This is a genomic window from Planctomicrobium stercoris (assembly GCF_051465655.1).
Taxonomy (GTDB): Bacteria; Planctomycetota; Planctomycetia; order Planctomycetales; family Planctomycetaceae; genus Planctomicrobium.
In genome coordinates, this window is record NZ_CP195791.1 from 5,403,635 (window position 1) to 5,518,977 (window position 115,343).

84 protein-coding genes and 1 tRNA gene (1 of these 85 cut by a window edge) are annotated in these 115,343 nt (G+C 57.8%); 43 read left to right on the forward strand and 42 right to left on the reverse strand.

Going from position 1 to position 115,343, the window contains the following annotated elements; all coding sequences use genetic code 11:
* Both SH661x_RS21960 and SH661x_RS21965 read right to left on the reverse strand, forming a co-directional pair.
* Positions 1 to 309: the 5' portion of an ATP-binding protein gene (locus SH661x_RS21960; protein ID WP_437226070.1), read on the reverse strand. It extends 447 nt beyond the left edge of the window; 309 of the gene's 756 nt are visible here — the first part of the coding sequence; its start codon is at positions 307 to 309; its stop codon lies beyond the left edge, outside the window.
* Between the two features lie 50 nt (positions 310 to 359).
* The gene (locus SH661x_RS21965; protein WP_437226072.1) at positions 360 to 911 is read right to left on the reverse strand and encodes an RNA polymerase sigma factor; all 552 of its coding nucleotides are present in this window, start codon (positions 909 to 911) and stop codon (positions 360 to 362) included.
* Between the two features lie 394 nt (positions 912 to 1,305).
* Between SH661x_RS21965 and SH661x_RS21970 the strand changes: the two genes are divergently transcribed.
* Genes SH661x_RS21970 through SH661x_RS21980 form a run of 3 tightly spaced genes read left to right on the forward strand, consistent with a single transcriptional unit; the run spans position 1,306 to position 3,583 of the window.
* Positions 1,306 to 1,818, forward strand: a complete 513-nt coding sequence (locus SH661x_RS21970) for a sigma-70 family RNA polymerase sigma factor (RefSeq protein ID WP_437226074.1) — start codon at positions 1,306 to 1,308, stop codon at positions 1,816 to 1,818.
* Positions 1,815 to 2,081 (forward strand): hypothetical protein, encoded by a 267-nt coding sequence (locus SH661x_RS21975; RefSeq protein WP_437226076.1) that lies wholly within the window; start codon positions 1,815 to 1,817, stop codon positions 2,079 to 2,081. Before SH661x_RS21970 ends, SH661x_RS21975 begins: the two co-directional genes overlap by 4 nt.
* Entirely contained in the window at positions 2,078 to 3,583 is a 1,506-nt protein-coding gene (locus SH661x_RS21980) for a recombinase family protein (RefSeq protein WP_437226078.1), read from the forward strand. Before SH661x_RS21975 ends, SH661x_RS21980 begins: the two co-directional genes overlap by 4 nt.
* On the opposite strand, the gene SH661x_RS21985 is transcribed toward SH661x_RS21980, so the two are convergent.
* Positions 3,565 to 3,639 (reverse strand) — tRNA-Pro (locus SH661x_RS21985). The genes SH661x_RS21980 and SH661x_RS21985 overlap by 19 nt on opposite strands.
* 316 nt (positions 3,640 to 3,955) lie before the next feature.
* On the opposite strand from SH661x_RS21985, the gene SH661x_RS21990 reads away from it, so the two are divergent.
* The 6 genes from SH661x_RS21990 (at position 3,956) to SH661x_RS22015 (ending at position 14,370) form a co-directional block, all read left to right on the forward strand.
* Positions 3,956 to 6,037: a thioredoxin domain-containing protein gene (locus SH661x_RS21990; protein ID WP_437226080.1), complete on the forward strand. Its 2,082-nt coding sequence runs from the start codon at positions 3,956 to 3,958 to the stop codon at positions 6,035 to 6,037.
* 265 nt (positions 6,038 to 6,302) lie between these two features.
* On the forward strand, positions 6,303 to 6,677 hold the full coding sequence (locus tag SH661x_RS21995) for an STAS domain-containing protein (RefSeq protein ID WP_437226082.1): 375 nt from the start codon (positions 6,303 to 6,305) through the stop codon (positions 6,675 to 6,677).
* 298 nt (positions 6,678 to 6,975) lie between these two features.
* Positions 6,976 to 7,503: a hypothetical protein gene (locus SH661x_RS22000; RefSeq protein ID WP_437226084.1), complete on the forward strand. Its 528-nt coding sequence runs from the start codon at positions 6,976 to 6,978 to the stop codon at positions 7,501 to 7,503.
* 40 nt (positions 7,504 to 7,543) lie between these two features.
* The gene (locus tag SH661x_RS22005; RefSeq protein ID WP_437226086.1) at positions 7,544 to 9,460 is read left to right on the forward strand and encodes a DEAD/DEAH box helicase; all 1,917 of its coding nucleotides are present in this window, start codon (positions 7,544 to 7,546) and stop codon (positions 9,458 to 9,460) included.
* A gap of 301 nt (positions 9,461 to 9,761) precedes the next feature.
* The gene (thrS, locus tag SH661x_RS22010) at positions 9,762 to 11,951 is read left to right on the forward strand and encodes a threonine--tRNA ligase (protein WP_437226088.1); all 2,190 of its coding nucleotides are present in this window, start codon (positions 9,762 to 9,764) and stop codon (positions 11,949 to 11,951) included.
* Between the two features lie 379 nt (positions 11,952 to 12,330).
* Positions 12,331 to 14,370, forward strand: coding sequence for a PrkA family serine protein kinase (locus tag SH661x_RS22015; protein ID WP_437226090.1), 2,040 nt, complete (start codon positions 12,331 to 12,333; stop codon positions 14,368 to 14,370).
* Positions 14,371 to 14,769: 399 nt separating this feature from the next.
* Here the strand turns inward: SH661x_RS22015 and SH661x_RS22020 are convergent, their stop codons facing one another.
* Entirely contained in the window at positions 14,770 to 14,961 is a 192-nt protein-coding gene (locus SH661x_RS22020) for a hypothetical protein (RefSeq protein WP_437226092.1), read from the reverse strand.
* A gap of 32 nt (positions 14,962 to 14,993) precedes the next feature.
* Here SH661x_RS22020 and SH661x_RS22025 point away from each other — a divergent pair, with 32 nt between their 5' ends.
* The 4 genes from SH661x_RS22025 to SH661x_RS22040 all read left to right on the forward strand — a co-directional run bounded on the left by SH661x_RS22025 (position 14,994) and on the right by SH661x_RS22040 (position 18,687).
* Positions 14,994 to 15,140, forward strand: a complete 147-nt coding sequence (locus SH661x_RS22025) for a hypothetical protein (protein WP_437226094.1) — start codon at positions 14,994 to 14,996, stop codon at positions 15,138 to 15,140.
* 289 nt (positions 15,141 to 15,429) lie between these two features.
* The gene (locus SH661x_RS22030; protein ID WP_437226096.1) at positions 15,430 to 16,614 is read left to right on the forward strand and encodes an FG-GAP repeat domain-containing protein; all 1,185 of its coding nucleotides are present in this window, start codon (positions 15,430 to 15,432) and stop codon (positions 16,612 to 16,614) included.
* Between the two features lie 169 nt (positions 16,615 to 16,783).
* A complete protein-coding gene (locus SH661x_RS22035; protein ID WP_437226098.1) occupies positions 16,784 to 17,287 on the forward strand; it encodes an STAS domain-containing protein in 504 nt (167 codons plus the stop codon).
* 89 nt (positions 17,288 to 17,376) lie between these two features.
* The gene (locus SH661x_RS22040) at positions 17,377 to 18,687 is read left to right on the forward strand and encodes a GspE/PulE family protein (protein ID WP_437226100.1); all 1,311 of its coding nucleotides are present in this window, start codon (positions 17,377 to 17,379) and stop codon (positions 18,685 to 18,687) included.
* A gap of 33 nt (positions 18,688 to 18,720) precedes the next feature.
* Here SH661x_RS22040 and SH661x_RS22045 read toward each other — a convergent pair whose 3' ends face one another.
* On the reverse strand, positions 18,721 to 19,728 hold the full coding sequence (locus SH661x_RS22045) for a M14 family metallopeptidase (RefSeq protein ID WP_437226102.1): 1,008 nt from the start codon (positions 19,726 to 19,728) through the stop codon (positions 18,721 to 18,723).
* Between the two features lie 198 nt (positions 19,729 to 19,926).
* Positions 19,927 to 21,393 (reverse strand): glutamate--cysteine ligase, encoded by a 1,467-nt coding sequence (locus SH661x_RS22050; RefSeq protein WP_437226104.1) that lies wholly within the window; start codon positions 21,391 to 21,393, stop codon positions 19,927 to 19,929.
* A gap of 378 nt (positions 21,394 to 21,771) precedes the next feature.
* Here SH661x_RS22050 and SH661x_RS22055 point away from each other — a divergent pair, with 378 nt between their 5' ends.
* The 4 genes from SH661x_RS22055 (at position 21,772) to SH661x_RS22070 (ending at position 26,252) form a co-directional block, all read left to right on the forward strand.
* Positions 21,772 to 22,263: a hypothetical protein gene (locus tag SH661x_RS22055; protein WP_437226106.1), complete on the forward strand. Its 492-nt coding sequence runs from the start codon at positions 21,772 to 21,774 to the stop codon at positions 22,261 to 22,263.
* Positions 22,264 to 22,676: 413 nt separating this feature from the next.
* Entirely contained in the window at positions 22,677 to 23,927 is a 1,251-nt protein-coding gene (locus SH661x_RS22060; protein WP_437226108.1) for a BON domain-containing protein, read from the forward strand.
* Between the two features lie 351 nt (positions 23,928 to 24,278).
* On the forward strand, positions 24,279 to 25,169 hold the full coding sequence (locus tag SH661x_RS22065; RefSeq protein WP_437226110.1) for a TIGR03009 domain-containing protein: 891 nt from the start codon (positions 24,279 to 24,281) through the stop codon (positions 25,167 to 25,169).
* A gap of 69 nt (positions 25,170 to 25,238) precedes the next feature.
* Positions 25,239 to 26,252 carry an aldose 1-epimerase gene (locus SH661x_RS22070; RefSeq protein ID WP_437226111.1) on the forward strand — a complete coding sequence of 338 codons (1,014 nt, stop codon included), beginning with the start codon at positions 25,239 to 25,241 and terminating at the stop codon, positions 26,250 to 26,252.
* A 45-nt stretch (positions 26,253 to 26,297) separates the two neighbouring features.
* On the opposite strand, the gene SH661x_RS22075 is transcribed toward SH661x_RS22070, so the two are convergent.
* Together SH661x_RS22075 and SH661x_RS22080 are read right to left on the reverse strand one after the other, a co-directional pair.
* On the reverse strand, positions 26,298 to 27,731 hold the full coding sequence (locus SH661x_RS22075; protein WP_437226113.1) for a serine/threonine-protein kinase: 1,434 nt from the start codon (positions 27,729 to 27,731) through the stop codon (positions 26,298 to 26,300).
* A gap of 286 nt (positions 27,732 to 28,017) precedes the next feature.
* Complete coding sequence (locus SH661x_RS22080) at positions 28,018 to 28,524, reverse strand: OsmC family protein (protein ID WP_437226115.1); 507 nt, start codon at positions 28,522 to 28,524, stop codon at positions 28,018 to 28,020.
* A gap of 233 nt (positions 28,525 to 28,757) precedes the next feature.
* On the opposite strand from SH661x_RS22080, the gene serA reads away from it, so the two are divergent.
* Both serA and SH661x_RS22090 read left to right on the forward strand, forming a co-directional pair.
* Complete coding sequence (gene serA, locus SH661x_RS22085; protein WP_437226117.1) at positions 28,758 to 30,392, forward strand: phosphoglycerate dehydrogenase; 1,635 nt, start codon at positions 28,758 to 28,760, stop codon at positions 30,390 to 30,392.
* 112 nt (positions 30,393 to 30,504) lie between these two features.
* Positions 30,505 to 30,798: a DUF4404 family protein gene (locus tag SH661x_RS22090; RefSeq protein WP_437226119.1), complete on the forward strand. Its 294-nt coding sequence runs from the start codon at positions 30,505 to 30,507 to the stop codon at positions 30,796 to 30,798.
* A 322-nt stretch (positions 30,799 to 31,120) separates the two neighbouring features.
* Here the strand turns inward: SH661x_RS22090 and SH661x_RS22095 are convergent, their stop codons facing one another.
* Positions 31,121 to 32,269, reverse strand: coding sequence for an IS5 family transposase (locus tag SH661x_RS22095; RefSeq protein ID WP_437222747.1), 1,149 nt, complete (start codon positions 32,267 to 32,269; stop codon positions 31,121 to 31,123).
* Between the two features lie 79 nt (positions 32,270 to 32,348).
* Entirely contained in the window at positions 32,349 to 32,774 is a 426-nt protein-coding gene (locus SH661x_RS22100; protein ID WP_437226121.1) for a hypothetical protein, read from the reverse strand.
* Between the two features lie 230 nt (positions 32,775 to 33,004).
* Between SH661x_RS22100 and nadA the strand changes: the two genes are divergently transcribed.
* From nadA to SH661x_RS22120, 4 genes are all read left to right on the forward strand, one after another.
* On the forward strand, positions 33,005 to 33,997 hold the full coding sequence (gene nadA, locus SH661x_RS22105) for a quinolinate synthase NadA (protein ID WP_437231236.1): 993 nt from the start codon (positions 33,005 to 33,007) through the stop codon (positions 33,995 to 33,997).
* Between the two features lie 209 nt (positions 33,998 to 34,206).
* Positions 34,207 to 35,493, forward strand: a complete 1,287-nt coding sequence (locus SH661x_RS22110; RefSeq protein WP_437226123.1) for a citrate synthase — start codon at positions 34,207 to 34,209, stop codon at positions 35,491 to 35,493.
* A 787-nt stretch (positions 35,494 to 36,280) separates the two neighbouring features.
* Entirely contained in the window at positions 36,281 to 37,228 is a 948-nt protein-coding gene (locus SH661x_RS22115) for a hypothetical protein (RefSeq protein WP_437226125.1), read from the forward strand.
* A 248-nt stretch (positions 37,229 to 37,476) separates the two neighbouring features.
* Positions 37,477 to 39,138, forward strand: coding sequence for a molybdopterin-dependent oxidoreductase (locus tag SH661x_RS22120; protein ID WP_437226127.1), 1,662 nt, complete (start codon positions 37,477 to 37,479; stop codon positions 39,136 to 39,138).
* A gap of 26 nt (positions 39,139 to 39,164) precedes the next feature.
* Here SH661x_RS22120 and SH661x_RS22125 read toward each other — a convergent pair whose 3' ends face one another.
* Positions 39,165 to 41,927: a lipopolysaccharide core heptose(II) kinase RfaY gene (locus SH661x_RS22125; protein WP_437226129.1), complete on the reverse strand. Its 2,763-nt coding sequence runs from the start codon at positions 41,925 to 41,927 to the stop codon at positions 39,165 to 39,167.
* A 460-nt stretch (positions 41,928 to 42,387) separates the two neighbouring features.
* On the opposite strand from SH661x_RS22125, the gene ilvB reads away from it, so the two are divergent.
* Both ilvB and aroF read left to right on the forward strand, forming a co-directional pair.
* A complete protein-coding gene (gene ilvB / locus SH661x_RS22130; RefSeq protein WP_437226131.1) occupies positions 42,388 to 44,205 on the forward strand; it encodes a biosynthetic-type acetolactate synthase large subunit in 1,818 nt (605 codons plus the stop codon).
* A 435-nt stretch (positions 44,206 to 44,640) separates the two neighbouring features.
* Positions 44,641 to 45,654 carry a 3-deoxy-7-phosphoheptulonate synthase gene (aroF, locus tag SH661x_RS22135; protein ID WP_437226133.1) on the forward strand — a complete coding sequence of 338 codons (1,014 nt, stop codon included), beginning with the start codon at positions 44,641 to 44,643 and terminating at the stop codon, positions 45,652 to 45,654.
* 249 nt (positions 45,655 to 45,903) lie between these two features.
* Here aroF and SH661x_RS22140 read toward each other — a convergent pair whose 3' ends face one another.
* Complete coding sequence (locus SH661x_RS22140; protein WP_437226135.1) at positions 45,904 to 46,980, reverse strand: DUF1559 family PulG-like putative transporter; 1,077 nt, start codon at positions 46,978 to 46,980, stop codon at positions 45,904 to 45,906.
* 399 nt (positions 46,981 to 47,379) lie between these two features.
* Between SH661x_RS22140 and SH661x_RS22145 the strand changes: the two genes are divergently transcribed.
* Together SH661x_RS22145 and SH661x_RS22150 are read left to right on the forward strand one after the other, a co-directional pair.
* Positions 47,380 to 48,435, forward strand: a complete 1,056-nt coding sequence (locus SH661x_RS22145; RefSeq protein WP_437226137.1) for a DUF1559 domain-containing protein — start codon at positions 47,380 to 47,382, stop codon at positions 48,433 to 48,435.
* Positions 48,436 to 48,483: 48 nt separating this feature from the next.
* Positions 48,484 to 48,939 carry a hypothetical protein gene (locus tag SH661x_RS22150; protein ID WP_437226139.1) on the forward strand — a complete coding sequence of 152 codons (456 nt, stop codon included), beginning with the start codon at positions 48,484 to 48,486 and terminating at the stop codon, positions 48,937 to 48,939.
* Positions 48,940 to 48,950: 11 nt separating this feature from the next.
* Here SH661x_RS22150 and SH661x_RS22155 read toward each other — a convergent pair whose 3' ends face one another.
* The 6 genes from SH661x_RS22155 to SH661x_RS22180 form a co-directional block, all read right to left on the reverse strand.
* Positions 48,951 to 49,397, reverse strand: coding sequence for an ExbD/TolR family protein (locus SH661x_RS22155; RefSeq protein WP_437226141.1), 447 nt, complete (start codon positions 49,395 to 49,397; stop codon positions 48,951 to 48,953).
* A 14-nt stretch (positions 49,398 to 49,411) separates the two neighbouring features.
* Positions 49,412 to 49,825, reverse strand: coding sequence for an ExbD/TolR family protein (locus SH661x_RS22160; protein ID WP_437226143.1), 414 nt, complete (start codon positions 49,823 to 49,825; stop codon positions 49,412 to 49,414).
* A gap of 3 nt (positions 49,826 to 49,828) precedes the next feature.
* Entirely contained in the window at positions 49,829 to 50,617 is a 789-nt protein-coding gene (locus SH661x_RS22165; RefSeq protein ID WP_437226145.1) for a MotA/TolQ/ExbB proton channel family protein, read from the reverse strand.
* A 76-nt stretch (positions 50,618 to 50,693) separates the two neighbouring features.
* Positions 50,694 to 51,722 (reverse strand): tetratricopeptide repeat protein, encoded by a 1,029-nt coding sequence (locus SH661x_RS22170; RefSeq protein WP_437226147.1) that lies wholly within the window; start codon positions 51,720 to 51,722, stop codon positions 50,694 to 50,696.
* Positions 51,719 to 52,285, reverse strand: a complete 567-nt coding sequence (gene lspA / locus SH661x_RS22175; RefSeq protein ID WP_437226149.1) for a signal peptidase II — start codon at positions 52,283 to 52,285, stop codon at positions 51,719 to 51,721. The genes SH661x_RS22170 and lspA overlap by 4 nt, the downstream gene beginning before the upstream one ends.
* Positions 52,286 to 52,419: 134 nt before the next feature.
* On the reverse strand, positions 52,420 to 53,508 hold the full coding sequence (locus SH661x_RS22180; protein WP_437226151.1) for a hypothetical protein: 1,089 nt from the start codon (positions 53,506 to 53,508) through the stop codon (positions 52,420 to 52,422).
* Positions 53,509 to 53,837: 329 nt separating this feature from the next.
* On the opposite strand from SH661x_RS22180, the gene SH661x_RS22185 reads away from it, so the two are divergent.
* Together SH661x_RS22185 and SH661x_RS22190 are read left to right on the forward strand one after the other, a co-directional pair.
* The gene (locus tag SH661x_RS22185; RefSeq protein ID WP_437226153.1) at positions 53,838 to 54,185 is read left to right on the forward strand and encodes a hypothetical protein; all 348 of its coding nucleotides are present in this window, start codon (positions 53,838 to 53,840) and stop codon (positions 54,183 to 54,185) included.
* Positions 54,186 to 54,348: 163 nt separating this feature from the next.
* Entirely contained in the window at positions 54,349 to 57,306 is a 2,958-nt protein-coding gene (locus SH661x_RS22190; protein ID WP_437226154.1) for an MMPL family transporter, read from the forward strand.
* A gap of 150 nt (positions 57,307 to 57,456) precedes the next feature.
* On the opposite strand, the gene SH661x_RS22195 is transcribed toward SH661x_RS22190, so the two are convergent.
* Positions 57,457 to 58,191 carry a hypothetical protein gene (locus SH661x_RS22195; protein WP_437226156.1) on the reverse strand — a complete coding sequence of 245 codons (735 nt, stop codon included), beginning with the start codon at positions 58,189 to 58,191 and terminating at the stop codon, positions 57,457 to 57,459.
* Positions 58,192 to 58,288: 97 nt separating this feature from the next.
* Positions 58,289 to 58,672 carry a hypothetical protein gene (locus tag SH661x_RS22200; RefSeq protein WP_437226158.1) on the reverse strand — a complete coding sequence of 128 codons (384 nt, stop codon included), beginning with the start codon at positions 58,670 to 58,672 and terminating at the stop codon, positions 58,289 to 58,291.
* 249 nt (positions 58,673 to 58,921) lie between these two features.
* Between SH661x_RS22200 and SH661x_RS22205 the strand changes: the two genes are divergently transcribed.
* The 3 genes from SH661x_RS22205 (at position 58,922) to SH661x_RS22215 (ending at position 60,420) form a co-directional block, all read left to right on the forward strand.
* Complete coding sequence (locus SH661x_RS22205) at positions 58,922 to 59,278, forward strand: STAS domain-containing protein (RefSeq protein ID WP_437226160.1); 357 nt, start codon at positions 58,922 to 58,924, stop codon at positions 59,276 to 59,278.
* Between the two features lie 137 nt (positions 59,279 to 59,415).
* Entirely contained in the window at positions 59,416 to 59,838 is a 423-nt protein-coding gene (locus SH661x_RS22210; protein WP_437226162.1) for an ATP-binding protein, read from the forward strand.
* 108 nt (positions 59,839 to 59,946) lie between these two features.
* Positions 59,947 to 60,420, forward strand: a complete 474-nt coding sequence (locus SH661x_RS22215) for a SixA phosphatase family protein (protein ID WP_437226164.1) — start codon at positions 59,947 to 59,949, stop codon at positions 60,418 to 60,420.
* Between the two features lie 114 nt (positions 60,421 to 60,534).
* Here SH661x_RS22215 and SH661x_RS22220 read toward each other — a convergent pair whose 3' ends face one another.
* Positions 60,535 to 63,915, reverse strand: coding sequence for a PVC-type heme-binding CxxCH protein (locus SH661x_RS22220; protein WP_437226166.1), 3,381 nt, complete (start codon positions 63,913 to 63,915; stop codon positions 60,535 to 60,537).
* Between the two features lie 256 nt (positions 63,916 to 64,171).
* Between SH661x_RS22220 and SH661x_RS22225 the strand changes: the two genes are divergently transcribed.
* Both SH661x_RS22225 and SH661x_RS22230 read left to right on the forward strand, forming a co-directional pair.
* On the forward strand, positions 64,172 to 65,740 hold the full coding sequence (locus tag SH661x_RS22225; protein WP_437226168.1) for a sodium:proton antiporter: 1,569 nt from the start codon (positions 64,172 to 64,174) through the stop codon (positions 65,738 to 65,740).
* Positions 65,741 to 66,052: 312 nt separating this feature from the next.
* Positions 66,053 to 68,308: a VIT domain-containing protein gene (locus SH661x_RS22230; RefSeq protein WP_437226170.1), complete on the forward strand. Its 2,256-nt coding sequence runs from the start codon at positions 66,053 to 66,055 to the stop codon at positions 68,306 to 68,308.
* A 159-nt stretch (positions 68,309 to 68,467) separates the two neighbouring features.
* Here SH661x_RS22230 and SH661x_RS22235 read toward each other — a convergent pair whose 3' ends face one another.
* The 9 genes from SH661x_RS22235 to SH661x_RS22275 all read right to left on the reverse strand — a co-directional run bounded on the left by SH661x_RS22235 (position 68,468) and on the right by SH661x_RS22275 (position 78,863).
* Entirely contained in the window at positions 68,468 to 70,186 is a 1,719-nt protein-coding gene (locus SH661x_RS22235; protein ID WP_437226172.1) for a putative Ig domain-containing protein, read from the reverse strand.
* A gap of 29 nt (positions 70,187 to 70,215) precedes the next feature.
* Positions 70,216 to 71,721, reverse strand: a complete 1,506-nt coding sequence (locus tag SH661x_RS22240; protein WP_437226174.1) for a hypothetical protein — start codon at positions 71,719 to 71,721, stop codon at positions 70,216 to 70,218.
* A 286-nt stretch (positions 71,722 to 72,007) separates the two neighbouring features.
* Positions 72,008 to 74,002, reverse strand: a complete 1,995-nt coding sequence (locus SH661x_RS22245; RefSeq protein WP_437226175.1) for a general secretion pathway protein GspK — start codon at positions 74,000 to 74,002, stop codon at positions 72,008 to 72,010.
* A 56-nt stretch (positions 74,003 to 74,058) separates the two neighbouring features.
* The gene (locus SH661x_RS22250; protein WP_437226177.1) at positions 74,059 to 74,985 is read right to left on the reverse strand and encodes a prepilin-type N-terminal cleavage/methylation domain-containing protein; all 927 of its coding nucleotides are present in this window, start codon (positions 74,983 to 74,985) and stop codon (positions 74,059 to 74,061) included.
* The gene (locus SH661x_RS22255) at positions 74,982 to 75,425 is read right to left on the reverse strand and encodes a type IV pilus modification PilV family protein (protein WP_437226179.1); all 444 of its coding nucleotides are present in this window, start codon (positions 75,423 to 75,425) and stop codon (positions 74,982 to 74,984) included. Before SH661x_RS22255 ends, SH661x_RS22250 begins: the two co-directional genes overlap by 4 nt.
* A gap of 9 nt (positions 75,426 to 75,434) precedes the next feature.
* Positions 75,435 to 76,118 (reverse strand): pilus assembly FimT family protein, encoded by a 684-nt coding sequence (locus tag SH661x_RS22260; protein WP_437226181.1) that lies wholly within the window; start codon positions 76,116 to 76,118, stop codon positions 75,435 to 75,437.
* Entirely contained in the window at positions 76,115 to 76,552 is a 438-nt protein-coding gene (locus SH661x_RS22265) for a type II secretion system protein GspG (RefSeq protein WP_437226183.1), read from the reverse strand. Before SH661x_RS22265 ends, SH661x_RS22260 begins: the two co-directional genes overlap by 4 nt.
* Positions 76,553 to 76,704: 152 nt before the next feature.
* A complete protein-coding gene (locus SH661x_RS22270) occupies positions 76,705 to 77,913 on the reverse strand; it encodes a type II secretion system F family protein (RefSeq protein WP_437226185.1) in 1,209 nt (402 codons plus the stop codon).
* Between the two features lie 74 nt (positions 77,914 to 77,987).
* On the reverse strand, positions 77,988 to 78,863 hold the full coding sequence (locus tag SH661x_RS22275; RefSeq protein ID WP_437226187.1) for a hypothetical protein: 876 nt from the start codon (positions 78,861 to 78,863) through the stop codon (positions 77,988 to 77,990).
* A gap of 302 nt (positions 78,864 to 79,165) precedes the next feature.
* Here SH661x_RS22275 and SH661x_RS22280 point away from each other — a divergent pair, with 302 nt between their 5' ends.
* The 5 genes from SH661x_RS22280 (at position 79,166) to SH661x_RS22300 (ending at position 89,757) form a co-directional block, all read left to right on the forward strand.
* Entirely contained in the window at positions 79,166 to 82,879 is a 3,714-nt protein-coding gene (locus SH661x_RS22280; RefSeq protein ID WP_437226189.1) for a secretin N-terminal domain-containing protein, read from the forward strand.
* Positions 82,880 to 82,897: 18 nt separating this feature from the next.
* Positions 82,898 to 84,577 carry a GspE/PulE family protein gene (locus SH661x_RS22285; protein ID WP_437226191.1) on the forward strand — a complete coding sequence of 560 codons (1,680 nt, stop codon included), beginning with the start codon at positions 82,898 to 82,900 and terminating at the stop codon, positions 84,575 to 84,577.
* A gap of 390 nt (positions 84,578 to 84,967) precedes the next feature.
* The gene (gene dnaG / locus SH661x_RS22290; protein ID WP_437226193.1) at positions 84,968 to 86,854 is read left to right on the forward strand and encodes a DNA primase; all 1,887 of its coding nucleotides are present in this window, start codon (positions 84,968 to 84,970) and stop codon (positions 86,852 to 86,854) included.
* 40 nt (positions 86,855 to 86,894) lie between these two features.
* A complete protein-coding gene (gene rpoD, locus SH661x_RS22295; protein WP_437226195.1) occupies positions 86,895 to 88,574 on the forward strand; it encodes an RNA polymerase sigma factor RpoD in 1,680 nt (559 codons plus the stop codon).
* Positions 88,575 to 88,881: 307 nt separating this feature from the next.
* Positions 88,882 to 89,757, forward strand: a complete 876-nt coding sequence (locus SH661x_RS22300) for a menaquinone biosynthetic enzyme MqnA/MqnD family protein (RefSeq protein ID WP_437226197.1) — start codon at positions 88,882 to 88,884, stop codon at positions 89,755 to 89,757.
* A 107-nt stretch (positions 89,758 to 89,864) separates the two neighbouring features.
* On the opposite strand, the gene SH661x_RS22305 is transcribed toward SH661x_RS22300, so the two are convergent.
* The 5 genes from SH661x_RS22305 to SH661x_RS22325 form a co-directional block, all read right to left on the reverse strand.
* On the reverse strand, positions 89,865 to 91,100 hold the full coding sequence (locus tag SH661x_RS22305) for a type III polyketide synthase (protein WP_437226199.1): 1,236 nt from the start codon (positions 91,098 to 91,100) through the stop codon (positions 89,865 to 89,867).
* A gap of 366 nt (positions 91,101 to 91,466) precedes the next feature.
* Positions 91,467 to 92,249: a methyltransferase domain-containing protein gene (locus SH661x_RS22310; RefSeq protein ID WP_437226201.1), complete on the reverse strand. Its 783-nt coding sequence runs from the start codon at positions 92,247 to 92,249 to the stop codon at positions 91,467 to 91,469.
* A 184-nt stretch (positions 92,250 to 92,433) separates the two neighbouring features.
* Complete coding sequence (gene hrpB, locus SH661x_RS22315; RefSeq protein WP_437226203.1) at positions 92,434 to 94,986, reverse strand: ATP-dependent helicase HrpB; 2,553 nt, start codon at positions 94,984 to 94,986, stop codon at positions 92,434 to 92,436.
* 77 nt (positions 94,987 to 95,063) lie between these two features.
* Entirely contained in the window at positions 95,064 to 96,161 is a 1,098-nt protein-coding gene (gene dusB, locus SH661x_RS22320; protein WP_437226205.1) for a tRNA dihydrouridine synthase DusB, read from the reverse strand.
* Between the two features lie 413 nt (positions 96,162 to 96,574).
* The gene (locus tag SH661x_RS22325) at positions 96,575 to 97,759 is read right to left on the reverse strand and encodes a glycine C-acetyltransferase (RefSeq protein WP_437226207.1); all 1,185 of its coding nucleotides are present in this window, start codon (positions 97,757 to 97,759) and stop codon (positions 96,575 to 96,577) included.
* 337 nt (positions 97,760 to 98,096) lie between these two features.
* Between SH661x_RS22325 and SH661x_RS22330 the strand changes: the two genes are divergently transcribed.
* Entirely contained in the window at positions 98,097 to 99,722 is a 1,626-nt protein-coding gene (locus SH661x_RS22330) for a hypothetical protein (RefSeq protein ID WP_437226209.1), read from the forward strand.
* A 69-nt stretch (positions 99,723 to 99,791) separates the two neighbouring features.
* Entirely contained in the window at positions 99,792 to 101,078 is a 1,287-nt protein-coding gene (locus SH661x_RS22335; RefSeq protein ID WP_437226211.1) for a hypothetical protein, read from the forward strand.
* A gap of 88 nt (positions 101,079 to 101,166) precedes the next feature.
* Here the strand turns inward: SH661x_RS22335 and SH661x_RS22340 are convergent, their stop codons facing one another.
* Positions 101,167 to 102,474 (reverse strand): diphosphate--fructose-6-phosphate 1-phosphotransferase, encoded by a 1,308-nt coding sequence (locus SH661x_RS22340; protein WP_437226213.1) that lies wholly within the window; start codon positions 102,472 to 102,474, stop codon positions 101,167 to 101,169.
* A 124-nt stretch (positions 102,475 to 102,598) separates the two neighbouring features.
* Positions 102,599 to 103,699, reverse strand: a complete 1,101-nt coding sequence (locus SH661x_RS22345; RefSeq protein ID WP_437226215.1) for a hypothetical protein — start codon at positions 103,697 to 103,699, stop codon at positions 102,599 to 102,601.
* A 284-nt stretch (positions 103,700 to 103,983) separates the two neighbouring features.
* Here SH661x_RS22345 and gmk point away from each other — a divergent pair, with 284 nt between their 5' ends.
* Complete coding sequence (gene gmk, locus SH661x_RS22350; protein WP_437226217.1) at positions 103,984 to 104,553, forward strand: guanylate kinase; 570 nt, start codon at positions 103,984 to 103,986, stop codon at positions 104,551 to 104,553.
* Entirely contained in the window at positions 104,543 to 104,809 is a 267-nt protein-coding gene (locus SH661x_RS22355; RefSeq protein ID WP_437226219.1) for a DNA-directed RNA polymerase subunit omega, read from the forward strand. Before gmk ends, SH661x_RS22355 begins: the two co-directional genes overlap by 11 nt.
* Positions 104,810 to 104,984: 175 nt before the next feature.
* On the opposite strand, the gene SH661x_RS22360 is transcribed toward SH661x_RS22355, so the two are convergent.
* The 5 genes from SH661x_RS22360 to SH661x_RS22380 form a co-directional block, all read right to left on the reverse strand.
* Entirely contained in the window at positions 104,985 to 108,107 is a 3,123-nt protein-coding gene (locus SH661x_RS22360) for an efflux RND transporter permease subunit (RefSeq protein WP_437226221.1), read from the reverse strand.
* 73 nt (positions 108,108 to 108,180) lie between these two features.
* Complete coding sequence (locus SH661x_RS22365; protein ID WP_437226223.1) at positions 108,181 to 109,695, reverse strand: efflux RND transporter periplasmic adaptor subunit; 1,515 nt, start codon at positions 109,693 to 109,695, stop codon at positions 108,181 to 108,183.
* 224 nt (positions 109,696 to 109,919) lie between these two features.
* Positions 109,920 to 110,414, reverse strand: a complete 495-nt coding sequence (locus SH661x_RS22370; protein WP_437226225.1) for a hypothetical protein — start codon at positions 110,412 to 110,414, stop codon at positions 109,920 to 109,922.
* A gap of 175 nt (positions 110,415 to 110,589) precedes the next feature.
* Complete coding sequence (locus SH661x_RS22375; RefSeq protein WP_437226227.1) at positions 110,590 to 114,786, reverse strand: class I tRNA ligase family protein; 4,197 nt, start codon at positions 114,784 to 114,786, stop codon at positions 110,590 to 110,592.
* Positions 114,787 to 114,978: 192 nt separating this feature from the next.
* Entirely contained in the window at positions 114,979 to 115,290 is a 312-nt protein-coding gene (locus tag SH661x_RS22380; protein WP_437226229.1) for a hypothetical protein, read from the reverse strand.
* Between the last annotated feature and the right edge of the window lie 53 nt (positions 115,291 to 115,343).

Sequence of the window (115,343 nt, forward strand, 5' to 3'; positions counted from 1 at the left end):
GCGATCCGTCGTCGGCCGCCGGCGGATGACTTCCTTCCAGATCAGTTGTTCCAGCCAATCGGCCGAATCCACAACGACCGTCTGGAAATCATGAGCCTCCGAATACAGTGCCATGACGGCTGCCATGACATCATCGAACGATTCCGCCAGCGGGAATCGGGCCGCTTCGAGATTCCCGAGTCCATCCTCCGTCTGGATGAACACCGGCTGGGGAGCCATCGCTCCGAACGTCGATTTCCCGATGCCGTGGACCCCGTACAGCATGACCCGTCTGGGAGATGCCTGCCTGCCCGTCTGAATGCGACTCATCAGTTCCATTGAATGACCTTGTGAAGAATGGGAATCGGGAAGGGTGAGAATCAGGCGTCGCCGTAACCGGCCCTTTCAAAGGCCTCGCGAATCACCTGCAGGCGATTGCGAACGGTCCGTCGTGACAGCCCGAGACGACGGGCGACCTCGCACACGTTGCCCGTCTTCAGCTCGCGAGCGGTTTCTTGGATCTCGGGCGGCAGCCGCGACAGCACAAGTTCGACATCGAGAGACAATTCCATCGCGGGAGCCGGGTCCGGCTGGATGCATCCCGCCGGCAGCGATTCGTCTTCGTCGTTGAGCAATTCCTCGATCGGAAGCCCCTCCGTCGGGACCGCTTCAAGCCGGCGCTGCTGTTCGCGAATCAGATCCGCCACGGTCCGGCCGATTGCCCAGGAGATAAACTCCGTGGGCGAGCATTCCGCCGGGTTGAACTTCGGCCAGCGCTCCAACAGCGACAGCAGCAGTTGCTGCTCAATGTCGTCTTGATCCGATGACGTGAATCCGAAATGGCCGACCAGCTCCCGGGATTTCTTCTTGGCGTACCAGGTGGCGTAGCACGTTCCCTGGGTGTGCGGGTGTCCAAATGGCGATGACGGCATCGAGTCCCCCTGTGGGATTGGGTTCTGCCGCCCCAGCACTGGCGAGGCACGTCATCAGCGGGAGACGTCCATCAGCCGGAAACTGTCGTGCTCTGGTTGTCGCGGTAAGCGACTCGCGGCCTACACAAAGTTATTAGCCGCTCGCAAGACTGATTTTCGAACTTTCCACCAAAGTCACATTGGATTCCATATTGGGGACATGTCCCCAATGTGGACGCAATATTGCATCCATATGGTGTCCCCGATCGCCCATATGGACGCGATATGGAGCCAATGTGACTTTCATGTCCCCAATGCGTCCGCGTAGAGACCGTGTCCCCGATCAGACCGGATTCTTCCTCACCGTGGTCAGCACACCGCTGGCCAGCCAAACCCGTGAGAGGAGAAATCCGTGATGGACGCGAAGAAAGAACTGACGATCGAAGAGAAACTGGACCTAATTCGGAGCCGGGCCGTCCGCTTTGGACTGAAACGGCACGACCTTGAAGATGCCGTTCAGGACGTCACCATCGACTTGCTCGAATTCACTCCAGATCCCGAAAAGATGAACGGTGCCAGCGAATCGACGGTTCTCATTGCCGTCATTGATCGTCGGCTGATGGAGTGGCTCAGAACGCAGAAACGCTATCAGGACTTGGTCGATCGTTGCGGTGCCATGCTGCCTTCTGATGACGTGTTGCTTTCGGAAAGCAGCATTGAAGCGAGTGATACGGCTCTGGACGTCGCCACTGTGCTGGCGGGTCTGCCTGAGTTCGAAAGGCAGGTCGGTCAGATGCTTTCCGAGGGGCACAACGCCACGTCGATCGCACGTGAACTGGGAGTCAAACGCCCATTCGTCTGCGAGGCCATGACCGCGATTCGCGAGCGGTTCACCAGCGCGGGACTCGGCGGCGAGGAACTCGCATGAACGAGTTCAACGACATCGCGAATGCTGCTTCGTCCGGCGGCGACATGACTGGATTCTCGTCGCCGGATGAGCCAGGACTGTGTGCCCCCGTGCCGATCCGCCGGCCATTGTCCCTCGCCTGGGTTTCGGACGAGTTGATCGCCGAAACCCGGCGGCTTTGGTCGGCCCGGTACGGTCGCGAGATCTCGGTGGATGAAGCCATCGAGATCCTGCAGAACGTCAAACGATTCGCCGAAATGCTGATGGAAAGGAGCGAGGAATGAACGTGTTGATCTGGGCCCGTGTCTCCTCACGGGAGCAACGGGAGGGGTATTCGATCGACGCCCAGTTGCGGGCCAACCGCGAGCGGGCGCAGAAGAACGGGTGGACAATTGTCCGTGAGTTTTCGGTGGCCGAATCCGCCAAGCGCGGAGCCGAGCGGATCGCCTTCAACCAGATGATTGACTGGGTGAAGGCCAACGCGAAACGGGAAAACCTGCGGGCGATCCTGAGCCACAAGCTCGATCGCGTCTGCCGCAACATGCGGGACGCGGTGCGGATGCAGGAACTCGAGGACAAGTATGGGGTCTCGCTGGCGTTCGTCGAAAACCAGTTCGGCCCCGGTCCGGCGGGCGCGTTGTCATTCAACGTGATGGCCGCTGTGGCCCAGTACTACAGCGACAATCTCCGAACGGAAGTCCTGAAGGGGATCGACGAACGAGCGAAACAGGGCTGGCAACACAGCCGGGCGCCGTTCGGGTATGTGAACGTGAAGGAAGATCGTGACGAGCCGATCCAGCCTCATCCGGTGAACTCGAAAGCCGTGATGCGGCTGTTCGAGTTATACTCCTCCGGACGGCACACGTTCGAATCGGTCGGCCAAGTGCTGGCGGACGAGGGATTTGTCTTTCGACCGTCCGCGCCGAAGTTCCACCGGACAGCGGTATCGTACATCCTCAACAACCGGTTCTACATCGGCGAGATTCGGCGGGGGAGCAACCATTATCTGGGGCGACATCAGCCGCTGATCGACCGCGCGATGTTCCAGGTTTGCCAAGATCTCCTCAGCGGAAAGAACCGCCGGGCGACGCCGCAGGTGAATTTGCCTCTTTCCGGCGGACTGTTCACCTGCCAGTATTGCGGGGCATTCATCACCGGCGAACGGATCAAACGCAAGCTCAAAGGCGGCGGGGTACGTCCGCACGACTATTACCGCTGTGCGAACAACTATCCTGACGACGATCACCCGACAGTTCGTTGGCGGGGAGACGACTTCGAAGAGGCGATCATTGCCGACCTTGCGAAGTTCAAGATGCCCGACGACGAAGTCGCCGAGTGGTTCCGCACCTCGCTGCAGACAGCGTTCACCGACATCAGCGACCTGCAACGCAACCAGTGGATTGCCCAGACCAAACGCCGCAGCGAACTGATCGCGATGAACGATCGGCTCCTGAACGCGTTCCTGACCGGGGCGATCGACGAGGCGACGTTCAACGCCAAACAGGCCGCTCTGCGCGATGAACTGGCAGTGCTCGAAGCCTCTCTGGCCCGGGTGGCCACGGCCGAACCGGCGGACGTCCGGGCCGCCCTGGCGGTCTTCGAGTTTTCTCAGAAAATCCCGGAAATCTGGCGCGGTTCAAAGATGCTTGAAAAACGACGGATTCTCGAAACGGTATCTTTGAACCGACGACTCGGCGACGTAAGTCTTGACCTGGAAAAGAGAAAACCGTTTGACGAACTCGCCAAACGGCTCGAAATCCAGTTAAGTCGGGATGACAGGATTTGAACCTGCGGCCTCTACGTCCCGAACGTAGCGCTCTAGCCAAGCTGAGCTACATCCCGTGTTGTAATCTCTTTAACAGCCCATGGTTCCGAAATTTCGTCTCGGGCGACGAACGGCTTCCCAAATTGGCTGCAAAAATCTACCAGATGAGGAGAATCGTTGCCAGTCCGTCTTTCTTCGAGTTTTACCGGCTGAAATTGGCGGTTGAATTCTCTCGGTCTGGCCGAGCTGTCGGGAATGGAAAGTCCGGGAGGCTGTTTGGAGGGCATGGGCGAGGAAGATTTTTTGTTGTTTCTAGATTCTCCCACACCAGTTGCAATCAAACTGTAAACTCGGCGCTCCCTGGATGTGAACTTGTCTGGAGTTTGCCGTTTCATGAGTCATTCCCGCCCCACTGGACGTCCCGCAAATCGATTGGCTGGGGAGACCAGTCCGTATCTGCAGCAACATGCCTACAACCCGGTAGACTGGTTTCCCTGGGGGGAGGAGGCGTTTGAGAAAGCGAAGCGGGAAGACAAACCGATCTTTCTCTCGGTCGGGTACAGTGCCTGTCACTGGTGCCATGTGATGGAGCGGGAGAGTTTTGAGAACGAGGAGATCGCCCGCTTTCTCAACGAGCATTATGTCTCAATCAAGGTCGATCGCGAAGAACGGCCGGACGTTGATCAGATTTACATGTCTGCCGTGCAGCTGATTACCCGACGGGGCGGTTGGCCAATGTCCGTGTTCCTCACTCCGGAGTCCAAGCCGTTTTATGGGGGGACCTATTGGCCCCCAAGGTCGTCAATGGGGATGCCCGGCTTTCTGGACATCCTGAAGAAGTTGCAGAACTACTGGTCGAGTAAACGGGATGAAGTGGAGACGAGTGCGGATCAACTCGTGGAAGCGATTCATGGTCTGGCCGCTCCATTGTTTGAGGAAGTTGACCTGAGCGAAGAGACGCTGCGTCAGGCAACTCGGGATCTGATCCAAAGTGCCGACCGGATACAGGGCGGGTTCGGTTCGGCCCCAAAGTTTCCTCACCCGATGGATCTCAGGGTGCTGCTCCGGGGCTGGGACCGTTTTGGCGATGAGGATGCCCTGAACGTTGTGCGGTTGACTCTGACAAAAATGGCCCGCGGTGGAATTTATGATCACCTGGGAGGCGGCTTCCACCGCTATTCGACCGACGCCCGCTGGCTGGTGCCGCATTTCGAAAAAATGCTGTACGACAACGCTCTTCTGGTACCGGCTTATCTGGAGATGTTCCAGTGCACGCAGGAGACGTTCTTCGCTCAGGTGGCTCGCGAGACTCTGGACTACGTGCTTCGCGAGATGACCTCTCCCGAAGGAGGATTTTACAGCACGCAGGACGCCGACAGTGAAGGAGTGGAAGGGAAGTTCTTTGTCTGGACGGAAGCCGAAACCAGGGCCATTCTCGGTCCGGATGATGCTGCTGTGTTCAATGCATGCTATGACGTGAGTGCGCGAGGGAACTGGGAAGAACACTCCATCCTCAACCTGCCGCGTCCCCAGTCCGACGTCGCGAAATCGCTGCAGCTTGAGCCGGTTGAACTCGAACGGATTCTGTCCCGTTCCCGACAGAAACTGCTGGCAGCGCGGTCACGTCGCATCGCCCCGGGGCGGGACGAAAAGGTTCTGTCTGGTTGGAACGGGATGATGATCTCCGCGTTTGCCCAAGGAGCTTCTATTCTCAATCAGCCACAGTATCTGGAAGCGGCCCAGCGTGCCGCCGATTTTGTTCTCTCGCAGATGAAGAACGACCCTGGCGAACTGCTTCACTCTTACAAGGATGGTCGAGCGAGATTTCAGGGCTATGTGGACGACTATGCCTGCATGATTGACGGTCTGGTGGACCTGTTTCAAGCTGGCAGCGATCCCCAGTTTCTCGAAGCGGCAATTGAGCTCAGCGAGGATGCCATCCGGAGATTCCAAGATGACGAGATCGGAGGCTTCTTTTACACCGCCAATGATCATGAAGAGCTGATCACCCGGACAAAGGACTCGCAGGACAATGCGATCCCCTCTGGGAATGGAATGATGGCGACGGCACTGGCCCGTCTGGGGCGGATCACTGGACGTGGAGATCTGGAGGAGGCAGCCAGGAAGACACTGGCTGCGTTGAGTGGGCTTCTGGCAGAACACCCCCGCGCCAGCGGCCAGGCTTTGCTGGCACTCGATTTCCTGTTGGGCCCGACTAGTGAAGTGGTCATCGTGGATGCTGGAGACGGCAAAGCAGCTGCATTTCAAAACGAAGTCTGGAAACGGTTTCTGCCTCGCAAGGTCGTTGTCAGCTGGTCCGCGAACCGACCCGTTCCCCCCGTCCTGGAACTGCTCGAAGGGAAAACACAAACACCGCGTTCTCGATTTTATCTCTGCGAGCGTGGAGCGTGTCAGTCACCGTGCGAGTCCCCTTCCGAGGCCGCAAGCCAGATCGATGCGCTACGCCGAACCTGAAAATTCGTCAGAGGAATCGGCGCGAGCTTGAGAAATTTTCAAGGATTCTGGCTGATCGAGACGAACTTTCGCGACCGGTCCGATGTGAAGTTCAGAAGCGAAGCCAGCTCGAATTCGTGTTTCGAAGGTCGAGTTAAGTCGCTAAACTGACCGATCTTATCTTGGTTTTTCTGATTTGTTCCCGTCGCAACCTGAGCAAGCACCCGCAGCTTATATAGAAGCGGCCCCCCTTGCTTTGAGCACACCTTTCTGACACGAATTCGACATGCAACATCTTAAGATTTTCCAGGTTGAGCAGGCGGATCAATCGCTGATCGTGACGCCGCGAGGCGAAGGAAGTGCGTTTCGCTATCAGGACTTACATCTGGAAGCGAATGCGATTCGAGCACAGCTTTCCAATCCGCAGGTGCGGAATCTCATCATCGATCTCTCTCAGATGGAATACTTTGGATCGGAGTTCATTGGAGCACTGGTCTCGCTGTTGCGGGAAACGCGCACGCGGAAAGGAAAGGGATGCTTCTGTGCTGCCAGCCCACAAATGCTTCAGGTGCTGCAGAACATGAGTCTTTTCAAACTCTGGCCTCACTACGAAACCCGTGATGAGGCGAAGTCCGAACTGGCCGCTGTCGCTGGTTCGTGAGTGAAAAGTCGACACGTCGCCCGAGCCGATTCGGATCGGCGGACGTGAATGGTATTTTTTGAGTTTTGGTGGAATTGCGCTCGCACAATCGGAACGACCAGCATCACCGGCGTATGCCGAAGCAGATCTTCCGCAATGCAGAGCCACAAGTCGCCACCACAAAACAGTTTACACAACAAAGCTGCGGTTCCACTGCTGAGTTCGTTGACTCAAGTCGTCACCGGATCGTGACGATGAATCCCCTACGGGCGGCGGAAATGGATTTTCGCCGGCACCATTGAAACGGGGTGGAGTCTTCATGTCGCAGCAGGCGAATTCAAACCGCTTTCACCTTGGCTTCCTCCGGGTCGCTCTGACCGACCACGGATACGTCGGCGGTTTTCTGGTGACGAACCATTTCGGTCGTCCCCTCGAATTTCAGTGTACAACCCCCGTTCGTCCCAACCGGACGCAGGAGATTCTGTACGGACCAACGCTCGAACCGTTCATCTGTTCGGAACTGATCGGAAAGACGTTGTATGAGCGACTGGGAATTAAACCGCAGTTGATCATCGTCCAGCAGGAGAATCTGCTGGAACTGCGTCGCCAGATCGAAGTTCCGACGGGCTGCCTGATCGAATCGCCCGTCGCCACCAGCAACCTTCCGGATCAGACGCTCATCCAGATCGGTCGCCAGTCACTGCGGCTGCATTCCGAGTTTCCGGAAGATCTTCAGACTCTGGCCCCGTTGCAGTCCCGGATCCCCGCGGATGCCGATATGAGGGAACCGCTCGAACGGGTGGCGGACGCGCTGAAGGAAACGTTGAGGGCGGGTGCGGTCGCCTGACGTCGAGACACTGCTGTTGATTCAATAGGCAAGGATGCCCATGAGTTCCCAGTCCCCGGATTCCTCAAAGTCAACCTCTTCTCATGACGGAGATGCCGGCGGTGCGCGCACGGAACGTCAGGACTTTGACCTGAATGCCTGGAGACTCGATCTCGACTTCCTCACATCAGACCCTGCGAGCGCCAGCTGTGAACTGAAGCAGCCGGAGATTCATGTCACCGGGATGAACAGCGCCCTGAAACGGCTCGCTAACCCGGCGATTCAGGTGACGGATCTGCTGAGCCGTGCCGGCTTTGTCCCTCGCTGGAAACCGTTCTGGCCGAAGGTCAAAACGATCGGTTTTCCGTTCCCAGCCGGGATCGAATTTCTCCCTCAGAAGAACGAGGGAGAAAAGGAAGAGTCGCGACCGATTCAGCCACCGGCGCCCAAAACTCTCGCTCCCGATCAACAGCCGAAGAAATCGACTCGCATCAAGCCCCCCGCGAACGCGCTCTCCATCGAGGATCGGCTCTTTTACCTGTTGCAGCCGCCACTGGAATCGTGGCTGCGGGGACAGGAACTGGTCATGCCGTTCGAGCCGTTCCCGTACCAGTACGAAGGAATTGCGTGGCTCTTTTCCCAGCATGCCGCTCTGCTGGCGGATGAAATGGGGCTCGGCAAGACGATGCAGACGATTACTGCCCTGCGATTGCTGTTGCGTGCAGGTCAGGCGCGACGAGTGCTGCTGGTCTGCCCAAAGCCGCTCATTCCCAACTGGCAACGTGAGCTGAAGTTCTGGGCGGAAGAGATTCCGGTCAATACCGTTGAAGGGGACGGCAATCGCCGCAACATGATCTGGCAGATGCCCGGTTCCGCTGTGCTGCTCGCCAACTACGAACTGGTCGTACGGGACTTCCAGGCGATGAAGCCGGAAGAGATGCCGCACTTCGACCTGGTGGTGCTCGACGAAGCCCAGCGGATCAAGAACCGTGGCTCGAGTACTGCGCAGGTGATACACGGCATTCCTCGCAATCGCAGCCTGTGCCTGACCGGAACTCCGATCGAGAATCGTGCTGAAGAGCTGATTTCACTGTTCGAATTCATGGGGGTCATTCCGGCAAATTCCTCGCCGGATGTGCGGCAGCTCTCCAAGCTGAGTGAAGAATTCATTCTGCGTCGCACCAAAGACCTGGTGATGAAGGATATGCCACCCCGGCTCGACCGTGATGAAATCATCGACTTGAGCCCGGCTCAGCGGTCCGCCTACCAGATCGCGGAAAAGGAAGGGGTCGTCCAACTCAACAACATGGGCGATTCCATCACCGTGCAGCATGTGTTCGAGCTGGTGCTGCGACTCAAACAGATCTGCAATCTCGACCCGGTGACGGGCGAATCGTCCAAGCTGGACCGACTCATCGCGGATATGGAAGAAGTCTCCGCCTCGGGCGGGAAGGCGATTCTCTTCAGCCAGTGGACGAAAACGCTCGACTGGCTCGAAGAGCGAACCAGGCAGTTCGGATGCCTGAAGTATCACGGGGGAATTTCCACCCCCAAACGGGAACCGATCCTCCAGCAGTTCAAGGAAGACCCGACCAAGCATCTGATTCTGATGAGCTACGGAACCGGGGCGGTCGGACTGAATCTGCAGTTCGCCGGGTATGTGTTCCTTTACGACCGCTGGTGGAATCCGGCGATTGAAGACCAGGCCATCAACCGCGCTCACCGCATCGGTCAGAAGTCGCAGGTGATCGTCAGCCGCCTGATCTGCAAAGACACGATCGAAGAACGGATCGATCTGGTGCTGCGGCAGAAACGGGAACTGTTTCAACGCGTGCTGGGCGAGGCGGATAACGAAAACGCGTCGCTGAGCATGACCGCCAGCGAAATCTTCGGACTGTTCGATCTGCGGGCGAAGTCCGGAAACAAGACGAAGCTGCTGCGGCCCAAACCTTCCTCCGGAGACACCGCTGCCGCGTGATCCGACTCTGCGAGATTCGCCCGACCTCTGCCGGAACAGGTTTTGCCCCACTGAACCATTCAGCGTCCCAGGCTGTCTCCGGATGAAAAAAGTCCCCTCTCAAGACCGCACTCTGGACTGATCCGCCCCAGTGGCATAGAAAGAGAAGTTTCCCCTGCGTGTCCCAGCCGCCCCTCGTACAGGCGGCCACGCAAGAGAGACGTCAGCAGACAGCTGTCAGCATTCAGCGAATTCCTGTTGCAGGCCTGAGTGCGATTCTGTTTGTGCTGACCGAAGAAAGCAGACCGCTGAAAGCCCTTCCATGCAGATTCAACTTCCTGACGGCACCATTAAGGATTACCCGGCCGGCACCTCCGCTCTGGATGTCGCCAAGTCCATTGGCGAACGTCTGGCCAATGCCACCATTGCTGCCCAGGTCGATGGCGTGATTGTCGATGCCACCCGCCCACTGCAGGAAGTGAGCAGTCTCGATCCGATTCCGCTGCGTCTGCTGACCACCAAAGATGCACAGTCACTGGGAGTGTTGCGGCATTCCTGCGCCCACATCATGGCCCGCGCGGTGATGCGGCTGTACGACGGTGTGGGACTGGCATTCGGACCGACCACCGGCAACGGCTTCTATTACGACTTCGATCTGGAAACCCCGATTCGCGAAGAGGACTTCCCCCGCATCGAAGCGGAGATGGAAGAGATCGTCAAAGCAGCCGAGCCCTTCGAGCGGTTCCATCTGAACCGGGATGAAGCGATCAAGTTTGTCGGGGACCTCAAGCAGGAACTCAAGACCGAACATATTGAAACCGGTCTCAAGGATCATCCTTCCCTGAGCTTTTACCGTCAGGGGGAGTTTGTCGACCTGTGCCGCGGCCCGCACATTCCTGATGCTGGCCGCGTGAAAGCCTTCAAGCTGTTGAATGTTGCCGGGTCCTACTGGAAGGGGGACGCCAGTAACAAGCACCTGCAGCGACTCTACGGCACGGCCTTCTTCGACAAGAAGGAAATGCAGGCGTACCTCGATCAGGTGGAAGAGGCCAAGCGCCGCGATCATCGCGTGCTCGGCAAGCTTCATCACCTGTTCGCAATCTCCAACGAAGTCGGACAGGGACTCTGCCTGTGGTTGCCGAAGGGGGCCACGGTGCGTGCATTGCTGGAAGATTTCATTAAGCAGGAACTGTTGAAGCGGGGCTATCAACCGGTTTACTCGCCTCATGTGGGTCGAGCTGAACTGTACGAGACCAGCGGTCACTTCCCTTACTACCGCGATTCTCAGTTTGCTCCGATTTTCGGTCATCCCGCCGGCCAGCTCGTCGATCACTGGAAGCAATGCCTGGTCGCCGGGGAGTTGTCCGAGAAATTCGAAGTCGACTTTCTGGCAGCAGCCCAGGATCTGGGTTGCCCGTTCAACGACTACCCGAAAGCGGGCAACTCCGAAGACAAGCTCGCTTATCTGAAGAAGTGGGAGCAGTCTCAAGAGCGGTACCTCCTCAAGCCGATGAACTGCCCACATCACATCCAGATGTACAAGGCGCAGCCTCGCTCTTACCGCGACCTTCCGGTTCGTCTGGCTGAGTTCGGCACTGTCTATCGTCACGAGCAGTCTGGTGAGCTCAACGGGATGCTCCGCGTGCGCGGTCTGACTCAGGATGATGCTCACCTGTTCTGCACTCCCGAACAGGTTGAACAGGAATTCAAAGAGACTCTCGACCTCGTGAAATACGTGCTTTCGAGCGTCGGCCTGGAGGATTACCGGGTGCAGCTCTCCAAGCGCGACCCCGCATCCGATAAGTATGTCGGTTCCCCGGAGCTGTGGGATAATGCGGAAGCCACGCTGCGGAAAGTTCTGGTCGAAAGCGGATTGAACTTCACCGAGTGCGAAGGGGAGGCTGCGTTCTACGGACCGAAAGCCGACTTCATGGTGCGAGACGCCATCGGACGCGAATGGCAGCTCGGAACCGTCCAGCTCGACTACAATCTGCCGGAACGATTCAAGCTGGAGTATGTGGGAGCGGACAACGCCACGCATCGTCCCGTGATGATTCACCGGGCTCCATTCGGTTCGATGGAACGATTTGTCGGAATGCTCATCGAGCACTTCGCAGCTGCGTTCCCGCTGTGGCTGGCCCCGGAGCAGATTCGCATCCTCGGTCTCAACGACGACATGCTTCCGTACTGCGAAGAAGTCCAGAACCAGTTCCGTCAGGCCGGATTCCGCGTTTCAATCGATCGCCAGTCGGCCAACGTGAAGAAGAAGATTCGCGACGCGCAGCTGGAACTCATCCCGTATATGCTCGTGATCGGGCCCAAGGACAAGGAACAGGGTGGAGTCTCCGTCCGCGACCGGATTGAAGGAGACCTCGGGTTCATGACCGTGGCAGATGCGCTGGCGAAACTGCAGAGAGAACGCGACACCCTCGCCATTCGACAGGTTGTAAAATCGAGCTTCAGCGGCTTTGCATCCGGTGGAGATGAAGACGCGGCCACGGGCGATTATTAACGGCAATTTCCGTTTAGCCCCACACTTGAAGTGTGGGGCTAAATGTTCCTCTCGGAATTCTGCTATTGCCTGAAGTCTCTTCGCGGTGATAATACTACGGAGTGAAGGATGTCCGTGTTCATGAAGGACAACTTCCTTCGCTCCAAGAGTTTTCAACTGATTGGTGCGGGTGGACCCAAGATGGAACACCCCTCCGCGCTCTGTCCGTTCCTTTGGCAATTCAGCAGCTGGCCATGGACGGTTTTCCGTCCTCGCTCGCGGTCTTTCTCCCGGCCCTGCTCGCCTCTTTGCCGGTCTCCCGGGAGAAGCTGTCGCGACACCCGAGGAACATCTCCGCTCACGACCGGTTGCCGGTTTTGCTTTCCTGGAGGTAATTGTCATGACAACAGGACAAGCTCTACTCGCTCAGATTTCCTCCCGCCAGAACAAAGATCAGTTCCGGCATGATCATTGGCAGGGATCGTTCGCCGAATACCTGGATCTGGTCAAACACAAGCCAGCTGTCGCCCGGACCTCTTACCAGCGGATCTATGACATGATCCTGCAGGAAGGGACCTATCCGGTCGAAGGAACCAAAGACCAGATTCGCTACCGCTTCTTCGACGACCCGCATAACGACGGCGAAGACGCCATTTTCGGTCTGACGCACACCCTCATTGAACTGGTGAACGTCTTCCGTTCCGCAGCCTTGAAGTACGGAACTGAACGTCGCGTATTGCTGCTGCACGGACCGGTGGGAAGTTCGAAGTCCACCATCGCCCGTCTGCTCAAACGGGGTCTGGAACGCTACAGCCGCACGGAAGAAGGGGCTCTCTACACCTTCGGATGGAAGGAAGACGACGGCAGCATCACCTGGGATCCGATGAACTGCGAGCCGCTGCTTCTCATCCCCAATTCCGCCCGGGCCGAGTTGGCGGAGTTCCTCAACAAGGACCGCGACGACCACGGATACGATATTGAAATCGAAGGGCAGGTGTGCCCGCTGTCCCGCTGGTATTTTCAGGAACGGCTCGCCAAATTCGACGGCGACTGGACGAAAGTTCTGGAGACGGTCGTCTGCAAACGAGTCTTCCTGTCTGAGCAGGACCGGGTCGGGGTGGGCACATTCCAGCCCAAGGACGAAAAGAATCAGGACTCCACCGAACTGACCGGTGATATCAACTATCGCAAGATCGCGGAGTTCGGAACCGAATCCGATCCGCGCGCCTTCAACTTTGACGGCGAATTCAACGTCGCCAATCGAGGGATGATTGAATTCATTGAAGTCCTCAAGCTGGACGTGGCGTTTCTCTACGACCTGCTGGGGGCTTCACAGGAACACAAGATCAAGCCGAAGAAGTTCGCGCAGACCGACATCGACACGGTGATCATCGGTCATACCAACGAACCGGAATACCGGAAGCTGCAGTCCAACGAGTTCATGGAGGCACTGCGAGACCGGACCATCAAGATTGACGTTCCATACGTCACCACCCTCAATGAAGAAGTAAAAATCTACAACAAGAGCTATCACCCCAAACGGGTTCGCGGCAAGCACATCGCCCCGCATACCGTGGAAGTGGCAGCCATGTGGGCCGTCCTGACGCGGCTGGAAACACCTAAGCATCACGGGTTGACCCTGCTGCAGAAAATGAAGCTGTACAACGGAAAATCGCTCCCGGGCTTCACTGCAGAGAACATCAAACAGCTGCACAAGGAGGCCCGGCACGAGGGACTGGAAGGAATCTCACCCCGCTACGTGCAGGACAAGCTCTCCAACGCACTGGTCGTCAACACGACAGCGACGAGCCTGAACCCGTTCATGGTGATGAACGAGCTGGAAGCAGGGCTGCGGCACCATTCGCTCATCGGCAGTGAGGAACTTCGCGAGCACTACCGTCAGCTCATCTCGATCGTCAAGGATGAGTACACCGACATCGTCAAAAACGAAGTTCAGCGGGCGATCGCCGCCGATGAAGACGCCCTGACCCGGCTCTGCTCGAATTACATCGACAACGTGAAGGCCTACACCCAGCATGAAAAGGTGAAGAACCGCTTCACGGGGGATGACGAGCAGCCGGACGAGCGTCTGATGCGGTCGATCGAAGAAAAGATCGACATCCCGGAATCCCGCAAGGACGACTTCCGCCGGGAGATCATGAACTACATCGGAGCTCTCGCGATCGACGGCAAGACTTTCAACTACAAAACCAACGAGCGTCTGCAGAAGGCACTCGAGATGAAGCTCTTCGAAGATCAGAAAGACTCCATCAAACTGACCAGCCTCGTTTCGCAAGTCGTCGACAAGGACACGCAGGCCAAGATCGACATCGTGAAAAGCCGCCTGATCCGTACCTACGGGTACAACGAGGAATCCGCTACCGACGTGCTCCAGTACGTGGCGAGCATCTTTGCACGCGGCGATACGAAGGAGAACTGAGAGTTCGTTGAGTGAATCACCCAGAAGCCCGGTCATCCCGTGACCGGAAATTCGATGTGGAAGGATTTTCTGAACAGGGAACGGTAAAATTGAAAGAAGTGACCTCTCCTCGCAGCGATGGAAAAACAGTGCTCTGTTTTGAAACCGCTTCTGACACCGAACCGACGAAGTAAAACGATGTCCCGGGTGCCTCAAATTGGCGAAATTTCCTGGGAAAGGATGATCCGGGCCGTGGAGAAAGTCAAAGAGTGACTTCAGCGAACGGCAGCGGTGTTGGAATCGGCGCAGATCCCTTATGCGATAGCTGGCGGAAACGCGGTCGCAGCCTGGGTTTCGCGAGTGGATGAAGCGGCCGTCAGAAACACCCGCGACGTTGACATTCTGATTCGCCGCTCTGACTTACCCCGAGCGATTGCTGCGATGGAGCAAGCCGGGTTTCGTTACCGACACGTCGCCTCGATCGATATGTTCCTCGACGGCGAGGGGGCGACCGCCCGGGATGCTGTCCATGTGCTCTTTGCCCGCGAGAAAGTCGGGAGGAGTATGCCTGTCCCACTCCAGATGTTGATGAGTGCGATACAAGCGGGCCATTCCACGTTGTCGACATCGAAGCGCTGGTACGGATGTTATTGGTGTTCTATGACAGGGAGAGTCGAACTCACCTGCGGGACTTCATCGATGTCGGCCTGATCGACAGCGATTGGCCAGCATGGTTTCCGGAGTTGCTCCGTGAACGCTTGGAAGAACTGCTCGATCACCCCGAAGGGTAACTCTGTTTCCCGTTTTGATCAGCGCTGGGTATTATCCAGGTTGTAGAGATTGCCCAATCCATCCTTCGAGAACCCGAGATGTCGTTGAACGTAGAAGACGCCTACCAGGAGCGGTTGATCGCATGTCTTCCCGCCTCAAAAAGCTGGATCTGATCACTCACTAAGAACGTCGAATCAGTGCTCTTTTTCTTCGCAACGGACTGATCTGCTCGGCATTGAGTTGATCCCGCGCGGGAAATCGGTCATACCAGAGTTCATGCTTCGACTTTGATCTCTGAGGAATGACACGATGCGATCTCCCGATGTTTGCAGCTTTGCCGTCCTGGCCTCCTTTCTCGCAAGTGCAGGTGCTGCTTGTGCCGCTGACCCGGGGCCATTCGAGGTTCAGGTTCTCACTGTGGACCTGAATGAAGGCTGCGATGTCGCGGATTTCGACGGGGACGGTAAGCTGGACATCGTCGCTGGCCGGAACTGGTATCACAATCCGGACTGGACCGCGCGGCCTGTCCGCACGATCGAAGATCAGGGAGGTTACGTTCACTCCAACGGCGATTTTGCGTACGACGTCAACGGCGATGGCCGACCGGATGTGATCGCGGGAGATTTCTTTTCGACCGGGATTCACTGGTACGAAAACCCCGGAGCCGACCACATTCTCAAAGGGGGACTCTGGCCCAAGCATCTGCTCGTCGACACCGGGCTCGGGGCCAATGAAGGGACGCTCATGCAGGATCTGAACGGGGACGGCAAACCCGAGTGGATCACGAACTCCTGGGTCGGAACCAATCCCGTCGTCGCCTGGGAATTCGCAGCTGGAGAGAAAGGCCCCACCCTCACCCGCCACCTGCTGTCCGAGACCGGTCAGAAGCACGGTTTCGGGTTTGGTGACGTCAATAACGATGGCCGGATCGACATTCTCACGGGGGCTGGCTGGCTGGAGCATCCGGAAGGGGAGTCACTGGGCGGCCCCTGGAAGCTGCACACCGACTGGGATGAAAGCTGGAGCGTCCCGGTGCTGGTTCGGGACATCAACAAAGATGGCCGGAACGACATCATCATCGGAAACCCGCACGATTACGGGCTGTTCGTCTGGTACGCGGAAGAGCCTGCTGCCGATGGAAAACTTAACTTCCGTAAGGAAGTGATCGACAAGTCGTTTTCACAGCTGCACTGCCTGCATTTTGCAGACATGGACGGCGATGGCCGGGAAGACCTGATCACCGGCAAACGCGTGCGGGCGCATAACGGCGGCGACCCCGGGGCAGCGGAGCCTGCGATCGTCTGTTATTACACGATTGACGATGCCGGCAAATTCACCCGGCACACGATCAACGAGGGAATCGCCGGGATCGGTCTGCAGATCCGGACGGCTGACCTGGATGGGGACGGCGACCTCGACGTGATCGTCGCGGGCAAGGACGGGACGCAGATCCTGTGGAATCCGCTCAAATCTACCACCCCAACCGCCCGCTGAACGGCGGAATCCATCGCGTCATGTCGGCGGTTGGCCGCTGATCGAGGAAGGGTAAAATTCTATCAGATTCGACGGGGAGTGCATGGAACTGACTTGCGGAAAGGGAGTCGGCTGCGTGAAATACAGCCATCTTCTCCGTTCTGGATCATCCTTCTAAGGAAAATGCAATTTGGACACCGCAACGTCCCCCTGCGAAGTGCGGTCCCAGCGAGACTCCGTTACCGTCATCCTGCGGCCTGCCATCACACAGGCCAGCTGGGCGGATGTCGAAACTTTCGGCACTCAAGTCCGGACTGAGCTGGAAAAACGCAACGCCCCTGCCTGCCTCGTCGACCTTTCCCCGATGAACTACATGGGAAGCGCGATTGTCGCTTTGATTGTTCGCATCTGGAAGGTGGTGCAGTCGAAAGGGGGCAAGATGGTGGTGCTCTGTCCTCATCCTGCCGTCCTCGAGGTCATTCAGCTGGCGGGCCTGGACAAGGTTTGGACCATTACCCAGGAGCCCGAAACAGCTTCACGAAAGCTTGGGGTGCGGCCCGTTCAGCAAGAGCTGAGCAGGGAGTCCATCACAGCGGGCGCCCCTTCCCGGCACCGACTCCTGTTTTTCACGCTGGGTGCCGTGACGGCGTTACTCGTTCTGATGGGGGCCCTGGTCTACCTGGCGAATCGCTAGGGAGCGACCAAATCCGGTCTTCGATTGTGTGAAAGCGTCTGCCTGCAACTGTGTCTGATTGTTTCCCTCAATGAGTTTGCGGAACTGACATGCCCGAGTTTGACAAGGCCCCGACTCCCGTTCCCAATGGTCATCCCCCGCAGGACACCGCCAGTGCAGGCACGCCTCATGTGACGACTTCTGCACTCCCTCCGGAAGCCCGGCAACGGGCCCTGCAGGAAGAATTGTACAGCCTGCTCAGCGTGGTCGGAGCAGCTCCGTTGATCGAGCTGCTACTCGAACGCGCATTCGAGCTGGGCGCGACCGACATCCACCTCGATCCGCAGCGGGACGGCCTGCAGCTGCGGCTGCGACTCGATGGAATTCTGCACAACATCCTGAAGCTGGACAACCAGTACACACCGCAGGTCATCTCCCGCATCAAGTTGCTGGCCAACATGGACATCACCGAACGCCGATCGGCGCAGGATGGTCGGATCTCCAGCCAGACGCTGCGACATAATCGCGACGTCCGCGTCGGATCCGGACCGACAATCTACGGTGAGCGGGTCGTCATGCGGCTGATGTCGGACGACCAGCGATTCAACAACCTGGGCCAGCTGGGGATGACTCCCAGCCAGATCGAACAGGTCAGCCGAGGCATTCATTCCCCGTATGGGGTCGTTCTCAGCGTGGGCCCGGTCGGATGCGGAAAAAGCACGACCACCTACACCTGTTTGTCCGCACTGAACCACCCGCAGCGAAGTCTCGTCACGATTGAAGATCCGGTCGAACGCCGCATCGACGGGGTGAACCAGATTCAGGTTGATCCCCGGATTGAGTTCGGGTTTATCGAAGCGTTGCGAGGCGTCCTGCGGCAGGATCCCGACGTCATCATGGTGGGCGAAATCCGTGATGCTGAAACGGCTCATATCGCGATTCGAGCCGGACTGACCGGGACACGGGTGCTCAGCACGCTGCATGCGGGAGATACCGGATCCACGATCGACATGTTCCGCGAGTTCCAGATTCCCCGCATGTTCCTGGCCGATGCCGTTAAATGCATCGTCGCCCAGCGGCTGCTTCGCAAAGTCTGCGTGAAGGACCGTGAATATTACTCGCCGGATGCCGTCGCCAGAGAATTTTTGAAGCTGGATGAGGGTGAGCAGAATCAGGTGAGACTCGCGCGTGGCATTCCATCCGACGCCAATTTCCACACAGGATACTTCGGGCGAACCGGAGTGTTCGAAGTGATGTTTGTCGATGAGCAGATTCGCGACATGCTGCTGGGAGGGAAGCCCGGCCGAAGCATTTCCGATTACGCCCGAGCCAACGGGATGATTACGCTCGAAGAATCGGCCCGTGAGAAAGTCCTTGACGGAGTAACGTCGGTTGAAGAAGTCATCCGTGTGCTGATTTAGCCCCTGTCTCAGGGGAGTGTGGCCCCGCAAGGCTCACACGTCATAGCGTTCCATGAAATAGCACAGGCAGTCCTGTCGAATCACGCGCTGATCGAGCGTCAGCATGGATGGGAGCACACGTTTCTTCAGCCGCAGCGAATTTCCGACCACGCTGATGTATTCGGAATGAACATCTTCCCCCGCTTCGTTCAGGACCTGCAGCCGGGCGACTGAGTGAGGCGGGCGGCAGGCGATCTCCGCACCAGGCCCCACTTCACAGAAATTCATGTGATCAAGATTGGCAGGAAAGATCAGATCGGCAGGGTCGTCGGCAAAGCCCATGGAGACCTCTTCCGGGACCTTCACGGTCGCCACGGTATGAAACAGATGGGCGTCGCCCGCTGGCACCGGGTGATCAGGAATTTCCAACAGGTGCAGGCAGGCAAGGACCAGCTCGGCAGCACGGTCGACTCCGCTGGCATCCCCCACTTTGCCGCATTCGCAGGTGACCGAAGGGCAAATCTGCGAAAAGGCCATCGTCTGCACACCGCGAGGTCGAGTAAAGTAAACGACAGTGCGACTGAAGAGAGACGCCAGTTGGAGATGGCGATTCGCGGTGGAACAGATGCAGGCGTAGTGAGGATTGGTGCCGGTGTTGTTATGCAGGTCGAGACTCGCGAAGACGTCTCTGGCACGCATCTGCTCGACGATGCTGTGCATCATGATCAGCTCGGGTTCCACTTCGTGATCCGATCCGGGCCAGACACGGTTGTAGTCGACCTGCCCCGGCAGTCGCCGCAGTCCGTGCTTCGCAGCTGTCACGTTCCCGATAAACAGACTCAACGCTCGGGGGAGTTGCTGCGATTCCAGCCTTCGCAGCACCTGCTGAATTGCCTTGAGACCGACATCTTCATTGCCGTGCAACAGCAACGATACAAACAGAGGCTCTGGGCGAAGCCCCGGAAGATGCACGAGTGTTGGCCGAGGGAAGACGCTTTCAATCTCCGCAGCGGAGACGTTCAGAAAGTCCGGAGGAAGACAGTCTCGAATATCAAACATCATGTTTCTAGACCAGTTTGGTCTATCATGTGCAGGCGATTCAGGACCATCACCGCATGAAAGTCCATATTATCGCCTGCGGAACGTAATAGATTATTCGCAAAACCGCTCTAAATAGCGTTGCGAGCGAGAGACGTCAGTCTCCCGATGAACAATCGACGCAGTATCGGGAGACTGACGTCTCCCGCTCGCCGATTGAAATCAGACTTCCCATTCGTGCACCGGCCGTCCCTCCTTCTGCAAAGCCGAATAAGTCCGGGTCAGTGCCGGCAGATTCCGTCCGTACTTCTCTGCGAACTTCACCTGCCAGACGGCCCCGTTCTGACCGCATTGCACCCGCTTCTCGATAATTTCGAGATAACGGCCGATGTCCCGGAAGTCAATGTTCAGCGACTGCAGTCCAGTTCGCGCCGCTGGAAGCAGATGTTCCCAGATCAGCTCCGGCAAGGAGAGTGTTTCTCCGTTGATCCACGTCTGCTCCGCATTGATTCCAGAACGGGCGGCTTGCTGAAAATTTTGCTCTGCCTTCTCGAATGGAAAAGTCGATTCTGGAGCTGAGGGGTGCGTGGCGAGCCAGTGAATCAGCCCCGTGGCGAATGCGATATTCGCGAGCATATCGATGAGGGTAGGACCTGCCGGCATGACTCGGTGTTCGATCCGCAGGTGAGGCTGTCCGTTTTCGTCGAAGCCGACAAGCGGCCGGTTCCAACGCCAGATCGTGCCATTGTGCAGTCGCAGATGTGGCAGCATCTCGACCGGCTCATCCACTTCAATGGGAAGCAGGACCGGATGACAGGACCTGTTCTCCAGAAAGAACTCTTCAAGGCTGTCCATGGCGTACCCGCTGCCAAAGTGCACACGCGGGAACGGCCCCCCCAGCTCGACCGAGGACTCGAACAGCGGAATACGGCTTTCCGCCCAGCAATGCTTTCCGAACAGAAATGGTGAGTTGGCTGAAACTCCGAGCACCGGTCCGGAAGCAATGACGGCAGCGTTGTAGTAGCGGACAGCCTGGGCCAGCGGAACCTGATAATGCACCTGCAGTGATGTGGCTGCTGCTTCGAGCATCACATCATCATGTTCCAGCGAGAGCAGCTCTTCCCCGGGAATGTGAATCCGGATCGGGCGTCCGCGTCTCAGTCGCCGCACCTGCTCATTCAGGGCTCGAAACCGACTCATTTCTGACATCGTAGCCAGCGAGAGGTCTTTCGATTCAATCGTGGGGAGCACGCCGATCGCCACCAGCGACATCTCCATCTGTCGTGCAACCAATTCCGCAGCCTTCCAGGTCTCCCCGAGATCCCGTTCCAGCGCAGAGAGCCCCACCGACGTCAGCGGCTGATGAGGAACGTTGAATTCGACATTGAACTGTGACAACTCTGGAACGACGTCCGGCAGGCCCACGCGGTCTAAGAATTCGGAGTTGCGAGGCTGAGGCTCCCCCAGCAGATTGGTCAGCCACATCTCCAGTTCCAGCCCGATGCAAGGAGGCGCTGAGGAGAATCTCCCGGTTCTGAAGTATTCATGCAGCAGGGCCATCTCCGTCACCATCCGCCGTTCGAAGCGGTGGAAATCGGCATGCTGAAAATGGCTGGCGGAAATCTCTCGCCCCATGACGAGTCCCCCCTGGTGTCCATTGAACTGTCCGAACTCATTGAGGTCAGGCATTTTGCAATGAGCTCCAACCCAGTGAAACTCGTTTCCCGGCCTCCATTGCAGTCTCCCACAGAACTGACATCGGGCAAGACCGATGTGACGGGATTGAGTTCCGACGTTTCCGTTGGTGCTGAAGGAATTGGATCAGACAATTTGGATATTTTAGAAGAAGTGGGAGTTCTTGAGTTTTTCTGTTGACGGCGGTCGAAATTCTCTATGATTCCCAAAACTCGCGGTTACGACTCTGAGAATCGAACGTGAGAGAGTTTTGGAACTTGGCGATCACGCTCATGGAGGGGTGAGGAACCAACGCCAGAGGCCAACGGGATCTGTACCCGGACGCCTGATTGTGTGTTTCGCCGAAACAATGGAAGACAGGGGAGACTAGAGATGAAACGTTTGCTGACTTTGGCTTTGGTTGTCGGTGCAGCGACCACCGCTTTCGCCCGCCCGCCGATGCAGGCACCGGAAGTGACCGGGCCGATTAATTATCAGGCCCAGTATTCGCCGACACCGGTCCCGACGCCAAGCTCGGAATTGCCACCTTCGCCAGGACTGCAGCCAGTCCCCGCTGGCGTTGTTGTGACCGAACCCGGCTGCATTGTCTGTGATTCTTCCGTCGGGGGAGCGATTCCGCTGTATCGCAAGGTTCGCGTCGTGCACGAACGCAACATCGCTCCCTGTGCAGTGAGCAAGATTGTGTCGGTTCCAGATCCGTGCAATCCCTGCAAGTGCGTCTTCATCGAAATCTGCGTTCCGCCTTGTGCGTGCGAAGAAGTGGAATGCAGCACTCGCCATAACCGGACGGTCTTCAACTACGGTAAGTACTCCGTCAAAGTGACCGAACGACATGGCACGCTGGTTGTGAACTACCAGGACTAAAGTCGTTTTGCGAGCTTGAAAGTCACCGGCCGCCACTCCTGATGAGTGGCGGTTTTTTTATTGACCCGTGCGTATTCACAGCTTCACTCACGTGTGTCCGGGTTCGAGTGAACTCGCGAATCCCCCGAACTTTCCTCGATGCGCTCAGTCCGGCCTCGACCGCCTACCCGAAATACGCTCGTGCGAACGCGGACAAACTCCACCCAGACCACGCATTTCTCCTCAGCTGTTGTGTCTGCCCGTTCAGAACAACCATTCCATCCGAAAAAGGCAGAATAACTCATTCGGACGGACCTTTCTGGCCGATGAAGACCGACATCATTCGATCTGTTCCGCGCCCGATTGCTGACGCTGTGCGTTTTCCGCGTGAAGGCAAAATGGGAACAACCAAAAACGACTTAAGGAGTAAGTCCATGCTTCTGCCACGGAAATGGGCACTGAGCCTCGGGCTGCTGGCGGCAGTTCCCAGTCTCACAGTGGCTGGCCCACTGGATTTCCTGAACGGGAATTCAGCAGCTGCACAATCGCCCGAACGCGGAAATCAAGAGGTTGCCGCGGATATTGCCGCCGCTCTGGGTCAGGCTCAACTCGTCTATAAAGACGTGGAAATCGAGTACCTGTCCGGAGTGGCTACCATCAAGGGACAGATTCAAAACGCGTCCCAGCGAGCTTTGGTCACTCGCATTGTCAGTGGGGTTTCCGGGGTGAAAACCGTGGAAAACAAGCTGACTCTCATTGAACCACAAACTACTCCGGTTTCCGCTGCCAAACCACAGGCTGCCTCCGCCGCGGTGCAGGCTGCTGCCGCTCACGAAGCGGCCGCTCCCGTTCAGCATGCAAGCCACCAGGGTGCAGGCGACAAACGTGTTCAGCAGGTGAACCACGAAAACGCCGCCGCCCCGGTCAGCAATCAGGCGGTTGCCCAGAACATCGCCGACTCCATGACTTCTGCTGGTCTGAGCGGCTACGACATTGAAATCCGCTACAAAGCGGGTGTCGCCAGCCTGATCGGTGCCGTCGATAGCCAGGAACAGGCCATGCGTGCACATGCTGCCGCCTCCCGAGTTCCAGGTGTCAATCAGGTCCTGAACCAGCTGACCGTGAACGGCAAGCCAGTCAGTATGCCGCAGGCTGCCCAGCGTCCCCAGATGCCCCAGCAAGGTGTCATGCCCGCGAATTACGGCATGCCGCAGGGGCAGGGAATGCCACCAGGAATGTCGCAGGCTCAAGGAATGATGCCTCCAGGTCAGGGCATGCCCCCCGGATATCCCGGAGCTCAGGGAGGTTATCCTCCTCCCGGTGCTTTTGCAGGGATGCCAGTACAGCAGGCTCAGGCCATGATGCAGGTTCCGAGCCAGAACGGACCGGTTCCGCAGTACGGAAATATTCAGCAGACGGGTGGACATCACCTGTACAACCAGCCGAATATGCCGAACTACGCCTGGCCCAGCTACGCTCCGTACGACAACTCGGCAGCGATCAGCTACCCGACTCAGTATGACGCCAGTGCGTGGCCGTACATCGGACCTTACTACCCGTATCCGCAGGTTCCGCTCGACTGGCGGAAGTCGACCCTCGAATGGGATGACGGCTCATGGAGCCTGAAATTCGATTCGAAAACGGACCGCTGGTGGTGGTTCCTCAGCCCCCATAACTGGCACTGATCAACGGGGTTAACCGTTGACAGGGATGCAGCAGAGTTTTTGGTGATTGGTTGAATGATGCTGACCTCCCGGAATTCACCGGGAGGTCTTTTCATAGCTGGAGCTGGAAGCTGACAGCAGTCAACGATCAGCCTCCCAAGGCCGTCGCCGAACTATCAGAATCTGCTGAAAGCTGAGCGCCCAGAGCTGGCTGCCGACTCAAAATCGATCTTTCACCGATTGAACAGGCGAACTAGACTCCCGCCGGTTTCCTCCTGCCCCCGGATGTGCTTTGGCAAATCAGGGAAATCAGGACGCTTCCTGAATGGAAGCGAAGAAACGCCGGTCTCACCATGGAAGGTATCTGCGCCGATGTTGCAATTCTTGACTCAATCCGGACGGAAGACAGCCTGGCTGTTCCTGTGCGGACTTTGCCTGTCGAGCTGGACTCAGGCACAGGAGATTCGACAGGCTGCTGCCGAAGCAGGACGCCCGGCACCGCTGGAAACTCAAGTCGGCCTCTCACCCGAGCTGATTGAAATTCTGAAGACCTGGGAAAAGCAGTCCGGATCGGTGAATCGCAGCAAGGGAGAATTCTCCCGGGTGGAATACGACCGCATCATGCAGACAGCACGCTGCGCCACGGGTCGGTACTGGTACGAGGGCCCCGACAAAGGCCGCATGGACTTCACTCCCAATGAAGCGGCTGAAGGAAAGAAAACCAAGAAGCGCGAGATCGAATTCAGTTGTCAGCCGGATCAGGCCAAGACCTGGATCTGCAACGGAAAAGAGATTCTCGACATCGACATTGCCAAGAAAGAATACAACAAGATCGAGATCCCTTTGCAGTTCCAAGGGCAGAACATTGCAGACGGCCCGCTGCCGTTCCTGTTCGGGATGAACGCCCAGAAAATGCAGCAGCGCTACATGCTGGAGCTGGGAAGCCTGCATGATCCGAAGAAGATCATTCACATCATCGCCTACCCGAAAATGCCCGCCGAACAGCGTGAGTACCGCGTCGCGGAAGTGCTGCTCGACCCGAACACGTTTCTCCCTCAGGCGGTCCAGCTGATGGACACCACCGGCAACAAAGAAACAGTGTACGTCTTCAGCAAGCATGACAATGTCGTCGGCCCCTGGCTGCCGACCGCTCCCTGGAAGCCGACCATGTTCGGATTTAAAGAGATCATGAACCAGCGCGCTGATCCTCCCGCTGAACGGGAAGTCAAAGGTGGAAACAATCAGGGGATCATGCTTCGATAATGATGGTCTCGATTGAGATTCTCATGGAATGCTGAAGGGGATTGCCGCACTCGGAGAGTGCGGCGTACTTTGTTCACTGATGCTGAACTCCATCTGTTCAGTTGCTACACTCCGGTCACTATGACCAAAGCCATTCTGATCTCCGATCCCGAGAGCGGCGCGGCCGCCCGGATTGCCCCTGAACTTGGCTTCAACTGCTTCTTCTTTGAAGCAGTCATCGACGGCCATCGGGTCAGCGTGATCGACGCTCCTGCGGATGTTCTCAAAGGGCAGGCCCGACCCAGCAGCTATGGCATCCCCATTCTCTTTCCCTTTCCCAACCGCATCCGCAGCGGAAGGTTTGAATGGGAAGGAACCCAGTATCAGATCCCTCTTGAAGAGGGGGTGACGAATGCCATTCACGGCTTCTGCCTGGACCGTCCCTGGCGCGTCGTTGACCAGTCGAAGGATTCCGTCACGGGCCGGTTTCAGCTGTCCGTCGATGCTCCCGATCGACTGGCCGCCTGGCCGACCGACTTCATCATCGATGTCCGTTATCGCGTCACTGAGAATCGTTTGGAGTGCCAGTTCCGGATCACAAACCCCACGACGAAAACACTTCCGTGGGGACTGGGAACCCATGCGTACTTCAAACTCCCCTTTGGAGCGAACAGCAGTCCGAAAGACTGCATCGCGACTGTCCCCATCAGCGAAGAATGGGAACTGGATGACCAGCTGATTCCGACAGGTCGACGTCTCCCGGTCGAGAACTCCTTTGCACTGCGAAACGGAGCACGGTTTGGAGCCCAGAAGCTGGATAACGTCTTCACTGGCTGGCAGTCCGATGGCGGGACCGTTCGCACTTCCATCTTTGATGAACGTGCAGGAATCGAGCTGACCCAGGTCTGTGATGCCGAGTTCTTTCGCGAGATGGTGGCCTACACTCCTCCCGAACGGGACTCGATCTGCCTGGAGCCGTATACCTGTGTGACCGATGCCATCAATCTGCAGCCGCGTGACCTGAATGCAGGTCTGCAGGTGCTTGGTCCCAAGGGGGTCGCACAGACATGGTGCGTTCTTCAGGTCAGTCCGATCCTGGTGTGAATCCCGCCAGCGTCCGCACTCTTCTGTGAGAGCGTGCGGTTCAGATCAGTGTCGATCTTCGCCCGTGAGTCGGTTTTCAATTCGATCGGCGTGACTGGCGAGGTCGAGAACACTCTTGCGGATCTCCTCGACATCCACCGTCCCCAGCGGGTAGTTGTTCAACGTGACGTAGTAATCGACTCCATCCACTTCACGCAGTGCAATCGCCCCGTGGGACATCGATGAATTGAGTCGCAGTGCCTGTTCGTGAAACGGAGACTGCGAAGGGCAGCACAGGCTGTAGATCTGAAGAAGACGTTCGTCGATGTCGTGCTTGCTGATTTCAATTTTAACGAGCTGGCTTCGGCCATCGGGCATCATCACCCGCACCTCGTAAAACTGTCCCTTCCGTTCCCACGTCACTTCCGGTTCATGTGCGAAGGCTTCATGCAGCAATGTCTCCAGGTCACGCACCTGCCCGAGAATCGCCTGCAGGAGCTGTGCTGCTTCCACTCCACTTTGAGGACGATTGGACGGGCTCTTCTCCAGCATCGCTCCAAGACATTCGCCCAGCTCCAATGGAACATCCGGCCGCAGCTGACGGATATTCGGGAACGGCTCATGCTGAATGGACTGGGCCAGTGAATGGAAGTTTCCCCCCGAGAAAGGGACGTGACCGGTCAGCATCACGAACAGTGAAACCCCTAACGCATACACGTCGCTGGCGGGAGTCGCTTCCATCCCCTGGAAGAGTTCCGGGGCCATGAAGTGCGGCGTCCCCGCCAGCATTCCAGCCCCTTCGAAAACCGTGCTTCCATGCAGCCGCTTGGCGAGCCCAAAGTCCCCAATCTTTGGGTTCCCCTGATGGTTCAGGAGAATGTTGTCCGGTTTGACATCCCGATGCACCACCCCCATGCGGTGTGCAGTGGCGAGTCCCTGTGCGACCCCCAATGCGATATTCGTGGCCCGCAACGGCAGCAGCGTCTGTTCATTCACAACCTTCTGCAACGAACGTCCGGGGACGAACTCCATCTCGAGAAAATGCTTCCCTTCTGAAGTTCCGATCGCATGAACAGTCACGACGTTGGAGTGATTCAACGACGCAGCAGCCTGACCTTCGGTATAAAAGCGTTCGAGGTATTCCGGATCTTTTTCGACCAGCGAAGGAGAAAGGATCTTCAGGGCACAGGCCCGGTTGAGCTGCAGGTGTCGGGCGAGGAAGACCCATCCCATTCCTCCCCGTCCCAGAAGTGACTGGACGTGATACTGGGCGATGTCGGTCCCGATCAGTGCCAGCAGGTCCGTTTCCCGCTCCACCCGCTGAGCGCGCAGGTCCCGATGGCTGATCTCCGCCAGCGAGAATGTGATGGTGTTGAGCGACGCATCGTCCAGCATCCCGGCGGGCATGCCGCAGCGAGGACAAACAGCCTTGCCCATCCGACCCAAGAAGGCTTCGTTGCAGGCAGGACAGTAAATCGTCAGTGGATCGGCAGCAGCCATGGAACGGGGATTCTTGGTCTTAAAGATCTCAAGTCGAATGTCGTGTCAGTGAAGTCGATATTTACCACGGAGACACAGAGGCACGGAGATTCTTGTAACCGCGAATGTCACGAATGAGGTGAATTTCTTCTGTCCTTCTCATCTTTCGTGAGATCCGACACGGGACTTGTCTCAACATCATTCGTTCAATTCGCTTGATTCGTGGTTCTTATCTTTTTCCTCCGTGTCACCGTGCCTCTGTGGTGAATCATCGAATTGCCCCCTGGAGCGGAGTCCTTCCCGGGATTCAATCGACCCGCTGCCAGCTGGCGGTCACCCCTTTGAGTGTCTGCGCAACGACACAGTATCGCTCGCCGAGTTCCACTGCTTTCGCAATTTTTTCGTCAGGTGCAGTCGATTTCACAAAGAATTCCAGTCGTACGGACTGAAACCCGACCGGGACCTCCCGGCTCACCCCCAGCGTGCCGCGAAAATCGAGCGAACCAGTCGCGGTTAATTTCGCAGCTTCCACCGGCAGTTCCATGGCGGTACAGACGGCAGCAAATGTGACTCCCGCACAGCCAACCAGCGCTTCCAACAGCATTTCCGCCGCACAGGCGGCAGTGCCGTCCCCCCCGGTGAGAGGGTGCAGGCCAGTTCTGCTCAGCGGGGGTCCCTGATGGTCGAGTTCGCAGGTGACCGTTTTGAAATCAATTTTCCCTGATGCGGTCAGGTCCTGCAGCGCCGTCTCCGGGGATTGCCGGTAACGATCTTTAAAAGGGGCCTGCATCGCACGAAGTTCTGCCGAGTTCATCTGAATTCTCCGGTGAAGAGAGGAGCGATCGCCTGCCGGGTGATGATTTCCTTCGCGGATTCCCGGAGATGGGAGGACATTTTTTCCGGGAATCAACCGCCACGCTTGCCGCACACGAGCCGTATTCTATGCTACACGGTCTGACTCTCCGGCCCAAGTCGTCGCAGAAACAGCACGCATCACGTTTTGTGCTGTGCGACCTTGAGCCACACAACTTACTCGCTGGATCTGCCATGTTTCGCGTCCTCGTTACCGACACTCTTTCGCCCCAGGGGCTGGACCTCCTCAAAAGCTACACGCAAATTGAAGTGGTCTACTCCCCCGGCCTGAAGCCGGCCGAGCTGAAGGAAGCCTTGAAAGAGGCAGACGGGATTGTGATCCGCAGCGGCACGAAGCTGACGGCAGACGTGCTGGACGGCCAGACCCGGCTGAAAGTGATCGCCCGCGCCGGAGTGGGTGTCGATAACGTCGACCTCCCCACCGCCACCCGTCAGGGAATCATCGTTTCCAATACCCCGGATGGCAACACGCTGAGCACGGCAGAACACTCCATCGCCATGATGATGGCGCTGTGCCGCTGCATCGGACCTGCCTCGCAGTCGATGCGGGCCGGGGAATGGGACCGCAAGAGTTTCACCGGAACCCAGCTGGCCGGCAAGACGATCGGCGTTGTCGGTCTGGGACGCATCGGTGTCGCGGTGGCGAAGCGCTGCCGTGGACTCGAAATGACGGTGCTGGGGTACGACCCGTTCATGAGCGAAGAACGGGCTGCCGAAAACGGCATCGAACTGTATCGCAACGTCGATGAAATGCTGGTGAAATGCGACTTCGTCTCGGTACACACTCCGTTGACCGATGAAACCCGCAACCTGATCAACGCCACTCGTCTGGCAGCGATGAAAAAAGGGGTGCGGCTGATCAACTGTGCCCGCGGCGGGATCATCAACGAAAACGATCTGGCCGATGCCATTGAATCGGGTCATGTCGCCGGCGCAGCTCTGGACGTGTTCTCCAAAGAACCGCCCCCGGCTGATTTCCGCCTGACGAAACTTCCTCAGGTCCTCAGCACGCCGCATCTGGCCGCTTCCACCGATGAAGCTCAGGAACAAGTCGCTCTGGAAGCTGCTGAGATTGTTGCCAACTTCCTGACGAAGAACGAAATTCGTTCCGCAGTGAACATGGTTCCCGTCTCCGGCAAGGAACTGGGAGCAGCCCGTCCTTATCTGGACATGGGCTATCGTCTCGGCCTGCTGCTGGCACAGCTCTGCAAAGGCGAAGCCATCAAGTCCGTGAAGCTGCAGTTCAAGGGCGAAGGAAAGTCGAAGCCGGTCAAGCTGGTGACGAGTGCCTTCACCTCGGGTCTGCTATCGGCTGCTCTGGACCGGAATGTGAGCATCGTGAATGCCGATCTCACCGCTGCCGATCGGGGTATTCCCATCACGACCATCGAGTCGTCCGAAGCGGGTGCGTTCTCGACGCTGGTGTCGGTCACTGCCGAAACGGAAAAGGGAACGAAGACTGTCGCGGGAACCACCTTCGGCAACGACTTCCTGCGGCTCATCCGGGTTGATGATTACCACCTTGACGCTTACCTCGACGGCCTGATGCTCATTTTCTGGCACAAGGACGTCCCGGGAGTGATCGGCGCCATCGGCACAGCGTTCGGAAAGCATGGGGTCAACATTTCCCACATGGCTGTCGGACGCGGATCGAAGATCCCAGGCGGCGGGGCTGTGGCAGTGGTCAACCTCGACAGCGAGCCATCAGCTGAAGCACTTCAGGAAGTTGCAGGACACCCTGACATTCTCGGTCTGCAGCTGGTCAGCCTGCCGGAAGCAGGGGCACCTCTTCCCTGGCTGGGGCTGTAGTGCAGGGAAAAGAGGGGAGGGAGCAGGGGTCAGTGGCTCTCTGGTTGTAGATCGATTCACATGATCGCCTCAGCTTTCCTGAGGCGATCTGCTCCGTCGTGCGAGTACTGTTATGGAACGTGAAGAACTCAAGGCAACTCTTTTACAGCTCCATCAACAGCTGCAGAGCGGTGAGCCGGTTGACCCGGAAATTGCGGTGCTGGTGAAACAGCTGTCGCAAGACGTGAATCAATGGGCGGCCCCTGCCCCGGCGACGACGAGTACACCAGCGACGGAACATCAAAACCGGAAGCAATCGCTGCTCGACAGCCTGCTCGGTCTCACGAAACAGTTCGAAGAGACTCACCCGGAACTGGCAGACGCCATCGGCCGCGTGGCCACCGCCCTGAGTCGCATCGGCATCTGAAAACGCACTCGCTGACGCTTCGTGCTCTGATTGCGATCCGCTCCACGCAAGTTCGCTGGTTCAGCTAGAGCGAATCTCACGACAGTGTGGCGTTCCGGCGGCGATAAACACAGCTTTCGAGCGAAAAATCCCCCCGAATCGCCGCCACACTCCCCTGAGACAGGGGCTAGCAGGTTGCTGCAAAAGTCTCGCTTTTCTTCGAGCAAGCTGTATTTTGTGCGTCGCCATGTTGTTGGCAGAGGGTTTCATGGCCATTTCGACTCCCTTCCGCAGGTCTGTTTGCTCTTCCCGAGCACGCTGATCTGCGGAAGGGCCCGGTTCTTTATGAGGACGCCAACAGTTTTCGCAGCCTGACAAGGTTGTAGGCCGCTGCGGTCAGTTCCAGTTGTTGTTGAAGCTTCCAGCGTCCGACCCAACGACTGCGGGACAGGCCCGCAATCGTCTTCATCCAGCCAAAGTATTCTTCCACCTTCTTGCGGCAGCGCTGACTGAGCTGATACCCCAGACGTTCCAGACGCCCTCTCATACGACTCCTCGCTGCGACTTCGTCCTTCCGGAATGGACGGACATGCTGTGGATTGGGGGCGGGCTGCCGGATCATGGCACAGTGAGGTTCGATACCGCGCTGTTCCAGTTCGAAGTAAAACGGGCCGCTGTCGTATCCCTTGTCCGTCCCCAGCGTTTTCGGTGAACGAGCATGGCGTGCCTGGAGACGATCCAGCAGAGACAGTGCCGCTTCGCACTCTGCTTTCCCTGTGGCTGGCGTAGCGATGACACCCATCACCAGACCATGGCGGTTCTCGGTCAGAGCGTGCCCCATGTGCGACAATCGGGCTTCTTTGCCACTCCCTTTACGGTACAGCCTGGCTTCAGGATCTGTCCGGCTGACGTGTGTCTCGTTGGTTCTTTTCTGCCCATGAAAGTCCACTTCTGAGTTGCGAGGCTTGAACGAATTGGAATCGTCATCCTGCTGATCTTTCTCCTCCTTGGGCCGAAAGCTTTTGATTGATGCATAACTCTCGATCAGCGATCCATCCACGCTGAAATGCTCGTCGCTGCACAGACCTGCCTGCAGTGCTTTGACCAGCACGGCATCGAAAAAGGCAGCCGTCAGGCCATGTTCGTCCAGCCGGGGACGGTTGTGAGTGAATACCGTGGCATCAAAGACCTGATCTTCCGGCGACATGTCCAGAAACCAGCGAAACAGCAGATCCGTATCAATCCGCTCGACCAGTTGCCTCTCACTGCGAATCGAATACAGCGCCAGCAGCAGCAAGGCCTTCAAGACTCGCTCAGGTGGAACGCTGGGGCGACCTGTCTGACTGTAGGCGGAAGCAAAGAGGGGACTCATCTCAGTGAGAATGGCATCAATCGTCCGCTTCAGGCTGCGGAGCGGGTGATCGTGGCGAATTCGGGATTCGACATTGATCGTATAAAACAAAAGATCCTGATCACCCGGACGACCACGCATGAAAAAACTCCTCATTCACTGGGAACGAGGAGTTTAGCGCACTTTCCATAATTCACAATCAGACTTTTGCAGCAACCTGCTAGTAGACGATCCGTTCTTCAGCTGCTGAACATTTACGGCAAACCGTCCCGCTGCTCATCTCTTCGGGCGGGTTGCCTTTTCCGCACCGGATGCAATCCGTGTACGTCGCTCGCCGCAGACTCATGGCAGCAGCTGTCAGTTCTCCGAGGATGCGACGGGTCGTCCAGGCGGGAAGTTTCGTCCAGTTGGCAGACCCCAAATGCAGCGGATGAAGAATTTTCGCGGTATCACTCTCCACTCGGACAGTGTACTCGGAGACCACGACCGACTGCGGGCCGACATCGACCACCACATCCCCCGGATCGCCCCCGATCAGGCGGGTCACCTCATCCGGCAGGCTTTCCTCCTTCTGCGGCAGCGGAAGCATTTCCCGAAGAATTTCGAGCAGTTCTGCCCGCTCCAGCGGGGTGAGTTCGGTCGTCATTTCGGCGGCTTTCGCTGTCAAAGAAAACAAGACGCGGCAGTGCTGCAACCGACAGGATAAAATGCTGACAGTCATTCTGCGACGATCTTCAGGAAATCTCCACCTCCCAGGGGCGTTTGCACGAGGTTTCTCCTGCAGCAGTCTCCTCTTTTGAAAACTGCTGTCGTTCTTCGCTGACGTTGCTCCGGAGACCCCATATAATGAACGGAGGAGAATTTCTGATGACGAACATGACATTACCCATTGTGACTGACGCTGCCGCGGAATACGAAGACCCGCTGGACGTGATCGAACAGATCGAGCGGTACAAGGTGGAACAGGATGCAACGATCCTGGCTCACTACTACGTGGACGGCGATATTCAGGAGATCGCGGATTTCACAGGGGATTCGCTGAAGCTGGCGCGCGACGCCACCACGGTGAAGTCGTCGACAATCGTCTTCTGCGGCGTCCACTTCATGGCGGAATCGGCCAAGATCCTCAGTCCGGAAAAGCGGGTGCTGCTGCCTGATATGCTTGCCGGATGTTCGCTCGCTGATAGCTGTCCGCCGGACAAACTCGCTGCATTTCAGAATGACCTGCGGGCGCAGGGACGCGATTTTGTAACGGTCGCGTACATCAACACCACAGCGGCGGTCAAAAGTCTGTGTGACTGGATTGTCACCAGCGGGAACGCCCGGGAAATCATCGAAGAACGGGTCCCCAAAGACAAAGAGATTCTGTTTGTCCCGGATCAGCATCTGGGTCGTTACCTTGTCGAAGTGACCGGACGGAAGATGATTCTGTGGCCCGGTTCGTGCATGGTCCACGAAGTTTTCAGTATCCAGGACCTGTTGCGGGCGAAACGGAATAATCCGCAGGCCATCGTCCTTGCCCATCCGGAATGTCCGCAAAATGTGCTCGAGCTGGCGGACATGGTCGGCGGGACGGAAAAGATGAGGAAATATGTCGAATCGGTGAAAAATCCGACCACATTTCTGGTCGCCACCGAGGCCAACATGATCTTTCCGCTTAAAGCGATCGCCCCCTGGCACGAGTATGTCCCGGTCCCGGGAATCATGGCGGACAGCGGAGAAACCTGTGCCTGCAACCGCTGCCCGCACATGGCTCGCAACACGCTGCAGAAAGTTCGGGACTGCCTGCGTGACGGCCGGCCGGAAATCGTGTGGCAGCCATACTTTTCACAGGCTCAGGAGGTGTTACAACGGAGCCTGCTCTCCTGAAGTGACGCGATTCCCGGAAAATTGCTCAGCAGACTTGAGCATGGCGAATTGTTTGTCATCATTTGAGATCAAGCTGTGCCCACGGCTCCTCTCTGAGAATGGTCTGCCTTGATCCCGCGCAGCGCGGTTTTCGATTGATGAAACGCCGTCCTCCGCGTGGCGGAACGCGGCAGATTAAAAACGAAAATGCCTTAGCCTGAAATTTCGACATGCCTAAAGACACTCTGACGATCACGGACAACCGCACCGGAAAAACCTACGAAGTTCCGGTTCAGGACGATACGGTGAAAGCGATTGATCTGCGTCAGATCAAGGTGAAAGACGAAGACTTCGGCCTGATGGCCTATGACCCCGGCTACACGAACACCGCCTCGTGCAAGAGCCGGATCACCTACATCGACGGGGATGTCGGGATTCTCGAATACCGCGGTTATCCCATCGAAATCCTGGCCGAAAACTGTACGTACCTGGAAGTGGCGTACCTGCTCCTCAAGGGTGAGCTCCCCACTCGCAAAGAGCTGGAAGACTGGGATGAGTCCATCCGCTTCCACACCATCGTCCACGAAAACATCAAGCGGCAGATGGAATCGTTCCGGTACGATGCCCATCCGATGGGAATGCTCATCAGCACGGTCGCCGCCCTGTCAACATTCTATCCGGAAGCCAAGAAAGTCGGTTCCCCCGAGAACCGACAGAAGCAGATCAAACGGCTGATCGCCAAAGTCCCAACAATTGCCGCCTGTGCCTATCGCCACAGCCAGGGCCATCCTTACGTCTACCCGAACAACGACCTGACATACACCGAGAACTTTCTCGCGATGATGTTCCAGATGTCCGGGAATGCTTACAAGCCCGAGCCCGCACTCGTTCGTGCCCTGGACGTGCTCTTCATTCTTCACGCCGACCATGAGCAGAACTGCTCCACCAGCGTCATGCGTGCCATCGGGTCTTCCGATGCCGACCCGTATTCCGCGCTCGCGGGAGCAGCTGCTGCCCTGTACGGCCCGCTGCATGGGGGAGCCAACGAAGCGGTACTCCGCATGCTGAGTGAAATCGGAAGCGTGAAGGAAGTTCCGAAGTATGTCGAACGCTGCAAGAACGGCGAAATGAAGCTGATGGGCTTCGGACACCGGGTCTACAAGAACTACGATCCGCGTGCCCGGATCATCAAGAAGTGTGCTGAAGAAGTCTTCGACGTGGTCGGTCGCAATCCGCTGCTGGACGTGGCGATGGAACTGGAACGGATCGCTCTGGAAGACGAATACTTCGTGAAGCGCAAGCTGTATCCGAACGTCGACTTCTACTCCGGTCTGATCTATCAGGCGATGGGGCTGCCGGTCACGATGTTCCCGGTTCTGTTCGCGATTCCCCGGACCAGCGGTTGGCTGGCCCAGTGGAAAGAATCGCTGGAAGACTCGGAACAGCGGATTCAGCGTCCCCGCCAGATTTATCTCGGCGAACGTCAGCGAAAGTTCATTCCGTTCGACGAACGGTAACATGAGGTGGTTTCATCACTGGGAGGGCGAGGCTCCTGCCGAGCCTCAAACCAGTGAACGCATGGTCTTTTATGCCGCTCAGCAGGAGCTTCGCCCTGCCCAATCGCGATCACAAAGGATCATGAAACCAGCACATGGCTTGTTGAGTCGATTGTGAGCGGATCGCGATTCTCGTTGAAAGAGATGCGATCCGCCAATCAAATCCACAGCAGTTCTATAAAAGACCGCCCCCGACCGTTTGCCGTGGTTTCGGAGATTGCTAGGGGCGTGCGAAAACCTCCCCTCAACGGAGCCTGCTGCTGCAGTCCTCGCTCCCGATTTCTTGTTTTCGGTGTCGTTCCGGACTTCGGAACACCCCCTTGTCGCTGCGAAGGGCATGCACGAACTGAACGCACTCAAGCATGCGTTTTAAGCAGCCGCAATCTCACAAATTCCGTGCTGTGGAGGGGAATGCCAGCAAATGTTGCCGGTTTTGCCTCATCTTTTTGCGGTAATCGTTACCATCGGAATTCAGTCAGCCATTGGCACATGGTGTGCTTTAGTGCTGTCAAACCGAATCTTTCGGCCCTGCGAGATGGCAAACGCCTGAACTTCCCGCAGGGAAAAACCACGGATGGACAAGCTGCCTCGCTGACAGCACGGACGTGAATTTTCAGCGACGCCTCCTGAAAAACACCCTGCACGCGGGTTCGCGACTGCGCACTCGACTGTGAAATTTGTTGATCCCCAATGCGTTCAATTCTGCATCACGAGATTCGCTGATTGACTGAAACAATCGAGGCTATCCATGTCACTTCAAACGGAATCATGCGAGCACCTCGACTACTCGGACGCAGAACTCACAGCACTGATCGCCCTGAAAAAACTCCGGAACGCTCAGGGGATCTTCGCAAGATATGGAAACGGACCTGGGTGCCCCTGCTGTGCAGGCCGGATCAGTGATGTTCTTCGAGAACTCCGGACAACTGAAAAACTGAGGACAGCCGCCTGGGCTGCAGGGTCTTACGAGCTCCCAAGCCGTGAGGACGACATTCATGTCACCGACGGCAGTGACCCGGATGTGCGCGAGATTGCCGTCACTCTACATCGCCGATACGCCCGGTTTCGACGGGTCTTTCCGCTGCAGATTGTCGTGACATCCGATGAGAGTGCCACGTCCGCAGCTCGCTGGGCCGATGTGGGAATCATTGTCGTCAACGGCCAGTTCGATCTGTATGTCTGCGGACAAGGAGCCAGCAGCCCCCGTCATGGCCATCTGCTGGTTTCAGGGGAATCTCCCGAAGCGGCCATCCGGTATCTCGACCGGTTTGTCGTGTATTACGTCTCCACTGCAGACACCTACACGCGGACAGCCCCCTGGTCAGACATGCTGGAGGACGCAGCAGCCCATCTGCGATCGATCATTGTTGAGGACAAGCTGCGACTGGAAGCAGAGTTTGATGAATTGTACCAGCAGCTGAGCGGCGCGGGCCGGGCTCGGAAGCGCTGGGCCAGTTTCGGTGTTGAAGAAGACGAGCAACAGACTCCTTCGTTTCTTCGGTCCAGGACCCCGTGGAAACCGGAGCGCTCGCATCCATTTGGTCCGCCACCTGTTTTGGGGACGAGCGACACGGATGTCGCGGGGTTCGATGTCACTGACAGTGACATGCCCAGCCTGATTCCCCAGCATCTCGCCACGAAAGTTGAGGGCGCTCATGTGCATCTCGAATTTCCCACGTCACCAGTTCACTCCTAAGGAGCAGGGACGACGGACAACCATGGACCTGCGGGCCATGGCCGATCGGCCGGCGAACCGTTTTCGCTGGGAGGAATCGACCCGGCGGTTTCGTAAATCGCCCCGGCGATAGAACGTCAACGTCCGGCGGGCAGCAGGACATCATCTTCACCCCGACGCTCTCGAGAGCACAGACACAAGAAGGTTAATGAGGGGAGTTGCCGAGGATCTCGCCCTCGTCGCTCCGATTTGGAATCCTTAGAATTGTCATGAAAATCGCGACTGACGGGCCGAAAGCTGGCTCAAAAATTGATGCCATCGTCAAGGATGCGATCTGCGGTTGCTGCGAAAGTCATTGCGGTTTCAGCCAGGTTGCAGGCGTTGATGCGCCGCTCTTCAGCGTCCCGACTCAACATGCATTCGGCACTCCGCGACTTGCCTCCAGCGCTCCAGTGCTGACGCAGCCCCTCAAGCGCAGCCACGCTGATGAGCTTGTCCCTGTCAGCTGGGATCAGGCACTCCGGGAGTTCACCGGCCGCGTCAAAGAGATTCAATGGCGATACGGCAAGGAAGCAGCGGCTGTCGTTGTCCCCGGCCAGTTATCGATCGAAGAACTGGTGCTGGCGAAGTTCCTGACCCGAGCCGGCCTGGGCATGAACTGGGGAGGAATCGAAGCGGCCGCGGGACTCATCGCGACTTTCGAAAGTTACCAGCGGGCCTACGGCAACTTTGCTCCTCCTTATTCGCTGGAGGACCTTGAAGAATCCGATGTGATCGTCCTGCTCGGGATGAATCCGGCTAGCGCACATCCGGAGATGTGGAAGCGGATCATGAGGAATCCGCATGCTCCTGAACTGATTGTCATCGGACATCAGGCGGACGAGACGTCGCTGAAAGCAAGCCAGTTTCTGAAAGTCTTTCCGGGGACTGAACGCATTCTGCTCAAGGGGCTCGCCCGGTTGCTGCTGGACTCAGGTCAACTCGATCTGAAACCACTTCAAAGTCAGCTCGAGTGCGTTACTGAATACATTGACTCACTGGCCGATTCGGATCTGAACACAGTTTCGACAATCACGGGAGTGCCAATCCGGGAAATCGAACTCCTGGCACAGACGCTGCTTGATCGACCGCGTGTCACATACTGGTGGTCCACCGAGGATCTGACCGCAGAGCAATCCGGTCTCCCCTCTGCAGCTGTGAACCTGTCACTGCTTTCAGGATCGGCCGGTCGACCGGGATCTGGAGCGAATGCCCTGCTCGTTCCCTGTCATATCCTCGGGTCGGTCATGACGGAGATGGTCGAAGAGCTCGGCCCGGAATCCGCCTGCACGGAACCGCAGATTCTGGAAAGCCTCCCTGCGTTTCACTGGAATGTCATCCGGGAGGGTATCCTGAATGATCGCATCAAGGCCTTATGGATCATTGCGACGAATGCCTCCGCAGGGCGGCTGCGGGAAACGTTTCCGTCGGAACTGATCGAGAAACTCGAGTTTCTGGTCGTCCAGGATCTCTCAGGCGAACCAGTCTCATTGCCGGAGGCGGATCTGTATCTTCCAGCTGCCGCGTGGGGAGAAAAGTGCGGCACCCTGATGACATCTGAACGGCGTGTGCACCTGATTCCGGAACGCCAGTCACCCCGAGACCAGTCGCTTTCGGATTTTCAGATCTTCCGAGAAATTGCCCGGTACTGGGGATGCGCATCGCAGCTGCACGACTGGGACACGCCGGCAGCTGTCTTCAAATCGTTTGCCGACGCCACACGCGGAACCGGCATGGATCTCAGCGGGCTGACACATGCCGACCTGCAGACCGAATCCGGTGTGCAGTGGCCCGTCCCGCATAGAACAATCCCGGGAAGCCGGCACAAATGGCTTTATGAATCCGGCACCTTCGCTACCCCCAATGGCCGCCCCCGGCTGATCGCCGACTGAAAACTGTCTGTAAAGCCTTCCCATTCTCAGGGAGCGACCGCGCCGATGAAGCTTGGCGACGGACTGCCGTCAGCAGCAGTGGCCAGTTCCTTCGACTCCGGCTTCATGAAGTCGGTGCTCCCCGGATCGGTGGAGACAAACTTGACAGCCTCGCCCGTTCTGCCGCCGGCTGCAAAGACGTTGAGATTCCCGGAACCTTCTTCAAAAGCCTTGTCTGACCAGTTGAGCGCAGCCCCCTGCGTGATCTTTTCGGCACTTGTGCCCGAGACTCCGGAAGCGATCGCTGGTCCGGGCCCGTTCACGAACAGGTTCTTCTGAATGGTGAACTTGTCAGAGCTGGCAGCCAGACTGGAGTCGAAGTTGAGCGACCGCGAGCAACCGTAAAACGTGTTGTTCGTCAGCGTGAGTTGCCTGATCACGGGGTCGGAACTGCGAAAGACAATTCCGGTCATCGCATCATGAAAGATATTGTGACTGATACTGACGTCATCCGCTCCACCCTGAATTTCAACGCACGCATCAAGCGGTCCCAGGAACCGGCACTTCAGGATCTGCAGATCGCGGGAGTCCTGCCCGCTTCCCGGCTGCAGCTGGATGGCTCTGGCCGATTTTGAACTGCCGGTGAACGTGCATTCCTGAATCGTCACGGGCCTGTCCCCCACGCCGCTCAGGCTCTGCCCGGCAATCGCCGTTTGACCAATGTTTTCAAACCGTAGCCGGGTCAGTGACACACTCGCCATGAATCCCTGCAGCTTGAATGCCGCTGTGCTCCCGGTGCAGTCGATGACAAGGTTTTCGATCGAGAACTGATCGACCGCATTCAGATAGAGGATGGGACTGGCGTCCGGAGATTGCAGCCGTGCGGGCTGATCCCCTTCACCGACAACGCGGACATCGCGAGGAAAGCTTCCCAATCCGGAATTGTCGATCGAGATGGACTCTCTCAGCGTCTGATTGCCTGCAACTCGGATTTCCCGTACAGGATTGCCCGTGCTGGAAAACGCGTGAGCCCGAATGTAATCGATCGCTTCCGTGAGGGTCCCGAAGTTGCCAGTGGGCCCCACGGTAATACTCTGACCGGTCACTGCAGGCCGGGTACTTTTTTCCGGCTGGGGAGTCGCAGGCGCGGGTGCTGCCGGCGTCACTGCAGCGGTTGCCGGTGGGGCCTGACCGGGAGAGGATTTCCCAGCTGGACCATTTCGTCCAAACAGGAGATAGGCGATGACGGCCCCCAGAACCAGAATCCCGCCGATGATGGGAATCAGGTACGGCTTCAGTTTCGTCTGCAGGTCCGGCGGAACGAACTTCTCCAGAGCAGACGTGCCGGATTTTCGGCTCTGTTTCGCTGAGTCCGAATTCTTCAACTTCTTCCCGGAGCCGCCGGATGTCGTCCGGAAGGCGGGGATCGAATCGGAATCCGAGAACAGCGGGCCTGCGGTTGTCGATTCGGGCTTCGGGATGTCGATTGAACCGGATCTTTTTTGAGCGGAATCTCTGGCGATGCGTGGTTCGGACTTTGCTCCTTTGCCGATCAAGGAGCTGGAGGGTCTGGGCGAGGACGGCTCGACGTCGCTCAGGCTGGAGAGGAAATCTCCGAGCCCCCCTGCTTCCTCCCGCTTCATCTTCCGGGTCGGGATTTCAAGAGCAGCGTCCCCGGTAAAGGGATTCAGCGTATCGCCCTGCTGCCCGACCGGTCCCGCCGACAGCGCCTCCCCCCGCACAGGTTGCGTCCGCTGTTCTTCACCACTGGCTTGTGAACTGAGCCACTGGGTCAGTTCCGCAGCGGCCTCCTCCGCGGTCTGGATCCGGGCATCGCGATCCTTGACCATTAACTTGCGGAGAATGCTGAGCAGTGACTCCGGAACATCCGGCCGAAGCGTTTCGATCGGCGTTGGTTCTTTGGTCTGATGGGCGAGGAGTCGTTGCGTCAGGGTCCCTTCGTTGAAGGGAGGACGTCCGGTGAGCAGGAAATACATCGTACAACCGAGGCTGTACAAGTCGGCCCGGGTATCGACGAGATGGCTGTCGACCGCCTGTTCCGGGGCGAGATAGTCGGCCGTCCCCAGCACACGTTCATCATGTGCGATGGTCAGCGAGTGGTCGCCATCTTCCGCGGAGACACGCGCGAGCCCCAGGTCCATCAGCTTGACGGTCCCGTGCTGATCGACAATGAAGTTTCCGGGCTTCACGTCACGATGAACCATCCCCGCCTTGTGGGCATGGGCCAGTCCTAGAGCCCCCTGGCGGATGTAATCGGCTGCGGTCACAGCATCGACCGGACCAGCGATCTGGACGAGGTCGAACAGATTCCGACCTTCCACATATTCCATCACCAGAAAATGGATTTCGAGATTGCCGTCCTTCTCATGATCAATGTCGTAGGCCCGGACAATATTTGGATGATCCAGGGCGGCGACCGCCTGAGCTTCGCGGTGAAATCGCTGCAGGTAGGAACTGTCTTTCACCAGCTTCCAGGGGAGCACCTTGATCGCGCAGCGGCGGCGCATCAGCACATGTTCCGCCAGATAGACAGAACTCATTCCCCCTTTGCCGAGCAGCCGCAGCAATTTGTACTTGCCGAGGAAGAATCCTTTGTGCTTTCCCTGCAGCAATTTGGCCGCCTGCCAGGCGGTGATGACATCAGTCTCGACCAGAAATTCGGCGAAATTCTCACCGGACTGCGACGGACCGGATTCCGAACGTGCATCCAGACTTCGGGCGATCACGGGCTCATCAACGAGTCCGCTGCGCCGCAGCACATTCACAAACGACTCCAGAGACGTGCTCATCCGATGGGAGATACCGTCGCCAGGCTGGGATTTGGAAAACTGAAAACTCTGGCAGAACCGCAAGGTGAACTGACAGAACAGGATATTCTGCTGGACCCACCATACAATATGTCCGGGATTCCTCGCTTGTACAGCCAATATGCAAAGACTTTTATCCGCAGTCAGGCGTGATCAGGTTCATCCGCTGTGGGAAGCTGAATCAAAATAACCCCTGCTGGGCTCTCATTCTGCGGAATCGGCAAAGTCCACGGAATCGCCTCACCGGACGTTGCCGGGAATTTTGGCGAACCTCCCGGTGGTTTTTCTCGTCTCTGGCGAAGCGTTTGGTTACAATTTCGTCGATGCCGTGCCCGGAGGGGGGACGGTCCATCTGCGTTTCGGGGTTTCAAGGCTGCACTCGGACCTGTTTCGAATTCGGCTGCGGACTCAATTTTGAGATTCAGGGCATAAAGGCATTCACGTGGCAACAGCGTTGGAAAAAAAGACCGAACATCAAACCTTGACCGGCTCCGAGATTCTGGTCGAAGCCCTGATCCAACAAGGGGCGAAGTTCGTATTCGCCTATCCGGGCGGTGCCAGCATGCCCCTGCACCAGGCCCTGCGCAAGAGCCGTGAACGCATTCGCACCATCCTTCCCCGTCATGAACAGGGAGGCGGATTCGCAGCCCAGGGAATCTCCCGCACCTCCGACGACGTCGGAATCTGCATGGCGACCAGCGGGCCGGGAGCCACGAATCTGGTCACCGCCATCGCCGATGCCAAGATGGACAGCGTCCCGCTGATTGCCATCACCGGACAGGTTTCCCAGAAGGTGATCGGAACTGACGCGTTTCAGGAAACGCCGATCGTCGAAATCTGCCGCGCAGTGACGAAGCACTATTACATGATCACAGCCGATGACCCGGATGATCCGGAATCGGTTCAGGCAGCCCTGCGGAGCATTCCCCGCATCGTCAAGGAAGCCTTCTTCCTCGCCCGTACCGGACGCCCCGGCCCGGTGCTCATCGACTTCCCCAAGAACATTCAGCTGGCCACGACGGAACAGCCGATCGACTTCGATCCACCGATGTACCTGCCCGGCTACCATCCGGAACGTCGCAAGGTGGCCGACGAGCAGATCCGTCAGGTGATCGCTGCCATCCGCCGTTCGAAGCGCCCGATCCTCTACGTGGGGGGAGGCTGCGTGAACGCCGATGCCGCCGAAGAACTGACGCAGTTCGCGAAGAAGTCCAACATCCCCGTCACCATGACCGTGATGGGACTGGGTGCGTTTCCCGGAGACGATCCTCAGTCGCTGCATATGCTGGGGATGCACGGAACCGTGTACGCCAACTATGCCATCAACGAAGCCGACCTGCTGCTCGCCATCGGAGTTCGCTTCGATGACCGCGTGACCGGCAAGCTGGAAGAGTTCGCCAAGCACGGCAAGATTGTGCACGTGGATATCGATCCATCGGAAATGCACAAGAACAAAGAAGCTCATATCCCCATCATCGCCGACGTCAAAGTCTTCCTCGAGCGGCTGAATGAAGAATTCACTGCTGAAGATGTCCCGGACACAAAGGCCTGGTGGATTCAGCTCAACGAGTGGCGTGATCGCTATCCGCTGAAGTATCCGGAATCGGGCGACTTCATCAGTCCGCAATATGCCGTCGAAGAACTCTGGCGACAGACGATCGACAAAGACCCGTACATCGCTGTGGGAGTGGGCCAGCATCAGATGTTCGCAGCTCAGTACTACAAGTTCCGCAAGCCGAAGCACTGGCTCTCCAGCTCCGGTCTGGGAACGATGGGCTTCGGTCTCCCGGCAGCCATGGGAGTTCAGGCTCGACACCCGGATTCACTGGTGGTCGACATCGACGGGGACGGCTCCGTCCTGATGAATATTCAGGAACTGGCGACGCTGCACTGCGAGAAACTTCCCGTCAAGATTCTGCTGCTGAATAACCAGCATCTGGGAATGGTGGTGCAGTGGGAAGACCGCTTCATGGAAGGCCGCCGCGCCCACACCTACCTGGGACCCGTTGACCATCCGGAATGGCTCGGCGAAGGCGAAGGGGGCCACTACGAAGAGACCTACCCGAACTTCGTTCAAATGGCAGAAAGCTTCGGTCTGAAAGCCCGACAGGTTCGCAGCAAGGCAGAACTGACGGAAGCCATGGCCGAAATGATCAACCACGACGGTCCGTACCTGCTGGACGTGGTCTGCCCGTATCAGGCCCACGTGCTGCCGATGATCCCCGGCGGAGCGACTGTGCGGGATATTATTATCGAGTAGTCAATCAGTGAGATTTTCGAGTGGAGCGTTTAGCCACACACTTCAAGTGTGAGGCTAAACGGGTTGAATCGAGTGTTCACACCGCAAACCGTTCTCGAATTTTCTCTCCTTGACGCTGGTCTGATGCCGATTTAGCATGTGTAGATCAGTTTTCAGTGGACTTTTCATGAACATCCCCATGAATCAATTCGACGCCTACTCTGCCCCGATTGCGGGCACGGGGCGCTATTGGTTCTGGTATCTGTTTACCATCCCGGGTTTCCGGGCACGGTAGCGGAGTTCATTCGTCCTTAATGAAATCCATCACACCGGCCCTGAAACCTCATGCAGGTTTCAGGGCCGGTTTCGTTTTTTTTAACTGCACCTTCTGATCCACCTGCACCGCGACGAGCAAATCCACGTTCCAAGCGGACAACCGAAAACCCGGAGAGAGAAATGATCATTGTCATGAAACCTGGAGTGAGTGAAGCCGCTGTGCAGCAGATGGCCCAGCGGGTCGAACAGATGGGAATGAAAACCCACATCATCTACGGAACCGAACGGACCGTGATTGCTGCGGTCGGATCCAAGCGGTCGGCCGATCGAGAGACGCTCGAGTCGTTCGAAGAAGTGGAAAAGATCGTTCCGATTCTGGCTCCGTACAAAGTGGCCAGTAAGGAAACCAAGCCCGAGCCGACGGTCGTCAGAGTGCTCGATCTGGTGATCGGCGGAGGAAACCTGGGCGTGATCGCCGGGCCCTGCTCCGTCGAAAGCGAAGAGCAGATTCTGGATGCCGCCCGCAAAGTCAAAGCCGCCGGAGCCAAAGGACTTCGCGGTGGAGCATTCAAGCCACGCACCAGCCCTTACGCATTCCAGGGGATGAAGGAAGAAGGGCTCAAACTGCTGGCTGCTGCCCGTGAAGAAACCGGACTGGCCGTCGTGACTGAAGTGATGACTCCGCATCACGTCGAGATGGTCGCTGCCTATGCCGACGTGCTGCAGATCGGTGCCCGCAACATGCAGAACTATCATCTGCTGCAGGCGGTGGGTGAAGTCCGTAAGCCGGTGCTGCTCAAGCGCGGCCCGAGTGCCACGATTGAAGAGTTCCTGCTGGCAGCGGAGTACGTGCTGGACCAGGGAAATCAGGATGTCATCTTGTGTGAGCGGGGGATTCGAACGTTCGAAACGCATACCCGGTTCACGCTGCCGCTCGCCACCGTTCCTTACCTGCGGGAGCGGACTCACCTGCCCATCGTCGTCGACCCCAGCCACGGAACCGGGATCGCTTCGCTCGTCGGTCCGATGTGTGCCGCTTCAGTTGCTGCCGGTGCCGACGGTCTGATCATCGAAGTTCACCCCGATCCGCATAAGGCCGTCAGCGACGGTGCCCAGTCGCTGACCCCGGACGCGTTCGCAGCAGCGATGGCGATCAGCAGGAAAGTCGCTGATGCCCTTGGCGTGAAGATGTAGGCTTCAGTGAATCAAAAGGCCCGGCGCTCGAAAGAGTCCGGGCTTTTTTAATTGGACTGAATGGCTGGAAGATCACGTATGAGGTGGTTTCATAACTGGAAGGGCGAGGTTCCTCCCGAGCCTCAAACCAGTGAACGCATGGTCTTTTATGCCGCTCAGCAGGAGCTTCGCCCTCCCGAATCGCGATCACAAACGGTTATGAAACCAGCTCATGAAATAAATGTGTCATCTCCCACTTGGCGTTGGATGTTAAAATTCCCCCACAACTTCACCGGAGCTGCGGGTCCCAAGGGCACGCCACGTATCGCGGTTAATGTTCGAGCTGATGCTGCGGACGGAACCGTCCGCCATTGCGGAGTTGACCATTCCGGTGTGATAGCTGCGGGATGTGAGAATGGCGTAGCTGGGATTGTTCGACGTGGCTGCTCCGCCGACTCCCTCCTGCTGGGAGTTGTAATCGACGTGATGATAAGTGGTCCCGCCGACGGTGGCCTGCACGTCTGTATTGGGGACAGCCACGGTGGTAAATCCGCTGTGGTGGCAATGGCCGTTCGCCCACTCGGTATGCCCGGTGGCATCAATATCACCTGTCATCCGGATCTTAGCGGTCGATGCTCCCGACCCGGTGATGACCGCCTCAAAATCAGCTTGAGTTGAGGGAATGGTCGTCGGGCTTCCGAATGCCCCCGGGACTCCGCCCGTGCTGTCACGACCATATCCCGTCCAGGAATAAACCTCAGACGCCAGCAAGGTGTTGCTCGAACCGTCTGTGATACTGGCAAGGCTGATGCGGCTGTTCGGATGCGTAATGCCGTCACCTCCCTGTCCGGTCGCGGGATTGAAGATCAACCACGACCCGAAGTTGAAGCCATAGTTATTGGTCGCCATGTTGATGACGTTGTACCCGGACTCCTGAGTCGAGCGCAGCCGTCCCGAATTGGGGTCGCTGGGACACGAATAACCGGGAACCTTCATTCCGTTCAGAATGTCCTGACGGGAGTAGCGAACGCTGAGGTCGACGTTGTTGTAAAGGCTCGCCTGATCAAGGAAGGGAAGCAGTCGTCCGTGGACCGCCCATGAGTCGCTGACGACCCCCGGGGTCAGACAGTAGCTCGGTGGAAATGTATTCATGCTGCTGTGGTAGTTGTGCATCGCCAGGCCAATCTGCTTGAGATTGTTCTTGCACTGGCTGCGGCGAGCCGCTTCCCGTGCCTGTTGGACAGCGGGGAGCAACAAAGCGATGAGCACCGCAATGATGGCGATGACCACGAGCAGCTCGATCAGGGTGAACGCGGGTCGGGAAATGAGTGGCGGTTTCGGCTTCATGAAGAACTTTCGAGGGAGGTCGTTTCCAGCTTGTTCTGACTGGAGAGAAGCAGTCGTTCGGACAGTTAGAAAGTTGTTATGCAACCGCCGTTCCGAACTCTCACGTGCCCAGACTTACGCAGTCCCCCCCGGTCCGACTCCGACTTTGTGCGATTTCACCTGTTCGAATGGCGAAGATTTCGCCCTCGGCTGGCGAACATTTGCGCACGGAACCGACTTGATCCGCTGAGATGGTTTTGAAAAGCAGCGGAGACTGAAACGAAAGCTCACATCTGCCCCGATTGAGTTACAAGTCGGTAACGTTCCTGGGGCGGTGCAAAAGATGCTCTGTCGCCGCGTGCGTCCTGCGTGACGCGCCAGAACATCTCTGCACGTCAACAACCTCAGGGCTGCACATCAATGCAATGCGCACACACCTTGTCTCGGGCTGGAAATCACAGACATCGAGCCGGTTTTACCCTCATTGAATTATTAGTCGTCATTGCCATTATCGCAGTGCTGGTTTCGTTGCTGCTGCCTGCAGTTCAACAGGCCCGGGCTGCCGCCCGTCGAACGTCCTGCAAGAACAACATGAAGCAGCTGGGGCTCGCCTGCCACAATTTCGAGAGTACCTACAAGACCTTCCCGATGACCTACACGGCGACGATCACCACGCCGACGATCATCGGGCAGCAGAGCTGGGCACCTGCGCTGCTCCCCTATCTGGATCAGGCATCTGCATATCTGTCCGGATCCGGATGGGATGTCACTGCCAACTGGTGGGAGTCGGCCAACCGGAATCTCCCTTCCCCTTATCCCGCCGTCTCCAATCGCAGCATCGCTTCGATTCCGCTGGCGGTCATGATCTGCCCGTCGACCCCGGGCGGCCCACGGTTCGAAGACAAAACCAATTCCCCGGAAACCAAGTACGGGGCCTGCGGAGACTACTTCACTCCGACCGGCGTGGATGTGGCGATCAATTCATCACTCCCCGCCAGTCAGGCGTTCGCAGCGGATCATGATCTGCGTGGGGCTTTGGCGATCTACAATTCTACAACAAACACGAAAAACGAAATCTCCGACATCACGGACGGTTTGTCGAACACAATTCTGATTGGCGAATGCGCTGGACGGGAGGATGTCTGGCGGGGGCGAGTCATGACAAAGCTGGACTACAGTTCGGCAGTCAACGTTCGCGCACGCGGCGGGGCCTGGGCGACGAACGATAACGTCTACACCATCGGCAACCGGACGACATCCAACTATGGCAGCGGAACGACGACGATCCCCGGGCCGCTCGCTATCAACAATTCCAATGAATACGGGCACTGCTTCTACAGCTTTCACGATGGCGGTGCGAACTTCGTTCTGGCAGACGGTGCCGTCAAATTTCTGAGCCAGAACATGGACCTGAAAGTGCTGGCGTCCCTTGTCACACGGGCCGACAACGAAACGGTCTCCGCAGGGGAGCAGTGAAATCGTCGGATTGACCGTGTCCCCGCAGCCTCCTCCCCGAATTGCACAATGCCGTTGCTCCATCCTGACGTGAACATGCTCCTTCGCCGTCTCGGTCTTCTCACATTTACTCTGTGCCTGCTGATCGGCTGTTCGAAAGAGAAAGGGCCAGCCTGCTATCCGGTTCAGGGACAAGTGTTCCTCGATCAGAAGCCGCTCGCGGATGCCATGATCGAATTTCATCCGATTCAAAGCCCCGACACTCACTTTCCCCATCCGATCGCAGCGACGAACGCACAGGGACGATTCCAGCTGACGACCCTGAAACTCAACGACGGAGCACCGCCGGGAGACTATGCCATTACGGTCTCACTTCAGGAACTGGTCCCGGACGGTGATGAAATGGTGCGAAAGGGTCGGCACCTGTTGCCCGCACGTTATCGGGACCCGGCCAGGTCCGAACTGAAATACACCGTCATCAATGGCAAGAATGAAGTTCCCGCGTTGAACGTCAGCAGCAAGTGAGTGGCTGCTCTTCAATTCCCTTTGGCGGCAAAGTTCACCTTCTCAAAGCCGGAAGCCTGACACGTGTCGTATAAGTCGACGACATCCCCCAGCGGCACATCGCCCGCGACTTCGAGGATCACTGGATTCTCCGGACCGAGTTCAGCCAGCCCTTTGAGCTGTTCCTTGAGTTCACCCAGGTCCTGATATGCGGTGCCGTTCATGTCGACGGTCGTTTTGCCGGAGTCCGGGTGCAACGACAGCTTCAGCCAGATTTCCACTGTCAGCGGTTCTGCAGCAGCGGGACTGTGTGCCGCTTCCACAGAACCCGTGGCTGCCAGTTCTGTCGGCAAGAGCATCTCTCGAACCCCACTTCCACCTGTCACAGCAAAGAAGATGAGCAACAGGAACACCACGTCGATCATGGATGTCATGGCGACGGGGCTGTTGTCTCGATGTTGTATGGGTGGACGGCGCATGGACTGCGGACAGGTTATGGGGAATTAATGACTTTGAAGCCGAAGTTCGTAATCCCGTGACGGGCACAGGCGACCATCACGGGCTCGATGTATTTGTATGGGGCCGACTTGTCTCCGCGGATGCGGACAGCACATTCCTGCGGCCCGCCGGCGGCTTCCAGTTCGAGATACTCCTGAATCTCTGTCAGCGTGACTGTCTTCGAGGCGACGGAATAGGCTCCGTCCGCATGCACCGTGATGGTGAGACGGCGCGGATTGACGTCATCTTCGTTCCGGGATGCAGTCGGGAGATTGATCTCCTCCGCCGGCTCGGTCGACGCGAAGTGGGAGGCGACCAGAAAGAAAATCACCAGATTGAACACCACGTCGATCAGCGGTGTCAGATTGAGTTCGAATCCCCGCTTGCGGGGGCTGATCGGTCGACGCATGAATCAGCTCTGCGAACGGATGGACGGAGGAACCGGTGTGGCCGTGACGCTGGGACGTCGTTTCTCTCGCAACGATTTTCGAAGCGGAGTCATCAGGTATTCACAGAGCAGTGCCGTTTCTGAGGACAGCTCATCGATCTTGTTCCGGAACCAGGCATAGGCTGCCAGAGCAGGAACTGCGACGCACAGACCAAAGAACGTGGTGACCAGTGCCTCGGAGATGGCCGGGGCGAAGTCGGCGGGTGAGGGGTTGGCTTTTTCTGCGAATTCCGCAAACGCCTGAATCATCCCCCAGACGGTCCCCATCAATCCGAGCAACGGCCCCAATGCTCCGATCAATGACAGGTACTCAATCTTCCGCAGCAGCCGGCCGGAATGCTCGACGGCTGTATCTTCCATGGCCTTTTCCATGGCATCGTAGCTGAATGCCGATTCCTGCAGGCCTGCCCGAATAACGTCTGTGAGGTAGGTGGGGCGCTGCTTGCAGAGCTGTTCAGCTTGTGAGATCTGACCGGTCGAGATCTGCTTCTGGAGTTCCTCCGCGACCGCCCGGGGCATAGCGACTTCTCGCCGGATCGTAATCAGGTGTTCGATGATGGCCGCCACCAGCGCGATGCTCAACCCGATGATGATGTACCCGATCAGGCCGCCCGCGCGGAGCAGCGCTCCCAGGTTCAACTGACCATGGTTGAAGATCTGCTCCCCCTCGGCCGCCATCGCCCATGTCCCCTGTGAGAGGATCAGGAACCAGGTTCCGAGGAATCGCATTCGCCATGCTGAAAGATACTGCAACGGAAACTCCGTGGGGGATTTATAAACTTGGAGGATATCGCACGTGGAGACGGTGAGACTGCGCAGGACCTCGCTGTTAATTTTGGACCGGCTGCCGGGTCTCGGATCTCGTGAATGACGCCTCGCGGGACCAGGGATATCTCGCGACCAGTTCCTGCTGAAGGACCTTTGCTTCCTGAGTGAGTCCGGACTTGGCCAGTGCCTCAGCGGAGTCGTACAGGGCGCGGGCCGCCAGCGGTTCATTCTCGGAATACACGTATGGGAGCCACAGGGCCTCGGAGACCGACTTGCGGAGATCACCCTGAATCTCATAACCACGCGCCAGCAGCGACTGCGGTCCGCTTCTCAGTTCCGGCGGCAGGCGTTCAATGTCGCCTCGCCAGTTCTGGAGCATGACGTCGCTGACGTTGCGGCTGGCCAAGGGGAGTCGCCAGAGTTGAGCGCGGCTGTAGCTCGACAGCACGGGATTGGTGTCTCGCGCAAGTTGATTCAATTGATCTTCAGCAGCTTCACCCAGAACAGGATCCAGCAGCAGCAGACTGGCTGCCAGCATCCGTTCCGACTCCCGTTCGGATTTCAACCACGGCTGCATCTCGGACCGAACCCCTTCGCTGATGGCAACGGGGGACCAGACCAGCGGAGCGATGCCCCAGAATCGAGACTGCGGGTCGGTGAGAGTAATCTCGCGAAACTCCCGGATCGCCCCGATCAGGTCCTGTTGCCGGAGTGAGCATTTCACCAGCCAGGAACGAATTTCCCGCTTCACCCAAAGCCGCTGTTCCCGCTCGAACGCTTCGCGGAAGGAAGCCTGTGCTGCGGGGGTCTGTCCCTGTTGAAATTCCTGAATCCCCCGTTGATAGACGGGATCGTAGGTGGTCTCAATGCTGGTGATGCTTGCGGTGGGGAGATGCTGAACACCGCTTGCCGTCTGGATGGTCAACGCCCGACCGGTGTAGTCCAGGACCGTACCGACAGCAGTTACCGGGCCCGAAGTTCCTGAAGGGGTGAACGTGACCCGGTCCTGTGCGATCACAGGTTCACCCAGCAAGGACAAAGCCATCGTCCAGCCGAGCACGCAGACCACCTGGTGAAGACGCAGCGTCATGACGCAGGTCCCCGTTTCTGAACCGTGGTCAGGTCCGCGCGGACTGTCGCTGCGTGGGTGCGTTCGCCACGAATGATATACCACGCCATGAGAATGAACCCGGCTGTGATGAACATGTCAGCGACGTTGAAGATCCCGGTCCGCAGGTTTCCGATCCCCAGATTGAGAAAGTCGATCACGTACCCGAAGCGAACCCGGTCAATCAGGTTTCCCAGTCCCCCGGCTACCACCAGCATCAACGGAGTGAAACTGGTGGAGGTGACATTACGCCCCGCGATCAGATACGCAGCCAGTCCAATCAGAACAGCTCCGTTGATCACTGTCAGAGTCCAGAATCGAATGTGCTCCGGAGTGCTCGCCAGCAGGCTGAGGAATGCTCCATAGTTGTGAGCGTATTCGATGCGAAAGATGTCTCCGAAAAACGAGAGCGTCGGTTTGTTCTGCCAGTGCGTCGACGCATACAGCTTGGTCGCCTGATCAAGGACGACCGCAACGATGGTGCACGTCAGCAACACCCCAATCCGTGTCGAGCGGGAAAGGGCGGGACTTGATGGGCTGTTCATGAGGATTCCGTGCTGATGACTCATCGCAGCCTCTCAATCTTTCACTTCCGAGTGCAGCGATGCCTCTCATTTCCTGCGGCCCACTCCATTTGGGCCGTCTGCAGCTTTGCAGGGTACATCGAAACGAGGGAATCTCAAAAGCCCGCTTTGAGATTGCGGTACACGTACTGGCCGTCATTCTGCTTGGCCAGGACTTTGAGAAAGTTCCCCGCATCCCCCAGATACGACTGTTCTCCCCGGCCAAACTCGATGCAGTGAATGTGTGTGCCCTGGCGGTTATGCTGGCGGATCTGCTCAAGATCTCTCATATCCAGTGCGGACTCCGCGGACCCGTCCGTGAGGAGAAAAATCACATCCGGTTTGAAATTCAGGGCCTCGAGGATGGCGGGGAGGTGCCGCGTCCCTGCATCCGGCGTGATTTCCCGGATCTGCTCCGTCACCATCAATCGCTGGGCGTCGGTCCCGCGAAAGACGTCAAAACGGCCTCCGCGAGCGTTCAAAACAACGAACTTGTTGTTGTAGAAGATGATCTGAAACTGCTGGGATTCGTTCAGCCGCTGCAGGCTCGCGAGCAATTCCAGCTTGGCTGCCTGCAAGGCATTGTCGCTGGCCATGCTGAAGGAACGGTCGATCACATAGACGAATCGTTTCCCAACCCCTTTGACGCCCAGAAACGAAGTTCCTCCTCCACCGCCAGCTCCATCACCGCCTCCGGTCCCTCCCCCCGTTCCGGGCGATCCAGCTCCAACTGCACCAGAACCGGCCTTCGCAGGTTTCACCAAACCACCTATATCCACAGTGGTCAAGCTGTTTGCGAGTCCCGGCCCGATCACTGACGGTATGCTGGCGGTCGGACTCGACTGAGGAAGACTCAATGCGACCGGCAACTCCTGTGTTGGAAGAACCATCTCGGGTTGCGGTTGTGCTGCTGCCGCGACAGGTTCTGTCGAGGAGGCCGCTGACTCTCCGTCCGAAGTCCCACCCGTCCCTCCTGATGGGCCCGGCGGAAGCATGCGGATGCCGATCTCACGGAAGGAATCACCGCCATCCCCTTCCATATCTCCTCGCGGGCCCCAGAGTTGCGAAAAGAAAACAATCGACACTCCGAGCACGCCATGAAACAGGAGCGAGCCCATCCAGGCGGGAATCACCAGCCAATTGAGCCGCGAAACGGTCGGTTCGAGCGACCCGGCAGAGGGGGGCGAAATGGGAACTCCGGTCATAGAAAGACTCCTGACCCCAGTTTACGCCTCCGGGGAAAAAGGGGTCAATGTGGGGTTCTGGAAGATTGGGGTTTTGTCTTCAATCGGGGGAGTCCGGAGGGGAGTCCAGAGCGGAGAGTCGAGAGTCCAGAACCATAAATTTCGGCAAGTCTATTTGCTCTCGGTTCTCGACTCTTGACTTCTCTCATTGACGACTGACGGAACGCTGGGACCTGAAATTGAGAGCGACAGTCTGGATGTCGGTTTCTGCCGGTGGGTTTCCAGCCCGTCCTGCGAATCGTCAGACCGTACTTCCCTGAACCGGCTTCTCTCGCCTATGCTCGGAAGTCATGGCACTCACACACGGCATCCGGTTCGACCAGACACAGTTCTGGATCACGCATCGTCGGCGGGAATATGGCCCGTTCGACTATGACTGGAGTGCCGATTTGCGTGGCATGGAACTGCTGTATCAGGGAACCAAGTTCGGTGAGATCTGCAGTGCGGGCGAGATCTTCGCCGACATGCGGGAATTCCAGCTCCCGATGCGGGTGGTCGAAGTTGCCTGTGTGGTGCTGGGCAGCATCGTGCTGGGTGTCTCCGCCGGCTTCAACGCGCAGGAACGATCGGACCTCCTGGTGGACACGCTGACGCATTTCGATTGCTGCAGCTTCCTCCCGGCGAATCCGGGAGACTGAGACTGCCAGTTTGGAAAGAATCTCTTCATCTTGTGAATTCATTAGTAGTTGGGGCAATTCGTCCCGGAAAAGGGCTTGAGGCGAAAGTTTGAACTGAACTAGGATTCCGCTTCAACGAAGCCGGATGCGAGCAGTCCCCAGGATGGGGATGAAGAGACTGGACATGGATCGGACGACAGACACCGCCAAAGACGAAGGCCCATTGACCGGGCTGATCCTTTGGTTGACCCGCGCCGTGATCAGTCGCCCCGGCGTGACACTGACATTCTCAATCGCACTCGCGGTCATCTCGCTGGGAATCACGGTTCGATTCCTGACGTTCAAGACCGACCGTTCCGACCTGATTGATTCCAATGCCGAGTTCCACCAACGGTGGCTGCGGTTTGAAGAACTCTTCGGTGACGACTCCGACGTCGTCGTGGTCGTTGAAGGTGATGCCGAAGCTGATGTCAAACAGGCGATGGACCGGATCGGCAAGCGGCTCGAAGCCGAGCCCGATTACTTCTCCCGCGTGCTTTACAAAGTTGATCCCAGTTCGCTGCAGACCCGGGCATTGCAGTACCTGACTCCGGCCGATCTGGAGAAAGCAAATGCACGGCTGGAGATGTACGGTCCGATCCTCGCAGGTCACTGGAGCCGGGCGGGACTGGAATCGTACTGCCGTCGACTGGCGAACTACATCAAGGATACCTCCGACCGAGGGGCCGGCCCCGAACTGGCGGGAGCCATCTCCCAGTCCGAAGCGCTGATCTCAAGCCTCGCAGGCTTCCTTCAGAATCCGCAGAACTTCACGTCGCCCTGGCCCGAAGTCGTTTCCCAAAGTGCCTTTCCTCAGGCTGGGAACCTCGAACCCCGCTATCAGCTCACCCCCAGCGGCAAAATGGGTTTCGTGCTTGCGCTCCCTCGCGTAGGGGCTGACAACTTCTCCGGAAACTCCAAGTCGCTGAAGAAACTGGACCAGATCCTGGCGGAATCCCGGCTGGAGTTTCCGCGTGTCCGTCTTGGTGCAACCGGAATTCCAGTTCTGGAAGCAGAAGAGATGGCCCGGTCCCAGTATGACATGACCGCGTCGTCGCTGATCTCGACGATCGGCGTTGCGCTGATCATGCTGGCCGGCTTCCGGGGTTTCCGTCACCCGATCATCAGCATGCTGATGCTGGCAGTCGGTTTTGCCTGGACCATGGGCTTCATCACCCTGAGCGTCGGTCACCTGAACATTCTTTCCGTCTCCTTCGCTGCGATTCTGATCGGATTGGGAGTCGACTACTCGATACACTATCTCACGCACTATGTGGAACTCCGGCGAGCCGGTCACAGCCTGGAAGATTCACTGATCACAACGGTGAAAGAAGTGGGAACGGGATCGGTGACAGCGGCCATCTCCACGTCACTCTCGTTCTTCAGTGCGACCTTTACCAACTTTCTGGGCGTGTCTGAGTTAGGAATTATCGCCGGCGGCGGAATTCTGCTGTGCGCCCTGGCGACGTTGACTGTTCTTCCCGCAATGATTGTCGTCTCGGACAAGAACCTGAAGACCAAACAGGTTCCCAGCCCTTTCGAAGGAGTCCTGCTCCGGAAGGTGATCAATCGCTGCCCCCGACTGGTGACCTGTCTGGCACTGCTGCTGGTCTTCGGTGTCGGCCTTCAGGCGTTCGAATGGAAAGACGGCTGGATCACTTCCAAAGTCAAATACGATTACAACCTGCTCAACCTGCAGGCACAGGGACTGGAAGCAGTTGATCTTCAGGAACGGATTTTCGATGAGTCCAACGGATCGCTGCTGTTCGCGGTCTCGATCGCGGATTCACCGGAAAACGCGCGCCTGCTCAAGGAAAAGTTCCTGGAACTCCCGACGGTTTCTCGCGTGGAAGATCTGGCGTCCTATCTGCCGGCTTATCCCGCATCAGAAACCGGACTGCTGGTCCAGGCCATTCATGCCCGGCTCAGCGGACTCTCCGAACTTCCCCGTGAGTATCCACAGCTCAACCCGCTGACTCTCGGGCAAGGTTTGGAATCGCTCTATCAGACATTAAAGACTCGAACGGAACCGGCAGCACAGACGGCCGCTGCCACGCTCAATTCGGTATTGAACATGATTGAGCAGTTGTCGCTCGAACAGCAGATGCAGGTCTTCGGCGGTTATCAGCAGGGGCTGCTGATGTCACTGCACCGTCAGTTTCAGATGCTCGCTTCAATCTCCGATCCCCGACCGATCTCCCCGCAGGACTTCCCGGAAGCACTCCGTTCCCGCTTCGTCTCACGGACTGGAGAATGGCTGGTGCGGGTCTATCCAAGTTCACAGATCTGGGACGAGGTGCCGCTGCGTAACTTTGTGGAAGATGTTCGTAAAGTGGACCCGGAAGCGACCGGCACCCCTCTGCAGAACTTTGAAGCGGCCGGCCAGATGCAGGAAAGCTATATGGTCGCCTCCCTGTACGCGTTGGCCGCCATCCTGCTGGTGCTGCTGATGGATGGACTGCAACTCGGCCCGATGCTGGTCTCTCTGATTTCACCCCTGATCGCAGTCGGGCTCTGGTTCATGCTCGCCCGAAACTCCGGGGTCGAGCTCAAACCGGTCTGGCTGCTCGGCCTGTATGTTGCCGTCTCGTTCACCGTGGCGGGGATCTTCGATCTCTCCAGCGTGAGGAATACGTTTGTCGCGATGCTTCCTCCGGCGCTGGGCCTGCTGCTGGTCTTCGGCATCATGGCGATTGCCGGAATCGAACTGAATCCAGCCAACCTGATCGTGCTGCCGCTCATCATGGGAATCGGCGTGGATGAAGGGGTCCTCGTGATTCACGATTACCGCTCGCAAAAGGGACGCTACAGCGTGGGGGCCAGCACTATCAACTCGGTCACCCTCACTTCCGTCACTTCAATCATCGGTTTTGGAAGCATGATGATTGCTTCACATCGCGGACTGGTTTCCCTGAGTGTCGTCCTGACACTGGGAGTGGTGACATGCCTGTTCATCTCGCTGGTGATGCTGCCGGCGATGCTGACATGGCTTTCTCTCAGCCGCCGCTCCAAGGAAGAAACCCCTTCCGACCAGCAGGATCAGGATGAGGAAGCACTGGTCGTCCCGATGATCGCGACTCACCCGATCAGCAGCGCAGCCTAACGGCCGGTTGAACGGCTCAGGAAACAAAGCGGCAACTCGAATTCCACTCAGACGTGGACCGACACGTTGAAGTCACGTGAACTTCTGATCGAAATCATGTTTAGCTGCACACTTGAAGTGTGCAGCTAAACTTTCGTGATTCTAAGACCGTTAGTCTTTGCGGAACTGCTCGTGGCAGGCATCGCAGGTTTCGTTCGCCTTGTCGAACCACTTGCGGCCCTCCTCGGCGTCCTTGGCGCGGATCGCTTCAGCCAGTTTCAAGGATGACGCCAGAAAGTCGTCGGACCAGGCATCCCATTGTGGAAGTTCGTCCGGGTTCTTGACCTCGTGCGTGTCCGCTTTCATGGCGACTGCGAGCAGTCCCCAGGCAACTGCCGGCAACACTTCATCTGCCTTCCCGCGAGGCTTCTTGACCACCTTCAGAATGGCGCTGTTGCCGGAGTTCATCTCTTCCATCATCGGGTGCATGTTGATCAGCTTGTTCCACGGATGCAGTTCCGCGTGCTCTCCAGTGACGGTTCCCCCTAGAACAGACTGGACGGTTCCGTACGCAGCTTTAGCGGCCGCGTGATCACCTTTTCGATCGTAAGCCAGAGCAGCATCCCGCAGAGCAGGCCCGTTGATTTTCGAATCCTTGTTGCCCGGAGATTCAGCGAGTGACTGTCCCAGCAGGGCGAGCATTCCGAAGTCTTCGCGGATCCCCTTCCCCTTGAGTTCTTCAAACTTGCTTTCGTCTTCGAGCAGCTTGCCGAGCGATTCCGCGTTCTTCTGAATCAGCTGTTCGATTTCACTGACCGTCGCAATCTTTTCGATGGGAACCGGCGACTGCGCAGCGAGTGGAGTAACCAGAGTGCCGATCAGTAGCGGGGTGAGGATCCAGCGCATGAAAACAGTTCCTGTCGTTTTGTGTCGGGTGGACGTGTGATGTTTCAAAGCGACGTCAGCACGATGTGACTTCGCATTCAAGTTGCGAACCGGCATTCTACTCGAACTGCGGCATGAGAATCACCATTGCGATCATCCCCATGAGGATCAGTCCGTTCAGACACATGCAGAGCAGATTGAGTCGATCGCGAGACTGGTGCCAGAGCCGTACCCAGAGTCCGGCTGCCAGTCCGGTCAAGGTGAGCAGAAACAAGCCGAGTCCGATACAGGCCAGAAGCAGCGGAGCCATGACATTGCCCGCCAGACTGACGTTCCAGATCTTCAGGAACGCCAGCACCAGAAGATAGATGAGAAATCCCGGGACATTCAGCAGCGTGGCTGCCACGCTCAGCATCTGGGCAATGGTTCGTGGCGCAGGTGGAATTGGCGCGGACGTGTCGGTTCGGGAGCCTGTGCGAGCTTTTCGAGTTTTCGCCGGCACGTGGTTCTCCGAATCGGCAACGGGGAAAGCAGCGATGATTGGACGGGTGATTCCGTTCGTAAGGCCGCGTTGCTTTCCTGAGGAATTTCGACCCTGATCAGGGTCGCATGTCCGTACTCGTTCGCTTGACATGAGCGGACGCAGCCATGATGATCAACCGTCGTTCAAATGGGAAGTCATCCCTTTCTCTGAACTCGTTCATGTCCGTCCCCAGAGTTTCGTCATGCGCTGCATGAACAGGAATCGCAGATGTCCGCAGGTCAACGCCGACTAGACATTGAACAGATTGGTGATGTCACCGTCGCCAAGTTCATCGACAAGAAGATTCTGGATGAGAACAACATCCAGGTGATCGGAAACCAGTTGTTCGGACTCGTCGAAGAAGACGGTCGAAAAAAGATTGTTCTGGACTTCTCCAACGTCGAATACCTGTCCAGTGCTGCACTGGGCAAGTTGATCACGATGGATAAGAAGGTGAAGGGGGCTGGCGGCAAAATGCGGTTGTGCAGCATCCGCCCAGACATCTACGATGTCTTTGTCATCACCCGGCTGAACAAGCTCTTCGATATTCGAGACGATCAGCAATCCGCGTTGTCGGGCCTGTAATCAGCTGGATGGTGTTGCTTGTGTCGATCCCCGATGCAAGCCATCCCGTGTGAAAAGTCATCCGCGATACGGCCTGGAAGATCGAAACTCCCAACCGACCTGAATCGTTCCCGAAGCCTCAACTCACGCCATCCTCAATGGCCGATTCCATACAGTTTGAAATCGTCATCCCGAGCGAGACCTCGCGTGGTCATGAGGTGCAGGAACGTATTCTGAACCTGCTGGAAGAACGCCAGTATGGCACCAAAGATCTCTTTGGTGTGAAGCTCGCGCTTGAAGAGGCATTGGTCAACGCCATCAAACATGGTAATGGCCTGGATCCAGATAAAGTGGTCCGGATCCGCTGCATGGTGAACTCCACCATGGTCGAGATCGACATTGAGGACGAAGGGGAAGGCTTTGACCCCGGAGATGTCCCGGACCCCACCGACGACGACAATCTCGAAAAGCCCAGCGGTCGCGGCCTGATGCTCATGCGGGCCTTCATGACCTCTGTCGAATACAGCGGACGCGGCAACCGCGTCACCATGCTCAAGCATCGCACGACTGAAGCTGAGTAATCCGTTTAGGGTGAAGACGTAAGCGTCTTCGACCTCAAATCGCTCGACTGCCCACGGAATCACAGAACGGAGTGACTCACCATCCATCGTTCTCCCGTCTTGCTGCTCATGCGCCACGCCAAGTCCGCGTGGGATCAACCGGAACTGGATGATCACGACCGCATCCTGAAGAAGCGGGGAATGAAAGCTGCCCGGAGAATGGCGGCCGAATTCCGCAAACGGGACGTCACTCCAGCTCGGATCATTTCGTCCTCAGCGACACGAGCGCTGGAGACAGCCCGGATCGTGGCCAACGAATTCGGACTCGACGACATCGACGTCAAGCCGTCTCTTTACCATGCACCGGTGACGGTCTGGAAACAACTGCTTGCTTCACTGCCGAGCGACAAAACCACGCTGATCGTCGGTCACAACCCCGGCCTGGAAGAGCTACTCTGCGAACTGACCTGTCGGGCCGAGCACTTTCCGACCGCAGCCGCCGCGTACTTCGAAGTGACTTCCGGAGCTGAAACCTTTGCCCCCGGATCTTTGCAGTTCATCACACTGGTCCGGCCGAAAGACCTCCAAGACGAAACGTCATAGCAGTATCCGCGACCAGAGCGAATCTCACGACAGGGTGGCGCTCCGGCGGCGATAAACACAGCATTCGAACGACAACTCTCCCCGAATCGCCGCCACACTCCCCTGAGACAGGGGCTAATCGACTCGACCGTTCTGCGGCGCGGAGGCAGTGGATGTCGTTCCCAGACTCTGCAGATAGGCATACAAGTCGGCCAGGTCCTGATCAGTGAGCCCCTTGAGCAGGCCTGCCGGCATCAGCGACTGCGTCAGTGTGCGACGTTCTTCAATCTCCTGAATGTCGATCCGGTAGGTCTGATTGTTAGCATCACGCAGTGCCAGCACGTCCACCGTTTCATACAGAACCAATCCGGTCAGCACGTGACCTTCGGTGGTGGCCACCTGCGTTGCCTGATAGCGTGGGGAGATGTCCCGGCTGGGAAAGGCAATCGCGGTGAACAGGTCTTCGCGAGAGAATCTCCCCGCGACTCCTTCGAGCGCCGGCCCCAGTGCGCGACGCTGTCCATGACACTGGGCACATCCGCGTGTGTTAAAGACCTGCAGTCCATGTTCCGCATTCCCGCTCTGCCAGGAGATCTTCGAGAGGCGTTCGTGAAGTTCTGGCAGGCTCCCTTCGTCACTTGCGGTCGCTGCAGCGAACTCTTTGGGAAACTGGGCCTGCACTGCATTGATCCAGGCGGTAATGGCGGCACGCTGAGGGTCTCCATCTCGCCCCAGAATGTAGCCATGGTCCTGTTTCAGATTCATTCTCAGAACTTCGACAAGCTGATCGCGCGCCTGCCGCTCTTCCCCTTCATCACCGAGTTTTCGCAGCGTCTTCGCGAGCACAACATTTTCCATCGGATCAGCAGACGGCTGGAGCAGCTGCAACGCTGCAATACACATCAACATCGAATCAACAGGGGAAGACTCCAGTGCCTCTAGGAACAACGGTCGGTCACGCTCGTCGGGCTCTGAAGTCAGTACCGTGAGCACGGCGCTTCGCAACGAATACTCGGAGAACTTTGAACGGATCAACTCCATTGCAGCGGGTTGCGAAGAAGCTGCCAGAAGGAAAATTACATCCGAGTTCCAGGCATAGTCCGGAGTGGATGCAATCTTTCTCATGAACGAAGCGACCGCTGCCGGGAAGTAACCACGCGGGAGCTTGGAGATCAGCTGCACATGACCGGGCATTCCAAAGTCGGGATGACTGGCAACAGCGATTGGAAGTTCGGGATCGTTCGCGAGCAGCGAATCGTACATCTCCAGAATGCGCTCGTCCCAGTCGCTGTCCTGCCGAAACTTGCCGGCAGTCATCTTGGACTCCAGACGAATGAGGGCCTCCACGATGTTGACCCGCTGAATGAGAGTCAGCTTGACAGGAATTCGTGACGCGACGATGAGACGATGAATGTCTTCAACCGGATCGGACTCCGGGGAGATCTTGTCGATCACCTTGCTGAGCAGCTCACTGCTGGTTGGCTGAACCATGGCGATCACCCGCTCCAGTTCCCAGTCGACATCCCGGATTCCGGTCGGATACAGGGAGTCCAGTGCTGTCCGGACCTTCGAAACCTGAGTCTCGAAGGACGAGAGATCCATTCGAGGAGCGTACCCGTCATATACCGGTGGTAGCTTCCCGGCAGCCGGGGTCAGGTCCCCCAGTCCCAGTTGCAGGATTCGGACCGCTTCCAGCTTCAGCGGGTCTTCGTACTTCCCCTGCAGAATGCTCAATCCGATGTCGACGGAGTAGCTGGCGAACCCTTCACTCGCCAGGGCGTATGCTCCCGAGACGGGAATGGCAGCAGACCATCCACGTGGGAATCCGATCTGTGCCATCTTGTGAGTATTCGTCCCGCTGGTGCGGGAAAGAACACGCATGGCAGTCTGCCGCACAAAGCGGTCGCGATGAGCCAGTTGCTGACCGAGTGGGGTGATCAGTTCTTCGATTGCCGTGTTGTCGGAACCGATCAGAACTTCCATGGCGTTACGCACAACATGCGGATCGGGATCAGACAGATACGGCGAGAGTGCCTGGGTATTGGGGGTGCGAGGCTGCGTGCGACCGAGCGCCCAGGCAGCACGGGCCCGGATGGACGGATCTTTCGCTAGATGCAGCTGCGCTGCCAGATCACGATCGATGCCGTGAAATTTCTCTGTGAGGATTTCGATCGCCCGCACGCGCTCTGCGGCTGGTCGGCTTTCATCCTGCGAGGCCTTGATGAACGGTTCGCTCGTCAGATCGGCGGCCAGCGGCTCCCAGACACGTCTGGCCCAGCTGCTGAGCGGCTGCGGCGCCCGAAGACAGACATCGAGCTTCTCAGAGACGGTTGCGGGAATGCCCGCACCGCCGGGCCAGGGACGGGATTCGGGGTTCTTCTGCGTTGGTCGGATGCAATAAATCGCTCCGCGCGTCCCACGTCCACCGACACAGACATACAGCTCTCCCTGCGGCCCCACTTCAACGTCAGTCGGTGCGAATCCCTGCTGCCCGATGGCAGACATGAATTCGATCGGTTCCGTACTCCAGGTGCTGCCGTTCTTTTCCAACGGGAGGGCATGAACTTTCCCATAGGTCCAGTCCAGGACGAACAGGGCCCCATGGTATTTGGAGGGGAACGCCGTGTGCCGATAACTGACGACGCCCGTGGGCGAGCCCCGTCCCATGGAAGCGGTTACCGGAGGCATGTCGAAGAAATAATCCGGACGAATCCAATCATTGGTGACCCAGCCTGCATGTGCTCCCGCCAACAGGTGAAGGACGCGTGTCGGTCGGTACCACGGAAGGCTCAACACCTTTTCGCCGTCGCTGTCGAAGGTGAACAGGTCTCCTGATGCAGTGAAGTCGAAATCGTAAGCGTTCCGCATTCCATGTGCGTAGATTTCTCCCTGTGTCAGATCGGGCTTCAGTCGCAGGATGACTCCAGCATGGGGCTTCTTCACCGGCGATGTCGGCAATGACGCGTAGTGTTCGTTGATCTCCGAGGTATTCCCGGCGACGACATACCACCAGCCATCCGCCCCTTTCCGGATCGCATGCAGGTCGTGTTCATTTCCGGTCTTGATCTTCAGGAAGACATCCGCTGGCCCATCCGCACGGTCGTCCTGATTGCGGTCGCGATAGCGAACCAGACCTTCTCCGGCTGCACAGATCAGATCGCGTCCGAGGAAGAACATCCCCTGAGCCCCCTGGGGAAGGTCCTCGATGTAATCCTTGTAACTTTCCGCAACGCCATCGAGGTCGGCATCAATCAGGATCCGGACATAGCCGGGACCGGACACGACGACGCGGCCCAGCGAGTCGATGGTCATGGAATAGATGTCATGTGCCAGATCATCATTCGCATAGAGAGTCGCCTGAAATCCTTCTGGAACTTTCACCGCAAGCGGAGCGTCAGCTGCCAGGACGAGATTTTTTGCGAGCAGAATGGCGACAATGCAGTGGATCGCAAAATCCCTGAAACAGCGACGAGAACCCTGAGCGGCTCGCTGCGGCGTCTCTGCGAAATCCAGCATATGAATCGATCCCTGATTCCCTGATGCTTCGTGTCTGATGCAATCCGCATTCTCCGAATGCGACCAATTCCCGGGAATGGATCAATTCCATTCCTGATTGGAATTTGCGTCCCTGACGGGACTTGCTAATGTTCGCATGATAATCCCCTTTTCCGGTTTCAGGCAATGCTGCCTTGACCCCGGGAGGAGCTTCGATCCGGCAGATTCCTCACTTGCTCGATGACGGCCTGCCACGCCAGATTTCCATGGGAATTTGATGTCTCACGACGCGTACTCGCCCGTTTCGGCCCGCCGATGTCTTGTCGCGATCTCAGCGATCATCCTGCTGTACATCGTCGCGGCAGCGATGGGTTGGCCCCAGGCCGCCACACAGCTGATCTCCGGGGGAGCTCATGCTGTCGAAGCGGACCATCCCGCGGGTGAAGAGGCTGCCGAGCACGCGCCCCACAAAAAGCCGACTCCCCCTTCCGTCGTCGCGGTGATCCCGTTTGCACTGCTCCTGCTGGGAATCGCGGTCCTCCCGCTGATCAAACAGACTGAACACTGGTGGGAGAGCAATCTGAACCGTTTCCTCGTGGCAGCCGGGATGGGACTGCTGACGCTGGCGTATTACGCGATTTTTCACAACCACCCCATTGAGCGGCACTTTGTCTGGCATGGCCTCTCCGCTCCGGGAGAATCGGCGCCGTACTGGTCACTTCCCTGGACCGTTCTTCAGAATGCGATCCTCGCGGAGTACATCCCGTTCATTGTCCTGCTGTTCGCTCTGTACACGATCTGCGGCGGGATTCGGATTACCGGGGACCTGCCGGCGCATCCCTCGACGAACACAATCTTCATGCTCATCGGAGGAGCACTCGCCAGCTTCATCGGCACGACCGGCGCCGCAATGGTGCTGATCCGTCCATTGCTTGAGACAAACGCCGAACGCAAACACGTGGCCCACACGGTCGTGTTCTTCATTTTCATCGTCTGCAACTGCGGAGGATGTCTTCTGCCGATCGGTGATCCTCCGCTTTTCCTGGGCTACCTGCAGGGAGTCTCCTTTCTGTGGACAATGACTCTGTGGAAAGAATGGGCATTTGTGAATCTGTCTCTGCTGGCGATCTACTTTCTTTGGGACCAGTTCTACGCTTACCCACGCGAGACATTTCGTGATGTCGTGCGTGACGAAACTCAGGTTCGCAAGCTGCAGTTCAGCGGCCTGATGCCGAACCTGCCACTGCTGCTGGGAGTGGTACTCGCTGTTGCGTTGCTTGATCCGAGCAAACCGGTTCCGGGGACCAACTGGCACGCGTGGCTTTGGCTGCGGGAGATTGTGCAACTCTCCTTGGTCGCCATCTCCCTGCTGGCCGGTGCGGAGTTCGTCCGCCGCGACAACCGTTTCAACTTTGCCGCCATCATCGAAGTGGCTGCCCTGTTTGTGGGAATCTTCATCTGCATGCAGCCGGCCCTGCAGATACTGGACGTGCACGGAGCCTCCCTGGGACTGGATACTCCCGCAAAGTTTTTCTGGTCGACCGGCGGTCTCTCGGCGGTTCTCGACAATGCCCCGACCTACCTGGTCTTCTTCAAGACCGCGCAGGCGATGCCGGCAACAGGTGAAACCCAGGCGGGAGTGGATGTGCATGTGCTCACTGCCATCAGCCTGGGAGCGGTGATGATGGGGGCCATGACCTACATCGGAAACGGTCCGAACTTCATGGTCAAAAGTATCGCGGAGAAGTCGGGGGTTAAAATGCCGAGCTTCTTCGGTTACATGCTCTACAGTTGCCTGATCCTGCTGCCGCTGCTGCTAGCGATGCAACTGCTGTTTGTGAAATGAACCGTAACCGGAATCTTCAACCGCGAATCACTCGAATACGGCGCATCACAAAGGACAGTGCTGGTGAGTTCGCCGAGCAGTGACATTGAGAACGCCTGACATCGCGACAGCGGGCGGATCGTCGTGTTTGCCGTGCTTTCCTGTTCATCCCATTCGCGATTGTTTTCCCTGTGACCGACTCTCCCAGGTGAGCTGTCTGAAAATCTTTGGTAATTCGCTGAAACTTTCAGATGGCGGGAACTCGTGATTCTTCGGAATCGTCCTCTTTGAGAAGAAGACTGAGAGGGGTACTCTGGACTGGGGAGGTCTGTCATGGCACGTATCGGAATCGCGATCTGCGCTCTGTTTCTGTTGTCCCACACTGCGTTTGCACAAGGTGTGCTCGTTATTGTGAACAAGTCGGTGCCCCTGCCTCGCCCGATTCCCATCCTCCCCACGCCGCCACGTCCAGCTCTGACGACGTATACCCTGAATGAAATGTCCGTTCAGGCGACGCTGCGTGACCAGATGGCGGATGTCGAGGTCTCTCAGACGTTCCTGAATTCCGGAACAGGAACGATCGAAGCACAGTTCGTCTTTCCCCTCCCCTACGATGGCGCCATCGACTCCATGACCTTGCTGGTGAACGGCAAGGAACTCCCTGCAAAACTCCTCACCGCCGCCGACGCCAGAAACCGCTACGAAGAAATCGTCCGCACCAACAAAGATCCCGCATTGCTGGAGTGGATTGGAACAGGAATGTTCCAGACGAGCGTCTTTCCCATCCCGGCTGGCGAAAAACGGACTGTCAGCATTCACTACACACAACTCCTGCGCAAGCAGGGATCGCTCATCGATTTTCTTTTTCCGCTCAGTACCGCCCGCTATACCGCCAAGCCGGTCGAGAATCTGAACGTCCGGATCGCGCTGGAGAGTTCAGCCGACATCAAGAATCTCTACAGCCCGACTCATGCCGTCGACATCAAACGGAATGGCGAAAAGCATGCTGTCGTGACGTTCGAAGCCAAACAGACTGTCCCTGCCACCGACTTCCGACTTCTGTTCGATTCCAGTGCTGGTGCGGTGGGAGCCACCCTTCTGACCTATCGTTCCGACTCCTCGGACGAAGGATACTTTCTGCTTCTGGCGAGCCCGGAATTCTCCGCAGCGACATCAACACCGGCGAAGAAGACGCTCAGTTTCGTCGTCGACAAGTCCGGAAGCATGTCCGGGAAGAAGATTGATCAGGCCCGCGAAGCTGCCCGATTCGTCCTGAACAATCTGCATGAAGGAGACCTGTTCAACATCATCTCCTACAACAACACGGTCGCTGCCTTTCGAAGCGAACTGGAAGGAGTTTCCAATGAAAGCCGGACGGCTGGCCTGGGATATGTCGATTCGCTGTACGCCGGAGGTGGAACCAATATTCAGGATGCCCTGCTTCGCAGTCTGTCGGAACTGAAAGATGAGAAGCGACCGAATTACCTGCTCTTCCTGACTGATGGCCTTCCCACTTCCGGCGAAACCAATGAGAGTCGGATTGCAGCGGCGATCAAGCGGGCAAACGAACGAAACGCCCGGCTCATCTGCTTTGGCGTCGGCTATGATGTGAACAGCAGGCTGCTCGATCGACTCTCGCGAGAGAATCACGGACTCAGCGAGTATGTTCGCCCGGATGAAAATATCGAAGCCGCGGTCGCGCGCGTCTATCAGCGGATCAGTTCTCCGGTCCTGACTGAGATTCAATTGACCTTCGATCTCGATGATGCTGCGGGGTCGGCGGTGAGTCGCGTTTATCCGGGAGGTACGCTCGATCTCTTTCACGGAGAACAGCTGGTCGTTGTCGGAAGATACAAGCGGCCGGGTGTCGTTCAGATCAACCTCAAAGGAAGCCTGGAAGGGGCCGAACAGACCCACAGCTTTCCGGGGGAATTTGTCTCGAAAAGCAACGACCAGTCGAATGCCTTCATCGCACGCCTGTGGGCCACGCGGCGTATTGGCGAGATCATTGATGAACTGGATTTGAACGGCACCAATTCAGAACTTGTCCAGGAACTGGTGCAACTCTCCACTCAACATGGCATCCTGACCCCATATACCGCTTTCCTTGCGGACAAGACCGTCAGACCGGATGTCGCATCGACCTCGAATCGTGAACGGGCAGCGAACAATCTCGGAGCCTTGGAAGATTCCGCCGGAAAGTCTGGATTCGATCAACGTGCTGCCAAGCAGCTCTTCAAGAACGCTGACAAGGCACCGCCGAGCCCTGTGATGAGCCCCGCGCGGGTCTTCATCGCTGCGGACGAATCGAGCGGGCCCGGGACATCGGCAACTCCAGCCCAGCTCCCGCTGGTGCAGAAATCCGGGACCACATTGTACCGTCGCGGGAAGCTGATGGTCACTCCGGAAACAGCTTCGCTGGACTTGAACAAAGATCAGGACCGGATCACGACACTCGTCCGCTTCACCCCGGAGTACTTCGAGTTGATCGCGAAAAATACTCGCAGCGAGAACGAACTGCTCAGCGAACAGAGCCCGGATGAAGAACTCCTGGTGCAGTTCCGCGGAGTGAACTACCTGATCAAGTGATTGGATTCGCTCTACGAGGTTTTTACCACGGAGGCACAGAGACACAGAGAGAGACAAAGGACATCATGAACAGAATCTGTTGGAAGAGTTCCCGGCAGACACCTGTTTGACCAACGTTCCAGAGTATTTCTCCGTGCCGCCGTGTCTCCGTGGTTCCTCTTACTCTTCTTTGGAATCTGCTGAAACAGGGACCGGCTCTCTGGGTCTTTCTGCCACTTGAACCGGAGTCATCTCCGTGAGAGGTTGTTCGAACTGCCAGCGGAAGAGTCGGCCGTCCCGTTTGACCAGCATGAAGGTCGATTCAATCTTCTCGACCGTCAGAGCGAAGTCGGCCACTTCGAGGTGGTCTCCTTCCTTCACCATGGTACTGCGATTCGTCACGCGATCATTGATCAGGCATTCCTTCTCGCCGTTGGAACGGATCACGGAACCGGTCAGATACGTGTACTTGGCGGAGTCCTCTTCAAGCGCGATCGAAAACTTCTGAGACGCGGTCTGCGGCATCTCATCGCCGTCCTGCACCTGCACATTGACGGAGAGTGTCTGCGGCAGCAGGTCTTCCCCTGGCGTCCAGCGGAGCTCGCCCGTTGAGGCATCAATGCTCATTCCGCTCGGGCCGTCGGACAGGGAGTACTGCAGTTTCCTGTTGTCACCATCTGGATCCTCGGCAGCGATCTTCACTTTGGACTGTCTGCCGATAAAGAACTTCAACGGTTTCTGATCACTGAACCGGGGGGGAAGATTCGGATCCCGTACCCGCACATTCACATTCGAAGTGAATCCGGAATCGCGGCCGTTGGTTCCCCAGACCAGGATCTCGATCGGCTGTCTGCCCAGTTCCGCCTGCTCTCCAATCCGCCAGTGGAAAGTCCCCGTTTTTTCGTCGAGTTCCATTCCCTGCGGAGCGGACAGAACTTCGAACTTGGGACTTCCAAACGCCGGATTCCAACCGGAGACGTCGAGCTTCCAGGTCCAGTTGGTTCCCCGAATGGCAACCGGCGGAGTCGTGCTCGCCAGTCGCGGCTGATAATTCACTTGAGCGGTCGGCTTGGTGAAGATGCTCCGGGTCCACATGGCAGCCACCGCCTGGGAAGACTCCTTACGTGCCTGTAGCGGAAATTCTTCGACGCCATCGCTGGCGTTATGCTTTTCGGCGAACGATTTTTCAACGCCCCGCTGAACCGTCCAGACATTCCCATCGACTGCGGTCACGTTCAGGAATTCACTGCCGATGCGGATACAGAATGGTGTCTGATCCGGAAACCCTTTACTGGAAACAACGGTCAGCTTCTGAGTATCGCGACTGATCGGTTCGGCGAGTTCCGTCAGTGGGAACAGACGCGGACGAGCCGGCGCCGAAGGAAGTGACAATCCTTCGGCTGTGAGTGTCAGCGTCAGTTCAGGATTCCCTTCGTTGCTGGGGCTGAGCACATCACATCGAGCGATCCGGTGCAACAGCTGGACAGACTCGAATCGCTCGAGAAAGGAAGCCAGTTCCTGCAGCTGCGCCTTGGCGTCGATCGTGATAGGAATCGTGACATAGGTATCCGCTTCGGCAACCCTGCGGTCGAGCGAGACTTTGTTGATTTCAAATCCGGAGATCAGCGCCAGTGTTGTGATCCATTCCTGATAAAGCCGCTGCGCATCCTGAGGATCCGGAGGAAGGCTCAAGGCCCGCCAGCTTTTGATTTCACTCTCTTTGCGGGCGAGGTCCAGCTGCTGTTCGAAAAGCTGCTCTTTCTCTTTCGTCAGCTGGATTTCGCGCCCTTCAAGTTCCTGCAGCGGTTTAAGAATCCGGTCCGCGAACATCGAGAACCCGAGCCAGAACACGAGTGTTCCGCCGAGTGCGCCAGCCAGGATTTTTTCTCGTTTTTGCATGGAACGATGAAACGACAAAAGTTCGAAGTTCAGGAACGTTGTGGAGCAGCGGCCGTAGTCTGCATGCCTGAGGAGTCCGGCTTCCCGACGACGGGCTTCACGGGTTGGGGACGGGGGAGTTCCACATCCAGATCGAATTCCCAGGGATAGTCGGGATCGCGCGATCCCTGTTTCGGCGTGGTCGGTCGAACGCGGAAACCGTTATCGGAGAGCGTCTGATTAAGGCCGTCGACATCCCCTCGAGTCTTCGCGCAGCCGCGGCCGACGAAGCGTGCCTGCATCTCGCCTCCCTGCGGAACGACCCTCATTTCGACGAAGTACACGCGGTCGGTCCCGGTGAGCCGCACCCGCAGCTGATTCCACAATTCAACCGGATCCGAATCCAGTTCTTTCCACCGCGCCAGCCGCTGGTAGGCGTCCGCTCGCGGCTTCCCTTTCTTCAGCAATTCCGACTTGGAATTGACGTCCGTCTGCAACGTGAGAATTGACTCCTCAAGCGCCGACTTCTTCGAGTAAAACACCCAGTACCCGAGAATGAAGACCAGCAGCGCCGCTGCCGCACTCACACCATAGTAAAGCTTGCGGCGGTCCGGGACTTCCTTGCGTTGACGCGGATGCAGCAGATCCACATGCAGGCGATCATCCCGAGCAGGGAGTCCGGCTCCCAGCAGCGATTCATATCCGGGGATCGGCTTGCCGGAGAGAGTGGCTGAAGCGTTCACTTCAGTAATGGCACCGGGAAATTTCTGCTCCAGCTGCTGGAGCACATCTTCGTCCCGCACCCCACTCACATAGAAGCACCTGCCGAGCGTGGCGTTCGGATTGGATTGACTCAGCGCGACCAGACAACGTGACAGATCGCTCTTGAAGGATTTCAACCGGTCTGCGGGCGTTCCCCCTTCAACGGGTTCTGGAAGGAGCGACGCGTGACTGAAGACAAGCGTTCCAAAGTCGAAGATCGAGAATTCGACCCGTCGGCCATGCTGGTAGACGATGAGGTCGGGTTGCTGCAGTCCCAGATCACTGGCCGCTTTCGTACGGACGAGTTCCGCCACCGTGAGCGAAGAAACCGTAACGCGTTCCAGCTGCAGCCGGGCTCCCTGGCAGACCGATTGAATGCGAGTCAGGGCATCCCGTTCGATGGTGCAGCTGATCACTTCCTGTCCTGCATCAGGATTCAGGACAGGCAACGTCAGAAAGTCGAGGGAAAGTGCGTTGATCGGTGTGGAGGTCCGCGTGGCCGCCTGGAATCGCACGAGATCGGGTAACTCATCAGCGGGAGCCACCGGAATCTGAAGTCTGCGGATGATGACAGCATCGCGTGGAACGACAATCACCGTCTGTTCAGCCGTGATTCCTTCTTTATTCAACCACGCCCGTAACGCTTCAGCTCCCTGCGAAACGGGAATCTGTTCGTCAGCATGATCGACGAACGGCGCGGAGGCAGCTGCCCGGACAGACCCTTTCCCCCCATCCGCGAGGACCAGTGCGGAAAGGTGGTCGCGAGACCATTCGAGAATCAGGAGGTCAGACATAGTTCCGATGAAGAGTAAAGAAAAAGAGCCTCAGGCGTTGGAAACCGCGAATCTTACGAATCAGGCGAATTGTTCACATGTCATGAAGCGCTTTCGAAAGTATCACAGAGACGATGGCTGTCGCCGCCATTCGCAGTATTCGTTTGATTTGCGGTTCCGTCTCCCCTCGATGTCTCCGTACTTCGGAGTGGGTGTCATTTCAAGTCCTATTGTGACTGATGAACCAGACGGGAGTCTTGCCCGAACCTGACGAATTCACTGCAGAATTCCCAGTCTCCCACCGGCTCTAGCGATTGTTCGGAGTGTCGGGTGAATCGGAAAACGAGGGGAGCTGATCACGGCGGAACCCTGCCCCCAGATCAGACAGGTTTCGATAGGAAATCACAGACGGCACAGGTGTCGTGCCGTCAATAATCGCTTCCACCCGGGCCATCGGTCCAGGGGAATCCCCATGACCGACCACCTGAACACGAATCACATCGCCCCGTCCCGTAATTGAACTGTCCAGCAGCCGCATCGTTTCCAGATCGACCAGTCCGTCAATCAGCAGCCAGCCCGCAGTGTTAAAACGTTCGGCACTCCCGGAACCGTTTGAGAGTCGCTGCGCTCGGGCCGAGAGAATGGCATCCGGGAGGTCTTCCGGCATCCCCGGAATGCCCACCAGAACCTCCCGCCGTGCCTGATTGATATTGATCCGACCTTCGATCTGTTCATCCGTGGTGAACGTCAGCGTGTCGAGGAGTTCCGGAAGCGATTGCTGCAGGCTGCCGGCATCGGCCTTCCACGGACTGTCGAGGACAGTTTCCTGTCCGTCGATCGTCACTTGAACCTGCGAACCGATCAGTTCGTAGATCGATTCAATGGTGGTGGATCCGCCCGAGGAGACATCCATTCCTCCTCGAGTCACGGCTCCTTCGGTTCCCCCCATGATGCTGGCGAGACCGTTTGCCATTCCCTTCAGAGCTTCGTCTGTTTCGGAATTGCCGGTTGACGAAGTGTTGGAACCGCCCGAGGTCGACAGGGACAGTCCGCGGGATCGCGAGCCCCCTGATCGGCTTGAACCGGTGCTGCTTCCGCCCCCTCCCGCGACGCTCCCTCCCGTCCCCCCGGAACTTCCTGCACTCGTGGAGCCGCCTCCGCTACTCGACCGCCCGCTGCTGCCGGTTGAAGAACCGGACCCGCCGGAAGTGCCGCCACTGGTTCCCGGACTGGATGAACCGGTCCCGGGTGATCCTCCCTGACTCCCGCCGGAAGAAGAGGGACCTCCCCCGGCCGATCCGGATGAGGATCCTCCCCCACTGCTGCTGTTGCCGGAAGACTGTCCGGACGACTGGTCTCCTCCTGACTTCAACGGCCCGTTGAGGCGATACGCAGTGATGAAACGGGCTTCATCCGGCCCCAGACGTTCCTCGAGCAGATCATAAAGATCTGTCAGCAACGTTTCGTTCACATTCAAACGCGGTTCACCAAAGTATTCCGAAGAATGCTGAAGATTGCTTTCTTTGCTATGCAGCGTGAAGAACTCGCTCCAGCCGATGTCCAGAACGCCGTCCGCATTGTCCGCGGGAAGCGACAGGTCGCCGTCGTTCTCATTCGGATCGAGCACGCCGTTGCGGTTGGCATCTTCCCCATACAGCAGTTGAGCTGTCACTCCGTTGATCAGCAGCAGTTCCTCAATGGACTGCAAGGGACCATCGCGAGGGGGCACCAACGTATCGCTTTCAGCTTCTGCTCCATATTCACGTGGATCCTGGTCGGCATCGATCCAGTCGAGAATGCTGTCCGCAATCTCTTCGGTCATGTTCGGCAGCCCCATCAAAAGCGTGCGGGCCATGCCGGTTTCGGGATCGAGCCGGGCAATCGCATTCAGATTGATGCGGCCGGACTCATCGATCACCCCCATGCGTAAGACCGCCGCATCACTGGTCTCTTCGAGCGGGGCAATGACCGTGAAGCCCCCCCCTTCCTGCACCGGCACGTGAAACAGTTGCGGGTTGTTGTAGAGATCCAGATCCCAGCCGCCAACTTCCGGAGTCAGCAGGGCGGCGACGTACTCCACACCGGAATCGGCCCAGACAGTCACTGCGTGCTGATGGCCAGCTGCGGAAGCGGCCCGGTACTCTGTGATCATCAACTCGGAGTAGGTGTACGCTCCCAGTGACAGCATGGCAATCACCACCAGCACAAGGATCAGCGCACTCCCGCTGCGACTGCCCGCTTCCTTCTTGGAAGTGGCTGAAGGGGCGATGTGCCTGAGCGATGTGTGAGGAGAAGTCATCATGTCATGTCTGTCAAAACTTGCACGGGGGGGGCCTGATCCGTGTGTGTGAAGTCACCTCATTGAACTGTCGGCGCTGAGAGAGGAACCTTGAAGATATACTGCACGTGAGTCACCGTCCCGGACTCCCGGCTGAGACTTCGTCCCACCTGCACGATTGGTGGATTCCAGAATCCGAAGTCCACCTCGATGGCTCGCGGGAGCCGTCCCATCGTCACACTGTCCCAGCTTTCGAACCATTCCCCCGCATCAAAATAGCGGAAGGTCAACTCGGTCACTTCCGGTGCAATGAGTGCATCGGACTCAAGCATCTCATCACCGGCGATGGACGTATACATGTCTCGTACACGCCGCCCCAGCCCGACGGACGGACGGGTCGACTTGAGATTCTTCTGAAGCATGGCCATCTGGATGGAGTCGATGGAAGTCAGACCGAAAGTCACGATCTGCAGATCACTTGAGCGTTCCCTGGGAGTCGTCGTCGTGGAAAGCGGAAAGTAATTCAGCTCACGGGTCGGCAGACTCACCGCCAGATGCAACAGTTCGGAAGTCCCCACGATCCCGAAGATCACAGGCAGTCCTGCATCTTCCAGCCCGAGGAAACTCATTTCCGTTCCGCTGCTGAGAGATCCCTGCGCGGAGGACGTTCCTCCCGCAGCCATGGCATCGAAAGACGAACCACTGAAGCTCGCACCGCCTGTTCCGGAAGAGGATTCCGCCCCCGCTTCATCCGCTGCCTGCAGCCCGGAGTCACCAGAATTCGCTTCCTCCGGGATCTTCAGAACGACACACGAAAGATCCTGAGCGATCATGCGGGTGAGTGCCCGCATCAGCTGCTGCCCGCGAATCTCCGCCCGACCAGCTGTCTGATACCGATAGTAAAGGTCGACGGAAGCATAGACCGCCGAAATCAGCATGACGCTCAGGCCCAGAGCAATGAGCACTTCTATCAGCGTGAATCCGGAAGGACGGTGTGCCGATTTCATAGCGTCCCTCCTTCCGTCGCGGCTGCGTTGGCAGCGTCCACGTAGACTTGAGGGTCTCGCAACAATCGGGCGAGGCGGTAGCTGACTTTGTTCTTATCGTCCTTGTCTGCGTGTTCGACAATGACTTCCAGCCGCAGCAGGTTCGGGGTCCCGCTGTCACTGATATTCAGCGTCCAGTACCAGTTCGACTTGCCGTCAAACGGAACTCGATTGACTCCTTCCAGCGACTGCACACCGGCCACAACTTCGTTCATCCGCTGTTCGGCCAGAAGCACCGCCTGAGACTCCAGCTGGGCGCGAACCGCGGCCCGGCTTCCCGTCCGCAGCACCTGTGTGATGGCAGTCAGCGCACCAATAAAGATCGCGAGCGCCAGCACCACTTCAAACAGAGAAATTCCCCGGCGGGCAGTTCGGTTCGAATTGGAATTCGTTTGACGCACGGCGAGCCCTCAGTTTCCGGTTCGTCCGAGACGTTCGGCCATCACCGCGATCGGTTCTGACCAGACAGCGCCGGTCAGACCACGCACGTGCAGCTTGATGTACTGACGGTCCTGATCCATCACCACGACAGACCCGTCTGTCGCGGATCCATCCGGGCGATAAAGAATGGCACTCGACCACGCGACCTGATCCAGCTCAGCGGGATTCTCGAGGTGTGCGGCCCACGCTTCCCCGAGTCGCTCGGTCGACTGCTTTTCTCCACTGAGGAACGAGCTGTCCACATGGAAGAAACATTCCTTGGACAACTCATAGATTCGAAACGGTTCTTCGGACAGCGTCCTGCTCACGGATTTGGTCCGCGAGACTGAAGCAGGCGCAGCCTGAGACTGATCGACCGGATCCAGCGGCAACAGGACATACCGCTTTCCGTTTGGTTCGAATCGCAGTTGCAGTGTACGGCCATCTTCCACCGCGCGAACCCGCGCCCGGTCGAGAATCTGCCGCACCTGCTCCGCGTTTCCCTGGACGCTCTGCTGCTTAAGCGAGCGCATCAGTCCCGGCCAGCTGAGGGTCGCAATGGTGGCGAGAACCGCCAGCACCAGCATCAACTCCAGCAGCGTGAACCCCGACCGTTCCCCCGAAGGTGTCGTCGAGGTTGCGTGAGAACGCTGCTGGGCGGTGCCGATCTTCACTTCGTCGTTGCCAGATCTTTCCAGTTGTTGATGTCGTCACCACCGCCATTTTCGTTCTGACGGTTTTCCCCTGAGGACCAGATGGCAGGCCGGCTGACGTTGGCCTTCGTGTTCGGGTACTCGTAGTTCAGCGGTGTTCCCCAGGCATCGGTTGGGATCTTGTCCAGCACGGGATCAGTGCCGTCTGCCCCCTTCTGCAGGAGCAGCTGGACCGACTCCGGATAAGTTCCGGCGTTCCCCACTGCATAGTACTGAGCAGCTTCTTCCAGGGAGACAATCCCGGCTTTCGTGGTTTTAATGTTGGCAGCCCGCTGTTGACCCAGCAGGCGGGGAACGGCCATGGCGGCAATCACGCCGATAATGGCCAACACAATGAGAATCTCCAGCAGCGTAAAACCGCGACGGGACTGCTGAGAGCGAACACGACGTTGCATGACTTCCTTCTCCGGTTGATGCCGCATCCGAACAGCTCCGACAAAATGACAGGAAACATTCAGATGCGGACAAATTGACATTTTCAAATTCTTTTCGATCCGATTGCTGTCTTCCAACCAGCAATCGTCAGGGGGTCAGACTGATTCGCCGCTTACACCACCGACGACGTCTGAAGGATCGGCAGTAACAACGCGACCACGACATACAGCACGACAGCTGCCAGCATCATGAGCAGCAGCGGTTCGAGCAGTCGGACTCCCATTTCAATCTGACGACTCGTACGACGATCCAGGTTCTCCGAGATGTCGATGAGCACGTTTTCCAGATTGTTCGCTTCTTCCCCCACAGCGATCATTTCCACGATCTCTTCCGGAAATTGTCCGCTCGCCCCCAGCGGACGGGCAAGCGACTTTCCTGTCGAGACATTATCCGCAGCCTGATCGATCGCCTCGCTGAGGACTTTATTCCCGGTGGCATCCTTCGCGATTCGCAGTGAATTCAGAACCGGCACGCCGTTTCGGAGCAGCGTTCCCAGCACCCGGCAGAAACGGGCGATCGACAGGTTTCGTACGATCGGTCCCAGTCCGAACGCCCGCAATCGAAACACGTCCAGCTGATAACGCCCTTTGGGAGTTCGCAACCAGGTGACAAGTCCATAAACGGCCGCTGCGGTTCCGCCGATGGCAATCAGCCAGTACCGCTGCGCAAAGTTGCTCATCGCCAGCAGGGACGACGTGGTCCAGGGGAGTTCCCCCCGCTGGGACATGTTGTCGAAGATCGGTTCGAATCGGGGGACGAACCAGACCATCAATGCGGCGACGACCAGTCCGCCGACAGAGAGCAGAAAAATGGGATAGACCATGGCTCCCAGCACACGGCCCTTGAGTTCCTCCTGATGTTCCGTGAAGTCCGCAATCCGTTTCAGCACGTCTTCGAGGAAGCCCCCTTCCTCACCCGCCCGCACCATGCTGATCATCAGCTCGTTGAAGGCATTGGGATGCTGCCGCATCGCGTCATACAGACGTGAACCGTCTGCCACCTGATCCCGGACATCCTGAACGACGGACTTGAGCGCCGGATGAGTGGACTGTCTTCCGAGCAGTTCCAGAGACCGCAACAGCGGCACACCCGATTTCAACAGGTCTGCCAGCTGCGAGTAGAAAACAGCCAGATATCGAGCGGGAACTCGCTTTGAAATCTGCTTCTCGGAGGCCTTGGATGAGGCCGCCATGTCGACGCGGATGGGGAACAGTCGCTGCGCCGCCAGTGAAGCCAGCACTTCTTTTTCCGACCCTGCAGTCAGCACACCGCTGACCTGCTGGCCGGAAGCTTGCCGGGCAATGTACTGATAGTCGGGCATCAGATGAGACAGTTCTGCCCGAGGACAAGATCCCCGGTGTGAAAGGGGTCTGACTTGCAGACACCCGGAGTTGATCAATTCTTGGGCGGGTTCAGCTTCAGGTAGTTGAGGATGAAGTCATCTTTGGACATCGGGGTTTCCAGATCAAGGCCAGCGGCGCTGAACTGGGGTTTCAAGATCGAGGAGCGGGCCCATTCCTCGGGATCGACGAAGCCATTCCGGTTTTTGTCCATCAACACAAACTTACCCAGACCGGCCTGGCTTTCCGGTGTCCGAGGGATGTCTGGAGAGATCGGCTGCGGTCCCCCGGGCGGCGGCAAGTCGGAAGCGGGTCCCATGGGAACATTAGCCGGTGGAAGTGCAGTCGCAGGAGGAGTGACCGGTGCAACGCCCGAGGTGCTGACCACGACGGTTCCCTTGGGACCTTTGGTCAGCTCCGCGGGAGTCAGAAATCCATCGCCATCGTGATCCAATGCCAGAAATCCCTGCAGATCACCCCGTTTCCACTGACGCCATTCATAGAGTCCAATCTGACCGTCACGGTCGCGATCCCCTTCCTTGTAGGTTTCGGGGAGATCGATCGTCACGCGAGCTCTTGTGATGGCAGTTGAAGTTGGTTTTGTCGAGGTGGATGCCGTCTGTTCAGGGCTCCAGTCCTCGGGAGAGAAACCGCCTCGGCCTCCCCAGCGTCCTCCACCCCCGCCGAAGTCTCCGCCTCCCCAGCCGCCGGGACCACCCCCTCCGGGAGGCCCGCCTCGCATACCGCGACCGCCGAATCCTCTTCCCCCAAAGCCCCCTTCACGACCGCCACGATCGGGAAAACCCCCAGAATCGAAACCTTCAGAAAATCCGTCCTCGTCAGATTGTGCATAAACTGCCGACGGAGCCGCTGCAATCAGCCCCAATACCAGACAGGCAAAGACTTTTCGAAGATCGTTCAATTTCGTCATGGCAATCCGGTCCGAAAGACTTTCCTCGGGGTTGAATGACTGGAAGGAATGTTCTCTGGAAGTGAAACCCCGTCAATCCGCAATCGGATCGACAACTCTGGTCCAGCAGAGCAAATCTTCCGATCAGAGGACAGATCAGGCCGACGGTGCTCCATCACAATTGTTCGAATTCGCCGAAAACGCTGAATTCTGACAGCGGAGCGCTTCCGTTCTTGACATCCATGATACCAGCAAACGAACCTCAGAGTTTCGATTCGAAGGTCGTTTTGGCCGAAAGTTGCTGACAGGTTGCGGAGTTGTGCATGAAAACATCAGGCAGATTCAACCCCTGTCGCGGGCTGTTCCTGATTGCGGTGACGCTGGAACTGGCCATCGGCACCGCAGCTGCCCAAGGTTTTCCCGCACTTCCCGGGCGGGGACCGATGGGAGGCTTCGGAGGGAGAGGCCTGCTGCGCGAACTCTCCAACGAAGCCGTCCGATCCGAACTCGAACTGACTCCCCAGCAGCAGATCGAAATCGATGCACTCGCGGAAGCCAGCAGCGATTATCAGGGCCACTTCAAGGATATCTATCCGAAATACGCTGCAGCCGAGTCCGAAGAGGAACGCAGCAAAGTTCGTGAACAGATGTGGGCCCGCTTCATCGAACTCCGCAAGAAGGCGGACGCCGATGCCAAAGCGATCCTCAATCCGACTCAGGCCAAACGCCTGGATCAACTGCATCTGCACCATCAGGGCCCCGGAATCTTCACCTGGGATGAAGAGCTCGCCAAGGAATTTGGCATTACCGAAGAACAGAAGAAGGAACTGGCCAGTTTCGGCGAACAGCGCATGATGGCCCGCTTCGCACTGGGCCGTGACGCCAGCGACGAGGATCGCAAGAATCTGGATCAGGAATGGACTGATCGTTACCTCGCTGTCCTGACTCCTGAACAGAAAGCGAAATGGACCCAGCGAATTGGTCCTCCACCGGTCGTACTCCCTCCCAAACAAGAACCAGCAGCCGTTGCGAACACGACGCCGCCCGCTGTGGATTCCAATGCTGCGACCAAGGAGTCTGCCGCAGGTCCGGAATCCGCAGCGATGACGCCTCGCACGGTCACACTCCAGCCTGCTGCAAATGCCAACGCCCCGATCGTCTCTTTCAACACACAGAGCGCGACACCAGCCACTCCCCCCGCAGCGGCTGGTGAAACATCCACGGCTCCGGCAACCAGTTCCGAGCCCACAGAGAAGAAATTTTCCTTCAACTTTCGTTACGCACCCTGGGGCGATGTCCTCAAGCTGTTCGCAGCGGAAGCAGGACTCTCGCTGGACCTGAACTCGTTGCCGCCGGGAACATTCAATTACTACGACCGCGCGGAATACACTCCGCTGGAAGCCCTGGACATCCTGAACGGGTACCTGCTCCCCAAGGGGTATTGCCTGCTGCGGCGGGATGACTTCCTGGTCTGCGTCAACATCGACGAACCGATTCCTCCCAGCCTCATCCCGAATGTTTCTCCCAACGATCTGGAGAACCGGGGCAAGAATGAACTTCTGACTGTCATCTTCCCGCTCGAAGGAGTGGACGTTTCCCAGATGGCGACGGAAGTGAACGATATCAAGGGTCCACAGGGGAAAGTCGTCGGGCTCAAGTCCACGAACTCCATTCTGGTCACCGACATCGGCTCCAACCTCATCCGCATTCGGGACATCCTCAAGAACGTCACCGCTCGCGGCGGTCCGAATGACATCACCTTTAAGGCGTATCAGGTCCAGCATATTGATGCGATTGACGCCGAGCAGATCGTCCGTACGCTGCTGGGAGTCGCACCTCGTGTCAGCAACGTCAGCGCCGCCACAGAGGAACGACAGCGAGGAGGAAATTTCAATCCTCGCGATCCTCGAAATCAGCAGCAGAATCAGCAGCCCCCGGCACCTCCTCGAGTCGAAACGACACCAACCCGAGTGACGATCGATTCCCGCACCAACCAATTGCTGGTCACTGCGACAGTCGCTCAACACCTCCTCGTCGAGCAGGCACTCAAGACCATCGACGTCGAGGGGGATCCCAGCCAGTTCACCCCGACCAGTAATCGCCCCTCACTGAAGGTCTACCGCGTCACCTCCGCGGATTCCCGGGAAGTCACAAAGACCCTCGATGCCCTCATGCCGGGTGTCGTCGTCAATGAAGATGCCCGGAATGGCAAGATCCACATTCAGGCGACGCCGGAACAGCATCGGCAGGTTGAGACCCTGATCGCCCAGATGGATGGCCTCGGAGGAGACCGTCAGATGGCGGTGATTCCTCTTGCGAAGCTCGATCCCGTCGCAGTCACCACAACCCTTCGCTCCATGTTTCTGAAGGATGGCGATGCAGCTCCGACGATCGAAGCAGATTACTACGGCCAGCAGTTGATGGTGCGTGCAAGCGCCGATCAGATTGCTCAGATCCGCACACTTCTGACACAACTGGGAGAAGACGGAACTGGCCGCCGCTCGGGGTCCGACAACTCTCTCGCCCGCACGATTCCGCTGGCGGGACGCGACCCGGAAGAACTGCTCCCCCTCATTCAGAAAATGTGGAACGCCAACAACGAGGCCACCATTCGCGTTGTAAATCCCCCTGCCCGGAAAAGCACCCCGGCGCCGCGGACTCCCAGTGCATCTCCGAAGCCCGCCGCTCCACCTCAGACCGAAGTCGCACCGGAACGAAATCGAAATTCCGTGAAGGTTCTCCCACCTGCGACCCGTCGAGTCCCTGTCATCACCGTCGCCGAGACGAATGCTCCTCCTGAGCAAGAACCTGCAACACAGGAACCGGATGCCGAACTGGACGCGTTGCTGAGCGAGTTTCTCGAAACGCCTGAAACGAAAAACCCTCCCGCCACAGCCAAGGGACAATCCAATGCGGACGTCAACATCGTGGTGATGGGGGATGAACTGTTCATCACATCGTCCGACCCGGAGCAACTCAATCAGCTCGAAGAGTTGCTGCAGAAAACGATGCAGGCCTTGCCGCCCCGCGTGACCTGGACCGTCTTCACCCTCCAGGTCGCGGACGCCACGGAAGCAGCTAACATGCTGAAGCTCTTGTTCCCGGGAAGCTCGGTGTCTGCATCGTCTTCCAGTTCGGGAGGTCTCATGGACAGCCTGAGCAGCGGAGCCTCCTCACTGGGCGGAAGCCTGCGGGACATCACCGGGCTGGGCTCATTGGCGGGCACGCAGTCGCTGAAGATCATTCCCGACAACCGCCAGAACGCCCTGTTCGTCTCCGGACCTGCCGCCCAGGTGCGAGAAGTCGAAGAGATGCTGAAGGTGCTGGACGCCACCGATCTGGGAGGAGATTCTCTTCGCGACAAACTCGCACGGATGATTCCCGTGGAGTATGCAAACGCCGATGAAGTCTACACGATCGTCAAGGACGTTTACAAAAACTACATCGATCCTCCGCGTGCTCAGGAGAACAACAATCCCTTCGCCATGCTCGCAGCCGGAGGTCAGCGCGGGGGACGCGGCAACGATGCTGGCCCCGCAGCTGCCCCGAAACTGGCACTGGGAATCGACAAGAGCACCAGCCACCTGATCGTCTGGGCGGATGATGCCCTGTTCCATGAGGTCGAAGCACTGGTCCGTTCGATGGATCAGGCGGCCCTGGAAGCCCGCCGGACCGTCCGTGTTGTGAATCTCGAAAACACGAACTCCACCGTCATTCAGGGGGCCCTCGGCTCACTCATGCCACAGGTCAAAGTCAGCGTGACCGGTTCGCGGCAGTCTCCAACAAGTTCCACTCCTGCACCGACCCCATCCCCTGCCAGCTCCAATACTGGGAACTCGCAGCAGGATCAGATGCGGCAGTTCTTCGAACAGCGGATGCGGGAACGCATGCAGGGAGGAGGCCAGGGGGCAGCCCCGGGCGGTGCGAGCGGCGGTCGCGGATTCGGCGGAGGAGCGCCGAGCGGTGGGAATTTTGGAGGGGGCGGTTTCGGCGGACGTGGCGGCTTCGGTGGTCGCGGCGGACGCGGTGGGCAATAACCGGAAGCAGCATCCCTCATGAACCTCGCCAGAATCCTCGTCGACTCCGGACTCGTCACAGAACAGCAGATCGAACTCGCGCGGCAGACCGACCCGCAGCGAAGAATCGATCAGGTGCTGGTGCAGATGGGCATCCTGCACGAAGAGGATGCGCTCAAGCTTCTTTCCGACGAACTCGGAATGCCGCTGGTCAGCCTCAAGACATTTGAAGTCGACCCAGAGCTGCTCAACCTGTTCCCGACCTCAGCCGTCTTTCGCTACGAAGCGATTCCCCTGGTGCGGGAAAACGGACACGTGCAGGTGGCCATCAGCGATCCCTTCGATCTGGAAGCGATCGATGAATTGAGCACTCTGGCACGGGTGCGGATCGAAGCAGTCCTCGCCAGCCGAAATGAGATTCTGGATCTCATCAAACGCAACCTGGGCGTGGGCGGAGACACCATTAAAGAACTCGTCGCCCAGCGGGCTGACGAGATTGACCTGCTCGATGAAATCCCCGCTGGCATGGGGGAACTTGCAGAGTCGGCGCTCGCCCCCTCGGTGATCCGGCTGGTGAACGAATTGCTGATCGAAGCCCTCGACCAGCGGGCCAGCGACGTCCATCTGGAACCGCAGGAAGCCGGGCTCGTCGTCCGGTTCCGCGTCGACGGACTGTTGCGGGTTCAACCCGTCCCCCCCGAAATCAACCACTTTGCTTCGTCGATCGTCACCCGGCTCAAGATCATGGCCCGGCTGAACATCGCCGAGAAACGTCTGCCGCAGGACGGACGGATCAACATCCGGGTGCAGGGCCGCGAAATTGACGTCCGTCTCTCCATCATCCCGATGCTTCACGGCGAAGGGATCGTGCTGCGCCTCCTCGACAAGCAGCGGATGGTCTTCGACCTCAAAGGGGTCGGAATGCCGGATGATACATACAACGCATTCAAGAAGCTCATCGAACTTCCTCACGGCATCATCCTGGTGACCGGTCCGACCGGAAGCGGAAAGACCACCACCCTCTACAGCGCCCTGAGTGAGATCAAGAGTCCAGCGACAAAGATCATTACCGTCGAAGACCCGGTCGAATACCAGCTCCCCGGAATCAGCCAGATTCAGGTGCATTCAAAGATCGGACTGACCTTCGCTGCAGGTCTGCGAAGCATTCTTCGTCACGACCCCGACGTCGTGCTGATCGGAGAAATTCGCGACGGTGAAACCGCCACGAGTGCCATTCAGGCATCTTTGACGGGGCATCTGGTGTTCAGCACGCTGCACACCAACGACGCCCCGGGCTCCTTCACCCGACTGGTCGACATGGGCGTTGAACCCTATCTGGTGGCCAGCACTGTCGAAGGCATCCTCGCCCAGCGACTCTTAAGAAAGCTCTGCCCCCGCTGCCGCCGGGCCATTCCCTACAAGCCCGAAGATCTCCCGTCGGACTTCATGGATCTGGGAGATTTCGTCCTTTATGAGCCGGTCGGTTGCCGGGACTGCCGTGACACCGGGTACGCAGGCCGGACCGGTGTTCATGAACTTCTCATCAACGATGAAGAGATGCGGCACCTGTGTAACGAACGGGCCAGCACAGGCGCCATCCGCGCCCACGCCCTGAAAAAAGGAATGATCAGCCTCCGCCAGGCCGGCCTCCGCAAGATGGTCGCAGGCATCACGACGCTGGAAGAAGTCCTCCGCATCACCCGCGGCGATCTTTCATGATGACCTTCGCTCTGACACCCTGCCCGCCAAAAGTCTTGGAATCCAACTGTCCAGTTTTTGCGGGGGTGGGGTGGTGAGGGGGTGGGGTTTGTGGGATTTTGGGTTGTAGGGGTGGGGGGTTTTTGCGAGACGTTGCCTCAAAGGCGCTCGTTCAAGTTCATGCCGGTCAATCGGTTGCGGGGCCCTTCTCTTTCTCCTTCTCTTCCTCAGAAATTTGACCCCGCCCTGCCAGGGTGTAGACTCCAAAGGCTCCTTTTTCACGGACAGCGAACCCTCCTCTATCCGGATGTTCACTTGTCAAATTGACGAGCCTCGGAAACAAATTAGACTGGCTGGCGCGGTTGTAGGGCCGTCGGCGTCGCTCTGTTCGCAGCACTATTCAGGACACTCGTGTCGTCTTCGACTCCCCAGGAATTCCGTGAGACCGTCCGATCCCAAACGGATCTGGTCAGCCTGATTGGAGAAAGCATCTCCCTTCAGCCACGGCATGGCGGCAGGCAGTACGTCGGACTGTGTCCCTTTCACGACGACAAAAACCCTTCCCTGAACGTCTATCCGGATCGACAGACGTTTCGCTGCTGGTCGTGCAATACTGGCGGTGACTGCTTCACTTATTTGATGGAGCGGGAAAAAATCACGTTCCCTGAAGCCCTCGAGCTGCTGGCTCGCCGAGCGAACGTCCCGATCCCACAAAAGGCAGCCCGTTCAACTTCGGGAGAAGAAGCCAGTCGCGCCAAGCTGCTGGAAGTGCTGCAGTGGGCGGAGAACGTGTTTCACAAGGCGCTGCTGGAGCTGCCCGCGGCCGAACCGGCCCGGCGGTATCTCGCTGAGCGGAATTTCACGCCTGAGACGATCAAGAAGTATCGTCTGGGGTTTCATCCCAATGACTGGACGTGGCTGCTGGAGCAGTCCCGCACCAAGTATTCTCCACAACTGCTCCTCGAAGCCCGGCTGGTCGGTGCCAAAGAGGGACGTCATTACGACAACTTTGTGAATCGGGTGCTGTTTCCGATCTGTAACGAACGGGGACAGCCGGTCTCCTTCGGCGGTCGGGTGCTGCCCGGCAGCAAAGATGAAGCCAAATACTGGAACGGCCCGGAGAGTTCGGTCTTTCACAAGAGCCGTCTGCTGTATGCGATCGACAAGGCCCGGGATGCGGTTCGGCTTTCCGATCAGGCGATCGTGGTGGAAGGCTACACCGACTGCATCACCTGTCATCAGCACGGAATCCTGAACGTCGTCGCGACTCTGGGAACGGCGCTCACCGATTCTCATGTCACCGCACTGAAGCGTTTTGCCCGGCATGTCGTGCTGGTCTTCGATGGCGACCGGGCAGGACAGGATGCCGCCCGAAAAGCGGTCGAGCGGTTTCTGGCTCAGGATGTCGACCTGCGAATCCTGACATTGCCCCAGAAAATGGACCCGGCTGAATATCTGACTGCCTACAATGCAGATGAGTTTCGACAACTGGTCCAGCAGGCCCCGGAAGCCTGGGAATTCCAGTTTCGCGCAGCCCGGGCCGAACATGGCGGCGAGACCATTGATGGACGACAACGCATCCTCGAAGAGATGCTGCAGCTTCTGGCACAGGTGCCTCATTTGGAAGGAAGTCTGCGGGAATCGCTGCTGATTGCAAATCTTTCACAGCGGCTCATGCTCTCCGAAGAAGTGATTCGAGAAAGACTCAAAGCGATTCGAACAGGGGGTTCGCGTCCGGTGCGCGTGAACCAGAACGCCGTCAAAGCGCCGGAGACCTCACGGGAGGTGCAGCGGATTCTCGGTCAGCGGATGAATCGGGATGAGCGATTGGAATACGACTTGCTCGAATTGATCCTGGCGGCTCCCGAGCACATGGGATTTGTGATGGGTCCTGTCAGCGAGAACCCGCTGCGGAACCCGATCCTGGGGCAGATCCTCGAATGCTGCCTGTGGGAGATGGAAGAAAATGGGGAGTTGACCCTGCCGGGTCTGCTCGCCCGGGTGGAGAGCCCGGAGTTGAAGAGCCTGATCGTCTGGATTGATGAACGGGCCATGGCGAAAGGGATCGCCGAGAAAGTTCGGGACAGTGATTATGACGACGACGGCTGTCCCGCCCTGTTGAAGACCTCTTTAGCCAACCTGAAATGGCGGGAGGAAGAGAAGCGTCAGCAACGGGTGTCGATGCAGTTGTCACAGCAACCCGAGGGAGCAGGTCAGCTCGATGAAGCCACGGAGGCTTCGCTCAGGCAGGCAGCGGAATTTCACCTTCGAAGAGCCACCCGGAAATCCACCGTCTGAAGCCGGACACACACGCCCGCTTCCAGGGGAGAAATCAAGAATGCATCGTTTGGACGAGAGCCTGCGGGAACTGACAGAACTGGGACAGCTGCAAGGCTACCTGACGTTCACCCAGGTCAATGAATATCTGCCCAATGAGGCGGTCAATCCCGAGAAGATCGACGCTCTGCTCATCTCGCTGGAAGAACTGGGCCTCTCCATCCGGGATGAACAGAAGGCTCCCCTCCCCGCCAAGCCGGCCAAGGCCAACGGGAAGAAAGCCCCGGCGAAAAAGCTGCAGACCGTCAACCTCACCGGCATGCTGGAGGAGACCGGCGGCGGACGGGCCATCGATGATCCCGTGCGGATGTACCTGTCTCAAATGGGAGAGATCCCCCTGTTGACCCGCGCTGAGGAAATCGCGCTGGCCAAGAAGATTGAAGTGACCCGCAAACGGTTCCGCCGCACCCTGCTGGAATGTCACTACATCTCCAACGACGCCTACGAAACACTGGTCAAAGTCGATCGCGGTGAACTGCCGTTCGACCGCACCATCAAGATCTCGCTGACCGAATGCACCGAACGCGAACAGGTCCAGGGCCGCATGCCCCTGAACCTGAAAACCATCCGTCAGCTGCTCGATCAGTGTCAGTTCAACTTCAGCGAAGCGACTGCCGAAGGGGCTGAGAAGCTGGTCCGGGAAGAGAAGTTCAATCAGCTCGAACAGCGCCGACGCAAAGTCGCCACGCTGCTGGAAGAGATGAGCCTGCGGACCACCCGTCTGCAGCCGCTGATCAAACGACTCGAACAGATCTCCCGCCGGATGACCGAACTGCAGGCGGAGATCCAACGGCTCGGACATGACCGACTGCTGAAGGATCGCCGTGCGAACTATGAGCAGGAGCTGCGGGACCTGATGAAACTCACCCTCGAAACTCCGGAGTCGCTGGCGGCCCGGGTCGAGGAGATTCATCAGCGTTACGCCGCCTACGATCAGGCGATGCGTGACCTCTCCGCCGGCAACCTGCGACTGGTCGTCTCGATCGCCAAGAAATACCGCAACCGCGGCATGAGCTTCCTCGACCTGATTCAGGAAGGGAACACCGGCCTGATGCGGGCGGTCGATAAGTACGAATACCGCCGCGGGTACAAGTTCTCGACCTATGCCACGTGGTGGATCCGGCAGGCGATCACGCGAGCCATCGCGGATCAGGCCCGCACGATCCGCATCCCGGTGCATATGATCGAAACGATGTCGCGGATCCGCCGTGTCAGCAAACAGCTGGTGCAGGAACTGGGACGCGAACCGAGCATTGAAGAGGTCGCTGCCGCTTCCGATCTGAGCATCGAAGAAGCCGCCCGCGTCCTGAAGATGTCGCGGTCCCCCGTCAGCCTCGACAAGCCGGTCGGTGAGAACGACGACAGCCTGTTCGGCGACTTCATCGAAGACACCAGCGAGTACAACCCGGTCAGCCAGGCTGCCCAGGAAATGCTCAAGGACAAGATCGATCAGGTCCTCAAGACCCTGACTTACCGCGAACGGGAAATCATCAAACTCCGCTACGGCCTGGGGGACGGGTACACGTATACGCTGGAAGAAGTCGGACGAATCTTCAAAGTGACGCGGGAACGGGTGCGACAGATCGAAGCCAAAGCGGTCCGCAAACTCCAGCACCCCGCCAGAGCCAAACAACTCCAAGGGTTCCTCGAACGCCTCTCCCTCGCCACCGAAGCCAGCTGACCCGGGCTACGACCCAGAATCGGGAACGTTTCGTCAACATCAGAGCACTTCTTAAACCGGAGTGCTCTGTCAGTTGATGTTCGCAGCCGGGGTTGCAAGCTCCCGTTACTTCGAGAGTTCCGAAAACGGGAGAAGAAGCTGTTATGACCGGTGAGTGATCGCGGTCAGACATTCAGCACTGGACTTCACCCCGCGGACACCCGCAAGCGGCAAATTCTGTCAAATTTGCCGCTTCCCATGTAAGTGTCCTGTCTTGCGGCGACTGTTCCCCGCCGTATAATGAAATCACCCTGAGAGAACTCCTGCAATGATCGATCGCAATCGAGCCTCACACATGGATGGAAACGGCCAGCGGACTCGCATTGGTGCAGTCACGTACTTGAACAGCAAACCTCTCGTGGAGGGGTTGGTGGATCTGTGCCCCCAGGCGAGTGTGCTGCTGGACTACCCCAGCCGGCTGGCTGATGGTTTGGCCCATGCCACTCTGGATGTCGCCCTCATTCCTTCGGTCGAAGCATTTTGCGACCCGGATTATGAAGTGGTTTCCGATGCCTGCGTGGCGACGCATGGTCCGGTCTTCAGTGTGAAACTCTACTTCCGCAAGCATCCCGGCGACGTTAAAACCCTGGCGCTCGACGAAGGTTCGCGGACAAGTGCAGCCCTCGCGCGTGTCATGCTGGAAGAACGTTTCGGGGTGCAGCCCAAGCTTCAGCGACTGCCCATTGGAAAGACGATTGAAGACGCCTCGACCGATGCTGTGCTGCTGATCGGCGATCGGGCAATGTCCCCTCAGCCCGGAGAATTTCATACCGTCTGGGACCTGGGTGAAGAGTGGGTCAACTGGACCGGCCTCCCCTTCGTGTTCGCCATGTGGGTGGCACGGAAAGACTCACAGCTGGACGGCATTCCACAGCAGCTGAATGCGGCCCGAAACCTCGGCCTGAATCGCATCGACAAGATTGCCCAGCGGGGAGCACAGTCGCTGAACCTTCCTGTCGACATGGTCAAGAACTATCTGACAAAGAACCTGCACTTCACAATGGGAAGTGCCGAACAGATGGGACTGCGGCTCTTCCAGGAACTGGCGGCCGCCCATGGACTCGCCGGAGCAGTTCCGCTGTCGTTTCGCACAGACTTTTCCAGCGCAGCGTCCGAAGAACTTGTCGCCTCGCAGTCTGCGTAAAACTCAGTTCGCAGCGTGAACCCGCTGCGAGGATCAAGTCTTCTTTACCGGTAAAAGACAGGCCACGCATCATTCATGCGTGGCCTGTCTCATTCTACTTCAAGCGTTTACCACTCCAGGAGTGCCGCTTCGATCGTCAGTCCGGGCCCGAATCCCAGCATGACTGTCGGTCCACTTTCTCCCATGGCACGAATGCGTTCCAGGATGAAGAAGACCGTGGGCGAAGACATGTTGCCATGGCTGGCGAGGATCGCCTCGGAGTGCTGCAGGGCGTTGTTCTGAAGTTCCAGAGCTTTCGCGGTGGCGGCCAGAATACGAGGGCCTCCGGGATGAACAGCCCAGCTGCCGATGTCTTCGATGCGGAGGTTCGATTTCGCCAGCCAGCCTTCCAGCCAGGGCTTCAACGTCTGGACGATCACTTCCGGAACTTTCGGCGACAGGGTCATCTGGAACCCGTGATCGGCAATCTTCCAGGACATCATCTCAGCGGTCTCTGCAATCACGTGGGAAGCCTGAGACACAAGCCGGCAGTCTGTTTCTTCCAGGCTGTTCTGCTGCACTATAAATGCACAGGCGCCGTCGCTGAACAATGCGTTCGCAACCAGTTGCTGGGCGTGCTCTGTGTACTGATGGTGCAGGGAACACAGCTCGACGGCACAGACCAGAACGCAGGCATCCGGGTCAGCCGCTGCCCACCCGCGAGCCACACGCAGCCCGTTGAGAGCTCCATGACATCCCATGAAGCCGACGTGTGCCCTTTCGACGTCCGGTGAAAGACCCAGCTGATCGATGAGCGCGAGGTCCACCCCCGGTGCTGCGAATCCGCTGCACGAGATGGTCACCAGATGGGTGACAGCTGCGACAGGAACTCCGGAAGACTCCAGTGCCTTGCGGCTGGCTTCCAGAGCCAGATCGGCGGCGGTCTGTTCATACTTCACCATGCGGGTCGCGGTCGACGGACCGTGATCATCCGGGCTGGTTGCCGGGAAATAGAACGCCTGCTGCACATCTTCGGCAGCGGAAGAATCAAGAAGCACACTGAAACGGCGTTGCACTCCGGAGAGTCGATACATCGTATCGAGAGACTTCCGGTACTTGTTGGTGACCCCCAGTTCCGCTGCCAGCTGGGCGGCATCCGTCTGAGCAATCGAGTGTTCCGGGACAGCTGTCGAGATCCCGGCGAGTGCAACGGTCACCCGAGCCTGCTTTTGCTTCCGGGATTGAAGCTGCTGTTCACCCGCAGGGGACTCCGGCTCTGCGAGGGCGACAGAGGATGGAGTACGAAACCCGTTCGGGCCTGGCGCACCGTGCGCAGAGGCCGACTCGGAAAAGGGCAATTCCATTGTTGATTCGATGCCTTTCACTGGACAGACCGCATCCGAGCGGCCTTCTATGGTCTACCCGAAGTTGGGTTGGCCTGCACTACGCTCAGAGAAAAATCCAGCAACGGTCCTTCAACCGAATAGAACATCCCCCTGATGACGTTACTGAGCCAACGGTTATTGTGAGGTCGCCCCTGGCGAATCGACCGCGAACCCAATGACGTCAGCAGCGTTCAATTTATCGTAGCTGGCGACTGCTTCAATCACAAACTTAGATTCCGCAAGAGACGCAGGTTTCCTCGAAGCAGTTTCCGAACCGGTAAAGACCACCAAATGGGGAAACTGGCGGAATTATTCCGTGCAGCGGTTCAAAGCAGTTCTCGTTCATCAACGACGAACTTCTTCGTTTTCCAGCTCCGGGAGGACGCAGGGCAGATGGGTTGCCGGGACGACTGGGATCGCCGGACGTTTCCAGGTCATGAGGAACCGTTGCGGCCAGTGCCGACGGATGGTGATATTTTCCAGTCCCGCCTCAGCCGCAATCTGCCGGGCCTCATCGACCCGGAAGGCCGCTTTCACGGAAACCGGTCCGTCAAAATGGACCATGGCCGACCGGGTGAGCATCCGGACTCCGCACCAGGCAAGAACATAACCGAGCCGACTCCGGCACAGGTCGTCCAGAAGGATTCCCCGCTGTGCCGTTTCCGACATGCGCCGCAGCAGATGCACTGCCTGCAGATCACTCAGGTGATGCATGAACAGGGATGACATGACGACGTCATAAGTCACATCGAACGGATCGTGCAGGGCATCGTGCTGATAATACTGCAGATTGTCCAGTTGAAATTGCTCAGCCTGACTCCGGGCAAAGTCGACAGCGGTCTGGCTGATGTCTGCTCCCTCGATCTCCATCGGGATGCCGGCCTGTCTGGCCCGCCGGGCCAGTCGAATGCTGACATCGCCACCTCCGCACGCCAGATCCAGAACCCGCAAAGGCCGAGTTTCACCTGGCGAGCGGAACTTTAAAAGTGATCGCCAGAGGAGCGAGTCGATGCCGCTGATCCGGTTCACTCGGCCAATGCCGGTGAGCGCCTGGATATGCGTGTCGGCGTCCAGGCCGGGCATGTCCATCAATTCATCTTCGAGAACCCGGGAATCCATTCCGGCCATCTGCAGCATCCTTTGCAGTATTCGATGCCGAAATCACAGGTGAGCGACCCAAGTCGACCCCGGCACAAAAGAGGTAACGACGGGAGCATAATCAACCCGCTTTGATGGGAGAACACCGATTCCGCCTCAAAACAGGAATTTGTGAAGAGCCCCCCTGCCCACTGCCCACTAACGGCCGAACGCTCTACTTCCGAATCGCGGGGGCGGTCAGCGGGTCTTCCGGCCAAGGGTGTCGCGGATAACGTCGCGCCATCTCCTTCCGCACAGCTGGATAAGTGTTCGCCCAGAAGCTCGCGAGATCTTCCGTCACCTGCTGAGGCTGGCGATTGGGAGCCAGCAGGTGCAGGAGGATCCGCACACGACCGCCAGCGATCCTGGGAGTGGAAGCCATCCCAAAGATCTCCTGAATTCTCACTGCGAGAACGGGTGGCCGGCCCAGTTCATACTGCAGTCGGATCTGACTTCCACTGGGAACCTGCCAAAATGCGGGAGCCTCCTTCTCGACCGCCTGCCGCTGGGACCATGTCAACAACGACTGCAGTTCAATCAACCAGTCTGCTTTCTTCAGCTCGGCAAAGGACCTGAGGCCCGTACACAGGTTCCTCAAGGCTTGATGAAGCTGAGCCGAATCGAACGCGGGAAGTTCCAGATCCGGCATCCATTCGGAGAGTGAGCGGACCCGCTGCAGATATCCCTGGATTGTCTCATCGTCTGCGGGAAAAACCTGGTTCCAGGCCGACACAGCCTCTTTGAAGAGCAGTTCCGCTGCTGCATCTCCATCCGGCAATGCAGCGGGCGACTCGGCGAGGATCAGGTCCGCGAAATATTCCCGCCTGCGGGCGACGACCTGTTTCTGAGTCGGATGAAAGAAGTGTTCCGTCACGCTTCGGCAATTGGACTCCGGCAGCCAGTCTGGTTCGACTGCCGATGCCTGACGAACCAGGGCATCCGTCTGGCCAGCATCGACATCCACGCAAAGGAACAGGTCCCCGGTCCGCACCGAGGACTGTGGAGCGAGCTTCACCCCACGCCCTCCGACCATCAGACCTTTGTCGCTTCCGACCGCCCGACGCTTCGCGACCCGATCTGGAAATGCAGCGACCAGCGCCCGCATCAACACTTCATCCGAAGAGAGATTTTCAGTCGGTGGATCGGACAGTTTCACATCGCGTAACAGCTGCTGCAACTGGTCTCGCACCCGTCCGATCTGCCGCGCCGCTCCCCGATTGAGCGTCCCCCAGGGGAACTCGGTGTGTCCGCTTCGTTCCGATTCTTCCAGCGCAGACAGACGGTCGAGCACATCGGACTGCGAATGGTGCGTCAGAACAGTGGGAGGGGGAACTCGCGAGTGATGGCCCTGACGGGAACGAAAGAACGGGTCACGTTCTTCGAGCAGTGCCGCCAACCAGGCAGCCCGACGAGATTCGCCAGCAGCATGGCCGGCCAGCAACATCCGGGCGATGCGAGGGTGAACGGGGAGTTCGACCATCGATCGACCAAGTGCAGTCACTTCGCCAGACTCTGAACATGCTCCCAGTCGCTCCAGCAACAGCTGGGCACGTTCGACAGCCTCGCCGCGTGGAGCCTCGAACCACGGAAAGGCCAGGATGTCCCCTTCCCCCCAGCTCTTCAACTGCAGCACGGGTCCTGTCAGGTCGACCCGACGAATTTCGGGATCGGTCTGCTCCGACCGCAAGCGGTGCGATTTCTCATCCCACAGACGCAGACAGATGCCCGCCTGAGTTCGTCCCGCACGTCCGGCCCGCTGATCGGCAGACGCCTGTGAAATTGGCTCCAGCTCCAGCCGATCGAGTCCCGTCTGCGGGTCGTAGCGGAGAATGCGGGCCACGCCGGTGTCGATGACCGCTGTCACTCCCGCAATTGTCACCGAAGTCTCAGCAACATTCGTCGCGAGGACGATCTTCCGCTGCTGGCTGGGAGCGAGCACCTGATCCTGTGCTTCGGGGGGAAGGTCTCCATAGAGCGGAAGCAGCTGGGCCTTCTCCCTGTGAGCGTAGTCTTCCAGCTCACTCCGCGTTTTATGAATCTCACCGACTCCCGGAAGGAACACCAGCAGATGTCCCTTGGTGCGTGGAAAGACCTGATGCACGCCCCACACCGCAGCTTCGACAATATTCCGGGTGTCCCGCTGCTTGAGATACTCGATTTCAACCGGATAAGAGCGTCCCAGGCTTTCGACGACAGCAGCGTCGTTGAGGTAAGCCGCGATCGGGCCGGGATCGAGCGTGGCCGACATCACGACGATCTTCAGATCCGGACGAACCGTCTGCTGAATGCGGCGGACCATCCCCAGCGCGAGGTCACTGGCGAGATTGCGTTCATGAAACTCGTCGAACACAACGACGCTCACCCCATCCAGAAAGGGATCGAGCTGAAGCTGACGCAGCAGGACACCTTCCGTGACAACAAGAATTCGGGTGTCGCGACAGAACTTCGAATCGAACCGGACCTGATATCCGACTTCCCGCCCGAGCACTGTCCCCTGTTCGCGTGCAATGCGGGCTGCTGCTGCCCTCGCTGCGATACGACGCGGCTCGAGCATGATGATTCTTCCACTGCCAGCAATCCCCTTGTCCAGAATTGCGGGGGGGACGCGAGTCGTTTTCCCGGCTCCCGTCGGTGCACGCAGAACCACTTTCCCACAACTCTCCAGCTCAGAGAGGAGTTCCGGCAGGACGGCGTCAATCGGGAGTTCGCTGAGTTCGGAAGAAGACATGTCTGGCTTTGTGAATGTGAAATGGCTGGGCCCGACCAGAAGGGAAAACTCTTTCTGAAAAGAGCGTCTCCACTTCACTACCAGCGTTCGACCGGCCCGCCGGGGACCGGGACGTGCATGTCAGGGAGAAGTCCGGTGCGATCACCGCTGGTGGGCCCCTCGAGCCGGATCTGTTCGATGGCGACGTCGATTTCCGTTCGATTGTTTGCCAGCTGAAACTGATGTCTGAGCGTCTTGTGAACACGCATCGCCTTCAGGTACCAGTGCCCCATCTTGCGAAACATGCGAATGGCACGTTCTTCACCCACCTGCGCTTCGAGGTACTGAAACTGCCGCATCATCAATTCCAGTCGCTCTTCGAAGTTCCCCGGCGGTCGGGCCTGTCCCGTCGTCTCCCATTCGACCAGCTGTCGGAAGATCCAGGGATTTGCCAGCGCCCCCCGACCAATGGAGATCCCCTGACAACCGGTCTCGCGGAACATCGTCTCCGCATCCGCAATGTTCCGGATGTCTCCGTTGCCGATGACGGGAATTCGCTGCACCGCTTCAACGACCTGACGGATTCCGTCACGATTGACGACTCCCGAGAAACCTTGCTCGCGGGTTCGTCCGTGAATCGCGACAGCTGCGACACCGGCCTGTTCGAATTCTCTGGCAAAGAAGGGAGCCGTCAGCTGTGTTTCATCCCAGCCCAGCCGCATCTTCACGGTCACGGGAATCGTGACCGCTTCAACGACGGACTGCACCAGCTGCAGGGTGCTGTCCGTGGAACACATCATGGCTGAGCCGGCCCCGTTTCCCGTGATGCGGGCGACGGGACATCCCATGTTGATGTCGACGGAATCGGCTCCGTATTCCTGAAGAAACCGGGCAGCGTCGCTCATTTCCTTGGGGTCGGGGCCGAAGATCTGCACCGAGAACGGAGTATCAGCCTCGCAGGTTTCGATCAGCTGGAGTGACTTGGCAGTGCGTTCCAGCAGTCCTCGTGCACTCACCAGATCGGTCGTGCAAAGGCCGACTCCACCAATCTCACGGCAGACACGACGGAAGGGAAGGTTCGTAAACCCAGCCAAAGGAGAAAGCAGGTAACGCGAAGGCAACTCCAGCGTCCCGAACTTCAGCGGAAGGGGCGCTGCAGGTGTCGGCGTCGACTGCGATGAGAACGGCTGAATCAAATCACAAACTCACTTAAAGACGAAATCTCGCTGAATTTGACTGAATGTCCATTCAAAGATGAAAAGCTCGAAACAAATGTACACTCGCGAGCCTCTGCCTGAATATTTTGACGTCAGGGAAAAGGAAGCGAGGCCATACCAAAAGCAGTCATGGACAAAACCGCGAATGATGCGAATCTAGCGAATCCTCATTCATTTGCCGAATCCTTTGGTCACGAAGTCTCATCTCCCCGTCATTTTTCTGTCTCCGCTGACTCAAAAAAGTGATCTCGCAGAGACGCAGGGACGCGGAGGAAGATGGAGTGGATTGAGTGAAACTCTGCGGACTCCTTCTCTGCGACTCAGCGTCGCGGCGCGAGGCTCATTTCGCTGCATTCGCCCGATTCGCGGTTCCTCTCCTCACCGGCTTTACTCTAAATCCCCAGTTCCTGCTTCACAGTGGCAAACTGTTCCAGAGCGAACTGAAGGTCATCCCGGGTGTGAGCAGCTGACATCTGCGTGCGGATCCGGGCTTTCCCCTGCGGCACCACCGGGAACGAAAACCCGACCACATAAACTCCTCGCTCGAGCAGAGCGTTGGACATCCGGGTTGCCAGGGCGGCATCGCCCAGCATGATCGGAATGATCGGATGCTCACCCGGGACGATCGTGAAGCCCAGCTTCTGAATCTCTTCCCGAAAGAAGACTGTATTCTCTCGAAGCCGCACCCGCAGGGCATCCCCCGTCGAAAGCAGATCAATCGCCTTCAAGGCTGCTGCGACGATGCTGGGGGCAAGCGAGTTCGAGAACAGGTACGGTCGGGAGCGCTGTCGCAGCCAGTCGATGATTGGCTTTCGGCCGGATGTGTACCCACCGCTGGCCCCGCCAAGTGCTTTCCCCAGAGTCCCTGTGAGAATGTCGATCCGGTTGCTGACTCCGAAGTGCTCGGGAGTCCCCGCCCCCGTCGGGCCAGTGAAACCGACAGCATGGGAATCATCGACCATCACCATGGCGTCGTAACGATCAGCGAGTTCGCAGATGGCGGGGAGGTTGGCGAGAATGCCGTCCATGGAGAAGACGCCGTCTGTGGCAATGAGACGAAAGCGGGCGTCTTTCATCTCCTGCAACTTCGCCTCCAGGTCCGACATATCGTTGTTCCTGTAACGAGCCCGTCGGGCCTTACACAGACGAATTCCGTCAATGATGCTCGCATGATTCAACTCGTCGGAGATGATGGCGTCCTCCTCGGAGAGGATGGTCTCGAAGAGTCCTCCATTGGCATCGAAACAGGACGAATACAGAATTGTCTCCTGCGTCTCGAGGAAGTCGCTGAGAGACGTTTCGAGGTCACGGTGAATCTGCTGAGTTCCACAGATGAACCTCACCGAAGCCATTCCGAATCCCCACTCCCACAGGGCCTCAGCAGCTGCCTTCACGATCTCGGGATGGTCCGCCAGACCCAGGTAGTTGTTCGCACAGAGATTCAGAACGTTCTGCCCCCCGGGGACTTCCACACGTGCATTCTGCGGACTCTGAAGAATGCGTTCGGTCTTTTCCAGCCCCTGTTCGCGAACGTGCTCGATCTGCTGCTGGAGATGCTCTTCAAAACGTGCGTGCATGACATCGCTCCAAAGGCCGCAAGATGAAACTGGACTCTCAGTTCAGGACCGGAAGTGTAGTTTACCTTGTCAATCAGTAGTCCGGCCACCCCCCGTTGCCATTTCGCCTCACTCAGGAACAAGTGGTGAATCAGGTACAACCGGCACGCGGGTGCCAGCCCGTTCGCATTTCTCACCACACTTTATACAACCGCATCGACAATGCTCGGAGGCGCGGCTTAGGTTGAAGCGAGACAGGGAATCGCTCTGGGAGGCGGGGTCGCTTTTTGCCCGCAACTCCCGTTTTCTCGGATTCCTACCCTCGTTTTTCGCATTCTCACGCGGTCGGATTGGCATAATGAGTACAATCGTCGATGACGTCGATTCCCGAACTGATCATGAGTCTCCGGTGGAAACGAAATACCTGACCGAAGATGGTCAACCGAATGTGGCCCTGCTGCAGGACCGCACACCCGCCTGGCTGAAGGCGAATCCAAAAATCGTCTGGCTGACGCTGGCCTTGTCAGTGCTGTACATCTATTCGAATGTGCTTCCGGTCTGGCATACGGATCTGTGGGGACACATGTCGTACGGCCGCTGGATTGTCGCAAACCGTGCGGTGCCGCAGCTGGAACCGAGCATGCCGCTCGCCAAAGGGATCCCGTTCATCGACCTTCCCTGGCTGAGTCAGGTCGGCCTCTACGGGATGATGCAGACATTCGGTGTCTCCGGAATTCAGTTCCTCAACGGGCTGTTCATCGTCACAGCAGCCGGCCTGCTGACGTTCTGCGTTTACGGACGGACCGGAAGCCTCGCGGCCGCGCTGTTGACGCTCGCTGCCTACTACTGGGGAAGTTATCAGCAACTGCTGGTGGTGCGGCCACAACTGGCGGGCCTGGTCTGCTTCACAGCGGTCTTCATGATGGCCACATCAGCACGCTGGCGAAACTGGTATGTCGCTGCCATTCCCTTGACGTTTGCTCTCTGGGCGAATGTGCATGGATCGTTTGTGGTCGGCATTCTGATGCTGGGCGCACTGATCGTCGGACGAGGGCTCGACATCCTGCGACGCACCCGCAACTGGAGATACCTCTTCGCCGAACGGGGTATGCGGGGCCTTGTGCTGTCACTGGAACTGTCGCTGGTGGCGATCCTGCTGAACCCGTACGGAGTGGCCGCCTATTCCGAAGTCTTCGCGGTCTCGCGGAATGTGAATCTGCAATCGCTGATTGAATGGGATCCACTCACCCTGCGAATGAAACAGGGACAAGCCGCCTTCTGCATCGCACTGGCCCTGATCGCACTTTACCGCGTGAGTCCGCGTCGCGTCACGATGCGCGAAGTGTTGCTGCTGTGCGGACTGGGCGTGGGAATGCTCTGGCACAGCCGGATGATCACCTGGTGGGCTCCCGTCGCAGCGTACTATCTGGGACTGCACGCCGCTGCCACCTTGAAACACTGGCGTGGTCCAACAACAACCGTTTCGAGATCCGGCGGACTCTGGACCGTGGTCACGCTGGGGATTGCCTGGATCGCGTTTGCCTACACCCCATTTGGAATCACTGTCGTTCACGGACGTCCGAAGGACCCGCGACAGGTGGAGAAGAAATTCCGCGGAAGCGTTTCCCCTCTCACTCCTATCGACATCACCGACTATCTCAATCGCCATCCCCCCAAGGGACTGGTCTTCAACACCTACGAGTGGGGCGATTACCTGCAGTGGGCGGGCCCGAAGGACATGCGGGTCTTCGTGAACTCACACGCCCATCTCGTTCCTGAAGAAGTGTGGAACGACTACATGTCGATCGTGCATACCGCTGCAGGGTGGGAAGACCGCCTCGACCGCTATGGTGCGAATACCGTCGTGGTCGATTTTCAGAACCGCAGCGACCTGATTAAAGGAATGGAAAAACTCACCACGTGGGAAAAGAAGTATTCCGACGCCAAGGGGGCCGTATTCGTTCGCAAGAAACCGATTGAGTAACGACCGAACGAACAAGACTCTGGCGGCATCTTTCTTTTATTCCCACTCTCTGATCACCGTACGTGAATTATGAAGACACGATATTCCTGGAAACTGTTCGCCGCTGTGCAGGTGGTGGTCGTCGGCGGCTTCGGAGCAGCGTTCCTGCTGGCAACTCCCGAAGCCCGCAGCATGGTGCGACATGAATTGCCTCTGTCAAAAGGCGAACTGTTCACGCCAGTTCCGGTCACTCGCAATCTGCCGATTCAGATTTCCAAGCCATACAACCGCCCGGATCTGATTTCCGATGACGACCTGGGAGCGGTGCTTAAACAGATTCAGCCGATCTTCGACCGGAACGAGATGAAGCCGAACTTTGTTGAGCACGCACTCCGCACATGGGGGGTGGATGCCACCTTCCAGAACCCCAACGCGGTCTCCGGGAAGGACATGCTGGCGTTCCTCACGGACACAGCCCGCTTTGTCGACTCCTGGGGAAAAAAGATTCAGCCGCTGCTGCAGGAACGTCCGCACGGCATCGGTATTCACTGGGGAACCGACACCGGAGCTTCCTATCATCATGACCACCTGCTCGCCTGCGTGACCGAAGCCAACGCCCCGCTCGACACCCCTGTGTACGGCCCTTCCCGCAGAAATGCGACACTTTATGACGTGCTGCAGGAATCGCTGCGCGACTTCCGACTGGATGAGCGCGAGACCGAGTGGACCGCCATGGCCTTCGGGCTCTGGATCTGCCCCGAGCATGAATGGGTTGGCTCCGAAGGACGCCACTACTCCTTCGATCTGCTCGCCGACCGACTCATGCGGGGGGAACGAACTCTGGGTGTGTGCGCCGGTACTCACCGTGTTTATTCACTCATGCTCCTGATCCGGCTGGATGATGAATTCCACATCCTTAAGCCTGAAACCCGCACGGTGGTCTACAGCTACCTCGAAGGGGTTCGGGATGCGATCATGGCTTCGCAGTTCGAAGATGGACATTGGCCCACCAACTGGCCGGAAGGGAAACTGGCCCTCGAAAATCCGATTGATGATCCCGAATACCGACGGGTCATTGCCACCGGACATCACCTGGAATGGATGTCGATCGCACCCAAAGAACTGCTGGTTCCCGATGAACAGCTCAAGAAAGCAATCGACTGGGTGATCGCCACCACCGTCAAACAGCCGAAGTCGGAAATCAAGAAGTCGTTCACCTTCTACAGCCACGTCGGAGCAGCGCTGTGTAACTGGCGACAGGTCCGGCCCGCCGATTACTGGCGGCAATGGGAAAGCACGCATCCGTACGATCCCAGCGAAGAGACGGAACCCGCCCAGGCAACCGAGTCTGCTTCACCTGAAGCGGCAGCCCATTAAAGCTGCTGGCTCTGAAACGTTGCCTCCGCTGTTGACCAACAAAAAAAAGCCGCACCCATTTCGAGTGCGGCTTTTTTGATTGAGCTCGCTACTTGCGATCAGTTTGCGGAATGTACTTGGGAAGCTTCTGTGTCGCGAACATTTCTTTGCTCGTGTTCAGCTTCGCCAGACGGACACGACCGTCGATCAGCGGAACGCTGACCCAGTCATCTCCGATCAGCGGGCGGGCGTATTTGACGAATTCATCGGTCACGTCCGTGCCGCACTTGCTGATCCACTCGCTGGGGAAATGGCGATCTTTCTCAGCCACTTCCGACAGCGGAGCTTTATCGTACACCGGGCGATAGTTGTTCCAGTCTCCGCGAAGAATGGTCGCCATGTAACCATGTTCGCCGGCACCAGCCAGCAGGGCTGCCTTCTGTCCGACGTAATAAGACTCTTCGAGGTCAACGGTGCTGGCGTAAGCCATGTCATTCCGCTGGTGCGTGCCGGGAACGTTACAACGGGCCGCCCCCTTCACCGGAAGCTTCTGCTCGTTGAGAGCATTGGTCAGCATCTGGGCGACGGTGATCTTGCTGGAAGAGAGCATCGCGTGCCCGAAGGAGTCACGGACGATGAACTCTTCAGGAATCTTCAGCCCTTCAATCTCGAGACCTTCGCTGACGACGACCATGGCGCGGCCGTGTTCCTTCAGACTCCGATTGACGTTTTCGAAGATCTGATCGATCGAAACTTTCCGCTCAGCGAGGTAAATCTGCAGCGGCATTTCCCGCTTGGGGTCGGCCAGTCGGGCAGCGGCAGGGATGTAGCCGATCTTGCGGCCCATCGCCTGCATCACCAGAACGGGATCGGCCGGGCAGGAACCGTTGTTTTCTTCGTTGGAGTGCTGAACGTAGTGCGTCCAGTAGCGTGCTGTTGAACCGTAACCGGGGGTGTGGTCAACGAGTTTGAACTCGCTGTCGCCGACGTCATTGTCGATGGTCTTCGGACCGCCGATCCCGCAGACGTCGAGCCCTCGTTCGCGGGCCATGTTCGCCACTTTGTTGGCGGTGTCCATGGAGTCGTTTCCGCCGATGTAGCAGAAGTACCCGATGTTATGGGCCTTGAAGATCTCCATGATCCGGTCGAAATCTTCAGTCTGCTTTTCTTTCAGCTTGTACCGGCAGGTGCCGATGGAGCCGGCAGCCGGAGTCGTGCGGAGCAGGGCAATTTCCTGCGGGCACTGATCGGTCAGATTCAGCAGCTCCTCTTTGAGCACCCCTTCGATGCCATGCCAGCCGGCGTAGACGGTGCCGATCTCGTCCATCTGTTTGGCAGTCTCGACGAGCCCGCGGAGTGTGTTGTTGATGACGGGACTGGGGCCACCCGACTGGGCGACGATCATGTTCTTCGGCATGGGATTTCGTTTTTTACAGGTATTGAAAAAGTGAGTCCGAACCTACCGTCAACATTCGCTTTCGCATGAAACAGGCGAAATTGCAGCTGGCGGGCATCTTAGAAGATCTTGTTTTCGAATTGAATCAGTCAACACCGAAATTCCCCGGCGCCTTCTGTTCAGAGGGGGCGCGATTTGCCGGCAACAGCTCAATATTCGTCCCGTCGATCTGGTAAATCAGGCCCAGCGGTGTACAGGCGTCGGTCAGCAGTTTCTGGATTGTCGCTTCCTGAAGTTCCAGCGAGATCTGCTGATTCAGGTTGATCTCTGCATCCGAAAGCAGCTGTTCGTTGCGTACGAAATGGATCCCCTGCTTCTCGAGTAGATCGATCAGTTCAGAAAATGGCCGATTTTGCATGCGGAGTGTGAATCGGCGGTTCGCCAGCGAGGTTGCGACGACGGGCGCAGCGGCCTTTCGCGGAGCCCGATTTCCCAGAAGAACCGCGATCTCTTCCTGCTGCTCCAGCAGCCCGGTCACCCGCAAACGATCAGAGAGCATCTGCAAATTCAGCTCAGGAAATTTCTCTTCAAGCAGCTGGCTGACCTGCTGTTTCGTTCGCCCGCGAAAGACATGCTCCTGCTCGATTTGGGGATGCGCGCCTTGCGGGATCAAGCGAATTCGATGTGTGTCGATCCAATCCAGGTCGAGTTCGTACTGTGAGGCGATCAGCAGGGCCCCGGTGACGAAATTGGCGTGAGCAATGGTTCCCGCGGCCCACAGGTCATAGGGGATCGCCTCAGGATTCTCGATCGTGATTTCAAACCGCGTTGCGAAATCCGACAGAATCTGACGGGGGGAAGAAAGGTCGGGCCATTGGACGGACACTTTTCGGGACAGCTCCAGCTGGCGGGAGAGATCTGCCTTGGGGAGTTCCTGGAGACTCCGTTCCGCAAGTGCCACGCGGGTTCGTAATGTCCGGGCGGAATCGGGAGTCGTGATGAAAACCGTGTCGCCCGCGACGACGGCCCCTGCTGGGACATCCGCCACCAGGGAAGCAATGCCGGAGTCAAAGAACGGGGCCTGAAGGTCGACCAGAACGAGTCGTTCAGGGTCGATGCGACGGTCCAGCAGGATGGAAATCTGCCGGGCTTCAGCGAGTTGCCCCGCGATCGTCCTGAGCGGGACAAAGTCACGATTGATGAGCAGCGGGCGGTTCAGCTGTTTCGTAAAGTCTATCCCCGTCACGAATTTCGGCGGATCCCCAGCGTGGGCGAATGATGAATGGAGAAGCAAAAATGCAGCGAGGATTGTGAAGTGGTGCGACCTGAATCTATCGGGAGACTGACGTCTCCCGCTCGCTGAGTTTTCGTTTCGCTTCTGGAGAGATTGCATGGATCCTCTTCGCGTCGCGAAATCCGCCACTTGGAATGTGAATCTCGAATCGATAAAGTCTGCGGTTGAAAAGCAGCCTATCCCGTCCAGCCCTTCCGATACAAATGTCTGAAGCAAATTCGCCTGTGAGCCCCCGGATGTTGATTCTTTCCGGCCCGGCAGGGGCGGGAAAAACAACAATTGTCAAAAAACTGCTGGAATCGGCTCCAGTGGAACTGGAGATGTCTGTCTCCGCAACTACCCGTCCGCCACGTCCCAACGAAGTTGACGGCCGGGATTATTACTTCCTGACGCGGGAAGAATTCGAACGCAGACGGACCCGCGGCGACTTCATCGAATGGGCGGAAGTCCATCGCAGCGGACACCTTTACGGCACGCTCGGCTCCGAAATTCAGCGGATCCAGGCAGCCAAGAAGTGGGTGTTGCTGGAAATTGACGTCGAGGGAGCCCTGAACGTCATGGACCTGTACCCGGACGCCATTTCCGTTTTTCTCGAGACGCCTTCGATTGAGGAATATGAGCGTCGGCTGCGGAGCCGGGGCACCGAGACGGAGGAAGTGATTCAGCGGAGGTTGCGGACGGCGCGGGAAGAGCTACAATATTCGGCTCGCTATCAACATCGGGTGATCAACGATCATCTCGACCGGGCTGTCGACACCGTTCGCCAGTTACTCGCGTCGAGGGAGGCTGAATTGCATGCTCAATGAGCTTAAAGAAGATAGTCTGGCCAAAAAAGTGGGCGGACGATTCAAGTTGTCGACTCTCATTCAGAAGCGCCTCGTGCAGCTGAATCGTGGTTCGCCGCCGCTGGTCGAGACTCAGGGCAAGCCCAGCATGGCTACCGTCATCGAAGAAATCCTGACCGACAAGATCTACCTGGATGCATCCCAGAACGTGATCATCGCCAAGGACAACGCTCCCAGCCTGGACCGGCTGATGGAAGACGGTCCGGATCTGGACTAGTTCGAATCGGATTCAAATGGACCATTAGCCACACACTTGAAATGTGTGGCTAATCGCATTTATCGGTGCCGGTCCGTTCTGAGGTGCGGTGATTTATGTAGGGTCCGCTGTGCGGACCATTCTTCACCGTGCTGCGGTCCGCACAGCGGACCCTACTTCATGTGATCAGCCTCCATCAATGTGTCACACCTGATGGGAGTGGCTGCTGTTCATCAGTCTGCGGTTCTGTATCAAACCAGCGATAGATCGCGGGGAGCACGAGCAGAGTCAAAATCGTGCAGGTGATCAGTCCGCCGATCACCACGGTGGCCAAAGGTCGTTGCACCTCCGCACCCGCGCTGCCGGAAACTGCCATCGGAATGAAGCCAAGAGCTCCGCACATGGCAGTCATGAAGACCGGACGAAGTCGGTCCATCGCTCCCGTTGTCACGGCCGAAAACACCGCGTGACCGTGTTCACGCAGGTGGCGGACATGCTCAATGAGCACCACCCCGTTCATCACAGCGATCCCGAACAGCGCGATGAATCCAACACCGGCCGAGATCGAGAACGGCATCCCCCTCAGCCACAATGCAAAGATCCCTCCGGTCGCAGCGATCGGAACGTTGAGATAAATCAGGAGTGCGAGCTTCACTGAGTTGAAGGTCATGTAGAGCAGCGAAAAGATCAGGAACAACGCCACCGGAACGGCAATCATCAACCGGGCACTCGCTTCCTGAAGATTCTGAAACTGCCCGCCCCAGGAGAGTGAATAGCCTTCTGGGAGCGGCACCTGCTGTGCAACAACCTCCTGAGCCTGTGCGACGAATCCCCCGAGATCGCGTCCCCGCACATTGCACTGAATGAGCAGGCGTCGTCGCAGTGAGTCGCGACTGATTTCCGACGGACCGTCTTCGCTCACAATCTCTGCGAGCTGTGAAATCGGGATCTGGCGTCCGAGAGGGTCATCGATTTTGAGGTTCTTGATCTGCTCAATCTCCTCGCGCCAATTGGGAGTGAGCCGCACCTGCATGGGGAATCGTCGTTGACCTTCGAAGACTTCTCCCAGCGGCTGCCCACCGATGGTGCTGATCACGTTGAGAACATCGCTGGAGTTGATGCCGTAGCGGGAGATCGCGTCACGATCGACAATCACCCGCAGATAGGGAAGCCCGCTGATCTGCTGAGCCTGCACGTCGGCGGAGCCGGCAACCTGGCTGAGTGCCCGCACAATCCGGTCCCCGGTTTCTTTCAGAACGCCCAGATCGTCCCCGTACAGGCTGAGTCCGACATCCGAGCGGACTCCCGCCACCAGCTCCTGTACCCGCAGCTCGATCGGCTGTGTGAAGCTGAACGAGTTACTCGGAACGGATTCCTCCAGCGCCGCCTGCATCGCTTCAATCAACTCTGACTTCGGCCTGCTGTGCCCGCCATGAGTGGGTTTCATTCGAATCAGAATGTCAGTCTGATTGACCCCCATCGGATCGTTCGCGATTTCAGGACGTCCCGTCTTGGAAATGACGCTCTCCACTTCCGGAAACTTCAGCAAGGTTCGTTCGATCGCTTTCGTCATCTCCACAGAGGTTTCCAGGGAGACGCTGGGAAGCCGGATCGCCTGCACGGCAAGGTCCCCTTCATCCAGTTTCGGAACGAACTCGACTCCGAACCCCAAGGCAACATAAACGCTGACCAAGAACACGCCGACTGCCGAACCAATCATCAGAACGGGACGCGACATCGCAAAGTTGAGTAGCGGCTGATAACCCCATTTCAGCCAGCGGACAAGAAACGTCTCTTTCGAACTGACCCGACGGGCCAGAAACAGCGACGCCATCACCGGCATCACTGTAATGGACAAAATCAATGCCCCGGTCAGGGCGGACATGAATGTGAACGCCATGGGGCGGAACATCTTCCCCTCCACCCCCTGCAGACTGAGAATCGGCAGGAACACGATAATGACGATGATTCCCGCGAACAGAATGGGCGTTCCGACCTCCTTCGCCGACTCCTTGAATACGGACTTCGGAATCCGCCCCCCACCATGTGTCTGCTGATAGCGAGTTGCTGTCCGGACCGCATTTTCAATCATCACAACCGCACCGTCGACGATCACTCCGAAGTCGACGGCCCCCAGACTCATCAGGTTGGCCGAAACTCCCGCCCATTTCATCGAGATGAGGGCACACATCGCGGACAGAGGAATCGCAGCTGCCACAATCAATCCCGCGCGCACATCTCCCAGCAGCAGAAAGAGCATGACGATCACCAGCACGACGCCAACGCCGATATTCTCGGCGATTGTGTGAATCGTCTTCATGACGAGTTCTGTCCGATCATAGAAGGTGTCGATGTAGACCCCCTTGGGGAGAGTTACTTCGATCTGCTTGATCTTCGCTTTCACATCAGCGACCACCTGCCGGGAGTTTCCCCCCATCAGCATCATCACCATCCCGGTCACCGCTTCACGATCACCATCGCGAGTGACAGCCCCCTGCCGCAGCATGGGAGCAAAGGCAACTGTTCCAATGTCCGAAACACGAATGGCGGTCCCGTCGTTCCGACTGGCGAGGACGATGCGTCGAATATCGTCCAGCGAGCTGACCAGTCCTTCACCGCGAATCACCCGCTGTTCTGCTCCGTGAACGAGATAGCCGCCCCCCGCGTTGGAATTGTTCTGCTGCAGGGCGTTGAAGACGGTGCTCAGACTGATATCGAAATGCAGCAGTTTGTCCGGGTCGATCTGGACTTCATAGGTCTTCAGCTCACCGCCGAACGTGTTGACTTCAATCACTCCCGGGACGCTGCGAAGCTGAAAGGCGATCTGCCAGTCAAGAATCGTTCGCAGATCCATCAGCGAGAAGTGGTATCCCGGCCTGGCGCGGACTTCGAACTGATAAATCTCACTCATCCCGGTCGCGATCGGGCCCATCTGCGGCGTTCCCATTCCCGCTGGAATATTGTCCCGCGCCTGCTGCAGACGTTCGCCGATCAGGTTTCTCGCCCAGTAGATGTCGATCCCGTCCTGAAAGGCGACAGTCACCGCTGACAATCCGAAGCGACTGATCGACCGGATTTCTTCGACGCCCGGCAGACCGCTCATCGCGTTCTCAACCGGGAACGTGATGAACTGTTCCACTTCGACCGGTCCCAGTGCAGGCGAGGTCGTCAGGATCTGCACCTGCACATTCGTGAGGTCCGGCACCGCATCCAGCGGCAGCGTGGACGCCGAATAGACTCCCACTCCCATGAGCACAATGGCCATCAGAATGACAATGAAGCGATTCTCAAGTGACCAGTCGATGATGTGTTTGACCATCGGGGAACTTTCTCAACTCTGCAGGCGGGATCGAGATCAATGAATGGATCGGCAGGGGAATTCCGGAAGCAGCTTATTCCTCAAGAAGACCGGCAAGCATTTTGGATTTCAGGGCGAAACCACCCTGTGTGACAATACGGTCGCTGATGCCGATTCCTTCAAGAACTTCCACCGATTCGCGGTTGCGACGACCGACCGTGACATCTTTCCGCTGGAACTTCGCATCCCCCGTCTGAACAAAAACGAACGACTTCCCTTCATGGTCCTGCACGGCCGTCGCAGGGACCTGCAGCACATTGGAAAGCTGAAGCCCCGGCAGCTTGACCGTGACGAACATCCCCGGCTTCAGCAGCCCATCACCGTTTTCTGCAACAGCTCTGAGTGCCAACGTTCGAGTTGCTTCTTCGACCACATCGCCTGTGTAGAAGATTCGGGCGGGGAGCGACTTCTGCGGGAACGTGTTACTGGAGACGTCGACCGTCTTGTCCCGCAACTGAGCAAGCAGCGGAAGCTGAGATTCAAAAATGTCCCCCGTCACCCAGACCGAGGAGAGATCGGCAATTGTCAGGATCTGACGGTCCGGACCGACCCGCTCCATGAGGACGACATCCTTCGAAATGACCGTTCCGTCAAAGGGAGCTGTAATCACGTAATGGGCCAGAGTGTCTCCCTGCTGGACCGGATCGATTCGATTCAGATCGTCATTGGTGTAGCCAAGGATTCGAAGGTTTGCTTCCGCGATTGTGGCACTCGCGCGGGCTTCTTCCACAGCTTGATCCGAGAGCTGAATATCCTGCCGGACATCCTGGGACACCTGTTCCAGCAACGACTCCAAGACCGCCTTGGAGGCATCCAGATCGGACTGCGCTTCCACCACCTGTCGCCCCGCCACAGCCCCCTCCTTAGAAAGTGGAGAGAGTCGATCGAGATGGATTCTCGCTTTGTAAAGGGCGACATACGCGGTCATCAGCTTCTCACGATAGTTTCCCATCGGTCGAGCCTTGAACTTCTTTTCGATCTCCTCAATCTCAGCACCCGCTCGAATTTCTTCAATGAGCGCCAGCGTGTTGGCACCGACATTCTTGGTCCATTCGTTTTTGGTTTCCGCAAAGGAAAGTCGCAGGCGGTCCTGAAAGAGCTGCAGCATTCGGGCTCCAACTTCCTTGCTCTGAATCACGACCAGCGGGTCTCCTTTCTTCACACGCTGCCCCAGCTGAACATGCACCGCTTCGACACGTCCTTCAACAAGTGGAAAGACATGAGCCAGTCGCTCTTCATTCAGCGTGATCTTCCCGGTGACTCGAAAGTCTTCCGAAAGCGGCTCGAGCTTGACCGGCGACACCACAATCCCCGCTGCCGGCCAGAGCTTCTCCGGGAACTCGATTGGCTCCATCAGAGAATCTTCTGAAGACGTTTCTGCCTGTTCGACTGCCTGCGGTGAGTGCAGGTCCTCTTCCGCCGAGTTCTTCTTTTCGACGGTGTGCTGAGCCGGATGACCCTGGAATGTATAAATTCGAAATGAAGCCGCCACTGCCAGCCCCAGAATGACCCCGGCGACGGCAATTGTTTTGAAGGAAAAGCGTGGCATGTGTGTTCTCCAGCACAGCGCAATCAGGAATGCCTCTTCCGCAGAGACTGTCCGGATCGAATCAGAGGTTGGAATTCAAGAGAGCTTCGGGGCGTCATCGACCGAGCGCCGCAACTCGCGGGGACTCGCCGGAACAGACAATTTCAGGTCAGCTGCCGCATGGGCGAGGTTCGTCCTCAGTCGAGCGGGTTCCTGAACCAGTTGTTCAAGAGCGATCAGGCCGTCTAGCAGACGATCCGGCAAAGAACGTACTGCGAAGCGTGCGCGTGCTCAAACGGGAAGAGCAGCTGAGTACTCCCCCCTTGCGACGTTTTCAAAAGAGGATGCATCGCAGCGTGCGAGGGAAAGCGGTCAAAGCTTAAATAGCCGACCACCGAAAAGCTGCTGGCGGAGTCAAACGTGACAACCCGCACAAGGTCGCGTGGCGAGGACGGACACTTCCCGTTGCCGTTGCTCTGCCCTGACGACTTGGGGGCAACATCGTCCGGCAGCGAGCAGTGCCAGTGCCAGCCGTTGCACCGGCAATCCGAAACCCCGGAATGAAACCGGGCAATGTGGTCTGCCAGTTCCGCTTCTGTCTGGTGATGGGAATGCCCCCAGACTACGGGCCCTTGCCATAACGAGGTCATCAACACCAGTCGAAAGACGACTGCTGCAAGAACTTCGTATTGCCTGACAAAACGGAACAACGCGGCATCCAGTGAAAAATCGGCCCACATTGATCGTAGGGCGTTCACTCTACGATGGTCAACTGTCTGCAGGCTGAACACCTCCCTGCCGATCACTTCACGAATGATACGCACCAGGTAACGTTACGGACATCTGACGAAAGCAAAAATGCCTTCCATCTCTCCGGAAGGCATTTTGCGTCGAAACCGGATTACGGAATTTCGTTTATTCCTTCCCGAGAATTGCCAATGCGATCTGCACTTCACCCAGCGTCACGTTCTTTCCGTTCAGCGGGGCAGTCTCGACATGCTCAATGGCGTCAGCACGGGTCTCTGCCGTGATGGTCTTTTCCCAGTTGCTGATGACGCTGGCCACGTCCACCACAGCTGAACTTCCTGCCGGGCTCCACTGGACGTGAATTCGCTGATTCTCTTCCAGATTTGCGTCCTTCCGCAGCTGCTGAATCTGGCGAATCATGTCTCGAGCCATGCCCTCAGCGACCAGTTCCGGCGTCAGCTTCGTGGACAGTGCGATCTGGATTCCGTCGTCATCGGCGCTCGCCCAGTCGGAGGCCTGCTGCACGCTGACCATGACATCTTCCGGTGCGAGCGTCACTGGTTCGCCGCCGATGGTGAGTGTCACGGAAGAGCCGTTCCGCAGCGGAGCCATCACCGCGGGATCTACCGTGGCCAGTTCTGTGCGAATGGCGTTGAGGACCTTGCCGTACTTTGGACCGAGCGTCTTCAGGTTCGGCTTGAACGAGTAGCTGACCAGCTCGTCCAGGTGTTCCGCCCGGGTGATCTGTTTCACATTCAGTTCATCAGCGATGACATCGCGGTACTGCTCCAGGGCCGCTGCCTGACGATCATCCCGGCAGGCAAACCGCAGCTCGGCCAGCGGCTGCCGGACCCGCAACTCAGCAGCTTCACGCAGCCGGTGAGCCATCCGGACCAACGCCTGAACCTGATGCGTCTTCCAGTTCAGATCGGGATCGAACTTCGATTCATCGACAACCGGGTATTCGCAGAGGTGGACGGAAATTGGTGCGTTGAGCGTTGAGTGTTGAGCGTTGAGAGAACTGCTTTCACACTCCGCACTCGACTCTCCACACTCAACGAGATTGCGGTACATCCGCTCCGTCAGGAACGGAATGCTGGGAGCCAGCAGCTTGCACAGCGTGACCAGCACTTCATACAGCGTCTGGTAGGCGGCGAGTTTATCCGCGTCCCATGAGGTTGCAGCGTCGGAGGTGGGAGTCGACGGTGGGGATTTGAAGGCTGAAGGTTGAGCGGGGTGGTAGACTCCGGCCCCGGCAGCTTCGAAGTTGAGAAGGCCGGCGGCTTCTAACTGCTTCAGACCCCGCTGAACGTCGGCACGATGCAGTCGTTTCCCATCCTTGTAACGGCTCAGGCGGACCATCAGCTGGTCCAGCGTGAACGATTCGCTGGTTGAAAAGACTTCGCGCACCAATGTCGTCCGATCGCGATTCAACCCGAGTTTCTGCGAGGACAAGTAGACGCGGAAGATGTCTTCGGCGGTGGCTCCCGGCGATGCGATCTTCGGGCTTGGGCTTGTTGATTGCTGATTACTGACTGCTGACTGCTCTTCGCGTGCTTTCCAGAACCGACGCCGGTTGCGACGGATGTACCAGTTCGAAAGATCGTCGATGAACTCTGTCGCTGCCGCCATGAAGTCTGAGACGCGATAGCTGGTGAAGCTCTCGTGAGCGGTCTTCGTCAGTTCCTGCAATCGCGAGAGAACCCAACGGTCAATCTCCGGGCGGTCCGCAAGCGGGACTTGCGGAAGCTGAGGATCGAAGCCATCGAGCACAGCATAGTTCACGAAGAACGCATAACTGTTCCAGAGCGGAATGAGGGCCTGCCGACGGATGTCATCCGCAGGCTTGCTTGTCACCTTACAGGTGGTCAGGCCTTCTTTCGTCTCCGAGATCGGACCTTCCGGCGTCTGCAGGGTCACAGGCTCACCGGCGTGGCGAGTCCCGAACTTCAGGTCGACAGCGGGATTCTGCGCCAGATACATCCAGCGGATCGTATCGACCCCCAGTTGCTCCGCAGCTTCTTCAAACCAGATGGCTGTGCCGTCCGATTTGTGCATCGGCTTCCCTTCCTCGTTCATGACGAGGCGGTGTCCGAACAGGTTCTTAAACGGCTTCTTCTCTTCCGGATCGTCGGTTTCGTCATACCGCATCATCGTCGAGAGAGACAACAGCGAGTAGAACCAGTTCCGGAACTGCCCGGGGAAGCACTCGAGAACCAGGTCGGCGGGATACCAGTCCTGCCAGACGAGCGCTGAGGGTTGAGAGTTGAGAGTTGAGAGAGATTGCTCTTCTGCTGCCCCCTGCCCTCTGCCCTCTGACCTCTGATATCCCAGCGTCGAAAACGGCACGATCCCCGCGTCCAGCCAAGGATTGCCGACGTCTTCAATACGCGAGAGCAGCTTGCCGGTTTTCTGGCTGCGGATTTTGACTTTGTCGATCCAGGGACGGTGCGGGGTATAACCGCCCGCTTCGAATTCTTCCCAGCCTTCACCGCCGTCGAGGGCCCGTTCCTTCAGCTCAGCGAGCGAGCCCATGACTTCGAAGTCGCTGGGGTTCTCGGGATCGATCCAGATCGGAAGTGCCAGTCCCCAGAAACGCTTCTTGGAGATCATCCAGTCCCGCATCGTCGTGAGCCATTCGAGCTCGCGGGCCTGTCCCTGAACCGCTTCCGGCAGCCAGTTGATCGCCTTCGTGACATCCTTGATTTCTTCCCGCCAGTCCATGTTGATGAACCACTCATCCACAAGTCGGAAGACGAGTTCATCTCCGGTCCGCCAGCAGAACGGATAGATGTGCGGGTAGGTTTCGACATTGACCAGCAGATCTTTTTTCTTCAGTTCTTCGAAGACAAGATCCGCTGTGGCGGGCTGATTCGCTTCCAGGCCGGTAAAGGCTCCAAAGCCTTCTCCGTAGCGACCGTCTTCTCCCAGCGGAGCGATGACCGGCAGACCGAGTTCAACGCCGATCTTATGGTCGATGTCCCCGCACCCGGGAGCGATATGAACAATTCCCGTTCCTTCACCAGCAACGACGTTCGCGTTGCCTTTGAAGTCGCGCCCGCCATCGATGACGCGATGAGCTTCGACGCCGCCGGTTGTCTGCTGTGCTTCCAGATCATCAAACGGCCCGGCGTAGCGCCAGCCGACCATCTCGGCCCCTTTGACCGTGCCGAGTTCTTCAAATCCTCCCTGTTCCTTGAAGATCTGGGCAATGCTCTTCAGCTTGCCGACCCCTTCCGGCCAGGTCCATTCCGGTCGCCCGAAGCCTTCCTTGAACTCCTTTTCCAGACGTTTGAAGTTCAGGTTGTCTTTGGCGAAGTAGTAGATCGCTGGCTCTGAATCACCTTTGATCTTCGCCTTGATCTGTACATAGTCGAGATCCGGATTGACCGCAGCTGCGACATTCGCAGTCAGCGTCCAGGGGGTCGTCGTCCAGATCAGAAGATACTCCTTAAGCTGCTCATCTCCGTGTCTCCGTGCCTCCGTGGTTCCGTGTTCCTTATCCACAATCAACGGAAATCGCACGAAACAACTGCGGTGCGTTGTCAGCTTGCGGCCGTCGGCCACTTCCATCTGCGAGTACGCACTCCCGCCCCGTCCGCTCCAAGGCATGACGTCGTGTCCGCGATAGATCTTCGCGCGGTTGAAGCACTTCTTCAGGAAGGTCCAGATCGTTTCGTTATTCTCGGTCGAGAACGTGAAGTAGCTTCCCCCCCATTCGGGGTTGCCCAGCTTCGCGGTGATCTGCTCCGCACCGCCGGTGATTTCTTGTCCCCGTGCTGTCGTGTACGTCACTGTAGCAGTGGTTGAAGGTTTAGGGTTGATGGTTGAGGATGCGGCATCTTCGTTTAACCTTAAACCTTCAACCTTCAACCCTTCCTGACTCTCGACTCCTCCAATCGCAGAGGCCAGCTTCCGCAGCTCCTCCGGGTTGTCCCACTCCATCCAGTATCCGAGCCGGATGGACTGCTCTGTCTGCCGGGCTGCGAACTTCAGCACCCGCTTTTTGCATTCACGGGTGAAATGGTCGATGCCGTAGCGTTCGATGGCGTTTTTGGTGCCGAGCTTCAGCTGCTTCTCGACTTCCACTTCCACCCAGAGTCCCTGACAGTCGAAGCCGTTCTGATACCGGAGTTCGTGACCGGTCATGGCGCGGTAACGCTGGAAGACATCTTTGTAGGTGCGACCCCAGGCGTGATGCACCCCCATCGGATTGTTCGCGGTGATCGGGCCATCGAGGAACGACCACTTCGGCTTCCCGCGATTCTGCTCCTGCAGCCGACGGAAAATGCGCTGTTCTTCCCAGAATCGCAGGACTTCGTGTTCCCCATCCAGAAACCGGGCTTCATCAACTTTTTGAAACATGAGAGGGACTAGGGTCTAGGGATTTGGGACAATGGTCGAGTGGAAGAGTTTAGCCGCAATCCCGCAGGGATGCGCTTCCTCAGTGCCGAAAGCTGACCGGGGCAAACGAAATCGCCGATGTCGGCAGCGGGGCCGACATCGGCGAAAGTGGATTCCAGAACTGGACCAGGGGCCGCGCGGTCCGGAAGTCAGTTAGAATTCCTCATCGTCGTCTTCAAAGTCCTCAAAATCGTCATCGTCATCGTCGTCGTCTTCATCGTCTTCGAATTCTTCATCGTCTTCGAAGTCGTCGTCCTCGAGATCGTCATCTTCGAACTCTTCGTCGAACTCTTCGTCAAATTCTTCATCTTCGAGGTCGTCGTCATCGTCCCCGTCGTCGTCGAGTTCTTCGAGATCGTCATCGTCATCGGAAACCATCACAGGAAAATCCGCAACGTCTTGTTCCCAAAGCGGTTCCATCTGCAAAGAGTCCACGTCGAACTGCGGAAAAAATGTCCTGGTCATGATTGTTAGAGCCTTCTTGGTCTCGTTGTCCAACGAACCAGTCTGGTCCTGCG

Excerpts from the sequence above, each read along its gene's own strand:
- SH661x_RS22190 (WP_437226154.1), top strand. The coding sequence starts at position 54,349 with ATGGATCGGACGACAGACACCGCCAAAGACGAAGGCCCATTGACCGGG.
- SH661x_RS22185 (WP_437226153.1), top strand. The coding sequence starts at position 53,838 with ATGGCACTCACACACGGCATCCGGTTCGACCAGACACAGTTCTGGATC.
- SH661x_RS22285 (WP_437226191.1), top strand. The coding sequence starts at position 82,898 with ATGAACCTCGCCAGAATCCTCGTCGACTCCGGACTCGTCACAGAACAG.
- SH661x_RS21990 (WP_437226080.1), top strand. The coding sequence starts at position 3,956 with ATGAGTCATTCCCGCCCCACTGGACGTCCCGCAAATCGATTGGCTGGG.
- SH661x_RS22360 (WP_437226221.1), bottom strand. The coding sequence starts at position 108,107 with ATGGTCAAACACATCATCGACTGGTCACTTGAGAATCGCTTCATTGTC.
- SH661x_RS22050 (WP_437226104.1), bottom strand. The coding sequence starts at position 21,393 with ATGCCTGACCTCAATGAGTTCGGACAGTTCAATGGACACCAGGGGGGA.
- SH661x_RS21965 (WP_437226072.1), bottom strand. The coding sequence starts at position 911 with ATGCCGTCATCGCCATTTGGACACCCGCACACCCAGGGAACGTGCTAC.
- SH661x_RS22330 (WP_437226209.1), top strand. The coding sequence starts at position 98,097 with ATGAGTACAATCGTCGATGACGTCGATTCCCGAACTGATCATGAGTCT.
- SH661x_RS22225 (WP_437226168.1), top strand. The coding sequence starts at position 64,172 with ATGTCTCACGACGCGTACTCGCCCGTTTCGGCCCGCCGATGTCTTGTC.
- SH661x_RS22005 (WP_437226086.1), top strand. The coding sequence starts at position 7,544 with ATGAGTTCCCAGTCCCCGGATTCCTCAAAGTCAACCTCTTCTCATGAC.
- SH661x_RS22025 (WP_437226094.1), top strand. The coding sequence starts at position 14,994 with ATGTTATTGGTGTTCTATGACAGGGAGAGTCGAACTCACCTGCGGGAC.
- SH661x_RS22240 (WP_437226174.1), bottom strand. The coding sequence starts at position 71,721 with ATGTCTGACCTCCTGATTCTCGAATGGTCTCGCGACCACCTTTCCGCA.
- SH661x_RS22365 (WP_437226223.1), bottom strand. The coding sequence starts at position 109,695 with ATGCCACGCTTTTCCTTCAAAACAATTGCCGTCGCCGGGGTCATTCTG.
- SH661x_RS22000 (WP_437226084.1), top strand. The coding sequence starts at position 6,976 with ATGTCGCAGCAGGCGAATTCAAACCGCTTTCACCTTGGCTTCCTCCGG.
- SH661x_RS22140 (WP_437226135.1), bottom strand. The coding sequence starts at position 46,980 with ATGAAGCCGAAACCGCCACTCATTTCCCGACCCGCGTTCACCCTGATC.
- SH661x_RS22075 (WP_437226113.1), bottom strand. The coding sequence starts at position 27,731 with ATGGCTGCTGCCGATCCACTGACGATTTACTGTCCTGCCTGCAACGAA.
- SH661x_RS22245 (WP_437226175.1), bottom strand. The coding sequence starts at position 74,002 with ATGATGACTTCTCCTCACACATCGCTCAGGCACATCGCCCCTTCAGCC.
- SH661x_RS22355 (WP_437226219.1), top strand. The coding sequence starts at position 104,543 with ATGCTCAATGAGCTTAAAGAAGATAGTCTGGCCAAAAAAGTGGGCGGA.
- SH661x_RS22180 (WP_437226151.1), bottom strand. The coding sequence starts at position 53,508 with ATGACCGGAGTTCCCATTTCGCCCCCCTCTGCCGGGTCGCTCGAACCG.
- SH661x_RS22060 (WP_437226108.1), top strand. The coding sequence starts at position 22,677 with ATGCTTCTGCCACGGAAATGGGCACTGAGCCTCGGGCTGCTGGCGGCA.
- SH661x_RS22150 (WP_437226139.1), top strand. The coding sequence starts at position 48,484 with ATGCCGTTGCTCCATCCTGACGTGAACATGCTCCTTCGCCGTCTCGGT.
- SH661x_RS22110 (WP_437226123.1), top strand. The coding sequence starts at position 34,207 with ATGCCTAAAGACACTCTGACGATCACGGACAACCGCACCGGAAAAACC.
- SH661x_RS22210 (WP_437226162.1), top strand. The coding sequence starts at position 59,416 with ATGGCCGATTCCATACAGTTTGAAATCGTCATCCCGAGCGAGACCTCG.
- SH661x_RS22080 (WP_437226115.1), bottom strand. The coding sequence starts at position 28,524 with ATGAACTCGGCAGAACTTCGTGCGATGCAGGCCCCTTTTAAAGATCGT.
- SH661x_RS22040 (WP_437226100.1), top strand. The coding sequence starts at position 17,377 with ATGCCCGAGTTTGACAAGGCCCCGACTCCCGTTCCCAATGGTCATCCC.
- SH661x_RS22030 (WP_437226096.1), top strand. The coding sequence starts at position 15,430 with ATGCGATCTCCCGATGTTTGCAGCTTTGCCGTCCTGGCCTCCTTTCTC.
- SH661x_RS21980 (WP_437226078.1), top strand. The coding sequence starts at position 2,078 with ATGAACGTGTTGATCTGGGCCCGTGTCTCCTCACGGGAGCAACGGGAG.
- SH661x_RS22335 (WP_437226211.1), top strand. The coding sequence starts at position 99,792 with ATGAAGACACGATATTCCTGGAAACTGTTCGCCGCTGTGCAGGTGGTG.
- SH661x_RS22375 (WP_437226227.1), bottom strand. The coding sequence starts at position 114,786 with ATGTTTCAAAAAGTTGATGAAGCCCGGTTTCTGGATGGGGAACACGAA.
- SH661x_RS22270 (WP_437226185.1), bottom strand. The coding sequence starts at position 77,913 with ATGCCCGACTATCAGTACATTGCCCGGCAAGCTTCCGGCCAGCAGGTC.
- SH661x_RS22280 (WP_437226189.1), top strand. The coding sequence starts at position 79,166 with ATGAAAACATCAGGCAGATTCAACCCCTGTCGCGGGCTGTTCCTGATT.
- nadA (WP_437231236.1), top strand. The coding sequence starts at position 33,005 with ATGACATTACCCATTGTGACTGACGCTGCCGCGGAATACGAAGACCCG.
- SH661x_RS22305 (WP_437226199.1), bottom strand. The coding sequence starts at position 91,100 with ATGGAATTGCCCTTTTCCGAGTCGGCCTCTGCGCACGGTGCGCCAGGC.
- SH661x_RS22055 (WP_437226106.1), top strand. The coding sequence starts at position 21,772 with ATGAAACGTTTGCTGACTTTGGCTTTGGTTGTCGGTGCAGCGACCACC.
- SH661x_RS22155 (WP_437226141.1), bottom strand. The coding sequence starts at position 49,397 with ATGCGCCGTCCACCCATACAACATCGAGACAACAGCCCCGTCGCCATG.
- SH661x_RS22275 (WP_437226187.1), bottom strand. The coding sequence starts at position 78,863 with ATGACGAAATTGAACGATCTTCGAAAAGTCTTTGCCTGTCTGGTATTG.
- SH661x_RS22325 (WP_437226207.1), bottom strand. The coding sequence starts at position 97,759 with ATGCACGCACGTTTTGAAGAGCATCTCCAGCAGCAGATCGAGCACGTT.
- SH661x_RS22215 (WP_437226164.1), top strand. The coding sequence starts at position 59,947 with ATGCGCCACGCCAAGTCCGCGTGGGATCAACCGGAACTGGATGATCAC.
- SH661x_RS22125 (WP_437226129.1), bottom strand. The coding sequence starts at position 41,927 with ATGAGCACGTCTCTGGAGTCGTTTGTGAATGTGCTGCGGCGCAGCGGA.
- SH661x_RS22120 (WP_437226127.1), top strand. The coding sequence starts at position 37,477 with ATGAAAATCGCGACTGACGGGCCGAAAGCTGGCTCAAAAATTGATGCC.
- SH661x_RS22145 (WP_437226137.1), top strand. The coding sequence starts at position 47,380 with ATGCAATGCGCACACACCTTGTCTCGGGCTGGAAATCACAGACATCGA.
- SH661x_RS22115 (WP_437226125.1), top strand. The coding sequence starts at position 36,281 with ATGTCACTTCAAACGGAATCATGCGAGCACCTCGACTACTCGGACGCA.
- SH661x_RS21995 (WP_437226082.1), top strand. The coding sequence starts at position 6,303 with ATGCAACATCTTAAGATTTTCCAGGTTGAGCAGGCGGATCAATCGCTG.
- SH661x_RS22045 (WP_437226102.1), bottom strand. The coding sequence starts at position 19,728 with ATGATGTTTGATATTCGAGACTGTCTTCCTCCGGACTTTCTGAACGTC.
- hrpB (WP_437226203.1), bottom strand. The coding sequence starts at position 94,986 with ATGTCTTCTTCCGAACTCAGCGAACTCCCGATTGACGCCGTCCTGCCG.
- SH661x_RS22230 (WP_437226170.1), top strand. The coding sequence starts at position 66,053 with ATGGCACGTATCGGAATCGCGATCTGCGCTCTGTTTCTGTTGTCCCAC.
- SH661x_RS22340 (WP_437226213.1), bottom strand. The coding sequence starts at position 102,474 with ATGCCGAAGAACATGATCGTCGCCCAGTCGGGTGGCCCCAGTCCCGTC.
- SH661x_RS22310 (WP_437226201.1), bottom strand. The coding sequence starts at position 92,249 with ATGGCCGGAATGGATTCCCGGGTTCTCGAAGATGAATTGATGGACATG.
- SH661x_RS22370 (WP_437226225.1), bottom strand. The coding sequence starts at position 110,414 with ATGTGGGCCGATTTTTCACTGGATGCCGCGTTGTTCCGTTTTGTCAGG.
- SH661x_RS22205 (WP_437226160.1), top strand. The coding sequence starts at position 58,922 with ATGTCCGCAGGTCAACGCCGACTAGACATTGAACAGATTGGTGATGTC.
- lspA (WP_437226149.1), bottom strand. The coding sequence starts at position 52,285 with ATGAACAGCCCATCAAGTCCCGCCCTTTCCCGCTCGACACGGATTGGG.
- aroF (WP_437226133.1), top strand. The coding sequence starts at position 44,641 with ATGATCATTGTCATGAAACCTGGAGTGAGTGAAGCCGCTGTGCAGCAG.
- SH661x_RS22170 (WP_437226147.1), bottom strand. The coding sequence starts at position 51,722 with ATGACGCTGCGTCTTCACCAGGTGGTCTGCGTGCTCGGCTGGACGATG.
- SH661x_RS22300 (WP_437226197.1), top strand. The coding sequence starts at position 88,882 with ATGATCGATCGCAATCGAGCCTCACACATGGATGGAAACGGCCAGCGG.
- SH661x_RS22020 (WP_437226092.1), bottom strand. The coding sequence starts at position 14,961 with ATGGCCCGCTTGTATCGCACTCATCAACATCTGGAGTGGGACAGGCAT.
- serA (WP_437226117.1), top strand. The coding sequence starts at position 28,758 with ATGTTTCGCGTCCTCGTTACCGACACTCTTTCGCCCCAGGGGCTGGAC.
- SH661x_RS22195 (WP_437226156.1), bottom strand. The coding sequence starts at position 58,191 with ATGCGCTGGATCCTCACCCCGCTACTGATCGGCACTCTGGTTACTCCA.
- SH661x_RS22100 (WP_437226121.1), bottom strand. The coding sequence starts at position 32,774 with ATGACGACCGAACTCACCCCGCTGGAGCGGGCAGAACTGCTCGAAATT.
- SH661x_RS22090 (WP_437226119.1), top strand. The coding sequence starts at position 30,505 with ATGGAACGTGAAGAACTCAAGGCAACTCTTTTACAGCTCCATCAACAG.
- SH661x_RS22065 (WP_437226110.1), top strand. The coding sequence starts at position 24,279 with ATGTTGCAATTCTTGACTCAATCCGGACGGAAGACAGCCTGGCTGTTC.
- SH661x_RS22015 (WP_437226090.1), top strand. The coding sequence starts at position 12,331 with ATGACAACAGGACAAGCTCTACTCGCTCAGATTTCCTCCCGCCAGAAC.
- SH661x_RS22380 (WP_437226229.1), bottom strand. The coding sequence starts at position 115,290 with ATGACCAGGACATTTTTTCCGCAGTTCGACGTGGACTCTTTGCAGATG.
- thrS (WP_437226088.1), top strand. The coding sequence starts at position 9,762 with ATGCAGATTCAACTTCCTGACGGCACCATTAAGGATTACCCGGCCGGC.
- gmk (WP_437226217.1), top strand. The coding sequence starts at position 103,984 with ATGTTGATTCTTTCCGGCCCGGCAGGGGCGGGAAAAACAACAATTGTC.
- SH661x_RS22235 (WP_437226172.1), bottom strand. The coding sequence starts at position 70,186 with ATGCAAAAACGAGAAAAAATCCTGGCTGGCGCACTCGGCGGAACACTC.
- SH661x_RS22095 (WP_437222747.1), bottom strand. The coding sequence starts at position 32,269 with ATGCGTGGTCGTCCGGGTGATCAGGATCTTTTGTTTTATACGATCAAT.
- rpoD (WP_437226195.1), top strand. The coding sequence starts at position 86,895 with ATGCATCGTTTGGACGAGAGCCTGCGGGAACTGACAGAACTGGGACAG.
- SH661x_RS22160 (WP_437226143.1), bottom strand. The coding sequence starts at position 49,825 with ATGCGTCGACCGATCAGCCCCCGCAAGCGGGGATTCGAACTCAATCTG.
- SH661x_RS21975 (WP_437226076.1), top strand. The coding sequence starts at position 1,815 with ATGAACGAGTTCAACGACATCGCGAATGCTGCTTCGTCCGGCGGCGAC.
- SH661x_RS21970 (WP_437226074.1), top strand. The coding sequence starts at position 1,306 with ATGGACGCGAAGAAAGAACTGACGATCGAAGAGAAACTGGACCTAATT.
- SH661x_RS22220 (WP_437226166.1), bottom strand. The coding sequence starts at position 63,915 with ATGCTGGATTTCGCAGAGACGCCGCAGCGAGCCGCTCAGGGTTCTCGT.
- SH661x_RS22265 (WP_437226183.1), bottom strand. The coding sequence starts at position 76,552 with ATGCAACGTCGTGTTCGCTCTCAGCAGTCCCGTCGCGGTTTTACGCTG.
- SH661x_RS22250 (WP_437226177.1), bottom strand. The coding sequence starts at position 74,985 with ATGAAATCGGCACACCGTCCTTCCGGATTCACGCTGATAGAAGTGCTC.